The sequence below is a fragment of the Ilumatobacter sp. genome, from assembly GCF_965215205.1.
Lineage (GTDB): Bacteria > Actinomycetota > Acidimicrobiia > Acidimicrobiales > Ilumatobacteraceae > Ilumatobacter_A.
The window spans coordinates 917,137-1,032,479 of sequence record NZ_OZ244049.1 but is presented as its reverse complement, the minus strand read 5'-3'; the positions used below and the strand labels follow the sequence as shown (position 1 = coordinate 1,032,479).

General features: G+C 72.8%; 103 protein-coding genes, 2 tRNA genes and 1 pseudogene (1 of these 106 running past the window's edge). 64 read left to right on the top strand and 42 right to left on the bottom strand.

Going from position 1 to position 115,343, the window contains the following annotated elements; all coding sequences use genetic code 11:
• The first annotated feature begins 2 nt into the window (after positions 1-2).
• The 4 genes from ACOOHC_RS04885 to ACOOHC_RS04870 all read left to right on the top strand — a co-directional run bounded on the left by ACOOHC_RS04885 (position 3) and on the right by ACOOHC_RS04870 (position 3,241).
• A complete protein-coding gene (locus ACOOHC_RS04885) occupies positions 3-182 on the top strand; it encodes a hypothetical protein (protein ID WP_420452891.1) in 180 nt (59 codons plus the stop codon).
• Between the two features lie 125 nt (positions 183-307).
• Entirely contained in the window at positions 308-1,375 is a 1,068-nt protein-coding gene (locus tag ACOOHC_RS04880) for a JmjC domain-containing protein (protein WP_420452890.1), read from the top strand.
• A gap of 46 nt (positions 1,376-1,421) precedes the next feature.
• Complete coding sequence (locus ACOOHC_RS04875) at positions 1,422-2,387, top strand: TIGR03557 family F420-dependent LLM class oxidoreductase (protein WP_420452889.1); 966 nt, start codon at positions 1,422-1,424, stop codon at positions 2,385-2,387.
• A 47-nt stretch (positions 2,388-2,434) separates the two neighbouring features.
• A complete protein-coding gene (locus ACOOHC_RS04870) occupies positions 2,435-3,241 on the top strand; it encodes an SDR family NAD(P)-dependent oxidoreductase (RefSeq protein WP_420452888.1) in 807 nt (268 codons plus the stop codon).
• A gap of 70 nt (positions 3,242-3,311) precedes the next feature.
• On the opposite strand, the gene ACOOHC_RS04865 is transcribed toward ACOOHC_RS04870, so the two are convergent.
• From ACOOHC_RS04865 to ACOOHC_RS04840, 6 genes are all read right to left on the bottom strand, one after another.
• A complete protein-coding gene (locus ACOOHC_RS04865; RefSeq protein WP_420452887.1) occupies positions 3,312-3,458 on the bottom strand; it encodes a hypothetical protein in 147 nt (48 codons plus the stop codon).
• A 99-nt stretch (positions 3,459-3,557) separates the two neighbouring features.
• Positions 3,558-3,881 carry an STAS domain-containing protein gene (locus ACOOHC_RS04860; RefSeq protein WP_420452886.1) on the bottom strand — a complete coding sequence of 108 codons (324 nt, stop codon included), beginning with the start codon at positions 3,879-3,881 and terminating at the stop codon, positions 3,558-3,560.
• A gap of 191 nt (positions 3,882-4,072) precedes the next feature.
• Positions 4,073-5,245, bottom strand: a complete 1,173-nt coding sequence (locus tag ACOOHC_RS04855; RefSeq protein WP_420452885.1) for a PP2C family protein-serine/threonine phosphatase — start codon at positions 5,243-5,245, stop codon at positions 4,073-4,075.
• A 76-nt stretch (positions 5,246-5,321) separates the two neighbouring features.
• Positions 5,322-6,077 (bottom strand): PIG-L deacetylase family protein, encoded by a 756-nt coding sequence (locus ACOOHC_RS04850; RefSeq protein WP_420452884.1) that lies wholly within the window; start codon positions 6,075-6,077, stop codon positions 5,322-5,324.
• A 105-nt stretch (positions 6,078-6,182) separates the two neighbouring features.
• Complete coding sequence (locus tag ACOOHC_RS04845) at positions 6,183-7,034, bottom strand: glycosyltransferase family 2 protein (RefSeq protein WP_420452883.1); 852 nt, start codon at positions 7,032-7,034, stop codon at positions 6,183-6,185.
• A complete protein-coding gene (locus ACOOHC_RS04840) occupies positions 7,031-7,993 on the bottom strand; it encodes a hypothetical protein (RefSeq protein WP_420452882.1) in 963 nt (320 codons plus the stop codon). Before ACOOHC_RS04840 ends, ACOOHC_RS04845 begins: the two co-directional genes overlap by 4 nt.
• 90 nt (positions 7,994-8,083) lie before the next feature.
• Between ACOOHC_RS04840 and ACOOHC_RS04835 the strand changes: the two genes are divergently transcribed.
• A complete protein-coding gene (locus ACOOHC_RS04835; protein WP_420452881.1) occupies positions 8,084-9,112 on the top strand; it encodes a hypothetical protein in 1,029 nt (342 codons plus the stop codon).
• Entirely contained in the window at positions 9,109-10,431 is a 1,323-nt protein-coding gene (locus tag ACOOHC_RS04830) for a glycosyltransferase (RefSeq protein ID WP_420452880.1), read from the top strand. Before ACOOHC_RS04835 ends, ACOOHC_RS04830 begins: the two co-directional genes overlap by 4 nt.
• Here ACOOHC_RS04830 and ACOOHC_RS04825 read toward each other — a convergent pair.
• Together ACOOHC_RS04825 and ACOOHC_RS04820 are read right to left on the bottom strand one after the other, a co-directional pair.
• Entirely contained in the window at positions 10,419-11,075 is a 657-nt protein-coding gene (locus ACOOHC_RS04825; RefSeq protein ID WP_420452879.1) for a hypothetical protein, read from the bottom strand. The two genes, ACOOHC_RS04830 and ACOOHC_RS04825, sit on opposite strands and share 13 nt — an antisense overlap.
• Positions 11,076-11,078: 3 nt before the next feature.
• The gene (locus tag ACOOHC_RS04820; RefSeq protein ID WP_420452878.1) at positions 11,079-12,281 is read right to left on the bottom strand and encodes a hypothetical protein; all 1,203 of its coding nucleotides are present in this window, start codon (positions 12,279-12,281) and stop codon (positions 11,079-11,081) included.
• Positions 12,282-12,312: 31 nt separating this feature from the next.
• On the opposite strand from ACOOHC_RS04820, the gene ACOOHC_RS04815 reads away from it, so the two are divergent.
• The 4 genes from ACOOHC_RS04815 to ACOOHC_RS04800 all read left to right on the top strand — a co-directional run bounded on the left by ACOOHC_RS04815 (position 12,313) and on the right by ACOOHC_RS04800 (position 16,012).
• Positions 12,313-13,068: a glycosyltransferase gene (locus ACOOHC_RS04815; RefSeq protein ID WP_420452877.1), complete on the top strand. Its 756-nt coding sequence runs from the start codon at positions 12,313-12,315 to the stop codon at positions 13,066-13,068.
• Between the two features lie 86 nt (positions 13,069-13,154).
• Complete coding sequence (locus ACOOHC_RS04810) at positions 13,155-13,715, top strand: SAM-dependent methyltransferase (RefSeq protein ID WP_420452876.1); 561 nt, start codon at positions 13,155-13,157, stop codon at positions 13,713-13,715.
• A 90-nt stretch (positions 13,716-13,805) separates the two neighbouring features.
• Positions 13,806-15,269, top strand: a complete 1,464-nt coding sequence (locus ACOOHC_RS04805) for an acyl-CoA dehydrogenase family protein (RefSeq protein WP_420452875.1) — start codon at positions 13,806-13,808, stop codon at positions 15,267-15,269.
• The gene (locus tag ACOOHC_RS04800) at positions 15,251-16,012 is read left to right on the top strand and encodes an SDR family NAD(P)-dependent oxidoreductase (protein ID WP_420452874.1); all 762 of its coding nucleotides are present in this window, start codon (positions 15,251-15,253) and stop codon (positions 16,010-16,012) included. Before ACOOHC_RS04805 ends, ACOOHC_RS04800 begins: the two co-directional genes overlap by 19 nt.
• 151 nt (positions 16,013-16,163) lie before the next feature.
• Here ACOOHC_RS04800 and ACOOHC_RS04795 read toward each other — a convergent pair whose 3' ends face one another.
• Positions 16,164-19,067 carry a putative bifunctional diguanylate cyclase/phosphodiesterase gene (locus ACOOHC_RS04795; RefSeq protein WP_420452873.1) on the bottom strand — a complete coding sequence of 968 codons (2,904 nt, stop codon included), beginning with the start codon at positions 19,065-19,067 and terminating at the stop codon, positions 16,164-16,166.
• A gap of 88 nt (positions 19,068-19,155) precedes the next feature.
• On the bottom strand, positions 19,156-20,274 hold the full coding sequence (locus tag ACOOHC_RS04790) for a phosphotransferase (protein ID WP_420452872.1): 1,119 nt from the start codon (positions 20,272-20,274) through the stop codon (positions 19,156-19,158).
• A 269-nt stretch (positions 20,275-20,543) separates the two neighbouring features.
• Here ACOOHC_RS04790 and ACOOHC_RS04785 point away from each other — a divergent pair, with 269 nt between their 5' ends.
• The gene (locus ACOOHC_RS04785; protein WP_420452871.1) at positions 20,544-21,104 is read left to right on the top strand and encodes a DUF1992 domain-containing protein; all 561 of its coding nucleotides are present in this window, start codon (positions 20,544-20,546) and stop codon (positions 21,102-21,104) included.
• Here ACOOHC_RS04785 and ACOOHC_RS04780 read toward each other — a convergent pair.
• The 4 genes from ACOOHC_RS04780 to selD form a co-directional block, all read right to left on the bottom strand.
• Complete coding sequence (locus ACOOHC_RS04780; RefSeq protein WP_420452870.1) at positions 21,097-22,809, bottom strand: PhnE/PtxC family ABC transporter permease; 1,713 nt, start codon at positions 22,807-22,809, stop codon at positions 21,097-21,099. The two genes, ACOOHC_RS04785 and ACOOHC_RS04780, sit on opposite strands and share 8 nt — an antisense overlap.
• On the bottom strand, positions 22,806-23,579 hold the full coding sequence (locus ACOOHC_RS04775; protein WP_420452869.1) for a phosphonate ABC transporter ATP-binding protein: 774 nt from the start codon (positions 23,577-23,579) through the stop codon (positions 22,806-22,808). Before ACOOHC_RS04775 ends, ACOOHC_RS04780 begins: the two co-directional genes overlap by 4 nt.
• Before the next feature lie 2 nt (positions 23,580-23,581).
• Positions 23,582-24,592: a putative selenate ABC transporter substrate-binding protein gene (locus tag ACOOHC_RS04770; protein WP_420453857.1), complete on the bottom strand. Its 1,011-nt coding sequence runs from the start codon at positions 24,590-24,592 to the stop codon at positions 23,582-23,584.
• Positions 24,593-24,765: 173 nt separating this feature from the next.
• Positions 24,766-25,809, bottom strand: a complete 1,044-nt coding sequence (gene selD / locus ACOOHC_RS04765) for a selenide, water dikinase SelD (RefSeq protein ID WP_420452868.1) — start codon at positions 25,807-25,809, stop codon at positions 24,766-24,768.
• Between the two features lie 56 nt (positions 25,810-25,865).
• Between selD and senA the strand changes: the two genes are divergently transcribed.
• The 3 genes from senA (at position 25,866) to ACOOHC_RS04750 (ending at position 29,343) form a co-directional block, all read left to right on the top strand.
• The gene (gene senA / locus ACOOHC_RS04760; protein ID WP_420452867.1) at positions 25,866-27,209 is read left to right on the top strand and encodes a selenoneine synthase SenA; all 1,344 of its coding nucleotides are present in this window, start codon (positions 25,866-25,868) and stop codon (positions 27,207-27,209) included.
• A complete protein-coding gene (locus ACOOHC_RS04755) occupies positions 27,206-28,258 on the top strand; it encodes a glycosyltransferase (protein WP_420452866.1) in 1,053 nt (350 codons plus the stop codon). The genes senA and ACOOHC_RS04755 overlap by 4 nt, the downstream gene beginning before the upstream one ends.
• Before the next feature lie 104 nt (positions 28,259-28,362).
• The gene (locus tag ACOOHC_RS04750) at positions 28,363-29,343 is read left to right on the top strand and encodes a DUF808 domain-containing protein (protein ID WP_420452865.1); all 981 of its coding nucleotides are present in this window, start codon (positions 28,363-28,365) and stop codon (positions 29,341-29,343) included.
• Between the two features lie 61 nt (positions 29,344-29,404).
• On the opposite strand, the gene ACOOHC_RS04745 is transcribed toward ACOOHC_RS04750, so the two are convergent.
• The 10 genes from ACOOHC_RS04745 to ACOOHC_RS04700 all read right to left on the bottom strand — a co-directional run bounded on the left by ACOOHC_RS04745 (position 29,405) and on the right by ACOOHC_RS04700 (position 42,653).
• Positions 29,405-31,009, bottom strand: coding sequence for a methyl-accepting chemotaxis protein (locus ACOOHC_RS04745; RefSeq protein ID WP_420452864.1), 1,605 nt, complete (start codon positions 31,007-31,009; stop codon positions 29,405-29,407).
• A 225-nt stretch (positions 31,010-31,234) separates the two neighbouring features.
• On the bottom strand, positions 31,235-32,458 hold the full coding sequence (locus ACOOHC_RS04740) for an aspartate aminotransferase family protein (protein ID WP_420452863.1): 1,224 nt from the start codon (positions 32,456-32,458) through the stop codon (positions 31,235-31,237).
• Between the two features lie 79 nt (positions 32,459-32,537).
• Positions 32,538-34,112 carry a hypothetical protein gene (locus ACOOHC_RS04735; protein WP_420452862.1) on the bottom strand — a complete coding sequence of 525 codons (1,575 nt, stop codon included), beginning with the start codon at positions 34,110-34,112 and terminating at the stop codon, positions 32,538-32,540.
• A 307-nt stretch (positions 34,113-34,419) separates the two neighbouring features.
• Complete coding sequence (locus ACOOHC_RS04730) at positions 34,420-35,682, bottom strand: diguanylate cyclase (protein WP_420452861.1); 1,263 nt, start codon at positions 35,680-35,682, stop codon at positions 34,420-34,422.
• A 68-nt stretch (positions 35,683-35,750) separates the two neighbouring features.
• Entirely contained in the window at positions 35,751-36,785 is a 1,035-nt protein-coding gene (locus ACOOHC_RS04725) for a YihY/virulence factor BrkB family protein (protein WP_420452860.1), read from the bottom strand.
• A 137-nt stretch (positions 36,786-36,922) separates the two neighbouring features.
• Positions 36,923-38,338, bottom strand: coding sequence for a dihydrolipoamide acetyltransferase family protein (locus tag ACOOHC_RS04720; protein ID WP_420452859.1), 1,416 nt, complete (start codon positions 38,336-38,338; stop codon positions 36,923-36,925).
• A gap of 88 nt (positions 38,339-38,426) precedes the next feature.
• Positions 38,427-39,440, bottom strand: a complete 1,014-nt coding sequence (locus tag ACOOHC_RS04715) for an alpha-ketoacid dehydrogenase subunit beta (protein WP_420452858.1) — start codon at positions 39,438-39,440, stop codon at positions 38,427-38,429.
• Positions 39,437-40,696, bottom strand: a complete 1,260-nt coding sequence (locus ACOOHC_RS04710) for a thiamine pyrophosphate-dependent dehydrogenase E1 component subunit alpha (RefSeq protein WP_420452857.1) — start codon at positions 40,694-40,696, stop codon at positions 39,437-39,439. The genes ACOOHC_RS04715 and ACOOHC_RS04710 overlap by 4 nt, the downstream gene beginning before the upstream one ends.
• A 134-nt stretch (positions 40,697-40,830) precedes the next feature.
• On the bottom strand, positions 40,831-41,211 hold the full coding sequence (locus ACOOHC_RS04705; protein WP_420452856.1) for a limonene-1,2-epoxide hydrolase family protein: 381 nt from the start codon (positions 41,209-41,211) through the stop codon (positions 40,831-40,833).
• A gap of 143 nt (positions 41,212-41,354) precedes the next feature.
• Positions 41,355-42,653 (bottom strand): APC family permease, encoded by a 1,299-nt coding sequence (locus tag ACOOHC_RS04700; protein ID WP_420452855.1) that lies wholly within the window; start codon positions 42,651-42,653, stop codon positions 41,355-41,357.
• A gap of 269 nt (positions 42,654-42,922) precedes the next feature.
• Here ACOOHC_RS04700 and ACOOHC_RS04695 point away from each other — a divergent pair, with 269 nt between their 5' ends.
• The 3 genes from ACOOHC_RS04695 (at position 42,923) to ACOOHC_RS04685 (ending at position 44,626) form a co-directional block, all read left to right on the top strand.
• Positions 42,923-43,708 carry a succinate dehydrogenase cytochrome b subunit gene (locus ACOOHC_RS04695; protein ID WP_420452854.1) on the top strand — a complete coding sequence of 262 codons (786 nt, stop codon included), beginning with the start codon at positions 42,923-42,925 and terminating at the stop codon, positions 43,706-43,708.
• 74 nt (positions 43,709-43,782) lie between these two features.
• Positions 43,783-44,382 carry a hypothetical protein gene (locus ACOOHC_RS04690; protein ID WP_420452853.1) on the top strand — a complete coding sequence of 200 codons (600 nt, stop codon included), beginning with the start codon at positions 43,783-43,785 and terminating at the stop codon, positions 44,380-44,382.
• Between the two features lie 16 nt (positions 44,383-44,398).
• Positions 44,399-44,626 carry a hypothetical protein gene (locus ACOOHC_RS04685; protein ID WP_420452852.1) on the top strand — a complete coding sequence of 76 codons (228 nt, stop codon included), beginning with the start codon at positions 44,399-44,401 and terminating at the stop codon, positions 44,624-44,626.
• A 129-nt stretch (positions 44,627-44,755) separates the two neighbouring features.
• On the opposite strand, the gene ACOOHC_RS04680 is transcribed toward ACOOHC_RS04685, so the two are convergent.
• Genes ACOOHC_RS04680 through ACOOHC_RS04670 form a run of 3 tightly spaced genes read right to left on the bottom strand, consistent with a single transcriptional unit; the run spans position 44,756 to position 48,788 of the window.
• Complete coding sequence (locus ACOOHC_RS04680) at positions 44,756-45,217, bottom strand: MgtC/SapB family protein (RefSeq protein WP_420452851.1); 462 nt, start codon at positions 45,215-45,217, stop codon at positions 44,756-44,758.
• Positions 45,218-45,228: 11 nt separating this feature from the next.
• The gene (locus tag ACOOHC_RS04675) at positions 45,229-46,377 is read right to left on the bottom strand and encodes an acetate/propionate family kinase (RefSeq protein ID WP_420452850.1); all 1,149 of its coding nucleotides are present in this window, start codon (positions 46,375-46,377) and stop codon (positions 45,229-45,231) included.
• Entirely contained in the window at positions 46,374-48,788 is a 2,415-nt protein-coding gene (locus ACOOHC_RS04670; RefSeq protein ID WP_420452849.1) for a phosphoketolase, read from the bottom strand. The genes ACOOHC_RS04675 and ACOOHC_RS04670 overlap by 4 nt, the downstream gene beginning before the upstream one ends.
• Positions 48,789-49,808: 1,020 nt before the next feature.
• On the opposite strand from ACOOHC_RS04670, the gene ACOOHC_RS04665 reads away from it, so the two are divergent.
• Positions 49,809-50,675, top strand: coding sequence for an MBL fold metallo-hydrolase (locus tag ACOOHC_RS04665; protein WP_420452848.1), 867 nt, complete (start codon positions 49,809-49,811; stop codon positions 50,673-50,675).
• Positions 50,676-50,887: 212 nt separating this feature from the next.
• On the opposite strand, the gene ACOOHC_RS04660 is transcribed toward ACOOHC_RS04665, so the two are convergent.
• The 3 genes from ACOOHC_RS04660 to ACOOHC_RS04650 all read right to left on the bottom strand — a co-directional run bounded on the left by ACOOHC_RS04660 (position 50,888) and on the right by ACOOHC_RS04650 (position 52,486).
• Positions 50,888-51,442, bottom strand: a complete 555-nt coding sequence (locus ACOOHC_RS04660; RefSeq protein WP_420452847.1) for an alpha/beta fold hydrolase — start codon at positions 51,440-51,442, stop codon at positions 50,888-50,890.
• 470 nt (positions 51,443-51,912) lie between these two features.
• Positions 51,913-52,161, bottom strand: a complete 249-nt coding sequence (locus ACOOHC_RS04655; protein ID WP_420452846.1) for a hypothetical protein — start codon at positions 52,159-52,161, stop codon at positions 51,913-51,915.
• A 239-nt stretch (positions 52,162-52,400) separates the two neighbouring features.
• Positions 52,401-52,486 (bottom strand) — tRNA-Leu (locus tag ACOOHC_RS04650).
• A gap of 284 nt (positions 52,487-52,770) precedes the next feature.
• Between ACOOHC_RS04650 and ACOOHC_RS04645 the strand changes: the two genes are divergently transcribed.
• The 4 genes and pseudogenes from ACOOHC_RS04645 (at position 52,771) to ACOOHC_RS04630 (ending at position 57,603) form a co-directional block, all read left to right on the top strand.
• Positions 52,771-53,643 (top strand): aminotransferase class I/II-fold pyridoxal phosphate-dependent enzyme, encoded by an 873-nt coding sequence (locus ACOOHC_RS04645; RefSeq protein WP_420452845.1) that lies wholly within the window; start codon positions 52,771-52,773, stop codon positions 53,641-53,643.
• Positions 53,643-54,605, top strand: coding sequence for an adenosylcobinamide-phosphate synthase CbiB (gene cbiB / locus ACOOHC_RS04640; protein ID WP_420452844.1), 963 nt, complete (start codon positions 53,643-53,645; stop codon positions 54,603-54,605). Before ACOOHC_RS04645 ends, cbiB begins: the two co-directional genes overlap by 1 nt.
• Before the next feature lie 254 nt (positions 54,606-54,859).
• Positions 54,860-56,557, top strand: coding sequence for a class I adenylate-forming enzyme family protein (locus ACOOHC_RS04635; RefSeq protein WP_420452843.1), 1,698 nt, complete (start codon positions 54,860-54,862; stop codon positions 56,555-56,557).
• 36 nt (positions 56,558-56,593) lie between these two features.
• Positions 56,594-57,603 (top strand): annotated as a pseudogene (locus ACOOHC_RS04630) (phosphotransferase family protein).
• Between the two features lie 6 nt (positions 57,604-57,609).
• Here ACOOHC_RS04630 and ACOOHC_RS04625 read toward each other — a convergent pair.
• Together ACOOHC_RS04625 and ACOOHC_RS04620 are read right to left on the bottom strand one after the other, a co-directional pair.
• Positions 57,610-57,960: a hypothetical protein gene (locus tag ACOOHC_RS04625; protein WP_420452842.1), complete on the bottom strand. Its 351-nt coding sequence runs from the start codon at positions 57,958-57,960 to the stop codon at positions 57,610-57,612.
• 61 nt (positions 57,961-58,021) lie between these two features.
• Entirely contained in the window at positions 58,022-58,681 is a 660-nt protein-coding gene (locus tag ACOOHC_RS04620; RefSeq protein WP_420452841.1) for a hypothetical protein, read from the bottom strand.
• Between the two features lie 143 nt (positions 58,682-58,824).
• Between ACOOHC_RS04620 and ACOOHC_RS04615 the strand changes: the two genes are divergently transcribed.
• Together ACOOHC_RS04615 and ACOOHC_RS04610 are read left to right on the top strand one after the other, a co-directional pair.
• Complete coding sequence (locus ACOOHC_RS04615) at positions 58,825-59,808, top strand: PD-(D/E)XK nuclease family protein (protein ID WP_420452840.1); 984 nt, start codon at positions 58,825-58,827, stop codon at positions 59,806-59,808.
• Between the two features lie 74 nt (positions 59,809-59,882).
• Positions 59,883-60,836, top strand: coding sequence for a GDP-L-fucose synthase family protein (locus ACOOHC_RS04610; protein ID WP_420453856.1), 954 nt, complete (start codon positions 59,883-59,885; stop codon positions 60,834-60,836).
• Between the two features lie 15 nt (positions 60,837-60,851).
• On the opposite strand, the gene ACOOHC_RS04605 is transcribed toward ACOOHC_RS04610, so the two are convergent.
• Positions 60,852-61,514, bottom strand: a complete 663-nt coding sequence (locus ACOOHC_RS04605; protein ID WP_420452839.1) for a VOC family protein — start codon at positions 61,512-61,514, stop codon at positions 60,852-60,854.
• A 521-nt stretch (positions 61,515-62,035) separates the two neighbouring features.
• On the bottom strand, positions 62,036-63,634 hold the full coding sequence (locus ACOOHC_RS04600) for an MDR family MFS transporter (protein ID WP_420452838.1): 1,599 nt from the start codon (positions 63,632-63,634) through the stop codon (positions 62,036-62,038).
• 541 nt (positions 63,635-64,175) lie between these two features.
• Here ACOOHC_RS04600 and ACOOHC_RS04595 point away from each other — a divergent pair.
• Entirely contained in the window at positions 64,176-65,327 is a 1,152-nt protein-coding gene (locus ACOOHC_RS04595) for a serine hydrolase domain-containing protein (protein WP_420452837.1), read from the top strand.
• 57 nt (positions 65,328-65,384) lie between these two features.
• Here ACOOHC_RS04595 and ACOOHC_RS04590 read toward each other — a convergent pair whose 3' ends face one another.
• A complete protein-coding gene (locus ACOOHC_RS04590) occupies positions 65,385-66,404 on the bottom strand; it encodes a PHP domain-containing protein (protein ID WP_420452836.1) in 1,020 nt (339 codons plus the stop codon).
• A 357-nt stretch (positions 66,405-66,761) separates the two neighbouring features.
• Here ACOOHC_RS04590 and ACOOHC_RS04585 point away from each other — a divergent pair, with 357 nt between their 5' ends.
• The 6 genes from ACOOHC_RS04585 to ACOOHC_RS04560 all read left to right on the top strand — a co-directional run bounded on the left by ACOOHC_RS04585 (position 66,762) and on the right by ACOOHC_RS04560 (position 72,216).
• A complete protein-coding gene (locus ACOOHC_RS04585; protein WP_420452835.1) occupies positions 66,762-67,643 on the top strand; it encodes a hypothetical protein in 882 nt (293 codons plus the stop codon).
• 169 nt (positions 67,644-67,812) lie between these two features.
• Positions 67,813-68,757: a DUF559 domain-containing protein gene (locus ACOOHC_RS04580; protein ID WP_420452834.1), complete on the top strand. Its 945-nt coding sequence runs from the start codon at positions 67,813-67,815 to the stop codon at positions 68,755-68,757.
• Positions 68,758-68,905: 148 nt separating this feature from the next.
• Positions 68,906-69,994 (top strand): redox-regulated ATPase YchF, encoded by a 1,089-nt coding sequence (gene ychF / locus ACOOHC_RS04575; RefSeq protein WP_420452833.1) that lies wholly within the window; start codon positions 68,906-68,908, stop codon positions 69,992-69,994.
• A gap of 145 nt (positions 69,995-70,139) precedes the next feature.
• Positions 70,140-70,493 carry a DUF192 domain-containing protein gene (locus ACOOHC_RS04570; protein WP_420452832.1) on the top strand — a complete coding sequence of 118 codons (354 nt, stop codon included), beginning with the start codon at positions 70,140-70,142 and terminating at the stop codon, positions 70,491-70,493.
• The gene (rsmI, locus tag ACOOHC_RS04565) at positions 70,490-71,407 is read left to right on the top strand and encodes a 16S rRNA (cytidine(1402)-2'-O)-methyltransferase (RefSeq protein WP_420452831.1); all 918 of its coding nucleotides are present in this window, start codon (positions 70,490-70,492) and stop codon (positions 71,405-71,407) included. The genes ACOOHC_RS04570 and rsmI overlap by 4 nt, the downstream gene beginning before the upstream one ends.
• A complete protein-coding gene (locus ACOOHC_RS04560; protein WP_420452830.1) occupies positions 71,404-72,216 on the top strand; it encodes an HAD family hydrolase in 813 nt (270 codons plus the stop codon). Before rsmI ends, ACOOHC_RS04560 begins: the two co-directional genes overlap by 4 nt.
• Before the next feature lie 65 nt (positions 72,217-72,281).
• Here ACOOHC_RS04560 and ACOOHC_RS04555 read toward each other — a convergent pair whose 3' ends face one another.
• Positions 72,282-73,103: a thioesterase family protein gene (locus ACOOHC_RS04555; protein WP_420452829.1), complete on the bottom strand. Its 822-nt coding sequence runs from the start codon at positions 73,101-73,103 to the stop codon at positions 72,282-72,284.
• 243 nt (positions 73,104-73,346) lie between these two features.
• On the opposite strand from ACOOHC_RS04555, the gene metG reads away from it, so the two are divergent.
• The 5 genes from metG (at position 73,347) to ACOOHC_RS04530 (ending at position 78,132) form a co-directional block, all read left to right on the top strand.
• Positions 73,347-74,873, top strand: a complete 1,527-nt coding sequence (gene metG / locus ACOOHC_RS04550; protein WP_420452828.1) for a methionine--tRNA ligase — start codon at positions 73,347-73,349, stop codon at positions 74,871-74,873.
• A complete protein-coding gene (locus ACOOHC_RS04545; RefSeq protein ID WP_420452827.1) occupies positions 74,870-75,700 on the top strand; it encodes a TatD family hydrolase in 831 nt (276 codons plus the stop codon). Before metG ends, ACOOHC_RS04545 begins: the two co-directional genes overlap by 4 nt.
• A 141-nt stretch (positions 75,701-75,841) precedes the next feature.
• The gene (locus ACOOHC_RS04540) at positions 75,842-76,384 is read left to right on the top strand and encodes a hypothetical protein (RefSeq protein WP_420452826.1); all 543 of its coding nucleotides are present in this window, start codon (positions 75,842-75,844) and stop codon (positions 76,382-76,384) included.
• Positions 76,385-76,415: 31 nt separating this feature from the next.
• On the top strand, positions 76,416-77,360 hold the full coding sequence (gene rsmA, locus ACOOHC_RS04535) for a 16S rRNA (adenine(1518)-N(6)/adenine(1519)-N(6))-dimethyltransferase RsmA (RefSeq protein WP_420452825.1): 945 nt from the start codon (positions 76,416-76,418) through the stop codon (positions 77,358-77,360).
• A gap of 10 nt (positions 77,361-77,370) precedes the next feature.
• Positions 77,371-78,132 (top strand): 4-(cytidine 5'-diphospho)-2-C-methyl-D-erythritol kinase, encoded by a 762-nt coding sequence (locus ACOOHC_RS04530; protein ID WP_420452824.1) that lies wholly within the window; start codon positions 77,371-77,373, stop codon positions 78,130-78,132.
• A 15-nt stretch (positions 78,133-78,147) separates the two neighbouring features.
• Here ACOOHC_RS04530 and ACOOHC_RS04525 read toward each other — a convergent pair whose 3' ends face one another.
• Positions 78,148-78,240: a 30S ribosomal protein bS22 gene (locus tag ACOOHC_RS04525; protein WP_015442868.1), complete on the bottom strand. Its 93-nt coding sequence runs from the start codon at positions 78,238-78,240 to the stop codon at positions 78,148-78,150.
• 106 nt (positions 78,241-78,346) lie between these two features.
• Here ACOOHC_RS04525 and ACOOHC_RS04520 point away from each other — a divergent pair.
• The 9 genes from ACOOHC_RS04520 (at position 78,347) to mazG (ending at position 90,000) form a co-directional block, all read left to right on the top strand.
• Positions 78,347-78,417: transfer RNA gene (locus ACOOHC_RS04520), tRNA-Gln, on the top strand.
• A gap of 92 nt (positions 78,418-78,509) precedes the next feature.
• On the top strand, positions 78,510-79,595 hold the full coding sequence (locus ACOOHC_RS04515) for a bifunctional N-acetylglucosamine-1-phosphate uridyltransferase/glucosamine-1-phosphate acetyltransferase (protein ID WP_420452823.1): 1,086 nt from the start codon (positions 78,510-78,512) through the stop codon (positions 79,593-79,595).
• 50 nt (positions 79,596-79,645) lie between these two features.
• Positions 79,646-80,635: a ribose-phosphate diphosphokinase gene (locus ACOOHC_RS04510; protein WP_420452822.1), complete on the top strand. Its 990-nt coding sequence runs from the start codon at positions 79,646-79,648 to the stop codon at positions 80,633-80,635.
• 37 nt (positions 80,636-80,672) lie between these two features.
• Positions 80,673-82,418, top strand: a complete 1,746-nt coding sequence (locus tag ACOOHC_RS04505; RefSeq protein ID WP_420452821.1) for a hypothetical protein — start codon at positions 80,673-80,675, stop codon at positions 82,416-82,418.
• 150 nt (positions 82,419-82,568) lie between these two features.
• Positions 82,569-83,270, top strand: coding sequence for a 50S ribosomal protein L25 (locus ACOOHC_RS04500; protein WP_420452820.1), 702 nt, complete (start codon positions 82,569-82,571; stop codon positions 83,268-83,270).
• A 21-nt stretch (positions 83,271-83,291) separates the two neighbouring features.
• Positions 83,292-83,912 carry an aminoacyl-tRNA hydrolase gene (pth, locus tag ACOOHC_RS04495; protein WP_420452819.1) on the top strand — a complete coding sequence of 207 codons (621 nt, stop codon included), beginning with the start codon at positions 83,292-83,294 and terminating at the stop codon, positions 83,910-83,912.
• A gap of 79 nt (positions 83,913-83,991) precedes the next feature.
• A complete protein-coding gene (gene mfd, locus ACOOHC_RS04490; protein WP_420452818.1) occupies positions 83,992-87,516 on the top strand; it encodes a transcription-repair coupling factor in 3,525 nt (1,174 codons plus the stop codon).
• A 101-nt stretch (positions 87,517-87,617) separates the two neighbouring features.
• Positions 87,618-88,493, top strand: coding sequence for a peptidylprolyl isomerase (locus ACOOHC_RS04485; protein ID WP_420452817.1), 876 nt, complete (start codon positions 87,618-87,620; stop codon positions 88,491-88,493).
• A 10-nt stretch (positions 88,494-88,503) separates the two neighbouring features.
• Positions 88,504-90,000 (top strand): nucleoside triphosphate pyrophosphohydrolase, encoded by a 1,497-nt coding sequence (mazG, locus tag ACOOHC_RS04480; protein ID WP_420452816.1) that lies wholly within the window; start codon positions 88,504-88,506, stop codon positions 89,998-90,000.
• A 45-nt stretch (positions 90,001-90,045) separates the two neighbouring features.
• On the opposite strand, the gene ACOOHC_RS04475 is transcribed toward mazG, so the two are convergent.
• The gene (locus tag ACOOHC_RS04475; protein ID WP_420452815.1) at positions 90,046-92,199 is read right to left on the bottom strand and encodes a hypothetical protein; all 2,154 of its coding nucleotides are present in this window, start codon (positions 92,197-92,199) and stop codon (positions 90,046-90,048) included.
• 134 nt (positions 92,200-92,333) lie between these two features.
• Between ACOOHC_RS04475 and ACOOHC_RS04470 the strand changes: the two genes are divergently transcribed.
• From ACOOHC_RS04470 to ACOOHC_RS04435, 8 genes are all read left to right on the top strand, one after another.
• Complete coding sequence (locus tag ACOOHC_RS04470) at positions 92,334-93,638, top strand: DUF4032 domain-containing protein (protein ID WP_420452814.1); 1,305 nt, start codon at positions 92,334-92,336, stop codon at positions 93,636-93,638.
• Positions 93,631-94,911, top strand: a complete 1,281-nt coding sequence (gene eno / locus ACOOHC_RS04465) for a phosphopyruvate hydratase (RefSeq protein WP_420452813.1) — start codon at positions 93,631-93,633, stop codon at positions 94,909-94,911. The genes ACOOHC_RS04470 and eno overlap by 8 nt, the downstream gene beginning before the upstream one ends.
• A 112-nt stretch (positions 94,912-95,023) precedes the next feature.
• Positions 95,024-95,938 (top strand): SCO6745 family protein, encoded by a 915-nt coding sequence (locus ACOOHC_RS04460; protein WP_420452812.1) that lies wholly within the window; start codon positions 95,024-95,026, stop codon positions 95,936-95,938.
• A 101-nt stretch (positions 95,939-96,039) separates the two neighbouring features.
• Positions 96,040-96,642 (top strand): FtsB family cell division protein, encoded by a 603-nt coding sequence (locus ACOOHC_RS04455; protein ID WP_420452811.1) that lies wholly within the window; start codon positions 96,040-96,042, stop codon positions 96,640-96,642.
• 43 nt (positions 96,643-96,685) lie between these two features.
• On the top strand, positions 96,686-97,594 hold the full coding sequence (locus tag ACOOHC_RS04450) for an AAA family ATPase (protein WP_420452810.1): 909 nt from the start codon (positions 96,686-96,688) through the stop codon (positions 97,592-97,594).
• On the top strand, positions 97,591-98,745 hold the full coding sequence (locus ACOOHC_RS04445; RefSeq protein WP_420452809.1) for a vWA domain-containing protein: 1,155 nt from the start codon (positions 97,591-97,593) through the stop codon (positions 98,743-98,745). The genes ACOOHC_RS04450 and ACOOHC_RS04445 overlap by 4 nt, the downstream gene beginning before the upstream one ends.
• A gap of 208 nt (positions 98,746-98,953) precedes the next feature.
• Complete coding sequence (locus ACOOHC_RS04440; protein ID WP_420452808.1) at positions 98,954-99,271, top strand: XdhC family protein; 318 nt, start codon at positions 98,954-98,956, stop codon at positions 99,269-99,271.
• The gene (locus ACOOHC_RS04435; RefSeq protein WP_420452807.1) at positions 99,268-100,098 is read left to right on the top strand and encodes an XdhC family protein; all 831 of its coding nucleotides are present in this window, start codon (positions 99,268-99,270) and stop codon (positions 100,096-100,098) included. Before ACOOHC_RS04440 ends, ACOOHC_RS04435 begins: the two co-directional genes overlap by 4 nt.
• Positions 100,099-100,197: 99 nt before the next feature.
• Here ACOOHC_RS04435 and ACOOHC_RS04430 read toward each other — a convergent pair whose 3' ends face one another.
• Positions 100,198-100,863: a C40 family peptidase gene (locus tag ACOOHC_RS04430; protein ID WP_420452806.1), complete on the bottom strand. Its 666-nt coding sequence runs from the start codon at positions 100,861-100,863 to the stop codon at positions 100,198-100,200.
• Between the two features lie 253 nt (positions 100,864-101,116).
• On the opposite strand from ACOOHC_RS04430, the gene ACOOHC_RS04425 reads away from it, so the two are divergent.
• The 5 genes from ACOOHC_RS04425 to ACOOHC_RS04405 all read left to right on the top strand — a co-directional run bounded on the left by ACOOHC_RS04425 (position 101,117) and on the right by ACOOHC_RS04405 (position 104,219).
• Positions 101,117-101,809 carry a nucleotidyltransferase family protein gene (locus ACOOHC_RS04425; protein ID WP_420452805.1) on the top strand — a complete coding sequence of 231 codons (693 nt, stop codon included), beginning with the start codon at positions 101,117-101,119 and terminating at the stop codon, positions 101,807-101,809.
• Positions 101,776-102,594: an SRPBCC family protein gene (locus ACOOHC_RS04420; protein WP_420452804.1), complete on the top strand. Its 819-nt coding sequence runs from the start codon at positions 101,776-101,778 to the stop codon at positions 102,592-102,594. The genes ACOOHC_RS04425 and ACOOHC_RS04420 overlap by 34 nt, the downstream gene beginning before the upstream one ends.
• Complete coding sequence (locus ACOOHC_RS04415) at positions 102,594-103,109, top strand: DUF501 domain-containing protein (protein ID WP_420452803.1); 516 nt, start codon at positions 102,594-102,596, stop codon at positions 103,107-103,109. Before ACOOHC_RS04420 ends, ACOOHC_RS04415 begins: the two co-directional genes overlap by 1 nt.
• Positions 103,096-103,593 (top strand): hypothetical protein, encoded by a 498-nt coding sequence (locus ACOOHC_RS04410; protein WP_420452802.1) that lies wholly within the window; start codon positions 103,096-103,098, stop codon positions 103,591-103,593. The genes ACOOHC_RS04415 and ACOOHC_RS04410 overlap by 14 nt, the downstream gene beginning before the upstream one ends.
• A gap of 62 nt (positions 103,594-103,655) precedes the next feature.
• Positions 103,656-104,219, top strand: a complete 564-nt coding sequence (locus ACOOHC_RS04405) for a GNAT family N-acetyltransferase (protein WP_420452801.1) — start codon at positions 103,656-103,658, stop codon at positions 104,217-104,219.
• A gap of 190 nt (positions 104,220-104,409) precedes the next feature.
• Here the strand turns inward: ACOOHC_RS04405 and ACOOHC_RS04400 are convergent, their stop codons facing one another.
• A complete protein-coding gene (locus tag ACOOHC_RS04400) occupies positions 104,410-104,748 on the bottom strand; it encodes a hypothetical protein (protein ID WP_420452800.1) in 339 nt (112 codons plus the stop codon).
• A 211-nt stretch (positions 104,749-104,959) separates the two neighbouring features.
• Between ACOOHC_RS04400 and ACOOHC_RS04395 the strand changes: the two genes are divergently transcribed.
• Both ACOOHC_RS04395 and ACOOHC_RS04390 read left to right on the top strand, forming a co-directional pair.
• A complete protein-coding gene (locus ACOOHC_RS04395) occupies positions 104,960-105,991 on the top strand; it encodes an AAA family ATPase (protein WP_420452799.1) in 1,032 nt (343 codons plus the stop codon).
• Positions 105,958-109,074, top strand: coding sequence for a transglutaminaseTgpA domain-containing protein (locus ACOOHC_RS04390; protein WP_420452798.1), 3,117 nt, complete (start codon positions 105,958-105,960; stop codon positions 109,072-109,074). The genes ACOOHC_RS04395 and ACOOHC_RS04390 overlap by 34 nt, the downstream gene beginning before the upstream one ends.
• A gap of 43 nt (positions 109,075-109,117) precedes the next feature.
• Here ACOOHC_RS04390 and ACOOHC_RS04385 read toward each other — a convergent pair whose 3' ends face one another.
• Positions 109,118-109,876 (bottom strand): enoyl-CoA hydratase-related protein, encoded by a 759-nt coding sequence (locus ACOOHC_RS04385; RefSeq protein ID WP_420452797.1) that lies wholly within the window; start codon positions 109,874-109,876, stop codon positions 109,118-109,120.
• Between the two features lie 152 nt (positions 109,877-110,028).
• Between ACOOHC_RS04385 and ACOOHC_RS04380 the strand changes: the two genes are divergently transcribed.
• Positions 110,029-110,637: a hypothetical protein gene (locus tag ACOOHC_RS04380; protein ID WP_420452796.1), complete on the top strand. Its 609-nt coding sequence runs from the start codon at positions 110,029-110,031 to the stop codon at positions 110,635-110,637.
• A gap of 139 nt (positions 110,638-110,776) precedes the next feature.
• Entirely contained in the window at positions 110,777-111,592 is an 816-nt protein-coding gene (locus ACOOHC_RS04375; protein ID WP_420452795.1) for an enoyl-CoA hydratase, read from the top strand.
• 130 nt (positions 111,593-111,722) lie between these two features.
• Here the strand turns inward: ACOOHC_RS04375 and ACOOHC_RS04370 are convergent, their stop codons facing one another.
• Entirely contained in the window at positions 111,723-112,769 is a 1,047-nt protein-coding gene (locus ACOOHC_RS04370) for a DUF459 domain-containing protein (protein WP_420452794.1), read from the bottom strand.
• 260 nt (positions 112,770-113,029) lie between these two features.
• Here ACOOHC_RS04370 and ACOOHC_RS04365 point away from each other — a divergent pair, with 260 nt between their 5' ends.
• Together ACOOHC_RS04365 and ACOOHC_RS04360 are read left to right on the top strand one after the other, a co-directional pair.
• On the top strand, positions 113,030-114,217 hold the full coding sequence (locus tag ACOOHC_RS04365; protein WP_420452793.1) for a BMP family lipoprotein: 1,188 nt from the start codon (positions 113,030-113,032) through the stop codon (positions 114,215-114,217).
• 153 nt (positions 114,218-114,370) lie between these two features.
• Positions 114,371-115,343, top strand: partial view of an ABC transporter ATP-binding protein gene (locus tag ACOOHC_RS04360; protein ID WP_420452792.1) — the 5' portion only. It continues 626 nt past the right edge of the window; only the first 973 of its 1,599 coding nucleotides appear in the window; the start codon lies at positions 114,371-114,373; its stop codon lies off the right edge, out of view.

Sequence of the window (115,343 nt, the reverse complement as noted above, 5' to 3'; positions counted from 1 at the left end):
CCATGAGCAACGACAACGCATCCATCTCGAACGACGACATCTCGAGCGGTCCGACCGAGGACGACGAGAACCTCGACGCCCCGGGCGAGCACTCGAAGGACACCGGCGACGAGCCGACCGAGGACGACGAGAACCTCGACTCCCCCGGGGAGCACTCGCAGGACACGGGCGACGAGTCCTGACCCCTCGCCACCCCTCGTCCCCACCCCCCGGCGCGCCATCGGATCCACGATCCGGTGGCGCGCTGGCGCGACTGGTCGGCGACGTCGGCACCTTCGAGCGCCGGCACTGGGGACGTGAGCCGCTGGTGCGCAGCGGCACCGGCGACACGTTCTCCGACGTGTGGAGCGTCGCAGCGCTCGACGACCTGCTGTCGAGCGCCGTGCGCACCCCGGTCGTGCGCCTCGTGGCCGACGGACGACCGATCCCGTCGGCGCGCTACACCCGCCGGGTGCGACTCGGCGGCGCCGACCTGGCCGATGTGATCGACCCCGCGGCGGTCGCGGCGGAGTTCGCGCAGGGCGCGACGGTCGTCGGCCAGTCGCTGCACCGGACGCGCACCGACGTGGGACGCTTCGTGTCCGCGCTGGCGCGCGAGGTGTCGCACCCGATCCAGGCCAACTCGTACCTCACCCCGGCCGGCGCGGTCGGCCTCGCCCCCCACTCCGATGCCCACGACGTCGTCGTCGTCCAGCTCGACGGGTCCAAGCGGTGGGACGTCGACGGTCCCGGCGAGGTCGTGCTCTCCCCCGGCGATGTCGTCTACGTCCCCGCCGGGACCCGCCACCGCGCCGAATCGATGGACCGGCCGTCGCTCCACCTCACGGTCGGGATCCTGACGGTCACCCGGCGTGCCGTCGTCGAGCGAGCGCTGCGCGACCTCGAAGAGCTCGACCGACCGCTCCCGCTGCGCTTCGGCGGCGACGGCGGTTCGGTCACCGACGACGTCTCCGGTGCCATCGAGGCGGTCGTCGACCACCTGCGCTCCCTCGACGTCGACGAGGTCGCGAGCGCCGAGCGTGGGCGACGGCTGGTGCGCCCCCCGGCGCCGGGAGCCCTGCTCGGCGTCCTCGGCGCCGCCGACATCGGCGAGCGCTCGATCGTGACCCGGCACCGGTCGTGGTCGTGGCGGACCGAGCGCGGCCGGATCGTCGTCACCTGCGGCCGTCGCCGCGTCGAGGTCCCGCTCGCCTGCGGCGACGCGATCGACGCGCTCGGCGGTGACCGCGACGTGGCGGTCGGGGACCTGCCCGGTCTCGACGCCGGGAGCCGGGTCGTCCTCGCTCGGCGACTGGTCGTGGAGGGGCTGCTCGTCGTCGTCGACCTCGCTCCCCCCGGCGCGTGCGCCGAGCGCTCGCGGTCGGGCGCGATGTGACCGGCGTCGTCGCATGGCGCCCCGCGCCTCGGGGTATGCGACGCCCATGGTGACGTTCGGACTGAAGTTGATGAGCGAGCTGCGCGCGGGATCGGAACTGGTCCGCCACGCGGTCGTGGCCGAGGAGCGAGGACTCGAGTTCCTGTCGATCTCGGATCACATCCACCCCTGGCTCCCCGAGCACGAGCACTCGTCGTTCGCCTGGAGCGTGATGGGCGCCATCGCGGCGCGCACCGAGCGCATCGAGATCGTCACCGGGGTGACCTGCCCCCTGTTCCGCTACCACCCGGTGATCATCGCTCAGGCGGCGGCGACGGTCGCCGAGCTGTCGGGGGGCCGGTTCACCCTCGGTCTCGGAGCCGGCGAGCGGCTCAACGAGCACGTCACCGGCGCCGAGTTCCCCTCGGCCGACCTGCGCCACGAGCGGTTGCGCGAGGCGGTCGACATCATGAAGCAGCTCTGGAGCGGTGAGTACACCACCGTGCGCGGACGGTTCTACGACGCCGACCACGTGAAGATCTACGAGCACCTCGGCCAGCAGATCCCGATCGTGCTCGCCGTGAGCGGGGAGCAGTCGCTCGACCTCGCAGCCGACACGGGGTGCGACGGGATCATGGCGACCGAGCCCGAGGCGCCGCTCGTCGACGGGTGGACGTCGCGCGGCGGCTCGGCCACGGACACCTGGACCGAGGCACCGCTCGCCTGGGAGCCGACCGCCGAGCGCGGGGTCGAGACGGCGAAGCGGTTCCGGTTCGGCCAGATGGGGTGGGATGTCGCCGCCGAGCTGCCGAACCCCGCGCACTTCGCCGCGGCCACCCAGTTCATGACCGACGACCAGATCGACTCGATGATCCCCAACGGGCCCGACCCCGAGCCCTACGTGACCGCCGTGCAGGAGTTCATCGACGCCGGGTTCTCGCGGATCGCGATCGTCCCGGTCGGCGACGACCTCGAGGGGACCTTGGACTTCTGGGAGGACGAGGTCCGGCCCCAGCTCGCGCTCGGCGACTGATCGACTCGGCGACCCACGACTCCACGAACGGAAGGACACCCGCCATCATGGACCTCGGCATCACCGGGAAGCTCGCCCTGATCACCGGCGCCGCCGGCGAGATCGGAGCAGGATCGGCTCGGGCACTGGCCCGCGACGGCGCACGGCTGCTGCTGAGCGACACCGACGCCGACGGGCTGTCGTCGGCGGCGCGGGACATCGCGTCCTCGACCGGCGCCGAGGTCGAGACCGCGCTCGCCGACCTCACGTCGCAGGAGGGGGCCGACTCGCTCGCCGAGGCGGGGAGCCGCCTCGGCGGGATCGACATCTGCGTCCACGCGGCCGGGATCACCGGGGCGAAGGGTGATCCGCTCGAGCTCGAGGACTCCGACTACTCCGAGGCCTGGTCGATCGACTTCATGTCGGCGGTGCGCATCGCGCGTGCGATCGTCCCGGCGATGGCGGCGCGTGGCTGGGGTCGCGTCGTCTACGTGGCGTCGGAGAACGCCGTCCAGTCCTACTCCGACGAGATGCCCTACAACGTCGCGAAGGCCGCTCTGGTGAACTTCACCCGGGGCACGGCGCAGGTCTACGCGCCGCAGGGCGTGCTGATCAACGTGGTGTCGCCCGCGTTCATCGAGACCGACATGACCGACCAGATGATGGAGAAGCGCGCCCAGGAGATGTCGACGAGCGTCGACGAGGCGATCGAGAGCTTCCTCGACGAGGAGCGCCCCCATCTGGTCCTCGAACGACGGGGTCGACCGACCGAGGTGGCGGCCGTCATCGCCTTCCTGTGCTCCGAGGCGGCGAGCTTCGTCGTCGGGTCGAACTACCGCGTCGACGGCGGTGCCGTGCTCGCGATGAACACCTGATCCGGCGGCGGCACCGACGGCCCGGCCCGTCATCGACGTCGCGATCCGCCCGCACCGTCGGCGGGTCCCGTCAGTCGAGCGCTTCGTCCGGCTCGAGCGGGATCAGCATCGAATCGAAGCTGGCCATCAGGTGGCCGACGATTTTTAGGACCCCGCCCGCCACCGATTCGGGGAACGACCCGGCACGCACGACGTCATCGGACAGCTCACCTGACATGGGTGGTGACTACCCCTCCGGACGTGCGGCGATGCCCGGTCGCGACAGCGCATCCGTCACACCTGGCCGACCGAGCACGACGCGCTCGTCGCCCCTCGATCACTCGACCACCACCATCCCCAGGTGCTCGGCCAGGCCACCCACCTCGAACACGCGGACCTGGAAGGGACGGGTGACCAGGGTGCGCATCGAGCACGACTCCGCCTCGAGCGCACGACGGAGGCGGATCAGCGATCCGAGCGCCGCGGAGTCGATGATCTCGGTCTCGGAGAGATCGACGTCGACCCGATCGTGCCCGACCCCGACGCCGTCGACCGCCTCGTCGAAGCGCTCGACCTGGGATCGGTCGAAGTCGCCCGCCACGGCGACGGCCACCACGCCCCCCTCCTCGCTGCGGTCGGAGCGGATCTCGACCGTGCTCATCGGGACCCGCCCGTCGTCACGGCCGGGATCGCGTGGTGCGTCCGCGCCCGCGCGGGATCGATCCGCACGGTGACGTCTCCACCGTCCGCGCCCCCACCCGTGCACACGTCTGCCCACACCACGTCACCGCAGTATCCCGCCTGCGGCGACGCCGCACCAAGTCCACTCGCCAGGTCCCCCTCGGCACCGGTTCACGGGGCCGGCGGAGACGCCGACGCCTGGCGCCGCATCACCATGACGGCCGTGATGTCGTCACCGACATCCGACGCGCCCACGTGCTCGAGGACGTCCTCCATCACGCGGTTCACGACGTCGAACGGTCGCGGTGACCAGTGCGCGACGAAGCTCGACTCCAGCCGATCGGCGCCGAACTGCGCTCCGTCCGCCGAGCGCGCCCCCACCGCTCCGTCCGACATCATCACCACGGCCTCGCCCGGGCGCAACGGATCGAGCACGTGGACGCGGTAGTCGGACGAACCGGTGACACCCAACGGCATGTCCGAGTCGAGCGCGAGCCGCCCGGAGCGCCCGACGCCGATGGTGCGCAGCGGCTCGTGCCCGGCGTTGACCACCTCCACCGCGTCGGGGCCGAGGCGGCACCCGGCGGCTGTCACGAAGCGGTCGCCGCCGAACTGCTCGTGGACGACCCGGTCGGCGACGCGCATCTGCTCCGCCAGGTCGGCCCCCGATCGCCGAGCGGTCCGGATCGCGCCCATCGTCAGGATGCTGGAGATCGTCGCCTCGGTGCCGTGACCCATGCCGTCGAGCGAGTACGCCCACACCGAGCCGTCGCTGAGCACGTAGTCGAAGACGTCGCCGGCGACGGTGTACGCCGGCTCCAGGATCCCGGCGACGTCGTAGTCGCCGAGGTGGTCCGAGCGCGCCGGCAGGACGTCGCGCTGCACCTCGGCGGCCACCGACATCACGTCGCGCCGACGGGCTCGCTCGAGGTCGTCGAAGCGCCGCAGGTGGGAGGGCAGCAGGGACCCCGCCACGCGTGCCAGCTCCACCGGACCCGGTTCGTCCCCGTCGAGGCGCACCACGAACAGGCTGTGCCCCCGGTCCGGGAGGGGCACCCACCAGGACCCGTCGTGGAGGACGCGCACGGAGGACAGCATCGCCCCGCGCAGCTCGGCCGAGAGCTCGACGACGGTGCCCACGGAGCCGTCCGGCGGGAGCTCGACGAGCTCGCGGTACCCGTTGTCGACCACGTAGAGCCGGGCGTCGCCCGGCAGCATCGCCCGGGCGAGCCCCACCACCTCGTGGGCGTCGCGCGCCTCGACCAGCGCGACGATCGCGTCGAACTCGTGCCGGTCGTCCGAACCGGTCGGATCGGCGGTCACCACGAGCGGTACCCCCCGCACGACGACAGCGTCCGACCTCCGTGGCGCGCGCCGCCCGAGCGGAACCCCGTCGTGAGCGCCGCGATCACGATCACGGTCACGGCGCCGGCGCCGGCGCGACGTAGTGCTCGCGGCTCCACCGGAGCGGTTCGAGGAGACGTTCGGTCAGGATCGGCGCAGCGTACGCGTCCGTCGTCTGGCTGACGTGATCGGCGACGGCGCGCCGCCGTCGCTCGACGACCTCGTCGTCGAGGTGGAGCGCGACCAGTCCTCGTCCGGCGAGGTCCTCCGGACCGCGGTGGTGCCACGTCCAGAACATCGCCCCCCGCAGCTCGCACCCCACCTGATCGGCGGCGCGACGGGCCGCCCGGCCGACCGCCTCGTGATCGGGGTGCCAGTCGCGCTCCCACGGGGAGACCAGCAGGGTGCTCTCGTCGACCAGCTCGACCAGGGACGCGGACAGCGCGCCCTCGTCGAGCGCGACCGAGCCGTCGCTCATCCCCAGGCGGAGGACGGCGACGCGCCGCCCGGCGACGGTCGCGAGAGCACGTGCCTGCTCCGCCCGGCGGACCTCGGCGATCGCGCCCGGGTCGAGCTCCGGGTAGGCGGCCTCCCCGTCCGTGACCGCGACCACCACGAGGTCGACGCCGCGCCCCGCCTGGGTGGCGATCAGCCCGCCCGCCATCAGCACCTCGTCGTCGGGGTGGGGTGCGACGACGACGGTGCGACACCGGGGAGGGTCCCACTCGACGGCCCGGTCGAGGACGTCGGCGAAGCGCCGCTCGACGGTGTCGTCGGCGGCGCGCCCCCGATCGGGCCGCCGGGGCTTGGGCGCGGGCTGCGGCTCGCTCACGTTCGATCACCGTCCAACGATCCCCCCTCCACCCGGAGGCGGTACCCCGGGCACCGTCGGCGCACACCGCAGTGCACCGGCGGCGCCCAGGTGCACGGTTCGCGCTCAGACGGGCCCGGCACCCGACCCCCGCTCGCGCACGGTCAGCGTCCCGGCGGCTCGATCCCAGTCGACCGAGCCATCGGCTGCGAAGCGCGACAGCCACCCGGCCATCGGCCACTCCCCCCACCGGTCGTGGAACCGGGTGGCGTTGGCCACGATGTCGTCGAGGTGCTCGATCGGGGGCGACGACACCGGGTGGTGCTGGTGGAACGCCAGCGCGCTTCCGTCGACGCCCAGCTCGACTCCCGCTCGCCCGGCGCGACGGGCGAAGTCGGTGTCCTCGCCCCCGTAGCCGACGTAGGCCTCGTCGAAGCCGCCGATCCGATCCCACGTCGCACGGTCGAGCGCGAACGAGAGCGACCAGAACATCGACGGATCCGAGCCGCGCGACGCGGGGTCACCGGGTCGCGGCCGCCCGTCGTGGAACCGCGCCACGCCGGCGAGGAGCTCCTCGTCCCAGCCGGGGACCTCGGGGTCGGGAGGGAGGTACCCGACCGGTCCCGACCAGAGGAGCGGCTCGTTCGCCACGAGGTCGCGGTACCGATCGACGAGCCCGGGAGCGGGGACGCAGTCGACGTCGAGGAAGACGAGCACGTCGTGGCGCGCCGATCGTGCGCCCAGGTTGCGCGCCGCGGCCAGCGGGAGCGGCGACCCCGCTGCCACCTCGAGCGAGACGACCCGTGAGGGGCCGTCCTCGATCGGCCGGCCCCCCATGTCGACGACCACGTGATCGACCTCCGGCGCGCACCGCACGAGCGCGTCGCGCTGCCGTCGCAGGTGGGAGCGGCGTCCGGCGGCGCTCGTGATCACCGACACGGGCGGGGGCGGGCCCGGAGCACCCGGCTCCGTGCTCACGCCACGTCCGTCGAGCGGATCGCGGCACGCGGACCACGACCCGCGAACCGGGCGCAGACCTCGAGGTGGCGCGCGCGCACCACGCCGCGCAACGACGCCTCGGGACGGGTCACCCGCGGGCGACGTGCGAGCACCTCGGCGGCCGTCGCGGCCAGCGACGACGGCGGCGCCGTGATCGCCCCCTGGTCGGCGTGGGCCCCGACGTCGGTCGTCACCACCGGCACGCCCAGGTCGGTCGCCAGCTCGACCAGACCCGAGTGCGTCCCCCACGCGTACGGCAGCACGAGCACCCCGGCGGACGCGATCATCGACTCCAGCTGGGCGTCGTCGGGGCGTTCGACGACCGTCAGCTCGAGCCGACCCGAGTCGTGGGCCGCCCCGAGCACGGACCGCAGTCGCGGCCCGCACGCCTCCCACCCCGTGGTCCGCGCGACCACCCGAACCGCCACCTCGGCGTCAAGGACGAAGCCGGTGACGGCGGCGACGTCGAGGTTGGGCCGACAGGTACCGAGCCACACCAGCGCGCCGTCTCCCGGTGCGTGCGCCCTGCCGGGGTCGATCGTCCGCGGGCGGTCGACGATCGGCGGGTGGGGGATGACCACGGGGTGCGTCCCGTACCGCTCGTCGATCGTCTCGGCGGCGATCCCGGTCAGGGTGATCAGCGCATCGGCGTGGCGCACCAGCACCGAGGTGCGGGCGTGGTGGTCGCGCTGGTCGACCAGGTGCGGGTTGTCGACGTCGTGCACCGTGTGGACGAGCGCGATCCCCGCCGAGCGGATCCCCGTGCACCACCGCTCCAGCTCGATCGGGGACAGGTGCTCGAACCCGAAGTGGACGTGGCACACGTGGACGGACGCCTCGATCAGCGCGGCGACCGACCACGGATCGCCCACGACGACGGGGTCGGGGTCGATCGCACGGACGAAGGGGTGGTCGGACGGGATGTGGGCGATCCTCACCCGGCACCGGTACCCCGTCGCGACCGCCGCCACTCCGAGCTCGGCGGAGACGCCGGAATGGACGAGCGAGGACGGGGGTACCCCGGCTCGGTGCCGAGCCCCGTCGTCCTCACCGTGGTCGCCGGGTCGCCCAACGACGGCGTCCGGCGCTTCGGGGCGCTGACCGCGGCTGCGCGCGACGCGACGGGGGCGCCGTCCCCGCTGCTCGTGCTCGACGAGTCGTCACCGGGCGGCCCGGCCGGGCGAGTCGTGGGCTGCGACCTCGTCCACCTGCACCTGAACGACCGCCTCTTCGACGAGGACCCGGTCCGGTGGCTCGAGGTGGTCGAGGCGGCACGGGCGCACGGGCGCCCGGTCGCGATGACCCTGCACGACGTCCCCGGTGACGAGGAGGGGGTGCAGCGCTGCGCACGCCGTCGCGTCGCGCAGCGCCGGCTGGCCGAGCTCGCGGACGTGGTGGTCGTCAGCAGCGAGCACGAGCGGAGCCGGGCGGCGCTCGCCGGCATCGACGCCCACGTCGTGCCCCACCCCGTCTTCGCCGCCGCCTCCGTCGGAGCGCCGAGGCCGGCGCGGACGCCGCGCACGATCGTCGTCGCGGGCTTCGTCCACCCCGGCAAAGGGGTCGCGGAGCTCCTCGACTCGCTCGACGACGTGACGGGATCCGTCCTCGCGGGGTGGTCGTTGCGGCTCGTCGGAGGCGTGACCGACGCCCACCGCGACCACCTCGACGACCTCCGGCAGCGGGCGCTGCGCGCCGGGCTCGGCTTCGAGTTCACCGGAGCGGTCTCGACCCGACGATGGGACGCCGAGCTGCGCCGCGGAGCGATCCCGGTCGCCCCCCACTCTTACTGCTCGGCCTCGGGGTCGATCCTGTCGTGGTGCGGGCTCGGGCGCCGCCCGCTGGTCAGCGACCACGGCTTCGCGCGCGAGATCGCGTCCGAGCGCCCGGGAGCGGTGGAGATCGTCGGCGGCGACGGGTGGCGCCGTGCCCTCGAGCGATGCGTCATCGGGCGCGACCCCCGCAGCTTCGACCCCTCCGGGTGGAGGACGCCGGCGGCCTCGGTGGCCGCTCTCGACCGGATCGTGACCGGCGTCCTCGCCTCCTCGAGCGTGGCGTGATCGACGTCGTCATCCCGTACTTCGACGCCCCCGAGCGCTTGGCGTCGATCCTGCTCGCGCTCGACGCCCAGGTCGACCCCGCCACCGGGCGACGCCCGACGGGGCTCGCGGTGATCGTCGCCGACGACGCCTCGAACGTGCCACCCGACGTGACCGGGAGCGATCTCCCCGTGCGGGTGGTGCGCCACGAGGTCGTGGGCTACCACGCTGCCGCCACCCGCGACCTCGGGGTGTCGGCGAGCACCGCCGAGGTGGTCGTCCTGCTCGACGGCGACACCGTCCCCGCGCCCGAGGCCGTCGCCCGCCTCGTCGCGCCGATCCTGCACGGCGGGATCGACGTCACGACCGGCCGCCGACGCCACGCCGACCTCGGGGGGCTCGCACCCGACGAGGTGGCGCGCTTCGTCGCCGACCCCGCCCCCGAGCGCGTCCTGACCGAGCCCGAGTGGTTGCGCACCGGCCTCGAGCGGACCGACCGGCTGCGATCACCGAGCGCGCAGGTCTACCAGTACGTGATCTCGGCGGTGATGGCGGTGCGGCGGGAGGTGTTCGTCGAGGTCGGGGGGTTCGACCACCGCTTCGACACCTACGGCGGCGAGGACTGGGAGCTCGCCTCGCGGCTGTGGAACGCCGGGGCGGAGTTCGAGCACGTCATCGACGCCGTCGCGTTCCACGACGGTCCCGACATCGAGGGACGCCTCCTCGATCCCACGGCGAAGACGATCGAGTCGCTGCGCATCGCGGACCTCGTGCCCGCATCGGCGACGCGTCGGGCCGGGGTGGTCCACGAGGTCCCGGATCTCGACGTCCGGGTGCACCTGGCCCCCGGTGAGCCCGTCGCGAACGCCGTGTGCGTGATCTCGCTGCTGTCGTCGCGCCCGGGCGACCTGCGCGTCGGCCTCGTCGGTGCCGCGGAGGACCGCTCCCTCCTCCTCGATCACCTCCACGACCCCCGGGTGGTGGACGACCGCAGCGGCGGGGAGTCGATCCGGCGGCTCCCCGCACGCGCCGACGTGACGGTCACGGCCCCGGTGGAGTTCGACGCGCTCGCGCTCCACCGCCTCACCGAGCGGGTGCGCGACGGGCTCGAGGTCGAGGTGCGCGCCTGCGTCGACGACGCCGAGGTCATCGCCCGATCGCGTCGGCTCTCGTCACCTCGGGCGAGGGCACGGCGCGGCGCGGCGCGCGCCGAGGTCGACCACGACCCGCGCGTCGTCGGCGGCGTCGACCACGGCATCCGGGCGATCTCGGCCGAGGGGCTGGCGTCGTGGATGCGCTCGCGCCCGGTCGACGGATCCGAGCCCGCTCAGAACCGGTAGTCGTAGCGGGCGATGTCCTCCGCGTGCAAGCGCGCCACCGCGTCGTGGCCCCACGGCGAGTAGTGCCGCCAGTACGGCCGGTCCCGCTGCGTCCGGTTGACGTGGGGCACCGGACCGATCCGCTGCGAGAGCTCCGGGTGGAGGCGCCGCAGGTCGTCGTCCATCCGCTCCATGCGGACGACGACCGTCGCCTCGGTGACGTGGCCGCGGTTGAGCCGTCGTCGGGCACCGGGGCGCGACAGGTCGTCGGCGAGCTCGTGGCGCAGCCAGGAGTCGAAGTCGAGCTCGACCGCGATCGCGATCCGCTCGCGCATCCCGGCGAGGGTGTTCACCCATGACCCCTCGTCCCCGACCTCGGCGGCCCAGCGGGTCCGCGTCCGGTGCCACTCGGCGACGTAGAAGTCGAACGGGTTGCGCGTGGTGGTGACGACGACGTCGGGGCGTGGCCTCGCCGCGACGGCCGCGACCGCGCTCACCTGGGCCATCGTGGCGTGCTTGCGGTCGATGCCGTCGTCGCCGAGCTCGACGCCGTCGAGGAGGTCGCACGCCCCCGGTGCTCCCGAGCACGCGCTCACCAGCGACGTGCTCCCGGTGCCCGGCGCCGCGGTGACCACGGTCGAGAGGTCGTCGAACCAGACGGGCACCGCTCACCCGCCTCCCCGTGGGGAGCCCCCGCCGACGAGATCGGTCGCGACCCGTGCGTCCCCGTCGACGGTCGCCACGGTGCGGTCGGTCGGTTCGGGTTCCGCTCGCTCGCCGAACGCCCGCTCGACGACCGCCGCGGCCCGTGCGGACCCCTCGCCGTCGGTCACGGCGGCCAGTCGGGGCGCCCGCTCGCGCGCGACGCCGAGGGCTCTCGACCAGGCGCGCACGTCGGCCCCGGCCGCGACGGGCGCCGCGAGGCCCGCCCGGTCCAACGCCTCGGCGTGGCGCCGTTGCTCGTCGAAGGGCCGGTCCTGCGCGATGACCACCAGCGCGCACCCCGCCCGCGCGGCGTCGGCGACGGCGTTGTTCCCCGCGCTGGCCACCACGAGCGGACGGTGCGCGAGCTCGCGGTCGACGTCATCGGCGTACCCGCCGAGCTCCACCCCCGGCGGGGGCTCCGCGACGTGGCCGAAGTCGCCGAGGCAGCGGACGATCCCCGGCCGGGCGGCCTGGGCCAACCGGTGGAGGTCACCCTGCTCCAGGCGACCCCCGCCCGACCCCCACAGCACCACCACGTCGTCGGGTCCGGCGCGCACGTCGCGAGGCTGCGCCGCCGCCGACGTCGACGTGCGAGCCGGGTCCGACGGGACCCCGATGAAGCCGACGTACGCCGTGCGCTCGCGGACCCACGCCGGGGTCGCCTCGCTCTCGAGCACCTCGGGCCACGGAGCGAGGAGGGCGATCGCGCTCCGGTGCGCCATCTCGTGCATCGCGTCGTCGCGATCGCCGTGCTGGCGCACCACCACCGTGGGGCGACCCGCCAGGCGACACAGGAGCGCCATCTCGCACGACACGTCGACGACCACGCCCGAGGGTCGTCGGTCGTCGATCCAGTCGACGACCGCCCGGGCACGGGCGGAGGCGGCGGGGTCGATCGGTGCCCAGTGCACGCCGCCCGACGCCGTCGGGTCGACGACGTCGCCGGCCGGGACGTCGGAGGGCAGCCGGACCGAACCGTGGGGCATCCGCCCGAGGTCGAGCTCGCAGAGCGCGACCACGGGGACCGCCGTCGAGCTCGCGATCGCGGCGAAGCGCACCCGGTGCCCGGAACCGTGGTGGTGGACGTAGTACCCGAACACGAGGTCGTCGCGTACCCACGTCCGGGTCGCCCCATTCAGGTCGCGGTCGTCGAACGCCCCGTGCATCCCCCGGCCCCCCGGTGGGTACGGCTTCGAGGTGATCGAACCCGACACGAACGTCGCCGAGCTCGTCGCACCCGTGAGGCGGCCCCCCATCGAGCACGTCGTGATCGTCGTCCCGGCGTGCGACGAGGCGGAGCGCCTCGGCCCGACGCTGGTCGCGCTCGAGCGCGCCCGCTTCCAGATGCCGTCCCACATCGGATCGACGGTCGTGGTCGTCGCGGACCGGTGCAGCGACGCGACCGCCGAGCTCGCCCGCGCCGCGCTCCCCGACCCCGACGCGGTGCTCGAGGTCTCTGTCGCGAGCGCCGGATCCGCACGGTGCCTGGGCGTCGCCCACGCCCTCGGAGCGGTCGACGTCCCCGACGAGCGGATCTGGGTCGCGAGCACGGACGCCGACACCCTGGTCCCGCCCGACTGGCTGACGCGCCAGCTCGACGCCGCGGCGGCCGGCTTCGTCGCGATCGCCGGGATCGTGACGCTCGACCTCGCACGGGGCGCGACCCCGGCGCTGATCCGCGCCTTCGACCGTGCCTACGTGCTCGCCGACGACGGGACGCACCAGCACGTCCACGCCGCGAACCTCGGCTTCCGGGCCGACGCCTACCTCTCCTCGGGTGGCTGGGCGGCGCTCGCCACCGGCGAGGACCACGACCTGTGGCGGCGGTTGTCGGCGATGGGGCCCGTCGTGTCGGACTCCTCCTTCAGCGTCGTCACCGACGCCCGCCGGGTCGGTCGAGCGCCGGACGGCTTCGCGGCCGACCTGGACGCGCTGTCCCAGGTCGTGGCGTGAGCGCCTCCATGCCCCGGCGCCCGGTGTCGAGCGCACGACCCGATCCCCGCGCGACGTGGGTCGACCCGGGCACGCGGTCGGGATCGATGCCGACGTCGTACTTCGAGTCGGTGTACTGCTCCGATCCCGATCCGTGGGGGTTCGAGACCAGCCGGTACGAGCAGCGCAAGTACGACATCACCGTGGCCGTGCTCCCCCAGGACCGCTACCGGCGGGGGCTCGAGCCGGGGTGCGCGAACGGGGTGCTCACCGAGCGCCTCGCCGAGCGGTGCGACGAGCTGTTCGCGTTCGACCACATGGCCGAGCCGATCTCGCGCGCCCGACGGCGCATGGCCGACCACGACCACGTCCACGTCCTCGAGGCGGTGTTCCCGACCTACCTCCCGGCCGGTCGCGGCGACCTCGTCGTCTGGTCCGAGGTCGCGTACTACCTCGACGAGCGGGACGCCCAGCGAGCGCTGCAGGCGCTCGAGCGCTGGCTCGAGCCCGGCGGCACCCTCGTCGCGGTCCACTACACGGGCGAGACGAACTACCCCCGCACCGCCCGCCAGGTGCACGACTCGCTCGACGATGTGGCCTGGCTGGAGCGGCACTGCACCCACGACGACGCCGGGTTCAGCCTGGGGGTCTGGCGCCGGCGCCCCTGAGCTCCCTCGCCGTCGGTCGGCGTGCGCCCTCGGGCTCGTCGCCCGGGCGCCGTGGCGTGCACGATGGTCCCCGGCACCGACCGGAGGGCGATGGCGATCGATCGAGCAGAGGTGGAGGAGCAGGTGCGGGCGTGGTTCCGCGACGCCTGGGATCCCGACATCGCTCTGCTCGCGTGGCGCGAGCGCCTCGTCGCCTCCGGATGGGCGGTCCCGTCGTGGTCGTCGCGCTGGCACGGCCGGGACCTGCCCGCGTGGAGCGACCGCGTCGCGCACCGTGCGATCGTCGACGCCGGCGGGGTCGCGGTGCCGCCCGGCGGCGGGTTCAGCCTCGCCGCGGCCACGATCCACGACCACGCCGACGACGAGCTGCGGGAGCGGTACCTGGGGCCCACGCTCACCGGGGAGCTGCGGTGGTGCCAGCTGTTCAGCGAGCCCTGTGCGGGATCCGACCTGGCCGGCCTGCGCACGACGGCGGTGCGCGACGGCGACGAGTGGGTCCTCGACGGCCAGAAGGTGTGGACGACGTCGGCCGACCACGCCGACATGGGCATCTGCGTCGCGCGCAGCGACTGGGACGTCCCCAAGCACGCGGGGCTCACCTACTTCCTCCTCGATCTGCGCCAGCCCGGGGTCGAGGTCCGCCCGATCCACCAGATGAACGGCCACGCCTCGTTCAACGCGGTGTTCCTGACCGAGGCCCGCGTGCCGGCCGATCACGTCGTCGGCGGGGTCGGCGAGGGGTGGGCGGTGGCACGGGGCACCCTGTCCCACGAGCGCTCGTTCACCTCGAGCGGCTCCGCGCCCCTCGACGCGCACCTGGGCGGCCGCGTGGTCGACGAGGCGCGCGCGGAGGCCGCCGAGCATCAGCGCACCTACGTCTGGTACCCGCAGCGCCAGGGTCGCATCGACCTCGCGATCGGGCGCGCCGCGCAGCGCGGCGGGGCCCGTCGAGGATCCCCCGTCGGCGAGCCGGTGCCGACGCCTCCGGCGAGAGGCGTGCCCGGGGGTCGCGGATCACGCAGCTGCGAGCCCGGGAGCTGCGAGGCGGTCGCCCGGGATCGCGTGGCGGAGCTCGTCGCCGTGCATCGCGCCGCGGGGTGGACCGCCGACAGGGCGCGCGTGGCGCGCCGCCTCGGTCGCCCCCCGGGAGCGGAGGGCTCCATCGGCAAGCTCGCCCTCTCCGAGGTCGCCCGGCGGTGCAACGCGGTGCACTCGACGCTCGCCGGCGCTCACGGGATGCTGTCGGAGGGTCTCGACCCCGTCGACGCCGTGGTCGCCGAGGTCCTCGTGTCGACCCCGGCCCAGTCGATCGCCGGCGGCACCGACGAGATCCAACGCAACATCCTCGGCGAGACCGTCCTCGGCCTCGCACGCGAGCCCGCCCCCGACCGGGGGCGACCGTTCGGCCGGGTCGACGCATCGGCGGGAGCCGAGCGCGGCCCGTCGCCGGGACGACACCCACCGCCCGACCACGTGGCCGAGGCGGCCGACCCGGGGACGTGCGACCACGACCCCACCCAGGAGAGAGCGACACCATGCAGATCGACGGACTGAGAACGATCCTCGTCGGAGGGGCGTCGGGCTTCGCCCGTGCGACCGCCGAGCGAATCGCCGCAGGTGGCGGGAAGGTCGCGATCCTCGATCGCGAGTCGTCCGACGGCGCGGCCGTCGCCGAGGGACTCGGCGGGACCTGGCACCCCACCGACGTGCTGGACTTCGAGGGCATCGAGGTCGTGATCGGCGAGGCCGTCGAGGCGCTCGGCGGGCTGGACGTCGCCGTCAACACCGCCGGCGGGGGTGCCGCCGGCCGGACGCTGTCGCGATCGGGTCCCTTCGACCTCGACGCCTTCCGGTCCGTGATCGACCTCAACCTCGTCGGGACGTTCAACACCAACCGCCTGTGCGCCGCCCACATGTCCGACAACGAGCCGAACGAGGACGACGAGCGCGGGGTGCTGATCAACACCGCATCGATCGCGGCGTTTGAGGGTCAGATCGGCCAGGTCGCGTACACCGCCGCGAAGGCCGGGATCGCCGGCATGACGCTGACGATGGCGCGCGACCTCGGGTCGCTCGGGATCCGGGTGAACACGATCGCCCCGAGCCTGTTCGCGACCGGGCTCACGGCGGGCGTGTCCGACGAGATGGCCGCCAACCTGGTGAAGGACTCGGCGTTCCCGAAGCGCCTCGGGCGCCCCGACGAGTACGCCCGCCTGGCGATCGCGATGATCGAGAACCCGATGCTGAACGGCGACACGATCCGCCTCGACGCCGGGACGCGCTTCGCGCCCAGGTGACGGTCCCGACGTGAGCGAGCGGGCCACGCTGCACATCCACCAGCGGTGCTCCCGCTGATGGTCGAGCGTGGCTCGGACCGCGTCGTCGACGTGTCGTGCGATGCGGCTCGCGTCGGTTCGACGGGCGGGGCGTCCGCGACCGGTCAGGTGCTCAGCGCGTCGGGTGGGCTGATGATGGCGGGCTGACCGCGGACGGCTCCCGATCGGTGCTCGACGGCACGCGCGACACCGCCGCCGCGGGCTCCGACGACACGTCGACCGGGACGTGCCGCGCCCCCGGGTCGAAGTCCGCGGCCGGCAGGGCCGGGGCGAACGCCCACCCCTGGAAGCTGGCGCACCCCGCCTCGTGGAGCCACGCGAGCTGGGTCCTCGACTCGACCCCCTCGGCGACCGTTCCCAGGCCGAGGACGTCGGCGAGGCGGATGATGGTGCGCAGGATCGGCTCGTCGAGGTCCGACGTCGGTCCCCTCGGATCGGCGCCGGCCACGAACGAGCGGTCGAGCTTGATCGTGTGGAGAGGACGCTGACGCAGGTGCGACAACGTCGACGCACCGGTCCCGAAGTCGTCGAGGGCGATGCGCACCCCGATGTCGCCGAGCCGGGCGATCGCGCCCGACGTCAGCACCCGACCCGCGAAGGCGTGCTCGGTGATCTCCACGCAGACCCGGGAGGGGTCGAGGCCGTGGCGCTCGATGTCGCGGGCGACCACGTCGAGCGCTCCCGAAGCGAGCTCGACCGGGCTCACGTTGACGTTCATCGTGATCGAGTGCCCCGCGTCGCGCCACGCGGCCGCCTGCGCCAGCGCGACACCGATCCCCCACCTCCCGACGGGCCCGATGAAGCCGGTCTCCATCAGGTCGCCCAGGAACCGGGCGGGAGCGAGCGTGCCGAGCGCGGGGTGGTTCCAGCGCAGCAGCGCCTCGGCGCCGAGCACGTCGCCGCGGACGTCGACGATCGGCTGGTAGCGCACCTCGAACTCGCCTCGGTCGAGGGCTCCGAACAGGTCGCGCGAGAGCGAGGGTGCCAGGGGGTCCGGGCTCGCCGGATCGTCCGCGATCGAGAAGCCCGGTCCGATGCGGCGCTGCTTCGCCGCCAGCATCGCCCGGTCGGCGCCGACGACGAGATCGGCCGGAGCGACGGGGCGGTCCGTCCAGGCCACGCCGAGGCTCGCCGACGGCACGATCGTCGACCCGTCGGCCGAGATCTGGATCTCGTCGACGAGGCGCACGAGCCGTCGGGTCAGGCTGAGCGCCGCGTCGCGATCGGGCACCTGCTCGCAGACGATGACGAACTCGTCCCCGCCGACACGGCCGATCGAGTCGTGGGCGCGAAGTCCCTCGGCGAGGACGCCCCCCACCTCGACCAGCACGCGATCCCCGACGGCGTGACCGAACGCGTCGTTGACCGTCTTGAAGTGGTCGAGATCGACGACGACCACCGCGACGCCCGTGCCGTGGCCGGGGCGTTCGAGCGCCCGCAGCGCGTGCGCGAGGCGATCGGTGATGGCGGCGCGGTTGCACAGTCCCGTCAGCGAGTCGACGAGAGCGAGCGCCTCGAGGCGCAGCTCGTCGACGACGTGCGCGGTGACGTCGGTGACCACGACCAGCACCTCCCGTTCTCCCTCCGCGTCGGCGACCACCGGCACCAGGCGCACCCGGTGGTACCTCTCGCCGCTCGCCCGCACGGTGGCGATGCGGTCGATCTCCGACGGCGTCGGGCGCTGCGCGATCGTCGGCCATCGCCGCGAGATCTCGCCGAGCACGTCGTCGCGCTCACCGAGGTCGTGGATCGTGGTGGCGGGGTCCGCGCTCGAACGGGCGAGCGCGACGTCGACGGAGGTGCCGTCGCCGGAGTCGAGTATCCGGAGGAGCGCTCGGTTCACCGCCAGCACGGTCCCGTCGGGGCGGACGCGCAGCACCGGGTCGGGCGAGAGGTCGACGAGCGACCGGAAGCGCCGTCGGCTGGCCTCGAGCTCGCGATCGTGCGAGCGGCGGACGAGTCGGTGGCCGACGGCGACCAGGACGACACCCGCCAGGGCGAGGACCGCGGCGGTCGCCGCGGACGCACGACGTTCGAACCGCGACGCCTCGAGGGCACGCTCGGCGTCGATCGACGCGACGATCCCGAGCCCGAGCTCGGGCGAGACGTCCCACCCGACGATCCTCTCCGTCGCGGGTGCTCGCCGTGCTCCCCCGGGGGTGACGCTCCCGATCACCCCGACGGTGCTCCCGTCGCTCGATCCGCTCCGGAACAGCGACGACGCCGCGACGCCGCCGACCGACACCGAGTCGAGCGGCGCGATCGCGTCGTCGCCGGTCACCGCGGTCCCCGATGCGCTGACGACGAGGTGGGTGACGCCGACGACGCCGACGTCGTCGGAGATGGGGCCGAGCTCCAGCTCCGGGACGATCCGCAGCAGCAGCACGGCCACCGTCTCGCCGCCGACGGTGATCGGGGCGCCGGCGAACATCGTCTCGGCCAGCTCCCTGTCCGCCCCGAGCGGGACGTCGCTCGATTGCGGGCGCGTGATCGCCGAGGAGCCGCCGAGCAGCCGTTCGAAGACCCGGGGCTGCTCGACGGCGACCAGGTTCTCGGTGGCGACGTTGGCATCTCGCGACGAGGCCAGGCTTCGGCCGTCGGGAGCGACGGCGAAGAAGCCGGCCAGGCGGTTGAGCTCGAGGAACGACCGCAACCGGTCCCGCACCCGTCGCTGCGCGGGGTGGTCGACCAGGTCGGCGTCGTCGACGACGGCGAGCTCAAACACCGCTGCCACCACCACGGGATCGGCGGCCCAGTAGCGAGCGTCGTCGAGCGCGTCGCTCGCCCATCGCTCGACGACGTCGAGCCGATCCGACGCGAGCCGCTCGATCGACGCGCCCGCATCGTCGAGCGCGCCGTCGCGCAGTTGCCGGTCGTGGCCGAACCACCCCACCCCGACGACGAGCACGAGGACGATGGCCGCCGCGATGGGCGCCCGTCCCCGGTCCGTCCGCGGGTCGCCCGGTGGCTCGATCGTCGTCGCGTGCACCGAGAGCTCGGTGGCCCTCCCTCTCACCTGCGGGACCATACTCACCCGAACGGGTGATGTCCACCGCTTCGAGACGTCGACCGCCCGCTCTCCGTGGCGAGATCAAGTGGCGAGATCAGACCGGCGTCGGGTCGTCTCGCTCCCGCTCCTCGAACTCGGGAAGCAGATCGAGGGACCCCAGATCCTCGATCGCCGCCGCGCACCGGCGGATCATCGCGGTCATCCAGGCACGTGCCCGGTCGTTGTCGGAATCGAGGGTCCCGGCGATCACCACGACCGGGATCCACATGCAGAGCACCGCTCGCCGGTAGTCCTCCCACGCCCGTTCGGCGGGGTGGCCCTCGACCCCGCCGTCCTCCAGGGCCGAGCGCCACCGCTCGACGAGGTCACGTTCGTGCTCCCGGCGCAGATCCGTCGGGACGCTCTGCGTCAGGAAGTAGGCGATGTCACGGACGCCCTTCGAGCGCAAGCACCCCTGCCAGTCGATCACGACCATCGGCTCCTGGCCCGACTCGTCGCCGAAGAACAGGTTGTCCATCCGGAAGTCGCCGTGGACCACGGTCGACGGGGCGGTGACGAGCCACTCCTGCATCGCCGGGATCGCCGCGAGGAAGCGCTCGCGCACCGCACGCATGTGCTCGGGCACCGCGGCGCCGAAGGTCTCGACCATGGGGTCCCACCCGGCGGCCGCGCCGTCGCGCAGCGCGTCGCCGTGGACCGAGGGGGTCTCGTACGGGATGAACTCGAAGTCGTCACCGTCGACGCGGTCCCAGAACGGGGCGTGCAGGCGGGCGAGGGTGGTGACCGCGGCCTCGGCGTCGGCGAGCTCGCACCCGACCACCTGGTCACCGAGGCGGTAGTCGCGCAGGTCCTCCATCACCAGGGCGAACTCCCCGGGACCCTCGGCGTCCGCGAAGAACATCCGGGGGGTGCTCGCCGAGGTCCGCTCCGCGAGGTCGCGGTAGAAGAGCGCCTCGCGGCGGTACAGGTCGAACGCCAGCGCCACCCCGAGGTTGGCCTCGTTCGTCGCGGGCAGCTTCACGACGACGGTGTCGGGGCCCTCCCCGTCGGAGTAGGTGAGATCGACCATCTCGATGGTCGCCATCATCCCGACGCCCTCCGCGATGGGTCGACGCTCGAACGAGTCGACCGTCGCCATCTCGCCCGCCGAGCGCAGGACGTCGTTCAGCCAGTCGACGGTGATGTCGTCGTGGTGGTCCGGGATGGTCGTCATGGTTCCCCCTGCGTGGTGCGAGTCGCGTGCCGCTGGACGTGCGACGGGCTCCGGCACGCGGCGCTGCACCCCTCGCTCTCCCCCGCCGGCGACCGTACCCCCGACCACCCCCACGCACGGGACCGGACGTGCCGTTGATCCACCGGGGCCCGGCGCGCCCGGTGGGGCGGTCGCCGCGCGCATACTGTGCGACCCACCGGCCTCGTCCACCGGCCCCGGACGAGGCCGGGGAGCTCCGACGTCCCACGAGCCCGGCCGAGCACCTCGCGATGACCGAACGCAAACCCTCGAACGTCAGCTGGGAGTCGTGGATCGAACGCCAGATCCGCGACGGCCAGCGCGACGGCGCCTTCGACGACCTCCCCGGCCGCGGTCGGCCGATGCCCGGCCTCGACGAACCCCACGACGAGATGTGGTGGGTGAAGCGCAAGATGCGGAGCGAGGACGTCCGCTACGTCCCCCCGTCGATCGCGGTGCGCGCCGAGCGCGACGAGGCGATCCGCGCCGCGATGGCATCCACCCGCGAAGCCGACGTCGTCGAGCGGATCGAGCGGCTGAACGTCCGGATCCGCTACGTGAACAGCCACGCGACGGCCGGTCCGCCGACGACGGTCGCACCGGTGGACGTCGCCGCGATCCTCGAGCGCTGGCGCGCCGAGCGCCCCCTCGGCACGGGCCCCGACGCCCACGCCGACAGCGGCAGCGCACCCGATCCCCGGCCCGACGGCGACCCCGACCGACGGTCCGAGACCCCGGCCCCCGTCCCCCGACGCCCGCTCGGCCGTGGCTGGTGGCGACGGGCCCGCCGAGGCCCGCGGCGCGTCACCTGATCGTTCGCCGCAGCCCGCTGCTCACGACGTCGACCATCAGCGTCACCACGAGCAGGGCGCCGATGCTGGCCAGGATCCCGTCGTAGTCGAAGCGCGCCGACTGCTCCTCGATGGTCCGCCCGAGCCCGGCCGCCCCGACGACGCCGACGATCACCGTCTCGCGGATCGCGACCTCCCAGCGGTAGAGGCCGAGCGCCGTGAACCGGCCCGACACGGCGGGCACGGTCGCGACCGCGGCGACCCCGAACGGTGTCGCGCCGGCCGATCGCAGCACCTCGCCCGGCCGGTCGTCGAGGTTCTCGACGACCTCGCCCTGCAACCTCCCGAGGACGCCCAGGTTGTAGACGGCGAGGGCGGCCACCCCCGGCCACAGCCCGGGACGGAGCACGAACACGGTGAGGAACGCCCACACCGGCGGCGGGACCGACCGTGCCACGAGCAGCACGGCGCGCACCACCACGCCGACGACCGTCCGCGGCGTCACCCACGGACGCGAGGCGCCGCGGGGTCGAGCCGCGACGAACGCGAGCACCGACGCGAGGGTCCACGCCAGCACGAGCGCGAGCACCGCGAGGGCGACGGTGTCGACGCTGTCGGACACCAGTCCTCCCAGGCCGTCGGACCCGAGGCTGGGGGGCCACGCCTCGTCGAACAGCTCGGCGCCGAGCGTGCGGGCGCGCTGCGACCACAGCGACGACAGGTGCAGGTCGAGGAGCCACCACGCGACCGGCACCGCCGCCACGAACGCCACGGCGCTCGCGACCAGCACGCGGTCGCGGCGCGGCGGCACCGTCGAGAGCTGCGCGTGCATCTCGACCCCCGTCGCCGCACGCCGCGACCGAACCAGCGACGACCACGCGTCCGCGAGCCCCGACAGCGCGATCAACGCCCACAGCAGGGTCCACATCTCGTCGTAGCGCAGCGTCTGGAACGACAGCGCGATCTGGAAGCCGAGACCGCCGGCTCCGACGATGCCGAGCACCGCGGCGCTGCGGATCGCGCACTCGAATCGGTAGAAGCCGTAGCTGACGACGTCTCCGAGGGCGTAGGGCACCGTCGCCACGACCAGCGCCGCCATCCGACTCGCCCCCATCGAGCGCAGCGTCGACTCGGCGCCGCGAGGAGCCTCGTCGAGCAGCTCCGCGAACACCTTCGCGGTGACCGATCCGAACGGGATGCCGATGGCGAGCACGGCGACGAGCGGGTCGAGGCCGAGGATGCTGACGAGGATCAGCCCGAAGATGACCTCGTGCATCGAACGTGGGACGGCGAAGGCGGCGCGCAGCCCCCACCAGATCCACCGTCGGCGCCCGTGCTCCCCCGACGCCGACAGCCACACCCGCTCGGTGAGCAGCGGGCCGCCGATCACGCCGATCACGATCGCGAGGGCCGTGCCGAGGAGGGCGTAGCCGAGGGTCACCCCCGCCTCGCGCACCGCCAGCCACACGAAGTCGGCACCGAGCTCCGGTCGCACCATCGCGGTGAAGAAGTCGCCGAACTGGTTGAACCCACGCGGGTTGAGCAGGTCGCGCACGTCGACCCCGGCACGGGCCACCGAAGCGACGACGAGGACCGCCGCCCCGATCCACCACCCCCGGCGATCCCACCGCGCCGGAGGGCGCGACGGGATCCGCACCTCGTCGTCGGTCGGCTCGGCCGGGCGCCCGCCGACCGGCGCGCCCGCCACGCGGGCGCCCGCGCTCATCGGCCCTCGATCGCGTACAGCCGGTCGAGCTCGGCGGGTTCGACGCGGTCGGCGGGGAGATCGAACACCACGGCGCCGTCGCGCAGCGCGATCACCCTCGTCGCCGCGCGGAGCGCGAGCGGGGCGTCGTGGAGGCTCATCACCAGCGCCCGGCGCGGATCGGTCTCGACGGCGCGGGTGAGGACGTCGAGCACGGCGGCGGACCGACCCGGGTCGAGCGAGCTCACCGGTTCGTCCGCGAGCAGCAGCCGAGCCCCCTGGAACAGCGCGCGGGCGATCGCCACCCGCTGCTGCTGGCCTCCCGAGAGCTGGTCGGCGCGCGCCCACAGCTTGTCCGCGATCCCCACGTCCGCCAGCACCTCGACGATCTCGTCGACGTCGCGGGGGCGAGCCAGGTTGCGCAGCGTCTGCAGCGCGCCCCACCGGCCCAGGCGACCGGAGGCCACGTTCTGCGCCACCCGCAGCGGCCCGACGAGGGCGTCGTCCTGGGGGATGGTCCCGACGAGGCGCCGGGTCCCGCGGTGGGCGCGCTCGCCGAGGCGCGCTGCGTCGACCCCCATCACCCGCACCCGCCCCCCGGTGGGCAGCACGAGGGCGTTGGCCAGCGACAGGATCGACGTCTTGCCGGCCCCCGACGGGCCGATGAGGGCGACGCGCTCGGACGCCGAGACCTCGAAGCTGACCCCGTCGAGCGCGAGCGGGCCGCGGCGGCCGTACCGGACGGTGACGTCCGACAGCTCCAGGAGCGGAGCCTCCGCCGCGTCGGGCACCTCTACTCGATCAGCCCGCTGGCGCGACCGACCGCCTCGATGTCGTCGTAGTTGGAGCTCTCCGTCCCGATGAACGACGTCGCTCCGAAGAAGTCGAGGATCTCGGCCTCCTCGGGATCGGCCGGGTCGAGCGCCCCGAGCGCCTCGACGATCGCGGGGGTGAGCTCCGACCCGAGCTCGGGGCGGGCGACCCAGTGGTAGTCGTAGTACGTCGGCGACTCGAAGATCAGCTGGACGGCGTCGAGGTCGACGGAGCCGTCCTCCACCGCCGAGGCCCACACCTGGGAGTTCAACGCGCCGGCGTCGTAGGTCCCCGACTCGACGAGGGCGATGGTCTTGTCGTGGGCGCCGCTGAACCCGGGCTCGCCGTCGAAGTCGTCGATCGACACCCCGGCCTGGTCCAGGAACGACTGGGGCATCAGGCGACCGGAGGTGGACGACTCCGACCCGAAGGTGAACGAGTGATCGGCGAGCTGGGCGAGCCCGGCGACGTCCTCGACCGGCTCGAGGTCGGTGTCCGTGCCGGCGATGAACACCGAGGTGAACTCGGCGTCGATGTCGCGTTGGGCGATGGCCTCGGCACCGTCGACCTGCAGACGTGCCTGGACGCCCGTCAGCCCTCCGAACCACACCAGGTCGAGGTCACCCACCCGGAACCCCGACACCGCCGCCTCGTACTCGGTGACCGGCTGGAAGTCGACCTCGACCCCGGTCTCCGCGGCGAGGTAGTCGGCCAGCAGGCCGTAGTTGCGAGCGATCTTCTCGGGATCCTGGTCGGGGATCGCGCCGATGGTGATCGACTCGGGCGTCGAGGACGCATCCTCCGAGGCGGCGCCGTCCGAGGGCTCGGTGCCGGTCGACCCGGGCGCGTCCGTGGCCGGGGCGGCCGCCGTCGCGGCGGGCTGGTCCGGATCCGGCTCGGTCGTGGCGGCGTCGCCGCCGTCGGATCCGCACGATGCGGCGATCGTCGCGACGAGCGCGAGCGACACGAGGTGGCAGCGGCGGGAGGGCATCTTCACGGTTGGCTCCTGAGGGGGGTGTGGGACGCCGACCCCGGGCCGGGCACCGCCCGGCCGCTCGGATCGTCGACGTGGCGACGCAGGAAAGCTACCGGCGAGGTCCGGACGGGTCGCCGCCCGCATCGAGAATGGTCACGTGTGACCGTGCGGAGTGACCGCTCGAACGCTCAAGCGAGCGAGATCATCCCGTTGCCGGCGGTGGTGCGTCCGATGACCGCCGCCACGTGGCCCGATCCCCCGAGGTCGGCCACGACCCCCTCCCCACGACCCCGCTCGACCCCGAAGACCAGACCACCCGAGGTCTGGGCGTCGGCCAGCAGCAGCGAGGTCGTCTCGTCGCGCCCGCCGGCGTCGAGCCGCTCGCGGATCCAGTCCAGGTTGCGGCGCGACCCGCCCGGGAAGCGATCGGCATCGGCGAGCTCGCGCGCTCCGGGCATGAGCGGGACCGAGTCCACCTCGACGACGGCGTCGACACCCGACTCGCTCGCCATCCGGCCGAGGTGCCCCAGCAAGCCGAACCCGGTCACGTCGGTGCACCCCGTCGCCCCGGCGTCGAGGGCCGCGACGGAGGCGACGTCGTTGAGCCGCGCCATCGACTCGACGGCCGCCGCGGCGACGTCCGGCGTCGCCTCGCCGTTCTTGATCGCGGTCGTCACCAGCCCGACCCCGAGCGGCTTGGTCAGCACCAGGTCCTGATCGGGGCGCAGGCCGGCGTTCGTCAGGATCCGGTCGGGGTGCACCTCGCCGACCACGCACATCCCGTACTTCGGCTCGGGGTCGTCGATCGTGTGGCCGCCGACGACGAGGAACCCCCCGGCCGCCGCGACGTCTCCCCCACCCAGCATGACCTCGCCGAGCATCTCGGTCGTCAGCTCGTCGACGTTCCACCCGACGAGGTTGAGCGCGACCAGCGGCGTCGCGCCCATGGCGTAGATGTCGCTCACGCTGTTCGCGGCCGCCACACGACCCCAGGCGCGGGCGTCGTCGACGACCGGGGTGATGAAGTCGGCGGTGAGCACGATCGCCCGATCGGGCGCGATGCGGTAGACGGCGGCGTCGTCACCGGTCTCCGCGCCGACCAGAAGGTCGGCGTCGGGAGCGGGGGTCAGTCGGCGCACCACGTGCGCCAGCTCGCCGGGAGCGAGCTTGCAGCCTCAACCGGCCCCGTGGCTGAACTGGGTGAGACGGGTCGGGGTCGCGTCCTCGGGCATGATCGCGACGCTACCCACGGGGAAGGGTGCGCGACGGCCGTGGGTATCGTCGCGGCATGGATCTGCTGGAGTGGGCACCGCCCGAGGAGCTCGCCCACTGGGTGCGCGACGCCACCGACCGGCTCCTCGCCGCGGTCGGCGACCTCGGCGAGTCCGTCGAGGAGGATCCCCGCTGGGTCGGCCCGTACCTCGAGATCCTCAACCCGCCCCTCTGGGAGCTCGGCCACGTCGGCTGGTTCGCCGAGGAGCTCGTCCACCGCCGCCTCCACGGCCGCGCCGGGCTCAGCGAGGACATCGACCGCTTCTACGACTCGGCCGAGGTGTCGCACCGGTCCCGCTGGGAGATGACCCTGCCCACCCCGCGCCGCACCCGCGACTACGTCCGACGGGTCGGCGACTCGCTCGCCGAGCTCGTCCTCGACGACGGCGGCCTGGACATGACCGCCCACTTCGCCACCTACGCGGTCGCCCACCACGACGCCCACGTCGAAGCGCTCACCTACACCCGCCAGACGCTCGGGCTCCCGGCGCCCTTCGTGTCCCCACGGCGCTCGTTCGACCACGACCCGTCGGCGTCCGGCGACGTCGAGGTCGCCGGCGGGCCGGCTCTGCTCGGGGGGTCGCGCCACCAGCCCTTCGTGATGGACAACGAGAAGTGGGCGCACCGGGTCCGAGTCGAGCCGTTCTCGATGGCGCGCACGGCGGTCACGATGGCCGACTTCGCCGAGTTCGTCGACGACGGCGGCTACGGCGCCGATCGGCTGTGGTCGACCGAGGGGCGGACGTGGCGCGACGAGGTCGGCGCGACGCACCCCGTCTACTGGCGGGGCTCGCCGTCGAGCGGATGGGAGCACCGCAGCGGAGAAGTCTGGCGCCCCCTCGACGGTGACGCGCACCACCCGGTGCACCACGTCAACTGGCACGAGGCGCAGGCGTGGTGCGCGTGGGCGGATCGTCGACTGCCGACCGAGGCCGAGTGGGAGTTCGCCGCCTCGACCGGTCCCGACGGCACGAAGCGCTGGCAGTTCCCGTGGGAAGCCGAGTTCGGCGACCCCGTGCGAGCGGGGTCCACCGAGCACGACGCCCGGGCGGCGCTCGACGGGCGCACCGGCGGCGTCGTCGACGTCACGGCGTTCGCCGACGGTGACGGCCCCTGGGGCCACCGCCAGCTGTTCGGCAACGTGTGGGAGTGGACCGACGACGCGTTCGAGCCGTACCCGAACTTCGAACCCGACGCGTACCGCGAGAACTCCGAGCCGTGGTTCGGGACGCGACGTGTGCTGCGCGGCGGGTCGTGGGCCTCGCGCTCGCGCTCGGTGCGCGCCACCGCGCGCAACTTCTTCACCCCGGACCGGCGCGACGTCTTCGCCGGGTTCCGCACCTGCGCCACCGAGCGGTGAGGATCGCCCTCGCCGTCCCGGCCCGGCCGGGGGCGCACTCGGGGAACTCGATCACCGGGGAGCGGTGGGCCCGTCGACTGACGCAGCTCGGCCACGATGCCGAGGTCGTCGGTGTGGTCGAGGGCGATGCCGACTCGTGGCTCGGCGCCGTCGACGACGACGGGATCGACGTGCTCGTGGCGCTCCACGCACGGCGCTGCGCGGAGGTGGTGGCGTGGAGCGCATCCCATCGGTCCGACCGCGCCATCGTGGTCGGCCTGGCCGGGACCGACCTGTACCGCGACCTGCCCGACAGCGCCGAGGCGCTCGCGTCGCTGCGCTGCGCCGACCACCTCGTCGTGCTCCAGGCGGAGGCCATCGACCACCTCGCCGGGATCGAGCCGGCCTTCGCCGACAAGGCGTCGGTCGTGCACCAGTCGGTCGAGGTCGACGTCGGACCCGTCCGGCGCGCCGGACGCGGCGAGCCCGACGACGAGATCGACGGGATCGACGGTGACGAGGCGGTGGTCGTCGCGGTGCTCGCTCACCTGCGCGACGTCAAGGCACCGCTCCTCGCCGCCCGTGCCGCCCGGGAGCTGACGGAGTCGTCGCACGTGCGCGTCGAGCACGCGGGGTCGACCCACGACGCCCGCTGGAGGGACGCCGCCGAGCGGGAGATGGCCGAGAACCCGCGCTACGTGTGGCACGGCCCCCTCGAGCCGCCGGCCGCACGGCTCCTCCTCACTCGGGCGAGCGCGCTCGCGTGCACCTCGCGGCTCGAAGGCGGAGCGAACGTCGTGTCCGAGGCGATCGCGCACGGCGTCGCGGTCGTCGGGACCGACATCGCCGGCAACCGCGGCCTGCTCGGAGCCGACCACCCCGGTCTCGTGCCGGTCGACGACCACGGCGCGCTGGCGCGGGTCCTTCACCGCCTCGAGACCCGTCCCGACTTCGCCGCCGAGCTGCGCGGGCGCTCCGTCGAGCGGAGGTGGATGACCGACCCCGCCCACGAGCGCCGCCAGTGGGCCGACGTGATCGCAGCGCTCCCCGACCGCACGGCGCGGCCCTGACCGCACCGGCCGCACGAGACGCGCCTCACGCTCGACGAGGCGTTCGCGGCCGCCGTGCGACCTCGGATTAGCCTCGGCGTCTCACCCGACACCGAGGAGAGACGATGGCCGGTGGGCTCGCAGGATTGCTGGACGACATCGCCGCGCTGGCGAAGCTGGCGGCGGCGTCGGTCGACGACGTCGGCACGGCCGCGGCGCGCGCGAGCGCGAAGGCGGCCGGGGTCGTCGTCGACGACACCGCCGTGACCCCCGCCTACGTGCGCGGGCTCGCCGCCGACCGCGAGCTGCCGATCATCAAGCGGATCGCCGTCGGGTCGCTGAAGAACAAGCTGATCTTCATCATCCCCGTCGCCCTGCTGCTCAGCGCGATCGCCCCGACGCTGGTCGAGATCATCCTGATGGCGGGCGGCACCTTCCTCTGCTTCGAGGGAGCGGAGAAGATCTACCACAAGCTGCGGCCCGGCGAGCACGCCCCCGACGTCCCGGCCGTGGTGCGCGGACCCGAGGCCGAGGAGAAGACGGTCAAGGGGGCGATCCGCACCGACCTCATCCTGTCCGCGGAGATCATGGTGATCTCGCTCAAGGAGGTCCTCGACGAGGGGTTCGTCGCACGGGCGCTGATCCTCGTGGTGGTCGCGCTGCTGATCACCGCGATCGTCTACGGGATCGTGGCGCTGATCGTCAAGATGGACGACATCGGGCTGATGCTCGCCGAGCGCGACTCGCAGCGGTCGCGCCGGTTCGGTCTGGCGCTGGTGAACGCGATGCCGAAGCTGCTGACGGGGCTGACCGTCGTCGGCACCGCGGCGATGCTGTGGGTGGGCGGGCACATCCTGCTCGTCGGCACCCACGAGCTCGGTTGGGACGGCATCTACGACCCGGTGCACGACCTCGAGGAGAGCGTCGGAGACGTCGGGGGGATCGGCGGTGTCCTCGGGTGGCTGGTCAACACCGCGATCTCCGCGCTCATCGGCCTGGTCGTCGGCGCCGTCGTCGTCGCGATCGTCTCGCGCTTCCACGGCGACGACCACGGCGACGACCACGGCGACGAGCACGGGTCGACGGAGCTCGGCGGCGTCCACTGACCCGGATCCCTCCGCTCGGTGAGCCACGACGGTCGGGGCCGACGCGTGGTGGTCCGTCGGATCAGGCGTCGACGAGCTGGAAGCGGTCGACCAGCCCCTGGAGCTCGTTCGACAGCTGCGACAGCTCGGTCGCCGCATCCTGGGTGGAACCGGCTGCCGTCGTCGTCTCGGCGGCCGAGCGCGCCACCTGGTCGACGCTGCCCGAGATGCCGTCGGTGTCCTCGGCGGCCTCGCCCACGGTGCGGCTCATCTCCTGGGTCGTCGCCGCCTGCTGCTCGACGGCCGCGGCGATCGCCGTCTGCAGCTCGTTGATCGTGGCGATGATCTCGGTCATGCGGCCGATCGAGGTGCCGGCGTCGTCGGTGCGCTGCTGGATGGCGTCGACGCTCTGGCGGATCTCCTCGGTGGCCTGAGCCGTCTGCTGGGCGAGGGCCTTGACCTCGCCGGCGACGACCGCGAAGCCCTTGCCGGCCTCACCGGCACGAGCCGCCTCGATGGTGGCGTTCAGCGCCAGCAGGTTGGTCTGCTCGGCGATCGAGGCGATCAGGTCGACGACCTTGCCGATGTCGGCGCTCGCAGAGGCCAGCTCGCCCACCGAGTCGGTGGTCATCACGGCGATCGAGGCCGCCTCGTCGGAGACCTGCGCGGCGTCGTTGGCGTTGCGGGCGATCTCGTTGACGGTCGCCGACATCTCCTCGGCGGCGGCCGCCACGGTGCTCATGCCGGCGTTGATCCGACTGGTGCCCTCGGAGACGAGGACCACCTGGGTGGAGGCGTCCTCGGCGCCGGCGGTCATCTGCTGGGCGACGGCCGACAGCTCGGTCGAGGCCGACGCCACCTGGCTGGCGCCGGAGGTGATCGAGTGCATCGTCTCCGACAGGCTGTCCATCGCCGCGTTCAGCGCCTCGGCCATCTCCTCGAGCTCGTCGTTCGTGTCGACGCTGGCCCGGGCGGTCAGATCCCCGTCCGCCAGGGCCGTCGCCGAGTCGCTCACGGCGGCCAGGGCGGTGACGATGCGTCGTGACAGGCGCACGACGATGACGACGGCGGCGGCGACCGCGAGCAGGGTCCCGATGATCAGCACGTCGCGAGCGCGTGCGATCGCATCGGCGGTGTCCGCCTGGATCCGGTCGACGCGGTCGAGGTTGCTGTCCGACAGGGCGTCGGCCGCCGCGGCCGACTCCAGCGCGTGCTCGGCGCCGAAACCGTCGAGCAGGAGCGCCCGCCCTGCCTCGAACCCGTCCTCCTCGAAGACCCGGTCGACCTGCTCGAGGTCGTCGAAGCGCGCCTCGGCTGCTTCGACGTACGTGTCGATGAGCGCGGTGCGCGCCGGGTCCAGCACCAGCGATCGACCTCGTTCGGCGAGCTCACCGAACCGCGCTCGGTTCGCGAGGGCGGCGTCGAGGTGCGAGCTCTCGCCCGTGATCAGGTAGGACCGCTGCTCGGACACGGTGTCGAGCCGCGCCATCTCGGCCTGGCGGAACAGATCGTTCGCCGTGCTGATCCGCACGATGTCGTCCTTCGACGCCTTGACCGACGAGAGCGAGCCGTAGGTGACGATCGAGAGCACGGCCGTGAACGCCACGACGACGGCGAAGCCGCCGAGCAGCTTCCGGCTGACCGAGCTCCGCTTGCCGCTGCGCTCCTCACGCGATGAAGTGAACATGGATGACTGACTCCTTGGCTGGACCGCCCCCAGGGGGTCCGTCGACGGGTGGTGTCGAACGAGATCGTCCCCACCTCGTCAAGCCGCGCCCGCAACTCGAGGGCGAAAGATCCCCCGATCAGGTGATCGTACGTGAGCCGGCGGACACCGATGCACGTCGAACCCTGCTCAGGCTCGTGGGTCGGGTGGACGACCGGTCGGCGCCGCGTCGGCGCGGGACGTCGGTCAGGATCGTCCGGGGCGCTCGGCGAGGACCTCCGACAGCGTGTCGAGGATCCGGTCGAGCTCGTCGTCCGTCATCACCAGCGGCGGGCAGAACGCGAGCGCGGTCCCGACCGGACGGGTCACGACGCCGCGATCCAGCAGCGCGGCACGCGCGGGTGCGCTGTCCTCGAAGAGCTCGACCGCCCGGATCGCACCCACGCCACGCGACCCCCGGATCGCACCGTCGCGGCGAAGCGCCTCGAACCCGGATTCGAGCCGCTCGCCGATGGCCACCGCCCGCTCGCGCAACCCCTCGGCCTCGATGATCCCGATGTTCGCGATCGCCGCGGCGCACGCCGCGGGGTGACCGGAGTAGGTGTACCCGGTCCTGAGCACCTCGCCGGCGGGGTCCGCGAGCTCGGCGCCGACGTCGGACGAGACGATGACGCCGCTCAGCGGCTGGTACCCCGAGGTGACCCCCTTCGCGAAGCACATTAGATCGGGCCGCACCCCGAACGTCTGCGCCCCGAACCACTCACCGGTGCGCCCGAAGCCGCAGATCACCTCGTCGAACACGAGGAGGCTGCCATGTCGGTCGCACGACCGGCGCAGCGCCTCGAGGTACCCCTCCGTCGGCGGGTGCACCCCGCCGGCGCCCTGGACCGGCTCGGTGATGACCGCCGCGATCCGGTCCCCGTGCTCGGCGAACACGGCGGCGAGCGCCTCGAGGTCGTCGTGGGGCACCTCGACGAAGTGGTCGAGAAGGTCACCCCACCCCTCCCGGTTGGCGGCGATCCCCTGGGCCGACGTCCCTCCGAAGTTCGTGCCGTGGTACCCGTGGCTGCGCCTCACCACGATCTGCTTGTCGGGCCGCCCCCTCCGTCGCTGGACGAGGCGGGACAGCTTGAGCGCGGTGTCGACCGCTTCGGACCCCGAGCACGCCAGGAAGACCCGGCCGTCGGGGTGCGGCGACCGCGACGCGATCAGCTCGGCCGCCTCGGCGGCGACGGCGTTCGTGAACGGATCGAAGGTGTGGTACACCGCCAGATCGCGCAGCTGCGCGGTGATCGCGTCGACCAGGTCGGCGCGCCCGAAGCCGACCTGGCAGTACCACAGCCCCGCCATCGCATCGAGGTAGGTCGACCCGTCGCGCACCGTCAGCGTGCTGCCGCTGGCCGAGACGATCTCGATGAAGTCGGACTCGCCCTTCGACGGCGGTGCGAAGGAGTGCAAGAAGGCGCCCATGCGTCGCGATCCTCCCATCGGCGGGGGCGGCGCGCCAGCCCCCACACCGACATCGGCGCCTCGATCCACGCCCGGCCGGTCACCCCTCCCCGATCCGGTAGACGGCCAGCACCCCCGGTGGCGCCCCGGTCGCCCGACGAGCGGGCGGCGGAAGCTCGATCGGGTCCTCGAGGACGAACACCACGTCGATCCCGGCCTCCTCGAGCTCCGCGAGCACGGCCGCCGGGTCGTCCGATGCGAGCGGCGCGCCGAGGTACGCGCACCCGACCCGCGAGCACGTCCCCGCGAACCGCTCGAGTCGAACGCCGGTCGACGCCACCCGGTCGCCCGGCGTCACGTAGCGGGCGTCCTCGACCCCGATCGACGACGCGTGCTCCGCGCGCTCGGCCACCCTGGTCAGCGCGAGGACCGAACCGGGCACCGTGGTGATCGCGACGATCGCCGTGGACCACGCGACGAGCCGGCGCCGGCCACCCCGGGCGCGGGCACGCTCCAGGGCCCACCCCGCCAGGACCACCGCGAGCAGCAGGACGAAGAACAGGTACCTCCGCTCGACGAACGAGACGATGACGCCACCGGTGTACACCATCGCTGCCGTGACCACGTGCTCGATCGGCCGGCTCGCCCGACGGCGGGCGGTCACGATCACGGCCAGCGCCGCGACCGATCCGACGATCGCGGCCCCGACGATCGAGGTCACGCTCCCGGCGGCCCGCCGTGCGTTCCGAACCAGGCGGTCCGCACGCGTGTCCGGTGACATCACGCGATCGACGCTCGAGCCCGAAGGCGTCACCTCGCCCGCCGGGGCGGGCAGCTCCCCGTCGAACGGGACCCCGTCGCCCGCCCCGACCTCCACCGACGAGTACCGGTACGGGAAGCGCGACGGCTCCTCCCACGCCGACACCGCCGACGGGTTCGGGGGCTCCAGCAGGCCCGCCCACCAGAAGGCGTTGCCGGGCGACGCCGGATCCGCGACCGCCAGGTGGTACGTCACGGTCGTCGACACGGTCGGGGCGCCGTAGCTGATCGACAACGGGACGGACCAGGCGAGCACGACGACGCCGACCACCGCCGCGGTCCGTCCGGCGACGCCGAGCCCGGCATCCTCCGGGCGCCTGCGCGCTCGCCGTGCGATCGACCACACGACGAGATGGGCGACGACGAAGGGGAGAGCGAAGAACTTCGCGAGGAACGCGAGCGAGGCCCAGGCCCCGATCCTCCACCCGCGACGGGGGTTCGCCGCAGGCGCCTCGATGCCGTCTCCGTCGACGCGCGCCAGCTCGGTCAGGTAACCGAGGAGCAGAGCTGCGACGAGCAGGTCCGGGGACAGCAGGCCGTACGCGGCGTGCAGGACGAACGGGATGGCCGCGAGGGCCAGCGACGCCGAGATCGACGGTCCGACCCCGACCGCCTCGGCGAGCGCACGCAGCTGCCACATCACGAACGCCCCGATGGCCACCGACACGGCGAGCGCGGCGGGGAACATCGGCGCGCCGATCCACGCGGCCGGGACCAGCAGCCACGACAGCAGCGGTGACCAGTACGCGTTGAGGGCATCGCCCCAGCGGCCCTCCGCCCAGCTCTCAGCGATCGAGATGTACGAGACGGCATCGGTCCCCGGGCGGTCGGTCACGACGAAGGGCCACGCGACCACCGCCGCCACCAGGTAGGCGGCGACGAGAGTGGCCGGGCGCGCAGCGATCGGCGTGCGCGCGACGTCACCTGGTCGCGAGGCGCTGCCGGGTGAGGGGCCGGGACCCGATCGGCCGAGGGACCTCGGGCCCGTACGGGCCACGGCGCCGGAGGTGGGGACGGTGCCCGCCATCGATCCCGGTCAGAGCTCCCGCGTCCCCGTCGCCGCGACCGATCTCGCGAGCGAGCACGTCACGCAGCGGACCGTAGCACCGCGCCGCGTCGGGATCGCGACGACCGCCCGGTGCGTTCGAGCCCGTTCGCTCCGCTCAGCTCCGCCGCACCCCGGCACCGGGCCGGCGCTCGTCCTTCACCCGGTACATCTCGTGGTCGGCCCTGGCGACGAGCTCGGCGGCCTCGACCACCACGGCGGAGTGGCCGACGCCCACGCTCGCACCAACCGAGATGGGCCCGTGCGGAGCGCCGAGGTCGACCTCCGCGTCGAGCGCGGCGTCGATGCGCGCCGCGAGGTCGTGCGCTCGGTCGAGGCGGGCGATGCCGGGACAGGCGACGAGGAACTCGTCACCGCCGACGCGACCGACCCGGTCGCCGTCGCGCACCGTCGCACGGAGGAGGTCGGCGACGTGGACGAGCAGCAGGTCCCCGACGGCGTGACCGTGCGTGTCGTTGACCGCCTTGAACCCGTCGAGGTCGACGAACACGACCGCCACCCCGGTCGATTCGCGCCCGATCCGGGCGATCATCACTCCCAGCTCGTCGAGGATCGCCCGGCGGTTCAGGCAGCTGGTCAGGGCGTCGGTCGTCGCACGTCGGTGCAGCTGCTCGCGCAGCCGGACCCGCTCGGTGACGTCCTCCACGGTCGCGATCGCCCCGGTCACCGCCCCGCCCGCATCGGTGAGAGCACGGGTGCTGATCGAGCACACCACGGCGTCCTCGGTGCGACGGAGGCCGATCTCGAGTCCGTCCGTGCCGTGCTGGTCCGTGATCGTGGTCCGCAGAGCGTCGGTCAGGACCACCCGATCCGTCTCGGAGACGGGTGCGAACACGTCGTCCAGCGTCGAGCATCCACCGCGGCCGAGGATCGCCTCGAGTCGGCCGTTGGTCGCCACGACCTCGCCGGTGGGGTCGAAGTGGACGATGCCCACCGGGAGCGCGTCCGCCAGGCGGGTCAGCAACTGCTCACGTGCGCGGAGCCGCTCCTCGACGCTCAGGTCGCCGCGCTCCACCGCGCGCATCGTGGACCGGACGCAGGGGTTCTCCGGGTCCGCGAGGAGGTTCGTGTTGATCGCCTCCACCCAGACCCACTCCCCGTCGCGGTGCCGGTAGCGCCCGCGCCAGCGAACGGGTTCCCCCGGCCGTTCGATCATCTGCATCCACGCCTGGACCGCGCTCGGCTGGTCCGCTGGGTGGAGGAACTCCGTCGAGGGCCGTCCGATCAGATCGTCGGGAGCCCACCCGAGCATCCCCGTGATGTCGCCGCTGACGGCGACGATGAACGCGCTCCCGTCGCGATCGAGGTGGACGGGCGCGACGTACCCGACCTGCGCACGCGGTGTCGAGATCGCCGCCACGGTCCTTCATCGGTCGATCCCGGCGCGATCTGGAGCGGGGATCGACCGAGGCGCCCGTCGCGCGGCGCTCAGGACGCGGTGTCGCCGACGGTGTCGGCCACCGTCGCGTCACGGTCACCGATCGGCTGCTCGGGCCCCTTCGTCGTGTCGGAGGTCGTCTGGTGCTCCATCTCGGCGTTGATCTCGGCACCGACCATGACGACCAGAGCGGAGATGAACAGCCACAACAGCACCACCACGATCGCGCCGAGCGCGCCGTAGGTCTCGTTGTAGCTGCCGAAGTTCGCGACGTAGAAGGAGAAGGCGGCCGACGCGATCAACCACAGCACGACCGCGATGACCGCGCCCACGGAGGCCCACGACCACTCGGGGTCGTCCCGGTCGGGTCCGTAGCGGTAGAAGACGCTGAGCAGGACGGCGAACAGCACACCGCTGAGGACGGCCGCTCCGACGCCGAGGACGATCGCGAGGGCCCCCGACATCGCTGCCGCCAGGCCGAGGAGGGTCCCGATCAAGGCGACGAACACGATGAACAAGACGGTGAAGCCGAGCGCGATCCCGCGCTTCTTCCAGAACGGACGGTCGTCGGGGTCCTCGTCGTACGCGATGTTGATCGCCTCGATCATGTTGGTCATCCCCGACGACGCCGACCACACCGCGAGCAGGATGCCGATGGCGGCACCGACCCCGAGCGCCCCGGAGTCCGAGGACACCACCGCCCCGAGCTGGTCCTCGATGAGCGTCGAGAGCGCTTCGGGCACGCTCGACCCGAGCCGGTCCGCCAGCGAGGTCACGTTCGCCGGGTCGGCGACGAGACCGTAGATCGACACGGCGGCGGCGAGCCCGGGAGCGAGTGCGAGGAACAGGTGGAACGCGACCCCCGACGCCGACAGGGTGACGTGGTCCGTCTTCATCTCGTCCTTGACGCGCAGCGCGATGTCCTTCCACCCGGAGGCGGGGATCTCGTTCGGCTCGTCGGCGCGACGGCCCCGATCCCCACCGTCGTCGGCGCGGCCGCTGCCGGATCCGCCGCTCTCGCCCGATCCCCGTCGAGGGGCAGCCCCCTGGGGTCGGATGCGGTCCACGTCGTCGTCGTTGGGCACGGTCCGAGTCGTACCCGATGCACGAGCGAACGATTCGTCCGGGGCACCAGCTCCGCCTCGCCGGGCTCGACCGGGTCCACGTCGCGACGAGCGAACGGGACGAGCCGGCCCGGCCGCACCCGGAGCACCGACGACCGTCACGGATGCCGCGTCGAGCCGCTCCGATCCTGCTCGCTCTCCACGAACAGCAGCGCCGGCACCTCGAGCAGCCGTCGGATGCGCTGGACGAACGTTGCGGCGTCCCACCCGTCGACCATGCGGTGATCGAAGCTGGACGAGAGGTTCATCATCCGACGGGGGACGGCTGCGCCCTCGACCCAGGTCGGCCGGACCTCGATCTTGTTGACGCCGATGATCGCCACCTCGGGAGGGTTGAGGATCGGGGTGGTGGCGATCCCGCCGAGCGCACCGAGCGAGGTGATGGTGATCGTCGACCCCGACAGCTGGCGGCGGCTCGCGGACCCGTCGCGGGCGGCCGTCGTGACGTGCGCGATCTCCGCGGCGAGGTCGCGGACGTGCCTCGTCTCGGCGTCTCGGACGACGGGCACCATCAGCCCGCTGTCGGTCTGGGTGGCGATGCCGAGGCGGACGTCGTCGAAGACGGTGAGCTCCGACGCCTCGTGGTCGTAGTGGGCGTTCAGCGCCGGCTGCTCGCGACAGGCGAGCACGATCGCTCGACCGAGGAACGCCAGGATCGACAGGTGCTCCCCGTCCTCGGAGCCGAGCTCCCGCCGGAGGCGCTCGAGCTCGGTGACGTCGACCGCCTCGACGTAGGTGATGTGCGGGATCGTCGTCCACGCCGCCGTCATGCGGTCGGCGATCCGCCGGCGGACCCCGCGGACGTGCTCGACGCGCCCGGCATCGGTCGACGGGGCCGTCGCGCCCGTGCCGACGAGGACGCGGTCGAGGTCGTCGTGGACGACCCGGCCGTCGGGGCCCGTCCCCTCGATGGTCGCGAGGTCGATGTCGAGCTCCCGGGCCCGCCGGCGCACGGCGGGCGCGGCGAGCGCTCGGTCCGGCCCGTCGTCCGGCTCCTCGGCACCGCTGTCGACCGGGGTGGGCGAGGACGGTGTCGCGGATCGATCGGGGGCCGGGGGCGGGTCGGCTCCATCGGGGGTGTTGGGGTCCGTCGCGGCCGGGTCGGCGGCGTCGTCGGGAGCGGAGGTGGCCGCCGACGCCGCGGCGGGTGCGTCGGTGCCCCGTCGGCCGGCGCCCGGATCCTGCTCGCCGGTCCCTCCGCCCGGCCGGTCGGCGACGGCGACCGGCGGATCGACGACCACGTCCCCCGGGTCGACGTCGGAGTCCGGACCTCCACCGGTGTCGATCTCGACCAGTTCGCTCCCGACGGCGAGGACGTCGCCTGGCGCGCCGTGCAGCGCGACGACGACGCCCGAGACCGGTGGCGAGATCTCGACGGTCGACTTGTCGGTGAGGACCTCGACCAGAGCGGAGTCGGGGGTCACCTCGTCACCGATGGCCACCAGCCACTCGACGATCTCTGCTTCCGCGACCCCTTCCCCGACGTCGGGGAGCTTCATCGTGAACGAGCTCATCCGAGCGCCCCGTCGGCCGGCGCACGAGCGGAGGCGAGCGGACGAGCGACCCCCCGCGGCCGACGTGGGCGGCGAGCGCGACGGCCGATCACGCCGACACCACGTCGCGCATCGCCCGACCGACGCGGTCGGGCCCCGGGAAGTACGACCACTCGAGCGCGTGCGGGTACGGGGTGTCCCAGCCGCACACCCGGACGATCGGTGCCTCCAGGTGGTAGAAGCAGCGCTCCTGCACGGTCGCGCTCAGCTCCGCGCCGAAGCCCGAGGTCACGGTGGCCTCGTGGAGGACGAGGCACCGGCCGGTCTTGGTGACCGACTCGACGATCGCGTCGACGTCGAGCGGGACGAGCGTGCGCATGTCCAGGATCTCCGCGTCGATGCCCTGCTCCTGCGCTGCGGTCTGCGCGACGTGCACCAGGGTGCCGTAGGTGATCACGGTGACCTCCGCCCCCTCCCGGTGGACGCGGGCGGTGCCGAGATCGACGGTGTAGTGGCCCTCGGGCACGTCACCGAGCGGGTGCTTCGACCACGGCACGATCGCACGGTCGTGGCGACCGTCGAAGGGTCCGTTGTACACGCGCTTCGGTTCCAGGAAGACGACCGGGTCCTCGTCTTCGATCGCCGCGATGAGCAGGCCCTTCGCGTCGTAGGGGTTCGACACGACCACGGTCTTCAGTCCGGAGACGTGGGTGAACAGCGCCTCGGGGCTCTGCGAGTGGGTCTGGCCGCCGAAGATGCCGCCGCCGGTCGGCATGCGCACGACGAGCGGCGCGGTGAAGTCGCCGGCCGAGCGGTGCCGCAGGCGTGCGGCCTCGGAGACGATCTGGTCGTAGGCCGGGTACATGTAGTCGGCGAACTGGATCTCGACGCACGGTCGCATGCCGTACGCCGCCATCCCGATCGCCGCGCCGACGATGCCGGCCTCGCTGATCGGGGTGTCGAAGCACCGGTGCGCCCCGAAGCGCTCCTGCAGACCGTGGGTGCAGCGGAACACGCCGCCGAAGTAGCCGACGTCCTCACCGAACACGACGACCCGTTCGTCGGCCTCCATCGCGACCACGTGGGCGTCGCGGATCGCCTCGATCATCGTCATCGCCGTCACGTCGGCTCCACCTGGTCGCGCTGCTCACGCAGGTGGCGCGGCATCTCGTGGAACACGTCGTCGAACATCGAGCGCGGGTCGGGGGTGTCGCCGTCCTTCATCGCGCCGTGGGAGTCGGCCTCGGTGAACGCCGCCTCGACCTGGCCGTCGACCTCGGCCTGCAGCTCGGACTGCCGGTCGTCGTCCCACTCCCCGATCGCCACGAGGTGCCCCCGCAGCCGGTCGATCGGGTCGCCGAGCGGGAACGACTCGGCTTCGTGGTCGGGGCGGTAGACGGACGGGTCGTCGGACGTCGAGTGGGCGCCGCGCCGCAGCGTGATCCACTCGATCAACGTCGGGCCGAGGTTGCTGCGTGCCCGCTCGGCGGCCCAGGACGAGGCGGCGTGCACCGCCAGGTAGTCGTTGCCGTCGACGCGGATCGCCGGGATGCTGAACCCGTAGCCACGGTCGGCGAAGGTGGCCGACGCTCCGCGTGCGAAGTCCTCGGGGGTGGAGATCGCCCACTGGTTGTTGACGATGTTCAAGATGACGGGCGCCTGGTAGGTGGACGCGAACACGAGCGCGGCGTGGAAGTCGGACTCGGCCGTGGCTCCCTCGCCGATCCACGCCGAGGCGATCTCGGTGCCGCCGCGCAGCGCGGAGGCCATGGCCCACCCGACGGCCTGGATGTACTGGGTCGCGAGGTTGCCCGAGATCGAGAAGAAGCCGTGGTCCTTCGAAGAGTACATGACCGGGAGCTGGCGGCCACGCAGCGGGTCGCGCTCGTTCGACAGGACCTGGTCGATCATCGTGACCAGCGGGTAGCCCGACGAGATCAGCAGTCCCTGCTGACGGTAGGTCGGGAAGTGCATGTCACCGGGCTCGAGCGCGTGCTGCTGCCCGCACGCGATGGCCTCCTCGCCGAGCGACTGCATGTAGAACGAGATCTTGCCCTGCCGATGGGAGCGGAGCAGGCGGGCGTCGTAGCTGCGGACGAGCATCATGTTCCGGAGCCCCTCGACGCGCTCGCCGACGCCGAGGTCGGGCACCCACTCGCCGACCGCCTGCCCGTCGTCGTCGATGACCCGCACGAGCTGCTTGCGCATCAGCGCGATCCGCTCCACGTTCTCGTCGAGCGCGGGCTTGCGCATCTCGCCGGCCGCGCTGATGAACGGCACTCGATCGGGTTCCTCGTGACCGCGAGCCGGCGCCGGGATCCGCAACCGCAGGCCGGAGCCCGTTGCCGGGTCGTCGGGGGGTGTCGAGTCGGTGCTCATCGGTGGAACACGACCGTAATCCGGGACGTTCTCCTGTCAAGCCCGACTCGACCGCCGCGCCCACGACGTGTCGACGTCGTCGAACGTGGAGCCGACGAGACGTCGGACGAGGGAGGGAGCGGTCGCGCAGCGGATCAGCCCGCGAGGGCGGCCATCATCTCCTCGACCCCGCCCATGTCGAAGTAGTCCCGCCACAGGGTGATGAGGCCGCCGTCGTCCACCTCGAACACGCCGGCGACCAGCACGTCGAAGGTGCGGTCGCCGCGCACGAAGCGATCGGTCCGCTCGTTGAGCACGACGTTCCCCGTCGCCGCTTCCCGGTGGACGATGAACTCCACCGAGTCGAACCGGCCGATCATGCCCTCGGCGAACGCCTTGATCCCATCGGGTCCGAAGTTCTTGCCCATCGGCACGTTGTCGTACTCGACGTCGTCGCTCACGAGCTCGCACGCGCCGTCGAGGTCCATCGCGCAGAACCGGCGCATGAACTCGTCGACCGTCTCCAGCGGGGTCATCGCCGAACGGTAGCCGTTCGGCGACCCCGTCCCGGCGATCGCGCAGCTCGAGCGCGTCGACGGCGTTCAGATCGAGGTTCGGCTCTCCCGTCGGGCGCGTCGCGTCGTCGTGTCGTCGCGTCGTCGTGTCGTCGCGTCGTCGTTCACGTTCGGGTGGCGTCGCCGAAGCGGCGCATGTAGAGGGTCTCGCCACCGCCGACGAGCACCGCGAAGGCAGCGAACGACGCGATCACGACCACGTCGGTGCGGATCCGGTAGACGAAGAAGCCGGCGAACACGACGACGTCGACGACGATCGCCGCGACGAGGGGCGCGGCGTGGGCGCCGGTCTCGTGTCGCAGGTGCCGGAGGTGGCCGTAGTGGATGACCGCGTCCAGCGCGAGGTAGGCGAACGCGCCGAGCGCGGCGATGCGGGTGAGGTCGAACGCGACCGTCAGCGCGATCGCGACGGCGGTCGTGACGACGAGCGGCGGGGTGGCGAACGGGATCCGCCGACCGAGGGTGACCTCGGGGACCTCGTCCATGTCGCTCATCATCCCGAGCATCCGCGACGTCGAGTACATCGACGCCATCACGCTGGTCACCGTCGCGATCACCGCGAGCGCGGCGACGAGTCTGAACCCGACGGAGCCGAACACGGGTCGGGCGGCTCGGGCCAGCGCGTAGTCCCGAGCGTCGGTGATCTCGCCCAGTCCGAGGTTGCCGCGCACGGCGAGCGCGACCGACATGTAGACCACGGTGACGGTCGCGATCGAGATGATGATCGCCCGTCCGACGTCGCGGTCCGGATCCTCGATCTCGCCGCCGGTGTTGGTGATCGTGGTGAACCCCTTGTAGGCGAGCAGCCCGATCCCGACCGCGGCGATGAGCGAGTCGATCGTGGGAGGGTCGACGGCGCCGGATCCGGTCGCCGGGAAGTCGGCGACCCACAGGCACGCACCGGCGAACACGGCCAGGCCGCCGATCTTGACCACGGCCATCACCTTCTCGACCGCGTTGACCGCCCTGCTCCCGGCCGCGTTGATCGCGAACGACCCGACCAGGAGCGCGACGCCGAGCGCGACCACGAGGACCGTGTCGGTGTCGACGCCGATCAGCTTGGTGAAGTAGGTGCCGAACGTCCGAGCGACGAGGCTCTCGTTGAGGATCATCGAGGCCCACATCGCCATCGTGAACGTCGCGGCGATCGGCCCGACCCCGTACGCCTCGTTCAGGAACGTGCCGATGCCACCCGCCGACGGGTAGGTGCTCGACAGCTTCACGTACGAGTAGGACGTGATCGCCGCCACCCCCGCAGCGGCGAGGAACGCGAGCGGGAACCAGCGTCCGGCGGTGCCGGCCACCTGACCCATGAGCGCGAACACGCCCGCCCCGATCATCACGCCGGTGCCCATGGACACCGCACCGCTCAGTGTGATCTTCGAGTGCTGCTCGTCGCTCACGTTCCCTCCGGTTCGAGGATCCCGTTCGACTCGAGATCCCGGTCGACGGCGACACCGACCGTCACGCGGTCCGTCGCGCCGGGGGCGTCGCGGCGAAGAGCTACCCGGCCCCGTCGAGGCCGATTCGCGCTCGGCGCTCATTCGACCCGATGCAGCGGATGCGATCAGGCGACGACGGGTACGGACCGGTGCGGGCGGCACCGCACCGACACGGAAGGAGTCCCGATGAGGGGAACGACATGGAGGTGACCCCGTCGCGACGAGGTCCGGTGACCGCGACCGCTGCACGTGCGCTGCCCCGTCGCCGCTCCATCCCGCGCGACATCTACGCGACGGGAGTGGGGAAGAAGTACGTGATGGCGGTCACCGGGATGATCGGGATCGGGTTCGTGATCGCCCACATGATCGGGAACCTCAAGATGTACCTGGGTCCGATCACCGAGGGTGACGAGCGCGTCTACGACATCGACGTCTACGGCGAGTTCCTCCGAGCGATCCTCGTCCCGATCCTGCCCGCGGGGTTCGCCCTGTGGGGTCTGCGTGCCGTCCTCGTCGCGGCGGTCGCGCTGCACATCCACGCGGCGTGGGGTCTGAGCCGGATGAACCGGAACGCACGCTCCGTGAAGTACCTCAGCTCCCGCGACTACCAGGTCGCGAGCTTCGCGAGCCGAACGATGCGCTGGTCGGGCATCATCGTGGGCCTGTTCATCGTGTGGCACCTCGCCGACCTCACGTGGGGCGTCGTCACCCCCGGGCACGTCCCCGGCGGCGCGTACTACAACATCGACCGGTCGTTGTCACGGTGGCCCGTCGCCGCGCTGTACATCGTGGCCAACCTGGCGCTCGGACTGCACCTGTTCCACGGGACCTGGTCGCTGTTCCAGTCGATGGGGTGGAACAACCCGCACTTCAACCGCTGGCGGCGCAACCTCGCGGTGGTCGTGGCGGCGGCGGTCACGTGCGGCAACGTGTCGTTCCCGATCGCGGTCCTGGCAGGTGTGGTCGAGTACGACCCGTCCGCCGTCACCGAACCCATCGAGGACTCCACCACCTGAGACTTCCGGCTCCGACGGGAATGGCACCTCGCGAGACGGGTACTCGACGGTCCCCTCACGAAAGCAGCTCGACGATGGCCAGCGACAACACGATCCTCCGTTCGATGCACGACCTCGGCGCCGCCGGCTGGTTCGGCAGCGTCCTCATGGCAGCCGTCGCCACCAACCGGGCAGCCGGTGACGTGGCCTCGGCGACCGAGAGCGCCGACCGATCCGGGAGCGACGTGACGTCGTTCGACGATGTCGGGCGCGTCACGAACGGGGTGTGGGAACGGTGGAACCCCGTCAACGCCGGGCTGATCGCGATGCACCTCGTCGGAGCGACCGGCCTGGTCGTGGCGAACAAGGGGCGCCTGATGTCGCAGCGGGGCGTGGGAGCGTCGTCGACGGCCAAGACCGTCGTGACCGCCGCGGCGCTGGGTGCGTCGGCGTACGCCGGGATCCTCGGCAAGCGGATCCACGGCGCCGGTGTCGTCCCGATGCGCGACGGGACCACTCCCACCGAGACGACTCCCGACGACGTCGCGTCCGCGCTGCGCCAGCAGAACGTGCTGCAATGGGTCATCCCCGCGCTCACCGGGTCGATCATCGTCCTCGGAGCGGTCCAGGGCGAGCAGCAACGCGTGTCGCGGGTCGTCTCCGGCACCCTCGACCGGCTCAACCCCGTCCGCTGACGCGAACGGATCCCCCGTGCCCACGACCATCATCGTCATCGCGATCGCCGCGGTCGTCGCGCTCATCGCCTGGTTCCTGCTGACGAACAACGACGCGGAAGACGTGTCCGGCCACAGCGATCGCCCGGCCACCACGACATCGGAGGAGCTGTACGGCAAGGCCGATCGACCTGCCGGACCCGACCTCGAACCCCAGGACCCCGACGCGCTCGGCGGCGATCACCGCCCACCGAGCACCACCTGAGCTGCACCTCCCACCCGGACCGATGGTCGCCGCCGGACCGATGGTCGCCGATGGCCGGGTCCCGATCGGAAACCGAAGGACGGCGGGACGCGCCCGAACCGCCGTGGGGGATGGTCACGAGCCGCAGCGTCAGCGGCGACGTCGTGCGAGGTGATCGATCGCACGAGACACGGGGTGCAGAACGGCCAACGACGCGATCGCCAGCGCCACGGCGATCAGCGCAGCCGCCCACATCCCGAGCCCGCACGCGACGCCGACCGCGGCCGCGACCCACAACGACGCCGCTGTCGTGAGACCTGTCACGTCGCCTCGCTCCTTCACGATCGCTCCTGCGCCGAGGAACCCGACCCCGGCAGCGACGTAGGAGGCGATGCGGCTGGGATCGACCTGGACGGCGGAACCACCCGATTCGACGAACGGGACGAACGCCGCGACCCACAGCAGCGCGAACAGAGCGGATCCGAGCGCCAGCAGCATGTGCGTGCGGAGCCCCGCCTCGTGACCGGAGAGGTCGCGTTCGACGCCGATCAGCCCACCCAGCAGACATGCGAGCACGAGCCGGATGCCGATCTGCCACACGTCCACGTCCACCGGTCGAACCTCTAGCGCTCGTCCGCGGCTCGGCGGGAGTCGGGCGCGCCACCCGGCGAGTCCGCACGTGCACCTCGGGTGAGCGCTCGAGTGGCGGCAGCGATGACGAGGTGCTCGCCGCCCGCGACGACGACCACGGCCGCGGGTGAGTCGGGGGTCGAGATCACCCGGTCGTCCTCGGCCTCGAGATCGCGGTCGGGATCGATGACGACGCCGAGGTGCGCGAGGCCGGCGGCGGCGCGTCCGCGGATCGTCGGGAGGTGCTGGCCGATGCCGCCGGTGAAGGCCAGCACGTCGATCCCGCCGAGGACGGCTGCCATGGCGCCGATGTGCTTGCGGAGGTGGTGGATGTACACGTCGATCGCGACGCAGGCGTCCTCGTCGCCGGCGTGGGCGCGCTCGAGGACGTCGCGCATGTCGCCGGTGCCGCCTGCGAGGCCACGCAGTCCGCTCTCCTCGCGCAGCGTGCGGTCGATCTCCTCGATGCCGACCCCGGCGTGGCTCGCGAGCCAGAGGATCAGTCCCGGGTCGACGCTGCCCGAGCGTGTGTTCATGACGAGGCCCTCGGAGGGGGTGAAGCCCATCGTGGTGTCGACGGAGCGCCCGTCGACGATCGCGCACAGCGACGCACCCGATCCGAGGTGGCAGCTGACGATGCGTGCCCCGGGCCCGGTTCCGGCGAGCCGGGGGGCGCGACGTGCGACGTGGGCGTGCGAGGAGCCGTGGAAGCCGTACCGACGGATCGGCCACCGCGCACGCCAGGTGCGGGGCAGCGGGTACGTCGTCGCAGCCGGGGGCAGGTGGCGATGGAACTCGGTGTCGAAGCACGCGACGTGCGGGCGGTCCTCGACGACCTCGCCGGCGACGCGCATCGCCTCGACCGCTCGTCGCTGGTGGAGCGGGGCGAGCGGCTCCAACTCGAGGAGCGCTTCGAGGACGTCGTCGTCCACGACGACGGGGTCCGAGAAGCGGTGACCGCCGTGGACCACGCGGTGTCCGATCGCCGTGAGCTCGTGTCGGTGCCGGTTCGCCAGATCGGCGATCGGTTCGGCGTCGTGCCCGTCCCAGGCTTCGACGTAGCGGTCCTCGACGACGTGGTCCTCGTCGACGACCGTGAGCTCGAGGGACACGCCCCCGGCGTTGACGACGAGGACGCTCATCGGACCCACGTCCAGTCGCGGATCTCCGTGAGGTCCGTGCCGTGGGTGGTGATCTGCTCGACGTGGGCTCGTCGACGGTCCTCCATCTCGTCGCGCAGCGCCTTCGCCGGCGCCGTCGCCGCGAGCCCCGGGACGCGGTCGACGACGTCGGTGACGAGCCGGAACCGATCGAGGTCGTTGCGGACGAGCATGTCGAACGGCGTCGTGGTCGAACCCCGCTCCTGGTAGCCGTGCACGTGGAATCCGGAGTGGTTCGTACGTCGGTAGACGAGTCGGTGCACGAGCCAGGGGTACCCGTGGAACGCGAAGATCACGGGCCGGTCGCCGGTGAACAGCCGGTCGAAGGCGTCGTCGCTCATGCCGTGGGGGTGGCGGTCGTCGGGTTGCAGGGCCATCAGGTCCACGACGTTGACGACGCGCACGGCCAGCTCGGGCAGCTGCTCGCGCAGGATCCTGGTGGCCGCCAACGCCTCGACCGTCGGCACGTCCCCAGCGCAGCCGAGCACCACGTCGGGTTCTCGCTCGTCGCTGGCGAACCCCCACGTGCTCGCGCCCCGCTCGAGGTGGTCGGCGGCCTCGTCGGGGGTGAGCCAATCGGGGGTCGGCTGCTTGCCGGCGACGATGACGTTGATCCGGTCGCGGGTGCGCAGGCAGTGATCGGCGACCTGCAGCAGCGAGTTGGTGTCGGGCGGCAGGTAGATCCGCGTGATCCGGCTCGACTTGTTCGACACGACATCGAGGAAGCCGGGGTCCTGGTGGGAGAACCCGTTGTGGTCCTGCTGCCAGACGTGCGACGTCAGCAGGTAGTTGAGCGACGCGATCGGCGGCCGCCAGTCGAGCTCGGTGTGCGCCTCGAGCCACTTGGCGTGCTGGTTGAACATCGAGTCGACGATGTGGACGAACGCCTCGTAGCACGAGAACAGCCCGTGCCGCCCGGTCAGCAGGTAGCCCTCCAGCCAGCCCTGGCACAAGTGCTCCGACAAGACCTCGAGCACCCGCCCCCGCCGATCGATGGCCAGCTCCTCGTCGTCGGCCGGTTCCGAGTCGAGCTGCCAGGTCGTGCCGGTCACCTCGTACACCGCGTCGAGGCGGTTGGACGCCGTCTCGTCCGGCCCGAACAGCCGGAAGTTCGCCGCCGTGGCGTTCAGGTCGAGCACATCACGCAGGTACTCGCCCAGACGGGCCGTGGGCCCCGTCGACGTCGCACCGGGTTCGGACACCGGGGGACCGTGGCGGGAGGGGTCGGGCAGCACGAGGTCGCGGAGCAGACGGCCACCGTGGGGGTGCGGATTGGCCCCGAAGCGCCGGTCGCCCACCGGCAGCCAGTCGACCACCGCCGGTCGGGGACGGCCCGCCTCGTCGAAGAGCTCGTGTGGTCGGTACGACCGCATCCACGTCTCCACGATGTCAAGGTGGTCGGCGTCGTCGCGCACGTCGTCGACGGGCACCTGGTGCGCACGCCACGTCCCCTCGACCCGGTCGCCGTCGACGACGGCCGGACCCGTCCACCCCTTCGGGCTGCGCAGGACGATCATCGGCCACCGCTCCACGTCGTCGGCTCCCCGGTCGCGAGCGTCGCGCTGGATTCGGCGGATCCTCGACATCGCCTCGTCGAGCGCCGATGCCATCGCCCGGTGAGCGGCCCACGGAGCCTCGTCGGCTTCGGGATCGTGCGTGCCTCCGACCTCCACGAACGACGGCTCCCACCCCATCGACCGCAAGTAGCCCCGCAGCTCGGAGTCCGATCGACGCCCGAGCACGGTCGGGTTCGCGATCTTCCAACCGTTCGCGTGCAGGATCGGCAGCACCGCCCCGTCGCGCACCGGATCGAGGAACGCGGTGCTCTGCCAGCTCGCCGCCAGCGCCCCGGTCTCGGCCTCGCCGTCGCCCACGACGCACGCCACCACCAGCTCCGGCGAGTCGAACGCAGCTCCGACGGCGTGCACCAGCGAGTACCCCAGCTCACCGCCCTCGTGCATCGATCCCGGTGTCTGGGGCGAGACGTGGCTCGGCACCCCACGCGGGAACGAGAACTGCCGGAACAGTCGGCCGAGGCCCTCCCGGTCACGCGAGACGTGCGGGTGCAGCTCCGAGTACGAACCGTCCAACCACGTCGCCGCCAGCATCGCCGGGCCGCCGTGACCCGGGCCGATGACGGGGAACAGATCCACGTCGAGCTCGACGACCACGCGCTGGAGATGGGTCAGCACGAAGTTCAGACCCGGTGTCGTCCCCCAGTGACCGAGCAGGCGCCGCTTGACGTGCTCGGGTGCCAACGGCACCTCGAGCAGCGGGTTGTCCACCAGGTAGATCTGGCCCACGGACACGTAGTTCGCGGCGCGCCAGTGCCGATCCAGTCGGTCCAGATCGAGCCGATCACGAGGACCGTCGGGTGCCTCGAGGTGCGTCATGGATGCCTCCCTCGTCCGGACCGCCGCGAGGTGCGACGATCAGTGAGGGGTCACGTACCCGTTCGGACGCGTTCTCTTCGAAACTCCCGCTAGCGTCCTCGGGCGAACCGACGAGTGCGTCGGGTCTCGCTGCTCGTGAGCCTGGCAGCGTCTCAGCTACCCGTGAACCCGGTGGCCCTTCCGAGGAGGTGTCCGGGTGCGAGTGCGTCATGGATCGAACGATGATCGGGCGGTCGTGGCCGGCCGCCGGCCGCCGTTGCGGGTGGAGATGTTCCGTCCCGTACCGCTCGATGGTGGGCCGTGGTGCTGCTCCCTCGCGTTCGATGGTGAGATCGATGCGGCGTCGTTGGCGTTCGTGAGGGCATCGTGCCTCCATCTGGTGGACGGGTGCGACGTCGTGGAGATCGATCTGGGCCGGGTCACCTTGTTCACCGCCGCCGGTGTCCGCTTCGTGGAGAGCCTGGCCGAGCGGATCGCGCCTCACGACGGGGTCTCTGCGTGGTGTCGACGAGTGACGTCGTGGATCGCGTCCTGCGGGTGCTGCGCTTCGACGCACGGTGGCTCGACCGCCACGACGGGCCATCGACCCGGGTCGGCCCGATCCTGCCCGAGCCGGTGGGTCCCGAAGCGCCCGCGGCGCGGGGTGGCCTGGGTCAGGTGGACGTGCGCGTGACCACGCTGCGAGGTGGACGTGCAGGAGGGCGGGACGCATCGCGAGAGGTGGCGGCCGCCAGCGGACGTCCGACGGTGCGGTCGCCCACGGCCTCGAGGCCTCCATCGTGATCGAGGGCGGAGGACGGCTCAGGATCACGGCGGTCCACCGCGATTGAGGAACGCACGGGTCGCGGACTCCGCGCTCGAGCCCCCGACACGTCAGCTCGACGGGGACGCCATCAGCAACGAGCTCCTCGCGGGCCCGCCGAGGGCACACCAGACCAGATGTCACCGAACGGCGAGGCAGAGCCGTGTGCTCCCGATGCGCCTCCGGTACCGAACGGCCATCTCGGGTACTGGAGGGCCATGACGCGACCTGGCGAGCTGGTCATCGACCTCGGAGTCCGCGCCAGGGACGCACCGCGGGGTCGAATCACGTTCATCGGCACCGCCACCGTGTTGGTGGAGATCGGTCCGTTCACCTTCCTCACGGACCCGAACTTCCTCCACGCCGGTGACCACGCCCCGCTCGGCTACGGCCTGAGGAGCCGACGCCTGACCAGTCCGGCCGTCGAGCTCGACCAGCTCCCCGAGCTCGACTTCGTCGTGCTCTCCCACCACCACGGGGACCACTTCGATCCTGTCGTCGTCGAACGTCTGGCCAAGTCCACGCGCATCGTCACCGAGCCCGGAAGCGCTCGCAAGCTCCGGCGGCAGCGCTTCGAGCAGGTGATCGCGCTCGACACATGGCAGGCGGTGACGTTCAGGCGGGGTGGCACCGACCTGAGGGTCACGGCGATGCCTGGGCGACACGCGCCCGGGCCGCTGCGCTGGGCGCTCCCCGGGGTGATGGGTTCCATCCTCGACTACGTCGTCGACGGCCGCCTCGCTCATCGCACCTACGTCACCGGCGACACCTTGATGTTCGAGGGGCTCGTCGACGTCGTGGACCGGTACCCGGACGTCGACGCGTGCCTCTTGCACCTCGGTGGCACCCGCATCGCCGGTGTCCTCTTGACCATGGACGCCGAGCAGGGAATCCGCTTCGTCGAGATGACGCGACCTCGCGAGGTGTTGCCGATCCACTACGACGACTACACGGTGTTCCGGTCGCCGATCGCTGACTTCCTCGAACGCTTCGCGGAGGTCGACGCGACGTCCCGGCTGACGGTCATGGAACGCGGGGTGCCCCATCCGTTCGGCCCGGAACCGGATGTCGTCATCGCGGACTGACGCGGTGTCGAATCAGACGTCGGCGCGGTCGTCCGTCGACGATTCGCCGAAGCGGTTCGTCTCAGGAGCGCCCGACGAGTGCGTTCACCGCTCGGGCGACGTCGTCGGGCGCTTCCTCGGGAACGAAGTGGCCGATGCCGGGCAACACGGTGAGGCTCATGTCGTCTGCGTGATCCTGCCAACCATCGAGCAACGCGGCGCTGGCGATGGGGTCACGGTCTCCGACGATCAAGCGGGTGGGCACCGTGAGCCGTTCGTCGAGGTGCCTCGCGAGGTGCAGGATCTCGCGCTCGAGGAACGACGACAGGCGTGCTCAGCGCGATCTGGTAGATGCCCCTCCACGCCTGGGCCAACCGCGACGGTGTGGGTCGCTGGAAAGGATGGATGATCCCTGTCGGGACGAAGCCGGCGAATCGTTCCGGGGTCTCGAGACAAGCGAGGAATCCCACCCAAGCGCCCCAGTCGTGACCGACCAGGAGGACGCGGTCGAGATCGAGGGCGTCCATCGTCGCGAGGAGATCCTCGGCCAGTCGGCTCTTCTCGTAGCCGTGGCGCGGTGCGTCTGTCCATCCGTGTCCGCGCAGGTCGGGCATCACGATGCGGAACCCACGCAGTCGTTCGACCACGTGCCGCCAGCAGTACCAGTTCTGCGGCCATCCGTGAACGAGCACGATCGGTTCACCGTCCGGGTCGCCAGCATGAGCGACGTGGACCGTGAGGTCCGCGAGATCGACCCGCTCGTGACGAACGCCCGCGACGTGGGGCATCGCGACGCGATTCGTCACGACCCCTCCAGTCCGGCACCGTGCGACACCCCCGGGACCGAGCGATCGAGCGGCGACACGTCGGCGCTCGGTTCGTCAGCCATCGCTGCCGGGGTCCACTCGGGAGGTGCTCGGATCGGCCTCGTCGCTCTGCGGGGGGTCATCCACCATCAGCTCGAGGTTCGTTCCCGGCTCGACTCCCGGCAGAGCGGGGCCGTCGGGCACCGACGACGGCGACATCGGCACCGTCGTGAGCGAGGGGTCCGTCGAGTCCGAAGCGCACCCCGGCACCGTCAGTGCGAGGGACGCGACGACCGCCACCGGAAGACCTCGGCCGACGACACGACGTCTCGGCGATCCGCACGTCGTCGCATCGGGCGCTCGGTGTTCGACGCCGTCGTCTGCGGTCGGCCAGCCCGCCTCACCCGGCGCCAACCGTCCACCCACTCGACGACGCCTCCGCTCCGTCAGGATCATGCGCCCTCCTCGTCCGGGAACTCGCCACCACCCACCACGTTGTCCTTGCCCGTCGCCATCTGCTGGGGCAAGACCCAACCGTCGTCGGTCTCGACCGGTTCGCCGGTGTACCGGCGGATGTCGTCGGCGTCGGTCGTCGGCATCTGCTCACGCAGCGGCCGTCCGTCGCCATGCGGGAACCTCTCGGCGGCCTCGTCCTCGTTCTCGACGTGATCGGCAGCCGTGCTTCTCGTCTCATCAGTCATCACGACCACTACCCGTGACGACGGATGAGCATTCATCGACGAACCGCGCACACCGAGCGTCCGGTCGACGGATGCACCGCGCACGATCGACCACCACGGTCTGGTCGCCGCCGAGCACGCATCGCCGACCCCGCTCCCCAGACCACGGCGACGGGCCCCGCTCGGTCTGCGGGCCCACGACCCGATGCTCGATGTCGCGGGCAGCTTCACGGCGTCGGGGCCCTCCCCGTCGAAGCAGGTACCCGGGGCGGGGTTCGAACCCGCACTCCACGTGAGTGGAAGGGGGGTTTAAGCCCCCTGCGTCTGCCAGTTCCGCCACCCGGGCTCGGTACCACAGTACGACGGATCGACGGCTGGTCGCCGACGGCGGACGACGGCCGCGCCGTTGGGAGCGGGGCGACGGGCCGCGTGTACGTTCAGCCGGGCGGGCCGCGCTCGCCAGCGGCTGCCGAGCCGGAGGAGGACGACCATGAGCGACACCGACCCGGCGGACGGTGCAGCGTCGCGGCGTGCGCTCGTCGCCACCGACCTCGGGCCGGTGCTCGAGGGCGCCGTGGGGCGTTCGTGACCCGGCCCGTTCCGGCCCCGCACGGCGGCGACGCATCGGCGTTGGCCCGGTCGCTCGGCATCGACCCGGCCACGATGATCGACCTGAGCGCCAGCCTGAACCCGTTCGCTCCCGACGTCACCCGCCTCGCCGGACGGCACCTCGATGCGCTCGTGCCGTACCCCGACGACGGACGGGCCACCCGTGCGCTCGCCGCCGCCATCGGCGTCGATCCGGCGCTCCTCGTGCTGACGAACGGCGGCGCCGAAGCCATCGCGCTCGTCGCCGGCGTCGTCGGGACCGGCGAGGTGGTCGAGCCGGAGTTCTCGCTGTACCGACGCCACCTCGAGTCGGTCGTCGACGGGACCGGTCGGTGGCGGTCCGATCCGTCGAACCCCTGCGGCACGTTGGCGAGCGCCTCGGACACGGCCGCGGTGTGGGACGAGGCGTTCTACCCCCTGGCGACCGGGTCCTGGACCCGGGGAGACGTGGGCGCCTGGCGGCTCGGCTCGCTCACCAAGCTGTGGGCCTGCGCAGGGCTCCGGCTCGGTTTCGTGATCGCGCCGGACGCCGCCGGCGCAGGAGCCGTGCGCGCCCGTCGGCCCCGATGGTCGGTGAACGGTCTCGCCCTCGCGCTGGTGGACGATCTGCTCGAGCGCACCGATCTGGGTGCGTGGGCGTCCTCGATCCGCGCCGTGCGCGGCGAGTTCTCGCACGCGCTCCGCACGATCGGCTACGACGTGACCGAGACCGAAGCGAACTGGGTGCTCGTCCACGACGTCGTCGACCTCCGCTCGCGCGTCGCCCCCCTCGGCGTCGCGGTGCGCGACTGCACGAGCTTCGGGATGCCCCGCACGGCACGGGTCGCGCTGCCGCGGGACGCGGACATCGAACGCGTCGTCTCGGCGTTCGACCGATGCCGTCGGATCGGGTGATGCTCGACCGAGCGGTCGGCGTCGCCGTCGGCCAGATCGTCGATCGGTTGGTCGGGGAGCCGCCGGGGGTCCTCCATCCCCTGGTGCACGTCGGGAACGGGTTGTCACGCCTCGAGCGGCGCACTCATCGCGACAGCCGAAGCGCCGGCACGATCCACCTCGCGCTGGCGGTCGTCGGAGCAGCCGCCGCGGGGTCGCTGCTGCAGAGGTCGTGCGGGCGATGGCTCTCGACCGCGATCGCGGTCTCCCTCGCCAGCAGCTCGAAGATGCTGGGTGATGTCGCGATGGACGTCGCGGAGGCCGCCGAGTCCGGCGACCTCGACGACGCCCGGGTGCGGCTGCGCTCCCTCGTCGGCCGCCGGACCGACGGTCTGACGTCGGACGAGATCGCGCGAGCGGTCGTCGAGTCGGTCGCGGAGAACACCGTCGACGGCGTCACCGCCACCGCGCTCTGGGCCGTCGTCGGCGGGGCGCCCCTGGTCTGCGTTCACCGAGTCGTGAACACGCTGGACGCGATGGTCGGCCACCGCGACGCCCGCTACGCACGGTTCGGGTGGGCATCGGCCCGCTTCGACGACGCCCTGAACTGGGCACCCGCCCGCCTGACCGCCGTCGCGGTCGCCGCGGTCACGCCGCGACGCGCCCCCGAGATCGTGCGCGTGGTCCGACGAGACGGCCGCGAGCACCCGTCGCCCAACGGCGGCCGCATCGAAGCCGCGGTCGCTGCGTCGCTCGGGGTGACGCTGGGCGGGGCGAACGACTACGACGGCGTGATCGAGGTGCGGGGCGAGCTCGGAGACGGCCCGCCGCCGCAGATCGCCGACATCCGACGAGCCGTCGAGCTCACCCGCGAGGCGTCGGTGCTGCTGACGGTCGCCGCGACGGTCGCAGCCCTCGCAGCCCGTGCCGCGATGCGCAGGCCGATGCGCTCGATCGGGAGCCGTCGCCCGGGCGGTGAGTAGCTTCACGGGCACATGGCGGCACCGGTGCCCCGGGCGGGATCGAGCACGCGCCGCACGAGGGTGGGGGGTTCACGCCCGCGGTGCCTGACGGGGCCGCACCCCGCCTCGACGGACGGAGGACGACGGATCGACGTCGTCGCGTGCGGACGGTGGGGCGCGACCGACCGCCGCTGGGAGGGTGGCGGCGGGCCGCGGGTACGGTCGATCGGGCGGGGCGTGCTCGCACGCGGCCGCCGAGCCCGAGGAGATCGACGATGAGCGAGACGCATCCAGCGAGCGGCGCAGCACCGGCACCCGGCCCCGCGACGACCGATCTCGGGCCGGAGTTCGAGATCGAGACGGTGACGATCAGAGGGATCCCCACACGCGTCTGGTCCTCGGCCCCCGGCACGCTGCTCGACGTCTGGGAGCGCTCGGCGGAGCACTCCGATCGGACCTTCCTCGTCTTTGAGGACGAGCGCATCACCTTCACCGACGCCCACTCCCGGGTCGAGGCCATCGCGGCGGGCCTGCACGAGCGCTTCGGGGTCGCATCCGACGACCGGGTGGCCATCGCCGCCCGGAACCTCCCCGAGTGGGCGCTCGCCTACTGGGCGACCGTCCGGCTCGGTGCCGTCGCCGTCCCGCTCAACGGGTGGTGGACGGGCCCGGAGCTCGCCTACGCGCTCGACCACAGCGCGGCGAGCGTGCTCCTCGCCGACCAGGAGCGCCTCGAGCGGATCCACGACCACGTCGAAGATCTGCCGCTGGTCGGTGTCGTCGGACTGCGCACCGACTCGAGCCGCGCCGGTGCCGTCCCGCTCGCCGAGATCGAGGGATCGGGCGCCGCTCGGGCGCCGCGGCCCGCGCCGGCACCCGACGACGACGCGACCGTCCTGTACACCTCGGGCACCACCGGTCGACCGAAGGGCGCCGTCGGCACGCACCGCAACGCCACCCAGTTCCTCTGGAGCGGCGCCCACCTGCGTGCCGCCGCCGCTCGTGCCGCGGGAGCGCCACCCGACGCCGCCACCCCGCCGCCGGCCACGGTGCTGACGTTCCCGCTCTTCCACGTCGCCGGCCTGCAATCGCACCTGCTGCCGTACACGATGTCGGGCGGCAAGCTCGTCCTCATGCACCGCTGGGACGCCGACCTGGCGGTCGACCTGATCGAGCGCGAGGACGTCACCGCCTTCTCCGGGGTTCCGACGACCGCGTTCGAGCTGCTCGAGCGGGCCAGCGCGCGAGGCGTCGACCTGACCACCCTCGCCGGCATCTCGTCGGGCGCGACGCTGGTCCCGCCCGAGCTGGTCCGCCGCATCGACGACCAGTTCGCGCGCCGCGTCGCGCCCGCGAACGGCTACGGGCTGACCGAGACCTCCGGGGCCGTCGTCTACAACTCCGGCGCCGACTACCTGGAGCACCCCGACAGCGTCGGTCGACCCCTGGCTCCGGTCAACCAGGTGCGGATCGTCACCGCGGCGGGCGACGACGCCGCGACCGACGAGCCCGGGGAGATCTGGCTGGCCGGCCCGACGGTCGTGCGCGGCTACCTCGACGACCCGGCGGCGACCGCCGAGGCCTTCACCGAGGGGTGGTTCCGCACCGGCGACGTCGGGCGCCTGGACGCCGACGGGATGCTGCACGTCGTCGACCGCCTGAAGGACGTCGTGATCCGGGGCGGCGAGAACGTGTACGCCGCCGAGGTCGAGGGCGCGCTCTTCGAGCACCCCGACGTCGTCGAGGTGGCGATCGTCGGCCTGGCCCACCACCAGCTCGGCGAGGAGGTGGGGGCCGCCGTGCGCGTGCGCGACGGCTCGACCGTCGACGCCGGCGTGCTGCGCGAGCACGCCGCGGCGCGCCTGGCGGCGTTCAAGGTCCCCTCGGCGTGGTGGGTGCGCTCCGACGAGCTGCCGCGCAACGCCACCGGCAAGGTGCTCAAGCGCGAGCTGCGCGACTCGTTCCCCCGCTGAGGGATCCGCCGTCGGCGGCCGCCTACGGTCCTCGGCGTGGTGATCGGGATCGACCAGGCCGGCGTCGAGCGGTGGTTCGCGGACCACCTCGGAGTCGACGGGCCGCTCGCCGTGACCCGCGTCGAGGGCGGCCACTCGTGCCTCACCTTCCTGGTCGACGACCCGGGCGGCGAGCGCTTCGTGCTGCGTCGACCACCGCTCGGTGACCTCCTGAGCAGCGCCCACGACGTGACCCGCGAGCACACGGTCATCTCGGCGCTCGCCGGCACCGACGTGCCCGTCGCCCCGGTGCACGGCCTGTGCACCGACCCCGACGTGACCGGCGCCCCGTTCTACGTCATGTCGTTCGTCCCCGGGGCGGTCCTGCACGACCGGGCCGCCGCCGAGCAGCTCCCGCCCGCCGCCCGCCGCCGGGCGGGGGACTCGATGATCGACGTGCTCGCGGCGCTGCAGGCGATCGACCCCGACGACGTCGGCCTGGCGACCTCGCCCGGCGTGACGACTACCTCGGGCGCCAGCTCCGCCGCTGGCACCGGCAGTGGGAAGGCGCCGACACCCGCCCCATGGCACGGATGGACGAGCTGCACGCCTGGCTCGTCGCCGAGCAGCCGCCCGAGGGCGCGACGGGGATCGTGCACGGCGACTTCCGCCTCGGCAACGCGATCCACCACGAGGACGGCACCGTCGCCGCTCTCCTCGACTGGGAGCTGTGCACGCTCGGGCCGCGCGGGGCCGACCTGACGTACCTGCTGCGTTCGTGGGACACCACGGCGACCAGCGGCGCCAGCGTCGTCGCGGCGGCGGCCGACGGGTTCCGCGACCGCGACGAGCTGGTGGAGCGCTACGCGTCCGCGACCGGCCGGCCGGCCGAGGATCTCGACTACTGGGCCGCGTTCCACGCCTTCCGATCGGCGTGCATCGTGGCCGGCGTGTACACCCGCTACCTCCACGGCCAGCTCGAGGCGCCGGCCGGCGGCTTCGCCCACTTCGAGGACGCCGTCGAGACCGGCATGCTCGCCGGCCTCGACGCCGCCGGCATCCGCTGACGCCGGTCAGGCGGCGCCGGCGTGGCGGTGGGGCCCCTCGTCGGCGTGGACCAGGTGGGCGACGAGCGCTTCCCACAGGGTGTTGCGGACACGATCCGCCTCGGGTGCGCCGAGCCCGTTCGCCACGACTACGCCCTCGACCATGTCGGCGAGCACGGCCTCCCTCGGCCGGCCGCGCACGCGGACCGAGACGACGGGGGCGCCGCCCACGGCCGGCCCTCGGCGACGGATCGTGCGGTCGACCCCGACCAGCCGCGGTGGGCACCGGTAGCTCGGCCCGATCAAGCGGTGCCGGGCCGCCGCACGACCGAGCGCACGGGCGGCCTGCGCGAACTCGACGGTCGAGGCGAACTCCATGACGTCCACCTTGACGTGGGGGTACCACGCGGTTCCCTCCCCCGCCGTTCGCGAGACGAGCTCACGGGGACGAGGTGGCGACCGCACCTCCCTCGTCGACCACCGACGCCGGGGGACCGTCGCTCGAGGGTGGGGGGGCCGGCGGGTCGGGGACGCCGTCGCGACCGATGTAGACCAGCACCGTCGCGTTCGCGACACCGGCCACCGGCGGGGCCTCGTCGATCGGCGCGATGTTCACCCCTCCCGGTTCGAAGCCGAGGTCGGCGGCGACGACACCGGCCTCCCCACGGCGGTCCCCGACGTAGTACAGCGTCGTCTCGGGCACCTCCGTCGACCCGACGACGCCGCGCACGTCGGCGTAGCCGGCGAAGCGCAACCGGTCGACCAACGGTCGGAGCTGCCGGCCGGTGGGGGTGCCGTTGACCACCAGCACGGCGACGAAGGGCCGCTCCGCGGGAACGGCCGTCGACACCGGCGGCTCCGTCGTCGAGGTGGTCGTCGTCGAGGTCGTGCTGGTCGTCGTGGTCGTGGTCGTGGTCGTCGTCGTGGTGGGGGGTGTGGTCGTGGTGGTCGTCGTCGTGGTGGTCGTCGTCGTGGTGGTCGTCGTCGTGGTGGTCGTCGGTGGCGACGAGCCCGGCGGGCCCTTGAGCGCGAGGAGGAGGGCGAGCAGGCAGGTGACGACCACGGCGAGCACGACGTTGAGCGACGTCCTCGGGCTCACGACGCTCGCCCGATCGCGGCGGTACCTGCTCGGACGGACATCCTCGCCGAGACGGTAGCGATCGTCCCCACCTCTCGGACAGCTTCGGCGAGTCGTCCCTCTGCCCCGTTCCCGCCCCGTCCGCGACCCCTAGGTTGGTCGCCGTGGGCGACGCGGATCCGACGACGATCACGACGCCCGCGGCGGGCGGCCCCGACGCCGAGGAACTCACCCCGGTCCAGCAGCGCACCCTCGCCGTGCTCCGTCGATCGGGGGAGCCGCTGGAGTTCGACCCCCTCTTCGTCGACGAGATCCGTGCCGCCGCCCGGGACAGCGTCGACGAGGTGTCGAGGCGCCTCGGCGACGACGACGAGCTGTGGGTGTCGAAGCACCGGATCGCGACCGTGCTCGACTGCGAGGAGCACCACCTGCAACCCGACGAGTTCGCCTGGAGCGCCGCCAACGCCACGGGGACGATCGCGCACAAGGCCATCGAGCTGCTCGTGTCGTGGCCGACCCGACGCGGTCGGCCGACGCCGATCGACCTGGTCGACGAGGCGCTCGCCCGGCTCGCGGCCGACACCAGGGGCATCAGCGAGTGGGTCGCGGCCCTCTCCCCCGCCGACGAGGCCGAGGTGCGTAGCCGGACGACCGTGCGCGTCACCCAGTTCCTCGAGAGCTTCCCGCCCCTGCGCAGGAACTGGGCGCCCGTGACCGAGGCGTCGCTGCGATGGCCCGTGTCGGGGTCGATCACCCTGGCGGGCAAGGTCGACCTCCAGATCGGTCGCCCGAGCGGCCGCCAGAGCCGCAAGGTGATCATCGACCTCAAGACCGGTCGACCCAACGCCCGCCATCGCCAGGACCTCGCCTTCTACGCCCTGCTCGAGACGCTCGTGCGCGAGGTCCCGCCGCGCAAGGTCGCGACGTTCTACCTCGACGCGGCCGACGCCCACGCCGACGACGTCACCGAGGGGATGCTGGAGTCCGCGCTGCGCCGCACGATCGACGCGATCCACGCGCTCGTCGAGCTCGAGATCGAGCACCGCACCCCGGTCCGACGGCCCGGCGCGGGGTGCCGGTGGTGCCCGATCGCCGCCGGGTGCGCCGAGGGGACCGCCCACCTCGCGGCGCGCGACGCCGACCTCTGACGCCGGGCGGTCGCGACCGAGCCCGGGGCGTCACGATCCGGCTCCGGGGAGTCGGTAGCGTCTCGGAGATGGCGCTGGATCGAGATGCCCGGGTTTTCGTCGCCGGCCACCGCGGTCTCGTCGGATCGGCGATCATGCGCCGCCTCGCCCGTGACGGCTTCACCGACGTCGTGACCGCGACGCGCGACGAGCTCGACCTGCGCAACCAGCTCGAGGTGTCGCGCTGGTTCGAGGCGAACCGCCCCGACCACGTGTTCCTCGTCGCCGGGACCGTCGGCGGCATCATGGCCAACAGCACCCGCCCCGCGGAGTTCATCTACGACAACATGATGATCCACGGGACGGTGGTCCACGCAGCGCACCAGAGCGAGGTGTCCAAGCTGCTGTACCTCGGCTCGTCGTGCATCTACCCCCGTCACGCCCGCCAACCGATCTCGGAGGCCGAGCTGCTCGACGGGCCGCTCGAGCCGACCAACGAGGCCTACGCGATCGCCAAGATCGCCGGGATCAAGCTCTGCGAGGCGTACCGCGAGCAGTACGGCAGCGACTTCATCTCGGCGATGCCGACCAACCTGTACGGGCCCAACGACAACTTCGACCTCGCCTCCAGCCACGTGCTCCCCGCGCTGATGCGCAAGTTCCACGACGCGAAGGTCGAGGGGCACCGCGAGGTCGGCGTCTGGGGGACCGGCTCCGCGATGCGCGAGTTCCTCCACGTCGACGACCTCGCGGACGCCTGCCTGTTCCTGATGGACACCTACAGCGAGGCCGGCCACGTCAACGTCGGGACCGGCGAGGACCTGCCGATCCGCCGACTCGCCGAGCGGATCCGCGACATCGTCCACCCCGACGCGGAGCTCGTCTTCGACAGCACCAAGCCCGACGGGATGCCGCGCAAGGTGCTCGACGTGTCGAAGCTCCACGACCTCGGGTGGAAGGCGACCATCGGCCTCGATGACGGCATCGCGTCGACCTACGACTGGTTCCTCGACCAGGTCGCGACCTCGACGGCGCTGCGCGGCGCCTGACCCGCGACCGCCCGGTCAGGGGGTCATCAGGGCGACGGGGAGGCCGAGACCGACGTCGGCCCGCACGGTGGCGATCCGCCGACCGGGCTGGACGGCGTCCTTCGGTGCCGAGATCCGATCGTCGCCGAGGCGCGCGCACGCCGCGTCGAGGTCGTCGACGTTCAGCACGACGCCCCAGAAGCGCGCCGGGCCCTCGGGGTGCTCCGCACGCTCGACCAGCTCGACGATCAACCCCCCACGGCCGATGCGGTGGAAGCCCTGTCGCATCGCGCCGACCTCGCGGATCCGCTTCAGCTCGCACCCGGTCGACGACTCGACGGCCCGGCTCGTGCGCTCGAGGTCGTCGGTGGTGACGACGACGTGGTCGAGACCGGACGCCGCGATCGCGTGGTGGGCGAACACCGGGGTCCGGGGCTCGACGACCTCGGTCGCCAACCCGTCGATGCGCCCCTGCCCGGACGCGAGATCGATGCCGCTCAACGCCCACCCGACGATGCCGGACCCGGCGGGGGCGCCCACGTCGACCTCACCGGGCGACGACGACGCCGGCGGGGGTTCGACGATCCGCAACGACGTGCCGACGAGCGGGACGAACCCGTCGTCGCCGACCTCGAGGCCGATCGATCGCCACGCACCGGGCTCGGACGCGACCGTGAGCCACTCGACGCGGGCGCTCATCACGCGCTCGCGAGGTCGACGACGTCGCGCCCGAGGCGGACGACGATCGGCTGGTCGTCGAGTCCCGGGACCACGGGGACCTGGCATCGGCGACGACGGGACATGGGCACCGCCGATCGTAGTGCGGGCGGCGAGAGAGCCGCAGCGCTGCGTCGAGTCCGGTCGTCGGCGACGCAGCGGCGTGGGCGATGGTGACTTCGCGGGCTGTGACCGGTGCGTGGACGATCGGCGCTCGTCGGAACCGGCACCCGCCGGTCACCCACGTCGCGGCCGGTCCACCGGTTCCGTCCGCCACGTGCGCCGCGTCGTCGTCGACCCCGCCACGTCGGAGCCGGTCGCGCAGGCGTCGCTCGAACGCGTCGAGCACCGGCTTCAGCTTCGGGGAGTTCGGCCGCGCCCCCGCCACGAGCAGCACGTGGGGACGGTCGGATCCGTCGTTCCACGTGGCGGCCACGTGCCCACCGCACGGTCGAGGCTCGTCGACGGGGCGGATGCGCCCCGGCCGCGACCGGGTCGCTCGATCAGCGGTCCCGTGTCCGCGCCCAGGTGCGCGCGGGGGAGGTGGACGGCGCCGGCATCGAGGCGATCGCCTGCTCCTGCTGCTCCATCGCGTCGGACAGCCCGGCACGATCGCGCAGCGGGCGCTCCGGCAGCAGCACCGCCGCCACGAAGCCGGCCACCATCACCAGCGCGCACACGAGGTAGATCCTCCCGACGCCGAGCGCCAGGGTGTCGACGACGGCCTGGCGGCTCGCCGCGGGGAGCGCCTGGATGTCGGCGGGCTCGCGGATCAGGTCGGACGCGGCCTCGCCGGAGATCGCCAGCCGGTCGGGGATCTCCGCACGGATCGTGGCGTTGAGGATCGTGCCGAAGACGGCGAGCCCGAACGAGCCGCCGAGCGAGCGGAAGAACATGATCGTCGACGTGACGACCCCCATGTCGCTGAACTCGACCGAGTTCTGGCTCGCGATCGACGAGGTGGTGAACACCGACGCCATCCCGAAGCCCATCGCGATCATCGGCACGACGAGCAGCGCGTAGGGCGTGGACCCGTCGATGCGGCTGACCGACGCGAGCCCGGCCACCGCGACGGCGGTCCCGATCACCGGCCAGAGCTTGTAGCGCCCGGTGCGGTGGATCAGCCGACCGATGCCGAACGTCCCGAGCGTCACGCCGAGCATCTGCGGCAGCATCCGCAGACCCGACTCGGTCGGCGAGACGAAGAGGGAATCCTGGAAGTACAGCGGGAGGAACTGCCCGGCGCCGAACGCGATCGTGCCGGCGCACATCCCGAGCAGCATCGACGAGAGCACCACCGGGTTGGAGAACAGCCGCAGCGGGATCATCGGTTCCGCCGCCCGGCGCTCCACCGCGACGAACGCGACGACGCCGGCGAGGGCCACGCCGAGCAGGACGAGCACCAGCGGGCTCGTCCAGCCGCGCTCGCCGCCGACCTCGAGACCGATCATCAGCGACCCGATCATCACCGACAGCAGCACCGCTCCGGCGACGTCGAGGCGAGCCTTCCGGCGGGGGAACGGGAGCTGGAGGGCGAAGTGGCAGACCGCCATCGCCACGGCGGCGAGCGGGATGTTGATGAAGAACACCCACGGCCACGTCCAGTGGTCGATGATCAGCCCGCCGATCAGCGGTCCGAACAGGGCTGCGCCGACGAAGGCGAGGGTGAAGTAGCCGATGTAGCGGCCGCGCTCACGGGGCGGGAGGATGTCGCCGAGCATCGCGAAGGCGAGCGCCTGGATCGCTCCCCCGCCGAGCCCCTGCAACGAGCGCGCCGCGATCAGCTGGCCCATGTTCTGGGAGATGCCGCACAGGAACGACCCGACCACGAACAGCGCCATCGTCGCCTGGAACACGGTCCGTCGGCCCCACAGATCGGACAGCTTGCCGAGCAGCGGGGTCCCGATCGCAGCGGTGGCGATGTAGGCGGTCCCGACCCACGCGTAGCTCTCGAACGCGTTGAAGTCGCCGGCGATCGTCGGGAGCGCGGTCGCGATGATCGAGATCTCCATCGACGACATCAGCACGGCGAGCATCAGCGAGCCGAGGACCAGCCAGAGCTGGCGGCGGCTGAACCCCGGGACCGACGACACCACCGACACCGCCCTCAACGTACGCACCACCGCGGGGCGGCGACGATCTCGGAGCGCACGTCACACCCGTCGTCGCACCCGTCCTCGCGAGCCGACCGACCCGGGGCGGCGCGTGATCGGTGCGCACCGACGGCGCCGATGACCCGGGACGCGACGAGGCGCCCGTGCCGGCCGGTCGGGGCCGGCGCGGGCGCCTGGTCGGATCGTTCGGTTGCGTCGGTGAGGCGGGGTCAGCCGCGGCCCATGTTGGGCCGCTTGCCGTGGTTCGCCTTCGAGCGACGCAGGCGAGCCTTGCGCTTCTTGGTCTTCTTCGACATAGGACCGTCGAGCCTAGGCCGGTGGGCGCCCGACCCCAACGGCGCGCCCGTCGCCGACCCCGTGCCGGGCACCGGGGGTCGGGCTCAGCGTCGGGGCGACGACGTCGACGGCCGTGCCGCACCTCGCCTCGACGGCGATCGCGGCGTCCGCGAAGCGGCGTCGGCGGGAGCCGTTCGGATCGACGAGCTCCGCGACCGGCTCACCCAGCGAGTCCGACGGCTACGGTTCGCGCATGAGCGTCGAGGTGCACGGAACGGTCGCGAGCGGGTTCGAGGGGGTGCGCGACGCGTTCGCCGCCAACTGGGACCAGCACGGCGAGGTCGGCGCCTCGGTGTGCGCGACCGTCGGGGGTGAGACGGTCGTCGACCTGTGGGGCGGCACCGCCACCTTCGACGACGGTGAGCGCGACTGGTCCGAGGACACGATCATCAACGTCTGGTCGACGACGAAGACCATGTCGTTCCTCTGCTGCCTCCTGCTCGCCGATCGCGGCGAGCTCGACCTCCACGCCCCGGTCGCCACGTACTGGCCGGAGTTCGCGGCGGCCGGCAAGGAGGAGGTCGCGACACGCCACGTCATGGGCCACACCGCCGGGCTGTCCGGGTGGGACGAGCCGCTCGAGATGAGCGACATGCTCGACCACGACAAGCTCGTCGGCCTCCACGCGGCGCAGGCCCCGTGGTGGGAGGTCGGCTCCGCCTCCGGGTACCACGCGATCAGCCAGGGCTTCCTCCTCGGCGAGATCGTGAAGCGGGTCTCGGGTCGCTCGCTGGGCGCCTTCTTCGCGGACGAGATCGCCGGCCCGCTCGGCGCGGACTTCCACATCGGCACGGGCTCCGAGCACGACGATCGCATCGCCCACGTCATCGCGCCGGCCGCCCCGCTCGGCGCCGACGCCACGGAGATCGACGAGTCGTCGGTGGCGTGGCGGACCCTGACCAACCCGACGATGGACGCCACGTTCTCCTCGACGCCCGAGTGGCGGCGCGCCGAGATCCCCGCCGCCGGCGGCCACGGCAACGCCCGCTCCGTCGCCGCGATCCACACGCTCACCGCGAACGGCGGGACGGCGAACGGGGTCGAGGTCATCTCCTCCGACGGGTTGGAGCGCATCTTCGACGTCCAGGCCGAGGGAACGGACCTCGTCCTGCCCGTCGAGCTGAAGCTGGGGATGGGCTTCGGGCTGCCGAGCCCGGCCCTGCCGCTGCCGAACCCGCGCACCTGCTACTGGGGCGGGTGGGGAGGCTCGCTCGCGATCATCGACATGGACGCGACGCTCAGCTTCAGCTACGTGATGAACAAGATGGGCGACACGACGACCGGCGACCCCCGCGGCGCCGGCCCCCTCCTCGCGACCTACGGCGCGATGATGGCCGCCGGCTGAGCCGCGTCACGGTCGGGGTCTGGCCCGTGCGCGGCCGACCCGTGCGTGGTGGCGCGGTCAGGCGGCGGCGCCGGTCCAGGCGAGCAGCTCGTCGACGGGTTTGGTGTTCATCACCCGGTCGATCGGGACCTCGCACTCGGCGGCCCGGTCGCACCCGAGCGACTGCCACTCCAGCTGGCCCGTCGCGTGCGCGTCGGTGTCGATCGTGAAGACGCAGCCGTGGTCGACGGCGAGGCGCAGCAGGTCGCGCGGGGGGTCGAGCCGCTCCGGGCGGCAGTTGATCTCCACCGCCGTGCCGTAGGTCGCGCACGCCGCGAACACGTAGTCGGCATCGAAGTCGCTCGGCGGGCGCTTGCCGATCATCCGGCCGGTGCAGTGGCCGAGGATGTCGACGTGGGGCGACGCGATCGCCATCACCATCCGCTCGGTCATCTCCCGGCGCTCCATCCGCAGCTTCGAGTGCACGCTCGCGACGACGACGTCGAGGCGGGCGAGCATCTCGTCGGACAGGTCGAGCGCGCCGTCGACGAGGATGTCGACCTCCATCCCGGCCAGGATCCGGAAGTCGTGGCCGGCCTCGGTGATCTGGCGGTTCACCTCGGCGATCTGGTCGAGCTGCTCGGCGAGGCGCTCCTCGTTCAGGCCGTGGGCGATGGTGAGGCGGGCCGAGTGGTCGGTCTGCACCATGTACTCGTGGCCGAGCGCGATCGCCGTCGCGGCCATCTGCTCGATCGGCGCACCGCCGTCGCTCCAGGTCGAGTGGAGGTGGCAGTCGCCGCGCAGGGCATCGAGGTAGGGGCGGGCGCGATCGCTCACCTCGATCCGCGACGCCGACTCGATGTCGGCGAGGTAGGCGGGCTCGCGACCGGCGAGGGCGTCCGCGATCACCTGTCCGGTCGAGGCGCCGATCCCGTCGAGCTCGTCGAGCGTGCCGGCGTCCGCCCGGCGCTCGAGCTCGTCGCGATCCGTGGTGCGCACCACGTCGAGGGCTCGCACGAACGCCTTGGTCTTGAACCCCGAGGCCCGCGACCGGTCGAGGCAGTGGATCACCCGCAGCAGAGCGTCCTCCGGTGTCATCGGCCAGATCGTACCGATCCGCGCTCCCGCCCCCGCTCGTCCGGCCAGCCCGTGGTCCAGACCGCGCTCCACGTCCGGTCGCGATCCCGAGCGTCATCCGCCCCGCGATCGCGACCGGTCCGCGCCGTCGCACGGGCGATGGAGACCCGTCGTCCAGAGGGGCTCGCGGTCGAGATCCTCGTGCGAAGGGCCTCGTCGGATCAGGACACCGGGGTCGCCCGGCGGTCACGGGTGACGACGGGTACGGTCCGTTCGGTGCGTCGACGTCGTCCGAGGCCTCTCGTCGCCGTCGTCGTCGCGATTGCGTCGGCGAGCGCGACCGCGAGCTGCTCCGACGACGCGCCGTCGGAACCCGAGGTGCTCCTGTCGCTGGACGACGCCTCGCCCGGCGACGTCGTCGGGTTGGTCGCGGTCGAGTCCGACGCCGGTCGAGCCGTCGAGTGGCTCGACCGCACCGCCGGAACCGTCCATCGGCTCGACCTCGACGGCGACGCCGTCCCCGAGACGACGGCGACGATCGACGTCGGCACGGACGGAGCGCAGCGGGGCCTGCTCGGCCAGGTCGTGATCGACGGCCGCCGGTTCGCCGCCTGGACGCAGCCGGGGTCGTTCGATCTGGTCGTCGGCGAGATCACCGACGACGGCTCGGCCCGGATCGTGTGGGACGTCGGTCCGGCGGGCTCCGGCGCGATCGGCGGTGTGCTCGACGAGCACGACGGGTCGATCGTGCTCGGACTCGGGCGGAACACGGCGTGGGATCGAGAGTCGGGGGTCGGCGGCGCCATCGTGGCCGTGGACCCGGACGCCGATCCCACCCAGGACCCCGAGGCGCTGAGCGTCGGGTACACGAACCCGTGGGCGTTCACCGTCGCAGACGACGGAGCGATCTGGGTGGCCGACAACGCCGCCGGCCCCGATCCCGCCGACCCCGACCGCGAGGACGTCGAGCGGATCGGGAGAGCCGACCTCGTCGCCGACCGGAACGCCATGACCCGGTCGACGGTCGAGCAACGGGCTCCGTCGGCGATGGTCGAGCTCCCCGACGGCCGGATCGGGATCTGCGGGTTCCTCGACGGCGAGTTGCTCGCGTACGACGTGGTCGGCGAGGCGCGGTCCGAGCTCGAGCGGGCCGGGACGATCATGCCGTGCCTGACCGGGGCCGTCGTGTTCGCCGACGGCACCATCGTCACGGCCGCCCAGGACGACTCCGGTCCGACCCTCCACATCCTCCGCCCCTGATCCGACGGCGGGCGTTCGCCGTCGCGCCGTCACTCGTCACGGCCGCCCCACCACCCGTCCATCGACGTCCGGTCGCGATCGGGCGCGCCATCCGCACCGGAACGCGACCCGACCTGAGTCGACCGACACCTGGTTCCGGTTCGACGGACGCACGACCCACTGCGGACGCATGCGACTCAGCGACCTCGATGCCCTCGCGCGGCGCCAGCACGGTGTCGTCGCCCGCCGCCAGACCGAGCTGACGGAGGACGCCTGGAACCGGGCGATCCGGGCCGGCACCATGATCCGTCTCCACCCGGGCGTCGCTCGACTCGACGGGACGGCGTCCACCTCCACCCAGCGGATCGCCGCCGCCGTCCTCGCCGCGGGCCCCGGCGCGCTGGCCTCCCACCGCTCCGCCGCGCACCTCCACGGCATCCCGGGGATCGACGACTCGGTGGTCGACATCATCGTCCCCCGGCGCGCGCCCGGCGGACGGCGGCCCGGTCGAGCGACGACGGTGAACCTCGACGGCGTCGCGGTCCATCGCCCGCGCGATCTGATGCGGCTCGACCGCCACCGCGCCGACGCCGTCGCGTGCACGAACCTGCTCCGCACCGTCGTCGATCTCGGTGCGGTCGACCCGGCCAGCGTCCACGGCGCCGTCGGCCACATCCTCACGAACCGATCGGTGAGCATCGCCGCGCTGGAGTCGGTCGTCCGGCAGCACTCCCGTCCGGGGCGCGCCGGAGTCGTGGCGCTGCGCCGAGCGATCGCCGACTGGTCGATCGAGGGCCGCCCCGCCTACTCCGTCCTCGAGCCGGCGATGCGCGATCTCGTCGCGTGCTACGGATTGCCCCCGCTCGAGTTCCAGCCACGCATCGGTGGTCGTGAGGTCGACTTCCGGGTCGTCGGCACGCCGATCGTGCTGGAGTGCGACGGATGGGCGTTCCACGGGCGCGACCGCGAACGCATCGAGCGCGACCGGGCGAACGACGCCGAGTTCGCGGCGAACGGTTGGATCGTGCTCCGGTTCACGTACCGCGCGATCACGTCGCGCCCGGCTGCGGTCGCCGGCACCATCCGAGCGGCGATCGAGCGCTGGACCGAGCGTCCCGCCCCCGACGCCGCCTGACGCCGCGGCGACGCCCGCGCCGACTCCGATGGGGACCTCCGTCCGGTCGCGGATCCGTGCGGGATGCGCGGCGGATCGCGACCGGAGGGCGAGCGCGAGGGCGCGGTCGGGGTCGGGGTCGGGGCGGGTCGGTAGCCTCGGCGACTCCATGGAACGCTTCGGTCTCGTCGGTCTGCCCAACGCGGGCAAGAGCTCGCTGTACAACGCCCTCACGGGAGGCGGCGCGCTCGCCGCGCCCTACCCGTTCGCGACGAAGGACCCGAACATCGGGGTCGCGATGGTCCCCGACGAGCGGCTCGACCGGCTCTCGGTGATGTCGAGGTCGAAGAAGACGGTCCACGCCCAGGTCGAGGTCGTCGACATCGGCGGGCTCGTCGAGGGGGCGAGCCACGGCGAGGGGCTCGGCAACAAGTTCCTCGCGAACATCCGCGAGGTCGACGCGATCGTCTTCGTCCTGCGCGCGTTCGAGAACGACGACATCGTCGGATCCCCCGACCCGCTCGAGCACCTGCGCGTCGTCGAGCTCGAGCTCGCCCTCGCCGACCTCGAGACCGTCGAGAAGCGGCTGCACGCGACCAGGCGGCAGTCCAAGCTCGACAAGTCGATGGCCGATGACACCGACGCGCTCCAGGCCGCGTTCGACGCGCTCGCGGAGGGCACGCCGCTGTACCGCGCCGGGCTGAGCGACGACGTCCGCGCCACCCTCGCCCCGTCGTTCCTGCTCACCAACCGGCGCGTGCTCGCGGTCGTCAACGTCGGTGAGGACGACATCGACGACATCGCCGACAAGGAGCGCCTCGTGGCGGACGAGCTCCGAGCCGCCGGTGACGACGTCGAGGTCATCGGGATGTGCGTCCAGATGGAGGCCGAGGCGGCGTCGATCACCGACCCCGAGGAGCGGCGCGAGATCCTCGAGGGCTTCGGTCTCGGCGAGGGAGCGCTCTTCCGGATGGTCCGCAGCGCGTACCACCTCCTCGGCCTGCGCACCTTCCTCACGACCGGCGAGCAGGAGTCGCGCGCGTGGACCTTCGTCGAGGGATCGACGGCCCCGGTGTGCGCCGGGCGCATCCACACCGACTTCCAGCGCGGCTTCATCAAGGCCGAGGTGATCCAGTGGGACCAGCTCCTGGAGCTCGGGTCGTGGAACGCGGCGAAGGACGTCGGCAAGATGCGGATGGAGGGCAAGGACTACGTGGCGCAGGACGGCGACGTGATGGAGTTCCGCTTCAACGTCTGAGCGCGATCCACGTCGACGGCAGCGCCCGACGGCAGCTGCTCACCCGTGCGGCCTCCAGGGCGGCGACCGTGTCGGTGCGCGCGTGCCGTGCCGTGAACGCCGACGCCGGGTTCACGCGTGCCATGCTTCCCCCATGCCGTGGTTGGTGAGTGACGCCCGAGTCCTGGCGTCGGCCGAGATCGCGGGCACACCCTCGCAGCGTCGCCGGGGCCTGCTCGGGCGCGACGACCTCGACGGAGCGCTGGTGATCGAGCCGTGCCGCTGGATCCACACCATCGGCATGCGGTTCTCGCTCGACGTGGCGTTCCTCGACGAGGACGGCGTCGTCGTCAAGACGACCACCATGAAGCGGCACCGCCTCGGTCTCCCGGTCCGAGCCGCGCACCGGGTCATCGAGGCCGAGCACGGCGCGTTCGAGCGGTGGGGGCTGCGCGTCGGCGACACGGTGGAGGTCCGCGACGAGAGCCACCGGACCAGCGAGGAGGTCCGCGGCGCGTGAGCACGCTGTGGCTGGTCGCGACTCCGATCGGCAACCTCGGCGACCTCGCTCCGCGCGCGATCGAGGTGCTCGCGTCGTCGCAGCTCGTCTGCTGCGAGGACACCCGACGGACGGCCAAGCTGCTCCGCCACGCCGACATCCGCGTCGAGCGGCTGGCGGTGTGCAACGACCACACCGAGTTCGCGCTCGTCCACGAGGTGCTCGGCGTGCTGGCGGACGGCGGCGACGTGGCCGTCGTCAGCGACGCGGGGACGCCGGGGGTGTCCGATCCCGGCGAGCGCCTCGTGTCGGCGGCGATCGACGTGGGCCACGTCGTCAGCGCCGTGCCGGGCCCGGCCGCGGCGACGATGGCGGTCACGATCAGCGGGTTCCGCGGCGACCGGTGGGTGTTCGAGGGGTTCCTGCCCCGGTCGGGTCGAGACCGCGCGGAGCGGTTGGCCGAGGTGGCGTCCGAGTCGCGCACCGTCGTGGTGTACGAGGCACCCCACCGCATCGAGCGCACGATCGTCGACCTACTCGAGGTCTGCGGGCCCGACCGCCGAGTCGCGATCTCCCGGGAGATGACGAAGGTGCACGAGGAGACGGTGCGCGGGCGTCTCGCGGACATCGACATCGGCGAACCGCGCGGCGAGTACGTCGTGGTGGTCGAAGGAGCCCGGCGGGCGGGCGCCCCGCTCACCGATGACGACGTCCGCGACGCGCTGCGCGGTGCGCTCGAGCGGGGATCGACGCGACGCGACGCGGCGGCCGAGGTCGCCGAGCGGACCGGGCGCCGCAAGCGCGAGGTGTACCAGCTCTGCGTCGAGCTCGACCGTGACGACCCCCGCGTCGCCGTGTCGGGTGGTCCGGATCCCGACCCCGGTGTCGGCGAGGTCGACCCCGACGGTGCGACCCCGGTGGCGGGGGCGACGTGAGCGCCGCCTCGACGGGGCGCTCGGCATCGACCCCCGCGGCGTTCTTCGACCTCGACCGGACGCTGATCTCCGGGTCGTCCGCGTTCACCCTCGCGATCCAGGCTCGCCGGGCCGGCCTGATCCCGACCCTCGAGTTCGCCCAGGACGCGGCCGGGGCGGTCGCGTTCAAGTTCCTCGGGGCGAGCGACGACACGAGCGAGCAGGTGCGCGAGCGCATCCTGAGCGCGGTGAGCGGGATGCGTCGGGCCGATCTGCTGGCGCTGAACGCCGAGGTCGTCCCTCGCCTCATCGAGCGGGTCCGGCCCGAGGCGATGCGGCTGCTCGACCGCCACCGCGACGCCGGCCGCGACACCTACATCGTGTCGGCCGCCCCGATCGAGCTCGTCGAACCGCTCGCCCACGCGCTCGGGATGACCGGGGGCATCGGCACCCGCAGCGCCCTCGTCGACGGGGTGTACACCGGCGACCTCGACGGGCCGTTCGTCTACGGGGCGGGCAAGGTCGAGGCGATGCGCTCGCTCGCGGCCTCGAACGGCTACGACCTCGCCGGCAGCTACGCGTACAGCGACTCGGTCAGCGACCTGCCGATGCTCGAGGCGGTCGGCCACCCGGTCGCGGTCAACCCCGACTCCCGCCTGGAGCGCCACGCCCGCGTCAACGCGTGGCCGATCGTGATCTTCAGCCAGCGCACGAAGTGGGTCGTGCGCCGGACGCTCGGCGGGGTCGCGACGGTCGGTGTCGGCGTGGGCGGCTTCGCGCTCGGTGCGCGGTTCGGGCGACGCCGGGCACCCCGCCTCGTCCCCTGGTGACGGAACCGGTGGCGGGACCCCGGCCGTGCGCGGGGCGGTCGGCTCAGCACGGCCACAGCGCGGCATCAGCGCGGCATCAGCGCGAGCTGACGGGAGGTGCCGACCAGCGATCCCGCCGAGTCCCACATCACCCCGTCCTCCTCCATCAGCCCGTCCTCGATGATGCTCGACCGGAACGAGCAGCGCAGCGGTCCCGGGGCGGGGACGCCGAGGACGTGGACCGTCAGCTCGACGGTCGGCACCCAGCCGACCGGGAGGTCGGTGTTGAACACGGGGGGTGCGAACGCGTCCGCCGCGAGGAGCAGCGCGATCTCGTCGGGCTCCTCGCCGTCGCCGAGCGCGAACCACCCGCTCACCTCCGGTCGACCCGTCGGCCGCCCCACCCGGAAGCCGGCGTCCTCGGGGCGCATGCGCAGGTCGATCCGGTTCATCAGCTCGGGGACGAGTCCGTCGGTCGGCGGCGGCGGCACGACGCACTCCTCGAACGGGGCCAGCTCGACCGGCTCGAGCGTGGTGCGGCTCGGGCCACCCGGTCGCTGCTCCCCGAACGTCCCCAGGAGCTGCAGCGTCGCCTCGCCCCCCATCGAGAGGGTGGCCGCGACGGTCGACAGCCGACGTCCGGAGCGCACCACGGTCGTCGCGACCTCGCACGGCCCCGCCGGCGCGGGCCGCAGGTAGTGACCGGTCAGGGTGAGCGGAGGGGCGCCGACGCTCTCGGCCATCGCGCGACCGGCGATCGCGAGCAGGTAGCCGCCGTTCGCGTTGCCGCCGATGTCCCAACCGTCGTGGACGGCTGCCGACCACCGCCGCCGCGAGTCGTCGCCCACGTCGGGGTCGGGGCCGTCGATCGCGACGACGGAGGTGGCGAGGGCGAAGCGGTCCGACATCACCGCAACGTAGGGATCCGGCGTCGCAGCCCCGAAACCGGCACGGTGTGATCGCCGGCACGCCACCGAGCGCCCGCCCGGAGACGGGGCGCTCGTCGTGCGGGCCGTCCGGTGCGCCCACCCGATCCGTGACGAGCGGAACCGTCCGGACCCGGCACCCGATGGCGCGGTGACCGGCACCCGGAGCGGCGGGCGGGTGGAACCGGCGTGGTGGGCGGGTGGCCACGCCCTAGCGTGACCGACGTGAGCCGGACGTACGTGACGACGCCGATCTACTACGTGAACGCCGAGCCGCACCTGGGCCACGCCTACACCACGATCGTCGGCGACGCGATCACCCGGTGGAGCCGCCTGCTCGGCGACGACACCAAGTACCTCACGGGCACCGACGAGCACGGCCTCAAGATCCAGCAGGCGGCCGAGGCCTCCGGGATGACCCCCCAGGAGTTCACCGACCGGATCGCGCCTCAGTTCGCGGCGGCGTGGGAGCGCTTGAACATCGCCAACGACGACTTCATCCGCACCACCGAACCCCGCCACCGCGCTGCGGTGACCGAGCTGCTGCAGCGCTGCTGGGACGCCGGCGACATCGAGCTCGACACGTTCGCCGGCAAGTACTGCGTGGCGTGCGAGGAGTACTACGACGACGCCGAGCTCGTCTCCGAGCTCGGCGTGGTCGGCGAGGGCGAGCTGTGCCCGATCCACCACCGCACGGTCGAGTACTTCGAGGAGGAGAACTACTTCTTCCGCCTCAGCCGCTTCCAGGACCGCCTCCTCGACCACTACGCGCGGCACCCCGGCGCGATGACCCCCGAGCACCGCGGCAACGAGGCGCTGGGCCTGATCCGCGGCGGGTTGCGTGACTTCTCGATCAGCCGCACCTCGCTCGAATGGGGCATCCCGCTGCCGTGGGACGACGACCACGTCGCCTACGTCTGGTTCGACGCGCTCACGAACTACCTGGCCGCGGTCGGCTTCGGCGACGGGACCGACACCTACCGCGACTGGTGGCCGGCGACCCACCTGATCGGCAAGGACATCGTCCGGCAGCACTGCGTGTACTGGCCCGCGATGCTGATGTCGGCCGGGGTCGAGCCACCCGCGCGCTGGGCGATCGGCGGGTGGCTGCTCGTCGGCGGAGAGAAGATGTCGAAGACCTCCGGCAACGTCGTCGACCCGCTCGACCTGATCGACGACATCGGCCTCGACGGGTTCCGCTACTACGTGCTGGCCGAGACGCCCTACGGCAGCGACGGCGACTTCACCTACGAGGGCCTGGTCGGCCGCTACAACTCGGATCTCGCGAACAACCTCGGCAACCTCGTCGCGCGGGTCGCCACCGTCGTCGACAAGAAGTGCGGCGGCGTCGGCCCCGCACCGTCGGCCGAGTCGGATCTCGCCGCCGCGGCCGCCACGGCCCTCGCCGACAGCACCGCCCGCTGGGAGGAGCTGCAGCCGAGCCGCGCGCTCGAGGCGACCTGGGGTCTGATCCGCGCGACCAACTCCCACCTGGAGCAGAACGAGCCGTGGCGGGCCGAACCCGGCCCCGACGTCGACGCGGTGATGGGTGACGCGCTCGAGGCGCTGCGGATCGTGGCGATCCTGTGCTCGCCGGCCGTCCCCGACACGGCCCAGGCGATCTGGGAGCGCATCGGGATGGACGGCCGGGTCGTCGACCGTCGGCTCCCCGACGACGCCGCGTGGGGCGGCTACCCGGGTGGCGCGACCGTGACCAAGGGCGATCCGCTCTTCCCGCGGATCCGGGCGTGAGCGATCCGGCCGTCGGCACCGGCACCGGCACGTCCCCCGGCGACGACGCGACGCCGCCCGCGCTGTCGTGGATCGACTCGCACTGCCACGTCCACGACGAGCGGATCCCCGACGGTGCCGACGGAGCCGTGGAGGCCGCGCGTGAGCAGGGCGTCGGCGTCCTGGTCACGGTCGGTTGCGATCGAGCGACCTCGCTCGCCGCGATCGACCTGGCCGCGCGCCACGACGGCGTGTTCGCGACGGTCGGGCTCCACCCCCACGAGGCGCGCCACGGCATCGACACCATCGTCGATCTGCTCGACACCCCGGGCATCGTCGCGATCGGCGAAGCCGGACTCGACCACTTCTACGAGCACTCGCCGCGCGCCGAGCAGCGGCAGGTCTTCGCGCAGCACATCGCCCTCGCCCACGAGCACCGCCTCCCGTTGATCATCCACACGCGCGACGCGTGGGAGGAGACGTTCGAGATCCTCGACGCGGAGGGCGTCCCCGAGCGCACCGTGTTCCACTGCTTCACCGGCGGACCCGGCGAGGCCGAGCGTGGGCTCGAGCGCGACATCCGGTTGTCGTTCTCCGGGATCGTCACGTTCCCGTCGGCGAGCGAGGTCCAGGAGGCGGCGCGGATGTGCCCGTCGACCCACCTCCTCGTCGAGACCGACAGCCCGTACCTCGCCCCGGTCCCCCACCGCGGGCGGACCAACCGACCGGCCTGGGTCCCCGATGTCGGACGGTTCCTCGCCGAGCTGCGCGGCGAGCCGATCGAGCGGTTCGCGGCCGCGACCGTCGCCGCCACCCGCGACGCCTTCGACGGCCGCCTCGACCCCTGAGCGCGAGACGTCCGCTCGCTCGTGGTCGGCGGCCGTGCGCCGATCGAGCCCGCTGCGGCCGACCGCCGGCGCGAGGGGCACCCCGCTACCATCGGGGTCCCGTCGAGCCGGAGGATCCGCCGACCCGGACGACCAGGCGACATGGCTTTCGAGGACACCGACCGACGACGAACCGTGTTCCTCGCGCTGGTCACGATCCTCGCCCTGCCGGCGCTGTACGTCCTGAACCGCACCGAGATCGACGACGGCAGCGACGGCGCGACGGCGGTGGTCACCGACGGATCCGTGGTCGGGTCCGACGATCCCGGCACCGGTGGCCGCACCCCGAGCCGCCCCCCGATCGAGGCTCCAGACGACGAGCCGGTGTTCATGGACGGCGGAGCGCCCCGAGACGAGCCCCGGGTGGCGGAGGTCGCCGTGCCGGCGCGACCGGAGAGCCCCCCGGCCCAGATGGACGCGAGCTTCCGCCGAACGATCGGCGAGAGCACGTGCCCCGTGCTCGACTTCGAGGCCGGGGTGGACGTCGACGTCACGAACCTCGACAACGGGCGGACCATCGAGTGCACGACGACGTCGGCGGGCGACGACCAGGTGGCCGGCATCGTGCTCGGGTTCGAGGCGTTCTCCCGGCTCGCGGACCCGACCGAGGCGCCGATCCCGGTCGACGTGGTGCGACGCTCGTGAGGCCGCGCCGGGCGAGTCGGGAGCCGCGCACGTGACCCACTCCCGCCCCGCGCTGCGCGACCTGCTCGACGACCACGGGCTCGCTCCCCGACGCGACCTCGGCCAGAACTTCGTGACGGATGCGAACACGGTCCGCAGGATCGCGGAGCTCGCGGGCGTCGGCCCCGGCGACCACGTCGTCGAGATCGGCGCCGGGCTCGGCTCGCTCACCCTCGCCCTCGCCGAGACGGGCGCCTCCGTCACCGCGATCGAGGTCGACCACGGCATCGTCGCGGTCCTGCGCGAGGTGGTCGAGCACCTCGATCGGGTGACCGTCGTCGAGGCCGATGCGATGGACCTCGGTTGGGTCGACCTCGTGGAGGCCCACCGCGCCGGAGGCGCAGGGCGCGGCATCGGGGCCGCGATCGGACGCGGGCGACCGTGGACCCTCGTCGCGAACCTGCCGTACAACGTCGCCACGCCGCTCGTGTGCGACATCCTCGACCGCGTCCCGCAGGTCGGCCGGCTGCTGGTCATGGTGCAGCGCGAGGTCGCCGAGCGCTTCGCCGCCCCGGCCGGAGCCCGTGCGCGGGGCGCGGTCAGCGTCAAGGTCGCCTACTGGGGTCGGGCGCGCGTGGTCGGCCACGTCCCCGCCACCGTGTTCCTCCCCCGCCCCAACGTCGAGTCCTCGTTGGTGGAGATCGTGCGCCGCACCCCTCCGGCGGTGCCGCCCGACGACCTGTTCGACCTGGTGCGCACCGCGTTCGGGCAGCGTCGCAAGATGCTCCGGCGGTCGCTGGGGGCGCTCGTCGAGCCGAGCGCGTTCGGGGCCGCCGAGGTGGCCGAGACCGCACGACCCGAGGAGCTCGACCTCGACGCCTGGGTGCGCCTGGCTCGCGCCGCGACATCGGCCGGCACCACCGACACGACCGCCGGCGGTGGGCACGCAGCCGCCGACGGGGACGGAGCCGACGACGAGGCCGGGGACGCGACGTGAGTCGATCCTCGTGAGCGTCGCGGTGCGCGCCCACGCGAAGCTGACGCTCTCGCTGCGGGTCACGGGGGTGCGCGACGACGGCTTCCACCTGATCGACGCCGAGATGGTCGGCCTCGACCTCCACGACGTGCTCGAGATCGATCCCGACGTCGACGTGACGCAGGTCCGCTTCACCGGTCCGTTCGCCACGGGGATCGCCGCTGACGGCACCGACCTGGTGTCGCTCGCGCTCGCCGGGCGCGGTCGCACGGCGAGCGTCGTGGTCGACAAGCGCATCCCCCACGGTGGCGGTCTCGGCGGCGGGTCGACCGACGCCGCCGCGGTGCTGCGCTGGGACGGCGTCGGCGACGATCCCGACGAGTTGGCGGCGGCGTCGCGCCTCGGCGCCGACGTGCCGTTCTGCCTGGTGGGCGGGCGGGCCCGCGTGAGAGGGATCGGCGAGATCGTCGATCCGCTCCCCCACGTCGACCGCGTCGTGACCCTGGTGATCCCGCCGCTGGGCGTCGCGACCCCGGCGGCCTACCGGGCGTGGGACGAGCTCGGAGGACCGACCGCCGACGGCCCGAACGACCTCGAACCCGCCGCTCTCGCCGTCGAGCCGCGCCTCGAGCGCTGGCGCGACGCGATCGCCGATCGCGTCGGGAGACCACCGGTCCTGGCGGGCAGCGGCGCGACGTGGTTCACCGAGGGCAGGCGCGACGACGCCCTCGCCGACCTGGTCGACGAGGGCGCTCGGATCGTGGTGGCGCGGACCCTGCCCCGGTCGGGGTGAGGGCGGCGCGACCGGCTACTTGCGGCGCTGGTGGCGCGTGCGGCGGAGCATCTTCTTGTGCTTCTTCTTGCGCATCCGCTTCCGCCGCTTCTTGATCAGTGAACCCATGGTGGGCAACGCTACCGGGCGTGGCTCGACCCGACACGCCGGGTACCGTGACCCCGTCGCCCGGTCGCGCCGCCCACGTGGGCCCGCGGCACGGCGACAACTCCGGTCCGGGGTCGTCTAACGGGAAGACAGCGGTTTTTGGTGCCGAGAATGGGGGTTCGATTCCTCCCCCCGGAGCAAGGCCCGCGTGCGCCGCCACGTCGACGCGACGACCGGCACCCGACGAGCGTGCCGGTCGAACGGCGCGCCGAGGCGATTAGCCTGATCCGATGAGCGTCTCGGCGATCGTGCTCGCTGCCGGTGAGGGGACCCGCATGCGGTCCAACCGACCCAAGCCGCTGCACATGATCTGCGGGCGCTCGATGGTGCTCCACGTGATCCACGCGCTCGAGCGCCTGCATCCGGAGCGCACGGCGGTCGTCGTCGGCCACGGTGCCGAGCAGGTGACGAAGAAGGTGCAGGACATGTCGCCGGCGTGGGCCAACGTCGCGTTCGTCGAGCAGGTGGTGCAGCGCGGGACCGGGGACGCCGCCTCGATCGGCATGACCGCCTTCGACGGCGACGACTACGACGACGAGGCGACGGTCGTCATCCTCCCCGGCGACGCCCCGCTGCTGCGCCCCGAGACGCTCGACGAGCTCGTCGCGACCCACGTCGCGAACTCGAACGCGGCCACGATGCTCACCTCGGTGATGACCGACCCGACCGGGTACGGCCGGGTGATCCGCCGTCCCGACGGACAGGTCCAGCGCATCGTCGAGCAGCGCGACGCCGCCCCCGAGGAGCTCGACGTGCGCGAGGTGTGCACCTCGATCTACGCCTTCCGCCGCGACCTGCTCGGCCCCGCCCTGCGCACCCTCACCAGCGACAACTCCCAGGGCGAGTACTACCTCACCGACGTGATCTCGGTGCTCGCCGCGATGGGGCACCGCATCAGCTGCGTCCAGGCTCCGATCGAGGAGACCCAGGGCGTCAACGACCGCTGGCAGCTCGCCCTGGCGGAGCGTGAGCTGCGCGCGCGCACCAACCGCTCCTGGCTGCTCAACGGGGTGACCATGCTCGATCCCCGCCAGACCTTCGTCGACGTGACCGTGTCGATCGGGCGCGACGTCACCCTGTTCCCGGGCACGATCCTGCAGGGTTCGACCGCGATCGGCGACGAGTGCGAGATCGGCCCCGACGCCCGTCTGGTCGACAGCGCGATCGGTCGGGGTTCGACCGTCTCGCACACCGTCGCGCACGAAGCCGAGGTCGGACCGGGGGCCGTGGTCGGCCCCTACGCGCACCTCCCGCCCGGGTCGTGCGTCGTTGCGGAGGGCGTGACCGGCTCGTTCTACACTGCGCCCGCGGGCTGATCGCGTCCACGGGCGGACGGGCGGGCGCCGCCGACACGGAGGATCACACCATGGAGAAGGTCACCACCAAGCGGCTCGCCCTGTACACGGGACGCACCCACCCGGCCCTCGCCGAGGAGGTGGCGACCCACCTGAACATCGAGGTCGGCCACGACAACCTCGTCGAGTTCGCGAACGGCGAGATCCGCTGCAGCTTCGGTGAGTCGGTGCGCGGCACCGACGTGTTCGTGATGCAGACCCACTTCGGTGTCGACGGTCGCTCGGTGAACGACTCGATCATGGAGCACCTGATCATGATCGACGCGGCGGCGCGCGCGTCCGCGAAGCGGATCACGGCCGTGTGCCCGTTCTACGGCTACGCCCGGCAGGACCGCAAGGCGGCGGGCCGCGAGCCGATCACCGCCCGCCTGGTGGCCGACATGTTCAAGGCGGCCGGGGCGAAGCGGATGATCTCCGTCGACCTGCACTCCGGCCAGATCCAGGGGTTCTTCGACGGGCCCGTCGATCACCTGACCGCGATGCCGGTGCTCGAGAACTACGTCCGCCAGAACGCGCGGGAGCCGGTGATCGTGTCGCCCGACGCGGGGCGGATCAAGGTCGCCGAGCGGATGGCCCAGCACCTCGGCGACTGCGGCGCGGACCTCGCGTTCATCTACAAGCGCCGGCCGAAGGGGACCACCAACGTCTCGGAGGCCGCCGAGGTGATGGGCGACGTGCAGGGTCGCACCTGCGTGCTGACCGACGACATGATCGACACCGCCGGGACGATCGTCGCCGCGGCCGAGCTGCTCAAGAAGCGCGGCGCCGGCGAGGTGTGGGCGATGGCGACCCACGGCCTGCTGTCGGGCCCGGCCGTCGACCGGCTGAAGAACGCGCCGATCGAGCGGCTCGTGCTCACCAACTCGCTCCCGCTGCCCTCGGAGAAGCACCTGCCCAACGTGGAGGTGCTCTCGGTCGCGCCCCTGATCGCGGAAGCGCTCGGCGCGGTGTTCGACGACACCAGCGTCAGCGACATCTTCGACGGGGAGAACCTCGCCTGAGGGTGCCCCACCTCCGATCCGGTGCGATCCTGCGCGGATGGGTGCGAGCGATCTCGAGGATCCCACCTCCCGCCGCGCGGGCGCGCCCGCGGGGACCGGAGCGGCGCTGACCCGCCGGGTCCCCGAGATCGTGCTCGCGATCGCGGCCGTCGCGCTGCTCGTCGAGGGATCGCTGCACCGACCGCTGGTCACGCCCGACTACTCGGCGTACCTGTCGATCGCCGAGCACTGGGCGGGCGGCGACCTCGACGAGGCGATCAACGGCTACTGGTCGCCCCTCTACCCGTGGCTGCTCGCGCCGTTCCTGCGGATCGGGGTGGCTGCGACGTCCGCGCAGGCGATCCTCGCGGTCGGCATCGCGGTGGCGACGACCGACCGCCTCCGCGCACTGGTCCACCGGACGGTGCGCGACCCGGCGACGTCGCGCGCCGCGATCGAGGTCCTCCTCGTCGGCACGATCCCGTTCCAGCTGTGGATGGCGCTGTCGCTCGACGGCGCCGACCACCTGCTCTCGCTCCTCGTCGCCGGCGCGTTCGCGGCGGCCCTCGACGATCGCCGCTGCGCGACCCGGCGCGGGCTCGAGGTGGGTGCGTGGACGTCGCTGGGCTTCCTGACGAAGGTGTTCGCGCTCCCGTTCTCGATCGCGTTCGTCGTGATCTGGGTCGTCGTGTCGTGGGCGCTCCCACCCCCGACGCGAACGACGCCGGAACCGCCCGGGGAGCGGTCCGCCGCGAGGGCGGCGGGTGGCTGGTGGCGGTCGGGGGCGACGGCGCTCGGCGTGCTCGCCGCGGTGGCGATCGGCTGGTCCGTCGTGCTGTCGGTGTCGTTCGGGACGCCGACGTTCAACCAGTCGGCGACCTACCACGCCCGGATCACCGCTCCCGGCGCCCAGGGCAACCCGTTCGACTGGGCCGGGCTGCTCCGCCCGACGGGGGCCGAGGCCGTCTCCGCGTGGGAGAACCCGTCGACCGCGACCCTGGCGTCGGGCCAGCGCGTCGACCTCGACGAGCGAGCGGTCGACGGCGACGGGCGTGAGCTCGTCGTCGACGGGCGCGTCGCCCGCTTCGTCACCTCGGTGCGCAAGGCGGCGAGCACCACCTCCCTGCTCGCCGGGACGGTGATCGCGGCGGCGCTCACCGCTGCGGCGGTCGCGCTCGTCGCCCTGCGCCGGATCGCCTCGACCCGACGTCCCACCGTCGAGCGCGGCGCGGCCCCGGTGCTGATCATCGCCGCGAGCGCGGCGGCGTACGTGGTGGGGATCTCGCTCGCCGTCGTTAACGACCGCTACCTGTGGCCGCCGCTGCTGCTGTCGGTGCCCGTCGCCGCCCACGGGGTCGATCGACTCGTACGGCGCGTGAGCGCCGGGCGTGCACCGGCTCGCACCACGGCGGTCGCGCTGGCGGCGGTCGTCGCGGTCGTCTCGCTGCCGTGGTCCCTCGCCGCGCTCGCCGAGCTCGGCGACGACGTCTCCGAGACCGAGCGGGAGTCGCTGCCGGCGGTGGCGGCGATCGAGCAGGGGGAGCGGGTCGCCACGTCGGTGAAGGACTTCGACTACCTGGGGATCTGCTTCGCCGCGGGCTGCACCTACTGGGGCACCCCGATCGAGAGCTCGGGCGACGCCCTGCTCGACGAGCTGTGCGCGGCACGCATCGACCTGCTCGTGGTCGAGGGCGACGCGCCGGGAGCGGTCGGATCCGTCGACCTCGACCGCGTCGAGGTGCGCAGCGAGCTCGTCGACTCCACGATCCTCGACGTCCGCGCCGCCCGCGGACGCTGCGCCTGAGGCGGTCGCGGCGCGCGACGACCAGCCGGGAGCCGAGCGCGGGCCGAGCGCGTCGCCGATAGCGTCGAGGGCTGCCGCAATCGGACCGGAGGCACCTGACGACGATCGGACTCGTCAGGCACCCGCCGCACACGTCAGGACACGAACACCATGAGCGAGACCATCCTCCACGCCACCTCCGGCCGCCCCACCGGGAGCTCGGCCGCACGTCGCATGCGCGCCGAGGGTCGCATCCCCGCCGTCGTCTACGGGATGGGCATGGCGCCGACGAGCATCTCGGTCGACCGGCGCGACCTGCGCACCGCCCTGTCGGGGACGTCGGGTCTGAACACGATCCTCGACCTCACGATCGACGGGGAGATGTACCCCTCGATCATCAAGGACGTGCAGCGCCACCCGGTGCGGCTGAACATCGAGCACCTCGACTTCATCCAGGTCGACCTGAACGCCCAGATCGTGGTCAACGTCCCGATCCACCTGACCGGCGAGTCGAAGGAGGTCGACGACAACAACGGCCTCGTCGACCAGATCATGACCGAGCTCGAGGTGTCGACGACCCCGCGCAACATCCCCGACGAGGTCGTCGTCGACATCTCGGAGATGGACATGGAGTCGACGATCCACGTCGAGGACCTCCAGCTCCCGTCGGGCGTCGTGCCGACCGCCGACCCGGAGCGCACCGTGGTGACCGTGTCGATCATGCGCACGCCGGTGCTCGACGAGATGGAGGCCGAGGCCGCTGCCGCGGCGGCCGAGCTCGCCGAGGGCGCCGAGGGCGCCGAGGGCGCCGACGACGCAGCCGAGGGCACCGACGCCGACGGCGACGACTCCTCCGGCGACTCGGGCGCGTGACCGCCCGCGCCCGGCGCTGACGTGGGCCTGTTCGCCCGGGCGGGGAAGGGCGCGCCCCTCGACTGGCTCGTCGTCGGTCTCGGCAACCCCGGGCCGAAGTACGCGGGCACCCGCCACAACGTCGGTGAGGACGCGATCCGCCTGCTCGCGCAGCGTCGGGGCGCGACCCTCAAGGGGGGGCGCGACGAGGCGCTGATCGCCGAGGTGCGGTTGCCGGGAGCGGATGGCGACGAGCGCGTCGCGCTCGCGTTCCCGATCACGTACATGAACGACTCGGGCCGCTCGGTGCAGGCGATGGTCCGGCGGTACCGGATCGAGGCTCCCGAGCGGATCGTCGTCGTCCACGACGAGCTCGACCTGCCCCCGGGTGAGCTGAAGGTCAAGAGCGGTGGCGGGCTCGCCGGTCACAACGGGCTGCGGTCGATCACGCAGCACCTGCGCACCCAGGACTACCTGCGCGTGCGCATCGGGGTCGGCAAGCCCGACAGCGCTCACGTCGGCAAGGTGCACGTGCTGGCCAAGGTCCCCCGGCGCGTCCGCGAGCAGCTCGACGTCGCGATCGTCGACGCGGCGGACGCGGTCGAGGAGATCGTCGCGAGCGGCGTCGACGCCGCCATGCAGCGCCGCAACGCCAAGCGCTGAACCCGGTCGCACCGGGTGCGCCCGGTTTCACCGAGCACGTCGGAGCGGATCCCGGCGGGGCGCGGTTCAATGGCCGCCGATGACCGACGTCCGCCACGACGAGCTGCGCACCGCTGCGGACGCCCGCCCCGCGCCCGGATCGGCCGGGGTCCCCGCCGTCCCGGCGCGGACCGGGGTGGGAGCCCTCGCGTCGCTTCCCCCGCTGCTGCGCGACGAGCCCGGCCTCACCCGCGCCTTCGGCGATCCCGACGCCCGCCTCGCCGTGGTCGAGGTGGCCCGCCCGATCGCGATCGCCGGGCTCGCGACGCTGTCGAACCGACGTCCCCTGCTCGTCGCCTGCCCGACCGGCACCATGGCGCGCCAGCTCCACGACGACCTCGTGCAGTTCCTCCCCGTGGACGACGTCGCCCTGTTCCCGGGGTGGGAGACCCTCCCGTTCGAGCGCGTCAGCCCGAACGTCGAGACGATGGGGCAGCGCCTCGACGTCCTGTGGCGGCTGCGCGACCCCGAGCGGGCGCCGAAGGTGATCGTGGCCGGGGTGCGCGGCCTGCTGCAGAAGCTGGGCCCGGGCGCGCTCGAGGTGGAGCCGATCGAGATCCGACCCGGCGGGGAGGTCGACCCCGACGCCCTCGCCGCCCGCCTCGTCGAGTTCGGGTACCGCCGTGAGGAGCTCGTCGAGCACCGTGGCGAGTTCGCCCGCCGGGGTGCGATCATCGACGTGTACCCCTCGACGGCCGACGCGCCGATCCGCATCGACCTGTGGGGTGACGAGGTCGACCGGTTGACCCGCTTCGCGGTGAGCGACCAGCGCTCGACCGTCGACCTCGACCACGTGCGCGTCTTCCCCGCCCGTGAGCTGACGCCCACCGCGACGGTCCGCGAGCGGGCCGCTGCCCTCGTCGAGCGTGAGCCGTGGGGCCGCGAGCAGTGGGAGCGCCTGGCCGACGGCAACCACTTCGACGGGATGGAGTCGTGGCTGCCCTGGCTCGCCGACGACGAGACCCTGATCACCGACGTGCTGCCGGACTCGGCCAAGGTCGTCCTGGTCGAGCCACGCCGGATGCGCGACCGCGCCGCCGACCTGATCGCCGAGGAGGACGACCTCGCCCGCACCCTGGCGTCGACGTGGGCGCGCGACCCGGACAAGACGTTCCCCCGGCTGCACGCGGAGCCCGACGTCCTGCTCGCCCGGGCCGGCTCGTTCTGGTCCATCGACTCCACGCCGGAGTCGCCCGACGTCGACGTCGTCCAGGCGATGGGCTGGGGTCCCGTCGTCGGCGACGGCACCGGCCTCACCGACCGCCTGAGCGAGCTGCTCGCCGACGGCTACCGGGTGGTGGTCGCCGCCGACGGCGACGGCTCGGCGCGGCGGCTGAAGTCGCTCCTGCTCGACCAGGGCCTCGACCTGCGCATCCGCACCTCGACCGGCGACGGCGACGGGGCGGGGATCGAGCTGCCCCCCGGGGGGAGCATCGTCGTGGCCCCCCTCCAGCGCGGCGTGACCCTCGGGCGGGCGAAGGTCGCGATCGTCGCCGAGTCCGACCTGACCGGGCGCCGTCGTGCGCACCGCAGCGCACGCGCCCGCAAGCGCGGCGAGACCGCGAGCACCTTCGAGGACCTCACCGCGGGCAGCTTCGTCGTCCACCACCAGCACGGCGTCGGCGTCTACGAGGGGATGGTCAAGCGGGCGATCGGCGGGGTGGAGCGCGACTACCTCCTGCTGTCGTACAAGGGCGGCGACAAGCTCTACATCCCCTCCGACCAGATCGACTCGATCCGCCAGTACGTCGGCGGTGAGGCCCCGAAGCTGCACAAGCTCGGCGGATCCGACTTCGCCAAGACGAAGAGCCGGGTGAAGTCCGAGGTGCGCCAGATCGCGCAGGAGCTGGTGCTGCTGTACCAGCAGCGGGTCACCGCCGAGGGCCACCGGTTCGCCCAGGACACCCCGTGGCAGGCCGAGATGGAGGAGGCGTTCCCGTTCGTCGAGACGCCCGACCAGGCACGCGCGATCGACGACATCAAGGCCGACATGGAGCGCGAGTTCCCGATGGACCGCCTGGTGTGCGGCGACGTCGGGTTCGGCAAGACGGAGATCGCGATCCGGGCCGCGTTCAAGGCCATCCAGGACGGCAAGCAGGTCGCCGTGCTCGCGCCGACGACGCTGCTCGCGACCCAGCACGGCAACACCTTCGCCGATCGCTTCGCCGGGTACCCGATCCGCGTCGAGGTCCTCTCGCGCTTCCTCACCCCGGCTCAGGCGAAGAAGGTCATCCGGGAGGTCGAGTCCGGCGAGATCGACTGCATCATCGGCACCCACCGCCTGCTCGCCACCGACATCCGCTTCAAGGACCTCGGCCTCCTCGTGGTCGACGAGGAGCAGCGCTTCGGTGTTCAGCACAAGGAGAAGATGAAGCGGATGAAGACGAACGTCGACGTCCTCACCCTCTCCGCGACCCCCATCCCGCGGACGCTCGAGATGAGCCTCGTCGGCATCCGCGACCTCTCGCTGCTGCAGACCCCGCCGGCGGAGCGCCAACCGATCCTCACCTACGTCGGGGAGTACGACGAGCGCGTGGCGGTCGAGGCGATCCGCCGCGAGCTGCTGCGCGAGGGCCAGGTGTTCTGGGTGCACAACCGGGTGCGATCGATCGAGACGGCGGCGCGTCGCTTGCGCGAGCTCGTCCCCGAGGCGCGCATCGCGATCGCCCACGGCCAGCTCGACGAGGGGACCCTCGAGCAGGTGGTGCAGGACTTCTGGGACGGCGAGTTCGACGTCCTCGTGTGCACCACGATCATCGAGTCGGGCATCGACATGCCGGCGGTGAACACCCTCGTCGTCGAGCGCTCCGACCTGCTCGGCCTCGGTCAGATGCACCAGATCCGCGGGCGCGTCGGCCGGTCCGGCCAGCGCGCGTACGCGTACCTGTTCCACCCCCGCGACAAGACGCTGACGGAGGAGGCGTACGAGCGGCTGCGCACGATCGGCGAGTCGACCGAGCTCGGCTCCGGGTTCAAGATCGCGATGCGCGACCTGGAGATCCGTGGCGCGGGCTCGCTGCTGGGGGAATCCCAGTCCGGTCACATCGCGGCGGTCGGCTACGACCTCTACTGCCAGATGGTCACCGAGGCCGTCAGCGAGATGAAGGGCGAGCCCGCGCCGAACGCGCCGCCGGAGATCAAGCTCGACGTCCCGACCGACTCGTTCCTCCCCGAGGACTACGTCGCCAAGGAGGAGCTGCGCCTCGAGGCGTACCGCCGCCTCGCCGACGTCACCACCGAGGCCCGCGTCGACGACATCCGCACCGAGTGGGAGGATCGCTACGGCCCGCTCCCGGCGCCCGCCGAGTCGTTGCTGCAGGTCGGCTACCTGCGCGCCGAGTGCCACCGCCTCGGCATCCGCGATCTCCAGATCACGACGAACGACGCGCGCATCCAGCCGATCGAGCTGAAGATGAGCGCCACCCTGCGGCTCCGGCGACTGTCGAAGGGGGCGAAGTACAAGGAGGACCTGCGCCAGCTCGTCGTCCCTCTCCCCCGCCGCCGCGATCCCGCCGAGTTCCTCGTCGGGTTCCTGCGCGAGTTGGTGCCCCTCGAGGAGGACTGATCCCTCCGGCCGGTTCGTGCCGGTGGCGCGCGCGGCGGCAGCGGTCGGCCTCGACGACGGCGCCACCCCGGGCGCACGGCGCACGGGTAGCGTGCGTTCCCGTGATCCGTCGACCGAAGTGGTTCCTCCTCCCCGTCGCGACCGCGATCCTGGCGGCGGGGTGCTCGTCGGTCGTGGACGACGAAGCGATCGCGAGCGTCGGCTCGGCCGAGCTCGACCAGGGGGTGCTCGACGAGCTGCTGAGCGTCCTGCCGGGTTCGACCCCGACGGGCGAGAGCGATCCGTCGAGCGGCCTCGACGTGCGCCAGGCGATCAGCATCTGGGTCCAGGGCCAGTTGCAGGACGTGGCGCTGCGCACGCAGGACGTCGAGATCCCCGCCGAGACCGCCGAGGAGGTGCGCACGACGCTCAGCGCGCAGCTGGACGGCTTCGACGGCCTGTCGGAGTCGACCCGGGGGTTCATCGTCGAGTTCGTCGCCGGCGAGCAGGCCCTCGGCGAGGCGCAGACCACCGCGTCGGACGACTTCGTCGACCGCTACGCCCGGGGACCGCAGGCGTCCGGGCTGGCGTGCGTCTCCCACATCCTGGTCGACGACGAGGCCGAGGCCGAGGAGGTCACGGCGAGCCTGGCCGACGGCGCCGACTTCGCCGAGCTGGCCGCCGAGCGGTCGGCCGATCCCGGTTCCGCGGAGAACGGCGGTGAGCTCGGGTGCTTCGACGTCGACACGCTCCAGGCGACCTTCGTGCCCGAGTTCGCCGAGGGCGTCCTCGACGCCGAGATCGGGGAGCCGACCGAGCCCGTCCGCTCCGAGTTCGGCTACCACGTGATCCTGCTCGGCGACGGCGAGTCGTCGCGCGCGGACCTCGCGCGCTTCGAGACCGACCCCCGCTTCGTCGCCGAGACGACGGACGTCGAGGTCGACCCCCGCTACGGCACCTTCGACCCGGTGACGGGCACCGTCGTCGGGCTCGGCTGATCGTCGTCCGATGGCCGCGTCCGACGACGGTCCCCGGATCGTCGTGGTCGGCCTCGGCCCCGGTGCCGGGAGCCACGTCACCGCGGAGACCCTCGACGAGATCGAGCGTGCGCAGCACCGCCACCTGCGCACGGCCGTGCACCCCTGCGCCCACCTGTTGATCGACGCGGCCGAGCGCGCCGGGGGCGACCGCCGCGACGTCGTCACCCACGACGACCTGTACGAGTCGGCCGACCGCTTCGACGACGTCTACGTCGAGATCGCCCGCCGCCTGCGCGACGAGGCCCGTCGAGTGGGCGAGATCCTCTACGCGGTCCCCGGTTCTCCGCTCGTGCTGGAGCGGACCGTCCGCCTGCTGCTCGAGTCCGCCGACGACGAGGGCGTCTCGGTCGACGTCCGGCCGGCGATGTCGTTCCTCGACGTGGCGTGGGCGCGCCTGGGCGTCGACCCGGTCGAGGAGGGCGTCCGCCTCGTCGACGGGCACGAGTTCGCGACCGCCGCCGCCGGCGAACCCGGACCCCTGCTGGTCGCCCACGCCCACGCCGACTGGGTGCTGTCCGACATCAAGCTCGCCGTGGAGGACGCCACCGGCGACGAGTCCGTGACCATCCTGCAGGCCCTCGGCACCGACGACGAGCTCGTCGTCGAGACGACCTGGTCCGAGCTCGACCGGACCGTCGAGGCCGACCACCTGACCTCGCTGTGGATCCCCCGCCTCGGCGCGCCGATCGGCCGGCACCAGGTGCGCTTCCACGAGCTCGTGCGGACCCTGCGCGAGCGTTGCCCGTGGGACGTCGAGCAGACCCACGACTCCCTGGTGCCCTACCTGCTCGAGGAGACCTACGAGGTGGTCGACGCGCTCGCCGGCCTCGACGAGGACGACCCCTCCAGCGACGACGACCTCGTCGAGGAGCTCGGCGACCTGCTGTACCAGATCGAGTTCCACGCCGCGATCGCCGAGCAGGAGGGCCGCTTCACCATCTCCGACGTCGTCACCGGCATCCACGACAAGCTCGTCCGTCGACACCCCCACGTGTTCGGCGACGTGCGCGTCGACGACGCCGCGGCGGCCTCGGCCGGCTGGGACGCGATCAAGCGCGCCGAGAAGGCGCACCGCCGCTCGATCTTCGACGGGATCCCCCGCTCGATGCCCGCGCTGTCGTCGGCGGCGGCGACCGGCCGGGCCGCGTCGAAGGTCGGGTTCGACTGGGCCGACGTGACGGGGGCCGTCGACAAGATCGCCGAGGAGACCGCCGAGCTGCTCGAGGCGATCGACGGCACGGTGGACGACGAGATCGTCGACGAGCTGGGCGACCTGCTGTTCGCCGTCGTGAACGTCGCCCGCCACTGCGGCGTCGACCCCGAGCTCGCGCTGCGCCGCTCGACGGACGAGTTCCGGGCGCGCGTCACGCACGTCGAGTCGGTGGCGACGGAGCGCGGCGTCGAGCTGCGATCCGCCGACCCGGCGACCCTCGACGAGCTGTGGGAGCAGGCGAAGCGGCGCTGATCGGCGCGACACGGGATCACCGCCTCGGCGTGGCGGATCGCTCCCTCAGCCGCCGTCGGGCTCGCCGGGGTTCGAGCGTGGCGCCGAGCGCACCCGGCGCCGATCGCCGGTGCTCGAGCGCAGCACCAGCGGGGGGATGAACATCGGGGTCCTCGCGGCCGGCGGTGGCGGCGACGGGTCCTGAGCCGTCGACGGCTCGACGTCGTCGCACCCGGCCGCACCGCGGGACTCCGCCGGCTCGGACGGGGCGACGACCGCCGGATCGGGATCGGGACCGGGACCGGGATCGGGATCGGGATCGGGATCGGGATCGGCGCCGCGCCCGATGACCGAGGCGCCGACGACCTCCGAGATGGACTCCGAGGGGGCGGGGCCGAGGGGGGTCGTCCCCGGCGCCGTCGACGACGCCGGCGCGCTCTCGTGGGTGGTGTCCGGCTCGGGGCGACCCGGTCGCGCCGCGTCCCGGCGTCGACGGCCGACGGTCGGCTCCCCGGGGGGTTCCGCCGCTGCGGACCCCGTCGCGGACGACGCTCGCCGAACCTCACGCTGCTCGGCCCGCTCGCCGATGAGCGAGCGCTGCTCGGCGAGGAAGTTGTGCTTGTCGGCGATCGCGGAGGAGGCGTCACCGATCTGGCGCGTGGCGTCGGCGACGGTGATCGTCGCGATCAGCTCGAGCAGGACGGCGAGCGCCAGGTACCCGGCGATGCGCCCGAAGCGCGACACGTCGGCCTCCTCCTGGAGCGTCGCCAGCCCGCCGAGGCCCTGGACGTGCACGAACAGCACCACCCCGATCGCCCAGGTCAACCGGAGCGGGGTGCGGCGGGCGCCGACGGTCAGAGCGGTCCGCTCGAGGAGGAGGACGGGGACGTACAGGGCGAGCGCCTGCAGCGCGAACCGCCCGACGACCATCGCGACGCCGTCGGCCTCGGAGAGCCGGTCGTTGATGCTCCACACGGCGGCGCCGGCGGCGGGCCACGCCGCCGCTGCCAGCAACGGGTTGCGACGTCGTCCGCTCGCGATCCGGGCGTTGAGCACGGTCACGAACGACCACGCGGCCACGACGGCGAGCGCGATCGTGGCCACCGCCCGCTCGAGGCGCTGGAGCACGGCGAGCGCGTCCCACGCCCGATCGCGCTGCGACGGGAGGAGCGCCCCGTCGGCCGCCTCGCGCCAGAACAGCACCATCACCAGGGCTCCCACGACGCTGATCAGGGTCAGCGACGCGACCGACACCATGACCAGCAGTCGCACCGGTCCGGCTCCGGGGAGCAGGCGGACGCGGGCGCGCAGGTCGCGGTGGATCGGCGGGCGGGCGTCGGCGCGCAGCGCCCGTGCGACCAGGCCGAGGTCGCGCCGACCGGCACCGGTCGCGCTCGCGCCCGCCGTGCGTGCGAACGCCAGGGCGACGACCTCCTCGACGTGGGCGCACCCCTTCCAGGCGAGGGAGAGCAGGATGACCAGCGGCGGGATCGCCACGACCCCGATCGCCCACGCCGGAGCGAACCCCTCGACGTCGTCGCCGTACGCGCCCCCGGCGCGCAGCGCGACGAGCGAGGCGGCTCCGACGACCACCATCGAGATGGGGACCCACACCCACCGGGCGAGGTCCCCCACCCCGCCGCCCAGGCGGCGCATGATCGCCGACAGCAGGAACAGGGGGCGGTAGGAGACGAACAGGGTGGCGACGAGCGCGGCGCAGCTCAGCGCCAGCGGGATGGTCGAGGTCGACTCGACGGAGGGGTCGTTGAGCCGCCGCTCGAGGTACGCGATCGAAGCGACGGCGAACCCGACGAAGAGCAGGGGCGGCGCCCAGGCCGACGAGACCGCCGCGGGCGACGGCGGGTCCTTCGTGTAGCCGAGCGAGAGGAGGCGACGGGCGTTCTCCACCACGACCCACGTCCACAGCACGACCGCGGCCGCGGCGAGCGCCGCCAGCACGACCTCGGCCGCCGAGATCGACGCCAGGCGCGGCTGGCCCGCCATCGCTCGGCTGATCTGCCACCCGGCGAGCCCGAACGCCCCGGTCGCGCCGAGCACGGCCGCGGCCCGGATGGGCCACATCGGCAGGCGGCGCGGCACGGCGACCGGCTCGCGCACCGAGTCGGGGATGTCGACCCGACCGGTCGGCGTCGGCAGGGACCAGGCGGCGTCGTCCGCTCGCTGCGGTCCTGCGTCCACCACGGTCTCGGCCTCGCTCACCTCACACCCATCGGCGCGCGGCGACCCTGACTTGAGGCGAGCGGCGGCCCACCGCCACGTCCACCGCCACGTCCACCGCCACGTCCGCGCCCGACCGCGCCCGACCGCTCCCGAGGTGCGAGAGACTGGAGGCGATGCGAGTGCAGATCGCCAGTCCCTCCGAGCACCCCGACGTCGCCGGCCTCCCCTTCCTACGCCGACTGGACGACTGGTCCCTGCCCGACATGCACGGCGTGCTCGGGCTCCACCGCCACATCGTCCGCCTGATCGAGCTCCACGGCACGAGCTACGTGATCAAGGAGCTCCCCGACGACCTCGTCGCCCGCGAGTACCGGCTGCTGCGCGAGCTCGACGTCGCCGGGCTGCCGACGGCGGAGGTGGTCGGAGCCGTGACCGGCCGCGTCGACGACGGCGGAGGCGCGGTCGACGGGATGCTCGTCACCCGCCACATCGACTACTCCATCCCGTACCGCACCCTGCTGGCGGGCCGCGGCCTGCAGATCCCCTACCTCGGCGAGCGGGTCCTCGACGCCCTCGTCGGGCTCCTGGTCCGGCTGCACCTGGCCGGGTTCTTCTGGGGCGACTGCTCGCTGTCGAACACCCTGTTCCGTCGTGACGCGGGAGCGCTCTCCGCGTACGTGATCGACATGGAGACCGGGGAGCGCTACGAGGTGCTCTCGTCCGGGCAGCGCAGCCTCGACCTGCAGGTCGCCTCGGAGAACGTCGCGGGCGGCCTGCTCGACCTGCAGGCCGGCGGCCGCCTGCACGTCGACATCGACCCGATGGACATCGCGCGGCAGATCGAGCAGCGCTACGCGCAGCTGTGGGCCGAGCTGACCGACGCCGACCAGTTCGCCCCGGGCGAGACCCACAAGATCGACCGGCGCCTCGAGCGACTGCACGACCTCGGCTTCGACGTGGAGGAGATGGACATCGTCGACGACGCCGACGCCGGCGGGTTCCGCTACATCCCCCGGGTGGTGGAGCACGGGTTCCACCGCGGGCGGCTGCGGAGCCTCACCGGGCTCGAGACGACCGAGAACCAGGCGCGACGGCTGCTCGCCGACATCCGCAGCTTCGGCCACGAGCTGAACCAGGAGCGCCAGGCGAAGATCGACAGCGGCGAGCCGATCGGCCACGGGGGCACCGCCGTGCGCACCCTGCCCGAGAACGTGGTCGCGGTGCGCTGGCTCGACGACCGCTTCGAGCCGCTGATGGCCTCGATCCCGCCCCACCTGTTCGCCAAGCTGGAAGCGGCCGAGATCTACCACCAGCTCCTCGAGCACCGGTGGTTCCTGTGCCAGCAGGACAACGCCGACGTCACCCTCGAGCAGGCCCTCGACTCCTACATCGCGAACGTCCTCGCGGACGCCCCCGACGAGGTGAACATCACGCGGGAGGCCGACGGGGGAAGCGCTACCTTCGACGCCCATGAGTGAGATCATCGACATCGTCGGGCGTGAGATCCTCGACAGCCGCGGCAACCCGACCGTCGAGGTGGAGGTGATGCTGGACTCCGGGGCGGAGGGTCGTGCGGCCGTGCCCTCGGGGGCGTCGACGGGCCAGCACGAGGCGGTCGAGCTGCGCGACGGCGGGGACCGCTACCGCGGCAAGGGGGTGCTGTCGGCGGTGGCGTTCGTCAACGACGAGATCGGCGAGCGGCTCGTGGGGACCGACGCGCTCGACCAGCGCCTCGTCGACCGTGCGATGATCGACCTCGACGGCACGGAGAACAAGGCGCGCCTCGGGGCCAACGCCGTGCTCGGGGTCAGCCTCGCGGTGGCGAAGGCGGCGGCGTCGGAGGTCGACCTCCCGCTCTACGCCTACCTCGGCGGCCCGAACGCCCACGTCCTGCCGGTCCCGATGATGAACGTGATCAACGGCGGCGCCCACGCCGACAACTCGATCGACTTCCAGGAGTTCATGATCATGCCGGTCGGCGCGCCGAGCTTCTCCGAGGCGCTGAGGTGGGGCACCGAGACGTACCACGTGCTCAAGGAGGTCATCGCCGGTCGAGGGCTGTCGACGGCGATCGGCGACGAGGGCGGGTTCGCCCCCGACCTCGACTCCAACGAGGAGGCGATCACCGTGCTCCTGGAGGCGATCGAGCGAGCCGGGTTCTCCGCGGGCGACGAGATCGCGATCGCGCTCGACCCGGCGGTCAGCGAGATCTTCTCCGACGGCGCCTACCAGCTCACCGGCGAGGGGAAGGTGCTGTCGCCGGCCGAGATGAGCGACTACTGGGCGCGCCTGGTCGACCAGTACCCGATCGTCTCGATCGAGGACGCGATGGACGAGGACGACTGGGACGGGTGGGCGACGCTGACCGCGGCCGTCGGCGACCGGGTGCAGCTCGTCGGCGACGACCTCTTCGTCACCAACTCCGACCGCCTCCGCACCGGCATCGACTCCGACGTCGCGAACTCGATCCTGATCAAGGTCAACCAGATCGGTTCGTTGACCGAGACGCTTGACACCGTCGACCTCGCCACCCGCCACGGCTACACCTCGGTCATGAGCCACCGGTCGGGCGAGACGGAGGACTCCACGATCGCCGATCTCGCCGTGGCGACGAACTGCGGCCAGATCAAGACCGGTGCGCCGGCGCGCTCGGATCGGGTGGCGAAGTACAACCAGCTGCTGCGCATCGAGTCGATGCTCGGCGAGGCGGCGGCCTACCGCGGCCGCTCCGCCCTCGCGCCGCTGCGCTGATCGCGCCCGTCCGGACCCCGCTCCGCCGCTGCGACCACGCGGTGCGTCGCCGTGCGGCGCGGGTGCCGCTCCGACAGCGGGGCCGATCCCGCGGCGGTGGGAGGATGATCGGATGGATCGAGCCGAGGTCGTCGCCGCCGTCTTCTCACCCCCTCCGACTCCGATCCCGGTGCCACGACCGACGGTCGACGCGTCGCCGGGCCGCCGGTTGCGCGACGCGATCGAGCCGCTGGCGATGCACTCGGTGTGGTGCGAGGGCACCGGCGACGCGATGGAGGCACTCGGACTCGACTTCCTCGGCGCCTACGTCGGGGCCCGCGCCGGGCTGCTCGGCGATTGCGACCCGGCCGTGGCCGTGGCGTCGTTCGCCGTGTTCGAGCCGTCGATGCTGCGCGCCACCCTCGAGCAGGCGCGGTCGGTGCGCGCGCGCGCCGAGCTGCTGAGCGCACGCGACGCCGCGACGATCGAGAGCCTCCGCGGGGTGCTCGACGGGGTCGACACCGACGAGATCGCCGACGCCGCCGCCCACCTGCGCCGCGCCGTGGACGGCGCCGACGCGATGGCCCGCCCGCTGTTCGCCGGGGTGGTGGCGCTCGGCTGGCCCGACGACGACGTGGGCGTCCTGTGGCGTGCGTGCGAGGCGGTGCGCGAGCATCGGGGGGACGGCCACAGCGCGGCGTGCGCCACCGCCGGTGTCGGCGCGCTGCGCGCCAACCTGCTCACCGAGACGTGGGTCGGCATGTCGCTCGGGTCGTACACGGCGACGCGCGGGTGGGCGGAACCCGCGATCGCGGCCGAGGCCGAGTCGATGCGCGCCGAGGGCCTGCTGGACGGCGACGAGCTGTCGGCTGCGGGGCGAGATCTGCGCGACGGGATCGAGCGGGCGACCGATGCGGCCCAGCAGGTCCTCGTCGACGCGCTCGGCGACGATCTCGAGGGGCTGCTGGACCGCCTCGGCGACTGGTCCGCCCGCTGCGTCGACGCCCGAGCGTTCCCACCCGACCCGTTCAAGCGAGCAGCCGGCTGACGACGTGCAGCGACCTCGGAGCCGCCTCGATCTCGAGTCGAGGTCGAGATGTTCCGGTCGGGTGGCCACCAGAGGGTGCTCGACGCTGCCAGACTGTGCCCGTGCCGCGCTCGAAGACGACCTCCATCGCGCGCCCCGCCGGGGCGAAGCCGGCCGACGCCGGCCGCTCGCGCCTCGGCGACCTGACCCGCCCGATCCCGATCGAGCGACGCATCAGCCGGCGCCCGCGGTTCGCGATCGTCGCGGGCCTGCTGGCGATGACCGTGATCGCGACCATCGCCGTGGCGGTCTTCGTCCTGCCGATCGGCACCTGGCGCGATCAGAGCGCCGACATCGAGCGGCGGCAGCTCCAACTCGACGAGCTGCGCCGCGTCAACGGCGAGCTGCGGACCGAAACCGAGCGCCTCGAGACGGCGGACGGCATCCGTGAAGCCGCGCGTGAGGATTACGGTTTCGTCGAGCAGGGCGAGGAGCGGGCGTCCGTCCTCCCCCTCCCGCCGCTGTCGACCGACCTCCCCGACGGCTGGCCCTACAGCGTCGTCGGCGAGATCGTCTCGGCGCGCGAGGCGGGTCCCGCGGTGGTGACCCCCGACAGCACGGCCGACGGCACCGACGCGACCGGCAGCACGGACGCGAACGGCGACACGACGGCCCGCACGAGCGGCGACACGACGGCCGGCACGAGCGGGCCCGCGGAGGGCTGAGCGCCCCGGGAGTGCCGCCACCACGAGGGGTAGTGTCGCAGGCGTGACGCCGAGCGACGTGAGCACCGCCCTGTCGGATCAGGGGTACCTCCCCGACGAGGGGATCGCCACGGCGGTGTTCCTCGCCATCTCGCTGCAGCGCCCCCTGCTGCTCGAAGGGGAGGCCGGGGTCGGCAAGACCGAGCTCGCGAAGGCGCTCGCCGGGTGGACCGGCGGGGAGCTGATCCGGTTGCAGTGCTACGAGGGGATCGACGCCGCGCAGGCGGTCTACGACTGGGACTACTCGCGCCAGCTCCTCCACCTGCGAGCCGCCGAGGCGACCGGGGAGACGTCGTCGATGACGGCGGACGACCTGGAGTCCGAGCTGTACGGCGAGCGCTTCCTCGTGAAGCGGGCGCTGCTGCGCGCGATCGAGCCCGTCGAGGGGCCGACGCCGGTGCTGCTGATCGACGAGGTCGACCGCGCCGACGACGAGTTCGAGGCGTACCTGCTCGAGGTGCTCTCCGACTTCCAGGTGACCGTGCCCGAGATCGGCGTGTTCCGCACCGACCGTCCCCCGGTCGTGGTGCTCACCTCGAACCGGACGCGCGACGTCCACGACGCGCTCAAGCGCCGCTGCCTGTACCACTGGGTCGAGCACCCCGACTTCGAGCGCGAGGTCGCGATCGTCAAGCTCCGCGTCCCCGGGGTCGCCGACGGGCTCGCACGCCAGGTCGCCGGCGCCGTCGAGGCCCTGCGCGGCCTCAACCTCTACAAGCCGCCCGGGGTCGCCGAGACGATCGACTGGGCCGCCGCGCTCGGACGGCTGGGGGCGTCGTCCCTCGACGAGCAGCTCGTCGAGAACACCCTCGGCACGGTGCTCAAGTACCGCGAGGACCACCAGCGCGTCGACCAGCACGGAGTCGCGTCGGTGGTCCGGCAGGCCTTCGAGAAGGGCCTCCTCCACGGGTGAGCTGGCCGTCGCCGACGCCGATCGTCCAACGCAGCGACGCCGCCCGGATCGCGGTCGCGTTCACCCGGGTGCTGCGCGGCGTCCGGGTGACGGTGCCGACGAGCTGCACCCACACCTTCGCCGAGGCGCTGTGCGCGCTCGGGATCGACGACCGCGACGGGGTGTACTGGGCGGGCCGCTCGACCCTCGTCCACGAGCCGGAGGACATCGAGGTCTACGACCGGGCGTTCGCCGTGTTCTTCGACGATCGACGAGGGCTCGAGCACGACGACGCCCCCGACGAGGCGACCGAGGTGACGATCGCCATCGACGACGACGACGACGACGCCGCCGACGATCAGCCGCCCGACGGCGCCGACCCCGGTGACGACCGGACGATCGAGCTGCGCTTCTCGGCGACCGAGGTCCTGCGACACAAGGACTTCGCCCGCTACGAGCCCGACGAGCTGGTGCGCGCCCAGGAGCTGATGTCGGACCTCCGCCTCGTCGGTTCGCCGCGCTCCTCGCTGCGCCTCGGACCGTCTCGCCGCGCCACCTCGAACCCCGACATCCGTCGCACGATGCAGGCGACGATCCGCTCGGGCGGCGAGCCGATCGAGCGTCGCTTCCGCTCCCCCACCACCCGGTTGCGCCGCCTGGTCCTGCTGCTCGACGTGAGCGGCTCGATGGAGCCCTACGCCCGGGCCCTGCTGCGCTTCGTCCACGCCGCGGTCGCCGGACGCCAGAAGGTGGAGGCGTTCGCGCTGGGGACGCGCCTGACGCGCATCACGCGCGAGCTCGCGAGCCGCGACCCCGACGTCGCGCTCGCCTCGGCGTCGGAGCTGGTGACCGACTGGAGCGGTGGGACCCGCCTGGGCGACGGGCTGCGCAGGTTCAACGACGAGTGGGGGGTGCGCGGACTCGCGCGCAACTCGATCGTGGTGATCCTCTCCGATGGCTGGGACCGGGGCGACCCCGACGTGCTCGCCGAGCAGATGCAGCGCCTGCACCGGGTCACGCACCGCCTGGTGTGGGTCAACCCGCTGAAGGTGACGCCCGGGTACGCACCGCTCGCTCGGGGGATGGCGGCGGCGCTGCCCCACGTCGACTCCTTCGTGGAGGGCCACTCGGTGGCGGCGATGGAGGAGCTGATCGAGGTCATCGGCCGGTGACGGGTCCGCCACGGCGACGACCGGCGCGGCGGGCGCGGTGGCACCGACTCGACCGGATCGGGTCGCAGCGACCCGCGGGCGGATCGAACCGCCAGAATGGACGGGTCGGCCGGGACCGGTCGGAGGTGCCTCCGGGCCGCTCGACCACGGCACGGTCCGACCCGTCGATCCCGACGGAGCCGCGAACGCGCAGGAACGGAGGAGAGACATGAAGGAGCTGCTGGGTGACATCGCACGGTGGCGCGAGACCGGCGAGCGCATCGCCGTCGCGCGCGTCGTCGACATCGAGGGATCGGGCCCGCGCCTCCCCGGTGCCGCGATGGCCGTGACCGAGTCCGGTGAGGTGGCCGGCAGCGTCAGCGGCGGCTGCGTCGAGGGAGCGGTCGTCGGAGAGGCGCTGTCGATCCTCGCGGGCACGACCGAGCCACGGGTCGTCACCTTCGGCTACTCCGACGACGAGGCGTTCGCGGTCGGCCTGACCTGCGGGGGGACCATCCACCTGTTCATCGAGGAGCTCGACTGGTGAGCGGGGGCTCGAGCGTCTCCGACCCCTCGCTGTTCGACCGCTACGCCCGATCGCTGGCGACCGACGAGCCGGTCGCGCTGGTCACCGTGATCGAGGGCGCCGGGGTCGGCGCGAAGCTGCTGGTGTCCACCGACGGTTCGCCGCCGCTCGGATCGCTCGGCCACCCCGAGCTCGACCGCGTCGCGGCGCGCGACGCCGTCGCCGAGCTGGAGGCCGCTCGCTCGGGGGTGCGCAGCTACGGACCGCGCGGCCAGACCACCCCGGAGGACCTGATCGACCAACCGACCGTGCGCGTCTTCGTCGAGTCGCACGCTCCCCCACCGTCGATGTGGATCTTCGGCGCCGTCGACTTCACCGCATCGCTCGCGCGGGTCGCGAAGGTGCTCGGCTACCGGGTCACGGTCTGCGACGCCCGCGAGGTGTTCGCGACGAAGCGCCGCTTCCCGATGGCGGACGCGGTGCGCGTCACGTGGCCGACCCCGATGTTCGACGAGGCCGGTGCCGGTCTCGGGCCGCGCGACGCGGTGTGCATCCTCACCCACGACCCGAAGTTCGACGTGCCCGCCGTGCTCGGCGCGCTCGACACCGAGGTCGGCTACATCGGGGTGATGGGCTCGCGCACGACCCACGAGCGACGGATGGAGCGGCTGGTCGAGGCGGGGATGGACGAGGTGGGGGCGGCGCGCCTGATGTCGCCGATCGGGCTCGACATCGGAGCGCGGACCCCGGAGGAGACCGCGGTGAGCATCTGCGCCGAGATCATCGCCCGGCGAACCGGCAAGGGCGTCCCGAGCCTGAAGCACTCCGACGGCCCGATCCACTCCTGACCGTCCCGTCCCGTCCCGTCCCGCAGCCGCTCCTCGACGATCGACGGTGCTCGCCCGGCGCCGACGGGCTCCGACGCCGCTGCCCGACGAGGTGGCGGCTCAGCCGGTCGGGTCGCCGAAGGTCACCGAGTCGCGCGAGATGGTGTCGATCTCGACGGTGCGCCCGGTCCGGGGGGCGTGCACGATGGCGTCGCCGACACCGAGGTACATCATGACGTGGCCCGGGTAGTGGACGAGGTCGCCCGCGGCGGCGTCGGCACGGTCGACGCGGCGCGACGACGAGATCTGCGTGCCGCTCTGGTGGTAGAGGTCGTGGCCGCCGTGGGCCCACGCCCACGAGGTGAGCCCCGAGCAGTCGAAGGCGACTCCCTCCGATCGGGCGTTGCTGCGGTACGGCACCCCGACCTGGGTGAGCGCCGCGAGCACCGCCTTCTGGTGGGCGACGTCGGTCGCGGCCCACGCGTCGATCATCTCGACCGGGTCGTAGCCGAGCTGGCGTGCCGCGTGCGCGGCGGTCGCCGCGCGGTTCCACGTGTAGAGCGCCTCGTCGACGGGGTCCTGCGTCACGGTGTGCAGGTCGAGCACCCGCAGCGCCTCCGTGGCCGACGAGGTGACCTCGTCGGCGAGCGCGTTCACCGGCAGCTCACCGGCGGAGGCGGAGCCGGGGTCGACGGCCGCGGTGGCGAGCGTCGAGAGCGAGACGAGCGAGACGAGTCCGATGCGCAGGGCTCGGCGCAGGCGCGGTGGGGTGGTGGTGCTGGTCATGGGTTCACGGTCCTGTCGAGGTCGTGACGGGGCTCACCCGCGCCCCTGATCGAGCTGCGGTGTCCGCCGTCGGGCCGACGTCATCTGTGTGACGGGTCGTGATGGTATCGTCATCGAACCGTCACACTTGAGGCGATCGACGAAGATTTCGACATCCGACCGTCACATGGTCGGCCCGGCGCTTCGCCACACTGCCTCCCGTGGACGTGGCGCGATCACTCGGCGTGGTCGTCGTGCCGGGCGGACGTCACCGGTGAGCTCGTCGGAGGTCGTCGCCGTCGTCCTCGCCGCCGGCGCCGGGTCGCGCTTCGACGACATCGGTCACAAGCTCCTTGCCCGGATCCCGGCGACCGCCGACCGGCCGGCGGAGACCGTCTCGGCACGTGCCATCGGCGCGGCCGTCGAGTCGGGGATCGGCCAGGTGGTCGTCGTCACCGGACGGCTCGGAGCGGACGAGCTCGGTTCCACCCTCGACGCCACCCTCGACACCACCCTCGACGCCGCGGCGGGCGCGTCCGGCGATCCGTCCGGCGAGGGGCGCGCACGGGTGCGGTGGGTGCACAACCCCGACTGGTCGTCGGGGCAGATGACCTCGGTGCTCGCCGGGCTGGACGCCGCCGACGACGCCGGCGCCACCGTCGCCGTGATCGGGCTCGCCGACCAGCCCGGGGTCGCGGCGTCGGCGTGGCGGTCGGTGGCCGACTCCTCGGTCACGGGATCGGCCATCGCGGTGGCGACCTACGACGGGCGTCGGGGCAACCCGGTGGCCCTGCGACGCGAGGTGTGGGGCCTGCTCGGCACGACCGGGGACCACGGCGCCCGGGCCCTGATGCAGGTTCGCCCGGACCTCGTGGTTGAAGTACCGTGCTCGGGTTCCCCGACCGACATCGACACCGCAGAGGACCTCCGACGATGGCAGAGCAGCTCGTCAACGAATTCACCGTGAACCGGCCCATCGAGGAGGCCTGGCCGATCATCACCGATGTCGAGAAGATCGCCCCGTGCCTCCCCGGAGCGGAGTTGCAGGAGATCGCGCAGGACGACGAACGCGGCGAGGTCTACCGCGGGGTGGTCAAGGTCAAGCTGGGAGCGATCTCCACCCAGTTCAAGGGCGACGCGCACTTCGTCGAGAAGGACGACGAGAACTACCGGGCGACGATCAAGGGCAAGGGGCGCGACACCGGCGGGCGGGGCAACGCGTCGGCCGACATCGCGGCGAACGCCGAGAGCCTGTCGCCGACGAGCACGAAGGTGACCGTCACCACCGACCTGCACATCACCGGCAAGGTCGCCCAGTTCGGTCGCGGCATCCTCGGCGACGTCAGCTCCAAGCTGATCGACCAGTTCTCGGCCAACCTCAACCAGATGATCGACGAGGACGGGGTCGGCACCCCCGCCCCCGATGCGGATCCCGATGGAGGCGCGTCCGAGTCGGAGGCCCCGGCCGACGCCGGATCGGCCGGATCCCCGGCGGCCGACGCCGGCGGCGCCGCCACGGCCACGGAGGGGTCGTCGACCGCCGCCACGACGGGCGGTTCGGCGCTCGACGGGACCGCGAGCACCCCCGCCACGGGAGGTGACGAGGCGTCCAAGGTCCGCAAGATCAACGGACCGGCCGCCGACCCGATCGATCTGATGGGGGTCAGCGGCAGCTCCATCCTGAAGCGGGCCGCGCCCGTCCTGGGAGCGCTGGCGCTCGTCCTGCTCGTGCTCCGCCGTCGACGGAGCTGATGGACGATCGCTCGCGCGTCGCGGAGCTGCTGGGTCGACCGCCGCGCGGTGCCTTCGAGGTCGTCGTGCGCGACGGTGACGGTGTGCCGGTGGTCGTCCGCAACGCCCCCTTCCTCGACGACGGGACGCCCATGCCGACGCTCTACTACCTCGTCGGCCGCGAACTGGTGAAGGCGGTGAGCCGCGTCGAGGCGGCCGGCGGCGTCGGCGAGGTGGAGGCCGAGCTCGACCCGGCGCAGATCGCGGCGATCCACCGCCGCTACTCCGACGAGCGCGACCGGGCGATCCCCCCCGGGCGGTCGGGACCGCGCCCGTCGGGTGGCGTCGGAGGCACGCGGGTCGGGGTGAAGTGCCTCCACGCCCACGTCGCCCACCACCTCGCCACCGGCGACGACGCGATCGGGCGGTGGACCCTCGAGCGGATCGAGCGCTCCGGCTCGACCGTGGACCCCCACGTCACGGCCGCGACGACGGCCGGTCCTCACGGCGACGGAGGGCCCGATGGCCCCCGGTGACCTGCTCGTCGTGATCGACGACCGGCAGACGACGATCGAGATGGCGGCCGGCGGGACCTGGACGCTGCCGATCGGCCCGGTGGCCCTGCTCGACACCGAGCTCGACGGGTCCGGTCGCCCCGCCCCCGAGCAGCTCACCAACGCGCTCGGGATCGTCACCGACCACCTCGACGACGTGATCCGCGAATCGCCGACCGTCGAGGCCGCGGCCCGCGTCGCGCTCGCCGGCCCCCACGCCCGCGCGCTGGCGCGGGTCGAGGTCGGCTCGGACCACGTCGAGACGGACTACGAACTCGAGCGCGCGGCGGCCGACGAGGTCTTCCGCACGTTGGTCGCCGAGACCGTCGCCGAACGACGCCACAACCCGGGTCTGCGGCCCGAGGAGGCGGAGACGATCATCGGGACCTGCTGCGTGGTGCTGGCCCTGATGCGGCGCCTCGAGCTCACCTCGGTGGCGATCGCGCCGGCCGGGGGCGACGCCTGATGGCGCTGCGCCATCCCGCCCGCACCGCCTCGCCCGTCGTCCTCTACGGTCGGCGACTGGTCATGCGCCCCCTGGCGGTCAACGACTTCGATGCGTGGAGCGAGGTGCGCCGACGCAACGCGGAGTGGCTCACCGTGTGGGAACCGAGCCGACTCGCCCACCAGCCGGACCCGACGAACGACAAGTCGGCCTTCGCGTCGCGCTGCCTCCAGCGCGACCGCGACCGCACGGCGGGGACCGCCTACCAGTTCGGGATGTTCGTCGATCGCCGCGTGGCCGGGGAGGTCAACCTGAACAACGTCATCCGGGGGGCGATGCAGTCGTGCACCGTCGGCTACTGGATCGACCGCGACCACGCCGGGCGGGGCTACACCGTCGAGGGGGTGTCGCTGGTGATGCAGTTCGCGTTCGAGCAGCTCGGCCTGCACCGCGTGGAGGTGTGCATCGTGCCGCGCAACCACCGCAGCCGGCGGGTGATGGACAAGCTCGGGATCCGGTCGGAGGGCACCGCTCAGCGCTACCTGGAGATCAACGGCACGTGGGAGGACCACGTCCGCTACGGGATCACGAGCGAGGAGTGGGAGGCCCGGCGGGCGGAGATCGTGGCCGCCTGGATCACCGCCTGACCGGTGCGCCCGCGGCGTCCGCGCTGCCGTCGGCGGTCCGCGGTCTCGACGACCTCGACGACCTCGAGGTGCGGCGGGCGGCCGAGCACCCGGACGCCGTCGCAGCTCGGGGCGTGGCCCGGTCCGCGACGACGTCGTCGAGGTGATCAGCTCGAGGGGGGTCGTCGACCGACCCCGGTGGCCTGCTGGATCAGAACCCGATCAGGCCGGGATCGTCGCGCGTCATCTGCAGCGCCGCGATCTTCTGCTGGCGCAGGTTGGTGCGGCGCTTCCACATCTTGGTCTTCCAGTGGCGCTTCGTGCGGCCCCGCTTGGCCATCTTCGACTTCGCGACCTCGGCGTCGCGGTGGTGCATCGGCTTCCAGGCCGCTCCCGGTTCGTGGACGTCCTCCGGTGCGGTTCCGCCGGAGACGTGCTGAGCGACGTTCTGGAGCTCGACGTGCATCCGGTGTCGCTCGCTGTGAGCGTGGGCTCGACGCTCCTGGCGGGGCGGCATGAACACCTCGGTGTCGCGGTGTCGCTGGCTCATGGGTGACCTCCTGCTTCGCGGCACAGGTGGGGACTTCGCCGCTGTGGTTTCGGTTCCTGTCCGTTCCACAGTAGGACACCGGTCGTGACCTCGTGATTGACGTTGTGTAACAATCATGCGCGTTCGCTTGACCGCTGGGAGTGGTCAATTGGCCTCCCCCGGTCGCGCCCGTGAGCGGTCAAGAAATCCGCTCGGCGACCGATGACCTGGCGTGGCACCGTTCCCTCCCCCCGCCTCCGAGCACGCACCCGGCGCGACGGACCGCGACGACGCCGAGCTCGCCCGTGACGGGGCGACGCACCCCTCCGTCGCCGACACGGCCGGCCGCCTCGTCGGTGCGATCGACTCGGTGGTCGCCGGCCACCACGACGTGGCGGAGATCGCCGTGGCGACCCTCCTGGCCGGCGGGAACCTGTTGATCGAGGACATCCCCGGCGTGGGCAAGACGCTGCTCGCGCAGGTCCTCGCCCGAGCGGTCGGCGGGAGCTTCGGGCGGATCCAGGGGACGCCGGACCTCCTCCCCGGCGACGTCACCGGCTCGATGATGCCCGTCGTCGACGCGGCGGGGAACACCGTGCTCGAGTTCCGGCCGGGACCCGTGTTCCGCCACGTCGTCGTGTTCGACGAGCTCAACCGGGCCACGGCGCGCACCCAGTCGGCGTTGCTCGAGGCCGCCGAGGAGTCGACCGTGACCGTCGACGGCACGACCCACCACCTCCCCGACCCGTTCTTCCTCGTCGCGACTCAGAACCCGGTCGAGATCGCCGGGACGTACGGCCTCGGGGAGGGCGCGCTCGATCGGTTCAGCGCCGTCGTGACCCCCGGTCGGGCGGCCCCCGAGTTCGAGCTCGAGGTGCTCACCGGCCGGCGGGGGCGCTCGATGCTCGCCGCGGTCGAGGCCGTGGCCTCGACCGACGCGATCGTCGAGCTGCGGCGCGAGGTGGCGTCGGTGCAGCTCTCCGAGGCGGTGGGCGCCTACGTCCTGCGCCTGCTCGAGGAGACGCGCCGCCACCCCCGGGTGCGCCTCGGCGCGTCGACGCGCGCGGGGGTCTCGCTGATCGCGCTCGCCCGGGCCCGGGCAGCGATGCAGGGACGCAGCTACGTCGTCCCCGACGACGTGGCGACGCTCGCGACGGCGGCGCTCGGCCATCGCGTCCTCGTGGCCGGGGGCGACGGGTCGACCACCGCGGGGCGCGAGATCGTCGAGGGGTGCCTCGCGCAGGTCGCGCCTCCGACGCCGTGACCCTCGCCGCCGCGACCCCCGACCCCTTGACCCCCGACCCCGTGACCCCCGAACCCGTGACCCCCCACCCCGTGACCCCCGACCCCGCGGTCGAGGCCGCCGGCCCGTCCCGCCCCGTGGCGATGACGGCGGGGAGCGCGACCCTGATCGGCGCGTGGCTCATCGGGTTGGCGATCGCCCGCCTCACCGGAGCCGTCGCGGTCGTCGTCCTGCTTGTCGCCTCCGCCGTCGCGCTGGCCGCCGCCGTCGTCGCCGGCTGGGCCCGGCTCCGGGCGGTCCACGTCACCGGGATCGTGGCGCCCACCACGGTCGACGCCGGCGCGCCCTTCGACATCGCGATCGATCACGGCTCGATCGCGACGTCGACCGTGCCGGTGGTGATCACCTCGCTCGGGCGCTTCCGCGAGCTGGGCTCGACGTCGCCGACCGCGATGACCGTCGCCGTCGACGACCCGGGGGTGGTCGCCTCCGTCGACATCAGCCTCGAGTGCGCGGGCCTGGCCGGTCTCGTGGTGTGGCGGCGCCGAGCGCGGGTCGGTCTCGACCCGATCCACGTCGCCCCCGCGGCGCACGGACCCTCGCTCGGGTTCGACGAGAGGCCCGCCCGCGACGAGGGCTCGGCGCCCCCGTCGAAGCGGCCCGGCGTCGAGGGAGCCGACCTCGACGGGATGCGCGCCTGGCGCGCCGGGGAGTCCGAGGGAGCGATCCACTGGCCGTCGTCGATCCGCTCGCGCGAGCTCGTCGTCCACGATCGCCCGGGCACCGAGCGTGCACGCCGCGCGGTCGCCCTCGACGCCGACCCCGCACGGCTGCGGTGGACCCTGCAGGAGGGGCTGCGCCTCGGCGACCAGGTCGTGCTCCTCGACACCCGCTCGGGCGGCGACACCGTCGAGATCCCGATCACCGCCCCCGCGGACGCGCTGCGCTGGTCGGCGATCGCCGCCGAGCGGGCGCGCCGCGGATCGGGCGATGCGGCGACCGGGTCGCGCCGCCCCCGCTCGGCCCGCCGGGTCCGCCCGCCCGAGCGCACCACCGTCCCCCGCCCCGCGCGCTGCCTCGGCGGCCTCGCCGCGCTGGTCGCCCTGTGGATGCTGCAGAGCGCCCTCGCGGCACCGCTCGCCGAGCGAGCGATGGTGGCGGCGGGGGTGGCCGTCGGCGTCGCGATCTCCGTCCACCTCGGCGAGCGGGAGCGGCCCTGGTGGCTGCGATCGATGACCGCGTTCGTCGCCATGGCCGCGCTCGGGCGCATCGCGACGGAGGCGTCGGGCATCGGCGGTCTGCTCGAGGCGCTGCGGGGGCCGCTCCCCGACCTGCTGATCCTGCTGGTCGTGCTCCACGGCGTCGAGATCGCCGACCGGCGCACCCACCGCGTGCACCTCGCGATCACCGCCGTCGTCGTCGCCTACGCCGCCGGGCTGAAGGTCGGCGGTGACGTCGGGTGGTGGTCGTTCGCGTGGGGTGCGCTCGTCGTCACCGCGTTCTGCACGACGGCCACCCGAGTCCGGTCGCCGAGCGTGCGCTCGTTCGTGCGCACGGTGTCGTGGACCGCGGCCGGCGGCCTCGCGACCCTCGGCGTCGGCGCGCTCGTCCCCGTGCCCTCGGGTCCCGCATCGATCGGCCTGCCGGCGCTGTCGACCTCCCCGGCCTCCGTGTCGGACGGATCGCTGCTCTCCGCCGGGGGCGATCTCGGCACCGCGGGCGGGGACGGATCGTCCACCTCACCGACGCGCGGCGCGCTCGGGCGGGCCGGCGGGTCCCGGGGCTTCTCGGACACCCTGGACACCTCGGTGCGCGGCGATCTCGGCGACGAGGTGGTGATGCGCGTGCGAGCGACGCGACCGTCGTTCTGGCGTGGTCAGACCTTCACCCGGTTCGACGGGCGCGTCTGGACGGCCGACGAGGAGACCGGACGGCGCCTGGAGGGCCCCTCGGTCCGCCTCGACCCGACCCTGGGCGACGTGGCGTCGGGCGGCGTCGACGTCGACGTCGTGGAGCTGGTGCAGACCTTCTACGTCGAGGCCGACCTGCCGAACGTCGTGTTCGCCGCGCCGACCGCCACGGCGGTGGTGCTGGACGGGGCCGTGTTCGCCCGATCCGACGGCGCGCTGCGCACCGACCGCGCGCTCACCGCCGGGTCGGCGTACTCGGTCGTCTCCGAGCAGCCGCGGACCACCCCCGCCACGCTGCGGGCGCAGGGCGACGTCGCCGACCGCTTCGCGCCTGCCGCCGACCACCCCGAGATCGCACGCCTGCTGGAGCTCCCGAGCTCGACGACGCGCCGCACGATCGCCCTCGCCGACGAGCTGCGGGTCGAGGGCTCCACCTACGACACCGTGCGCGCCTACGAGGCGTGGTTGGCCGCGAACACGAGCTACGACCTCGACGCGCCCGTGCCCGCCGGGGACGCCGTCGACGACTTCCTGTTCGGAGCGCGCCGCGGCTTCTGCGAGCAGATCGCCTCGACGCTGGTCGTGATGCTCCGCTCGCAGGGGGTTCCCGCACGGCTCGCCACGGGGTACGTCCCGGGCGATCGGGATCGGCTGTCGGGCGTGTTCGAGGTTCGGGCGCGCGATGCCCACGCGTGGGTCGAGGTGTGGTTCCCCGAGACCGGGTGGGAGGCGTTCGACCCCACGGCGTCGGTTCCCCTCGCCGGCGAGGTCGACGGCTCGACGATCGGTTCGGAGGTGGCGACGTCGATCCTCGCCGCGTCGCTCGGTCGACCGCTGGAGATCGGAGCCGTCGTCGCCGGCCTCGTCGTCGGGGTCTCGGCGTGGCGTGCGCTGATCGCCGCCCGTGCCCGTCGACGTCGAGGAGCGTGGGGGGTGCTCCACGATCGCTTCGCCGCCCTCGAACCCGACGCGGTCACCGCTCCCCGGGTCGCGGCCGCGCTCTCGAGCCGGCTCGGGGAGGCGCCCGGTGCGGATCCGACCGAGCCGGCGCGGGTCGCGGCGACGCTCGACCGCGTGGCGTTCGACCCGGACCACGTCCCCGACGACGACGAGCTGGCGCGCACCGCCCGCTCGATCGCGGCGCTGGAGGCGACGACGCGGTCGCTGGCGCGACGCCGTCACGTCGGGGTCTGACCGTCGCGTTCCGCGCGGCGGCGCCCGAGCGGCGTGGCGCGGTTCAGGACCCCTTCGAGGAGATCTTCGCCTTCAGCGCGGCGATGCGCTCGGCGAACCAGGGTTGCCGGGTGCTCCAGAGCTGGGGCTCGAGCTCGCGCTGGACCGCCGCCGGGTGGTCGTCGACGTCGGCCATCGCGGCGATCGTCGCCTTGGTCGTGATCGCCAGCTCGCGCGGTGCGGACGCGGCACCGGCGGCGAACTCCTGGGCGACGTCGGCCAGCTGATCGAGCGGGACCGAGCGGTGCGCGACACCGAGGCGCTCGCACTCGGGTCCGTCGAGCACCTGGCCGAACACGACGGCCGCCATCGCGGTCTGCGGACCGGCGATCCGCCGCAGCATCCAGGTGTGGCCACCACCGGGGTGGATGCCGAGGGCGAGGAACCGGGTGTCGATGCGCGCCTCGTCGGCGATGATCCGCACATCGCACCCGAGCGCCAGGTTCGCTCCGGCTCCGACGGCGGCGCCGTTGACCGCGGCGAGGGTGGGGAGCGGGCTGCGGGCGATGCGCAGGAAGCCCTCGTAGATGCCGCCGAGGCTGTCGCCGGTCGCCTCGGACAGGTTCCCCAGGTTCGCCCCCGCGCAGAACGCCGGGGCGGCCCCGGTGACCACGAGCGCCCCGACGCCCTCGTCGGCCTCGATCTCGTCCATCGCCGCGGTGATCTCGTCGACCATCGCGGCGGTCAGGGTGTTCCGCTCGTCGGGGTTGTCGAGGGTGAGCGTCGCGACGCGGTCGCGGATGTCGGTGCGGACGAGTGCCATCCGACGATCATGACATCGCCGCGCCGGCCGGGGCGAAGACGGTGGCGCTCCGTGGACGCGGCGGGGCGTCGGCCCGGTGCGTCCGCGGTGCTTCGCCGCGGGTCCGACGCCGGCCCCGCGGGATCGCCGCGGCGTGGTAGGTTCGGCGGTGGATGCTCGACCACGTCTTCACCGATGCGATCAGCGCGCTGCGCGACGCCTTCGAATCGGCCTTCCTCGAGCGGCAGCCCTTCGAGGAGCACTTCCAGTCCGACGTCCTCCTCGGCGACCTCACGTGGGAGACGAGCTACGGGCTGCCGGGCGAGGGCGAGCCGCCACGGGTCGTCGCGCACATCACCTTCGACTGGCCGGCGTGGAGCCAGGCCGCCTACCGGCGCTGGTACGTGGAGGACGAGCTCGACCAGTGCCCGGCGATCGAGATCGAGATCGTCCTGCGCGTCCAGCAGCTCGCCCGTCCCGTCGACGCCGAGGCGATGTACGTCTCGGTCCCCTCCCACAGCCCGGAGATCGGCGGTGACCGCCTCGACCGTGCCGGTCTGACCACGGAGATCTCGCACCCCGACCCCGACGACCCCCTCGACCTGACCTCGCAGTACGCGGTCGAGATCACCTACGAGGGCCTCTACGAGCTGGCCGAGGAGACGGTCGCCGACGGGCGCAGCACCCTGCTCGACGACCACTTCGGCGTCCTCGGCGGGTGGATCGCCGCCACGCTGGTGAAGCTCGGCGACCTCGACCTCGGGTTCCTCCCGGCCGAGTAGGCGCCGCTCCACCACCGCTCCACCGATGCGGCACCCCCCCCTCCCCGATGGCACCTCGACGCGCTCGCGATCGCGCCGACTCGATCGGTGACGGTCGTGCGATGGCCGAGACGCCGGGGGTGGCCGCCATCATGGGGTGATGAGCGACTCACCGTCCCGCACCGACGACCTCAGCAGCGACACGGGCGTGGTCCTGCTCGACGTCGACGAGCGGATCGCGACGATCACCCTCAACCGCCCCGACGCGCGCAACGCGCTCTCGAGCGAGGTCCTCGAGAAGCTCGCGCTCGCGATGCGCTCGGCCGAGGCCGACGACGAGGTCGACGTCGTGGTGCTCACGGGCGCCGACCCGGCCTTCTGCGCCGGGCTCGACCTGCGCGAGCTCGGCTCGACCGGCGCGAACCTGGGCGGCGGAGCGGGAGGCGATGCCGGGTCGGGGCGGGTCCGTGGCCCGTTCCCGGCGATGAGCAAGCCGCTGATCGGCGCGATCAACGGCGTCGCGGTGACCGGGGGGTTCGAGCTGGTCCTGAACTGCGACTTCTGCGTGGCGAGCGACAGGGCGAAGTTCGGCGACACCCACGCCCGGGTCGGCGTGATGCCGGGGTGGGGTCTCACGGTGCTGCTGCCCCAGGCGATCGGGGTGCGTCGGGCGCGCGAGATGAGCTTCACGGGCAACTTCATGGACGCCGACGAGGCCCTCGCCTTCGGGCTGGTCAACCACGTCGTGCCCCACGACGAGCTGATCCCGTTCACCCGGTCGCTGGCCGCCGACATCGTCGGCAACGAGCAGGACGGCGTCCGCCGCATCCGCGGCACCTACGCGGCGATCGCCGCCGACGACGACGGGTGGGAGACCGAGGCGCGCGACTCGCGCGAGTGGATGCGCGAGCGGTTCGACCCCGATTCGGTGGAGCAGCGTCGCGAGCGGATCCAGGCGCGCGGCAAGACCCAGTGAGCGCGGCGGCGAGCGACGCGGGAACGGGTCGTCGCCCGGGGCTGATCGAGCCGGTCGCGCAGCGAGCCGAACGTGCGTCCCGGGGTGCGACCGTCCCCGGGTGCGTCGTGGTTCCCGATCCGCGACGCGATCAGAGGTCGGCGCCCATCTCCCTCAGCTCCTCCTGGACGGCGTACGCGATGTCGACCGCGAGGATCTCGGCGCCGGCCTGGTTGAGGTGGAAGCCGTCGGAGCGCCGGACGTCCTTGCCGATCCCGTCGCGGGGGTCGACGACGAAGTCGGCGTAACCGCCGTCGCGCCCCGTGAAGCGGTTCCAGGTGTCGACGAACACCACCTCGGACCGAGCGTCGGCCGCGGCCTTGGCGGCGCGGTCCTGCACCACGAAGCGTGCGGTGAGCTCCGGGTCGGAGGCGTTGGGGATGCCGACCCACACGACGCGCCGACCGTCCTCGAGGAGCAGGTCCATCACCTCTCCCACGCGCCGCTCGTAGGCCGCGGCCCACTCCTCCTCGTTTCCGATCGGACCGGCGACCTCGACCTCGAACTCCTCCTGCGCGACCGTCAGCGGCTGCGCGTCGTTGCCGCCGAAGGTCGCGACGACGATGTCGGGGTCCGCGTCGGGCAGCGTGCGCCGCAGGCGCGCCGGCCAGTCGTAGAAGTCGGGACGGGCCAGGCCCGAGGAGACCTCGTAGTCGAGGACGCTGTCCACGACGAGCGTGGTGTCCAGCAACGACTGCAGGTACGGGCCGAAGGTCCCCGCGTCGGAGTCGCCCACGATGTGGACCTCGGCGGGATCCGTCGGCGTCGGCGGACCCGTGGAGGGCGGGTCGGTCGCGGCCGTCTCGCTCGGCGCACCCGGATCCGTCGCCGGCCCCGCCGAGGTGGCCCCGTCCGCGACGTCCGGTTCGACCTCCGAGCGGGTGCTGGTGCCCGGCTCCGCATCCGACACCGCTGCCGACCCGGAGGCCGGCTCACCGGGAGCGGGGGCGGCCGAGGCGCCCGCCGTCGCCTCGATCGACGCGAGCGAGCCCGGGGAGTCCTCGCCGAACAGAGCTCCGACGAGGCGCACGACGCCGAGCACCGCGACGGCGAGCACGACGACCGCACCGGCTCGACGTGCGGCGTAGTTCGGCCGACCCGCCGGCGGCGGCCGGCGGGTGGTGCCACCGGAACCCATCCCCCGAGACCCTAGGGCGCGGTGTCGATCGACCGTCGGATCCTCCCCCGCCCGAGCGCCGCCAGCACGCCACGACGGCCGCGGCGACGTCGAGGACCGCGACGTCCAGGACCGCGGCGATGAGGACCGCGGCGATGAGGACCGCGGCGATGTCCACGGACGCAGGTCACACCGTGGTCCACGGGTCGCAGCCGCAGGGGTAGCTTTGTGGGCCACGTGAACACCCGGGCTCCGTCCGGGACATCTCTGAAGGGGAGAACATGATCAAGAGCAAGAAGATGCTCGCCGTCGCAGCGGTGGCCGCCGTCGGCGTCGCGGCCTGCGGCAGCGACGAGGCGTCCGACGACGGCGGTGCGTCCGCCGAGAGCGCGACCACCGAGGCGATGACCGAGGGCACCGAGGCGATGACCGAGGGCACCGATGCCATGACCGAGGGCACCGATGCCATGACCGAGGGCACCGGCGGTGGCGGCGAGGCGCCCAGCGGCGACATCGGCGTCGGGCTGACCTACGACATCGGCGGCCGTGGAGACCAGTCGTTCAACGACTCCGCCTTCGCCGGGACCGAGCGCGCCGCCGAGGAGCTCGGGATCAGCTACACCGAAGCCGTCCCCAACGACGACGGTTCGAACCGCGCCGAGCTGCTGCAGCTCCAGGCCGACGAGAACGACCTCGTCCTCGGCGTCGGGTTCCTCTTCGCCGACGACGTGGTCAACGCCGCGGCCGACAACCCCGACACCCTCTTCGCCGTCGTCGACGACGCGATGCTCGACGAGGACGGCGAGCCGCGCTGCGAGAACTGCGCCGGACTGACCTTCGCCGAGGAGCAGGGCTCCTTCCTCGTCGGCGCCGCCGCCGCCCTCCACAGCGAGACCGGCACCATCGGCTTCCTGGGCGGTGTGTCCGGGTTCGGCCTGATCGAGAAGTTCGAGGCGGGCTTCCAGGCCGGCGCCCAGGCGGTGAACCCCGACATCGAGATCATCGCCCAGTACATCACCGAGGCGCCCGACTTCGACGGCTTCGTCGCCCCCGACCGGGCGCGCGAGATCGCTCTGTCGATGTACAGCGACGGCGCCGACGTGATCTACCACGCGGCCGGGGCCTCCGGTGCCGGTCTCTTCGAGGCGGCGTCCGAGCAGTCCGGTTCGAGCGGGAGCAAGGTGTGGGCCATCGGGGTCGACTCCGATCAGTTCGAGACCGCGGCACCCGAGCTCCAGGAGTTCATCCTGACCTCGATGCTCAAGCGCGTCGACAACGCCGTGTTCGAGATCACCGCCGCCGCGGCCGACGGCAGCTTCAGCCCCGGCCAGGTCGTCTACGACCTGGAGGTCGACGGCGTGGGCTACTCGACCTCGGGCGGCTTCGTCGACGAGTACGTCGACCAGCTGGAGGAGTTCAAGTCCCAGATCGTCGACGGCACGATCACCGTGCCGACCGAGCCGTCCTGACCCCGACGGGGCTCGACGGAGCCTGACGGTCGGGCGCTTTTCCGACCGGCGGCCATCACTCATCTAACCTGCGAGGGCGGAGCCGGGCACCGGCTCCGCCCTCGTCGTCGTCGGGCACGTCGAGGACACGTCCGGCCAGACGAGAGGGCACCCGTGACCGCTGCGATCGAACTGATCGGGATCACCAAGCGCTTCCCCGGCGTCATCGCGAACGACGACGTCAACCTCACCGTCGAGCGCGGCGAGATCCACGCGATCTGCGGGGAGAACGGGGCCGGCAAGTCGACCCTGATGAAGATGCTGTACGGCATGCAGTCCCCGGACGAGGGGCGGATGCTGGTGGACGGCGAGGAGGTCCACCTGTCGTCGCCGAGCGACGCGATCGCCCGCGGCATCGGCATGGTCCACCAGCACTTCATGCTCGCCGACCAGCTCACGGTGCTGGAGAACGTGATCCTCGGCTCGGAGCCGACGACGACGGGAGGCAGGATCGACTTCGCCGACGCACGCCGGCACTTCGACGAGGTCGGCGAGGTGTACGGGTTGACCATCGATCCCGACGACCTCGTCGAGACCCTCGAGGTCGGCGAGCGGCAGCGCGTCGAGATCATCAAGGTGCTGTTCCGCGGCGCGGAGATCCTGATCCTCGACGAGCCGACCGCGGTGCTCGTCCCCCAGGAGGTCGAGGAGCTGTTCCGCAACATGCGCGACCTCAAGGCCGACGGGGCGACGATCCTGTTCATCGACCACAAGCTCGACGAGGTGCTGGAGATCGCCGACTCGATCACGGTGCTGCGCCACGGTCGCACCGTCGCCACCGTCGACCCGGCGGAGGTGACCGCCGGCGACCTCGCCGAGCTCATGGTGGGCTCCGAGCTGCCCACCCCCGACACCACCGACTCGACGGTCACCGACGAGGTGGCGCTCCACGTCGATGGAGTCACCGTGCTGGACGACGACGACCGCCCGGTCGTCGACGACGTCACGCTCGAGATCCGCCGGGGGGAGATCGTCGGCATCGCCGGGGTCGAGGGCAACGGCCAGCACGAGCTCGTCTCGTCGATCGTCGGGACGATGGACCCGAGCGCCGGGACCATCTCGCTCGGCGGCCGCGACATCGCCCACT

Bases quoted from the DNA above. Each gene is read 5' to 3' on its own strand.
- ACOOHC_RS04385 (WP_420452797.1), bottom strand. From the start codon at position 109,876: ATGGCACTCGTCCGCACCGACATCCGCGACCGCGTCGCGACGCTCACC.
- eno (WP_420452813.1), top strand. From the start codon at position 93,631: ATGAGTGAGATCATCGACATCGTCGGGCGTGAGATCCTCGACAGCCGC.
- ACOOHC_RS04740 (WP_420452863.1), bottom strand. From the start codon at position 32,458: ATGGGCGCCTTCTTGCACTCCTTCGCACCGCCGTCGAAGGGCGAGTCC.
- ACOOHC_RS04365 (WP_420452793.1), top strand. From the start codon at position 113,030: ATGATCAAGAGCAAGAAGATGCTCGCCGTCGCAGCGGTGGCCGCCGTC.
- ACOOHC_RS04420 (WP_420452804.1), top strand. From the start codon at position 101,776: ATGGCAGAGCAGCTCGTCAACGAATTCACCGTGAACCGGCCCATCGAG.
- ACOOHC_RS04875 (WP_420452889.1), top strand. From the start codon at position 1,422: ATGGTGACGTTCGGACTGAAGTTGATGAGCGAGCTGCGCGCGGGATCG.
- ACOOHC_RS04470 (WP_420452814.1), top strand. From the start codon at position 92,334: ATGCGAGTGCAGATCGCCAGTCCCTCCGAGCACCCCGACGTCGCCGGC.
- ACOOHC_RS04415 (WP_420452803.1), top strand. From the start codon at position 102,594: ATGGACGATCGCTCGCGCGTCGCGGAGCTGCTGGGTCGACCGCCGCGC.
- ACOOHC_RS04800 (WP_420452874.1), top strand. From the start codon at position 15,251: ATGCAGATCGACGGACTGAGAACGATCCTCGTCGGAGGGGCGTCGGGC.
- ACOOHC_RS04410 (WP_420452802.1), top strand. From the start codon at position 103,096: ATGGCCCCCGGTGACCTGCTCGTCGTGATCGACGACCGGCAGACGACG.
- ACOOHC_RS04865 (WP_420452887.1), bottom strand. From the start codon at position 3,458: ATGTCAGGTGAGCTGTCCGATGACGTCGTGCGTGCCGGGTCGTTCCCC.
- ACOOHC_RS04540 (WP_420452826.1), top strand. From the start codon at position 75,842: ATGGCTTTCGAGGACACCGACCGACGACGAACCGTGTTCCTCGCGCTG.
- ACOOHC_RS04810 (WP_420452876.1), top strand. From the start codon at position 13,155: ATGCCGACGTCGTACTTCGAGTCGGTGTACTGCTCCGATCCCGATCCG.
- ACOOHC_RS04580 (WP_420452834.1), top strand. From the start codon at position 67,813: ATGCGACTCAGCGACCTCGATGCCCTCGCGCGGCGCCAGCACGGTGTC.
- ACOOHC_RS04710 (WP_420452857.1), bottom strand. From the start codon at position 40,696: ATGAGCACCGACTCGACACCCCCCGACGACCCGGCAACGGGCTCCGGC.
- ACOOHC_RS04555 (WP_420452829.1), bottom strand. From the start codon at position 73,103: ATGTCGGACCGCTTCGCCCTCGCCACCTCCGTCGTCGCGATCGACGGC.
- ACOOHC_RS04440 (WP_420452808.1), top strand. From the start codon at position 98,954: ATGAAGGAGCTGCTGGGTGACATCGCACGGTGGCGCGAGACCGGCGAG.
- ACOOHC_RS04675 (WP_420452850.1), bottom strand. From the start codon at position 46,377: ATGAGCGTCCTCGTCGTCAACGCCGGGGGCGTGTCCCTCGAGCTCACG.
- ACOOHC_RS04690 (WP_420452853.1), top strand. From the start codon at position 43,783: ATGGCCAGCGACAACACGATCCTCCGTTCGATGCACGACCTCGGCGCC.
- ACOOHC_RS04625 (WP_420452842.1), bottom strand. From the start codon at position 57,960: ATGGAGTTCGCCTCGACCGTCGAGTTCGCGCAGGCCGCCCGTGCGCTC.
- ACOOHC_RS04820 (WP_420452878.1), bottom strand. From the start codon at position 12,281: ATGCACGGGGCGTTCGACGACCGCGACCTGAATGGGGCGACCCGGACG.
- ACOOHC_RS04510 (WP_420452822.1), top strand. From the start codon at position 79,646: ATGGAGAAGGTCACCACCAAGCGGCTCGCCCTGTACACGGGACGCACC.
- ACOOHC_RS04870 (WP_420452888.1), top strand. From the start codon at position 2,435: ATGGACCTCGGCATCACCGGGAAGCTCGCCCTGATCACCGGCGCCGCC.
- senA (WP_420452867.1), top strand. From the start codon at position 25,866: ATGGATCTGCTGGAGTGGGCACCGCCCGAGGAGCTCGCCCACTGGGTG.
- ACOOHC_RS04885 (WP_420452891.1), top strand. From the start codon at position 3: ATGAGCAACGACAACGCATCCATCTCGAACGACGACATCTCGAGCGGT.
- ACOOHC_RS04745 (WP_420452864.1), bottom strand. From the start codon at position 31,009: ATGTTCACTTCATCGCGTGAGGAGCGCAGCGGCAAGCGGAGCTCGGTC.
- ACOOHC_RS04785 (WP_420452871.1), top strand. From the start codon at position 20,544: ATGACCGAACGCAAACCCTCGAACGTCAGCTGGGAGTCGTGGATCGAA.
- cbiB (WP_420452844.1), top strand. From the start codon at position 53,643: ATGCTCGACCGAGCGGTCGGCGTCGCCGTCGGCCAGATCGTCGATCGG.
- ychF (WP_420452833.1), top strand. From the start codon at position 68,906: ATGGAACGCTTCGGTCTCGTCGGTCTGCCCAACGCGGGCAAGAGCTCG.
- ACOOHC_RS04525 (WP_015442868.1), bottom strand. From the start codon at position 78,240: ATGGGTTCACTGATCAAGAAGCGGCGGAAGCGGATGCGCAAGAAGAAG.
- ACOOHC_RS04720 (WP_420452859.1), bottom strand. From the start codon at position 38,338: ATGAGCTCGTTCACGATGAAGCTCCCCGACGTCGGGGAAGGGGTCGCG.
- ACOOHC_RS04605 (WP_420452839.1), bottom strand. From the start codon at position 61,514: ATGAGCGCCCGCGTCGAGTGGCTCACGGTCGCGTCCGAGCCCGGTGCG.
- ACOOHC_RS04505 (WP_420452821.1), top strand. From the start codon at position 80,673: ATGGGTGCGAGCGATCTCGAGGATCCCACCTCCCGCCGCGCGGGCGCG.
- ACOOHC_RS04705 (WP_420452856.1), bottom strand. From the start codon at position 41,211: ATGACCCCGCTGGAGACGGTCGACGAGTTCATGCGCCGGTTCTGCGCG.
- ACOOHC_RS04670 (WP_420452849.1), bottom strand. From the start codon at position 48,788: ATGACGCACCTCGAGGCACCCGACGGTCCTCGTGATCGGCTCGATCTG.
- ACOOHC_RS04500 (WP_420452820.1), top strand. From the start codon at position 82,569: ATGAGCGAGACCATCCTCCACGCCACCTCCGGCCGCCCCACCGGGAGC.
- ACOOHC_RS04660 (WP_420452847.1), bottom strand. From the start codon at position 51,442: ATGCCCCACGTCGCGGGCGTTCGTCACGAGCGGGTCGATCTCGCGGAC.
- ACOOHC_RS04430 (WP_420452806.1), bottom strand. From the start codon at position 100,863: ATGACCAGCACCACCACCCCACCGCGCCTGCGCCGAGCCCTGCGCATC.
- ACOOHC_RS04405 (WP_420452801.1), top strand. From the start codon at position 103,656: ATGCGCCCCCTGGCGGTCAACGACTTCGATGCGTGGAGCGAGGTGCGC.
- ACOOHC_RS04400 (WP_420452800.1), bottom strand. From the start codon at position 104,748: ATGAGCCAGCGACACCGCGACACCGAGGTGTTCATGCCGCCCCGCCAG.
- ACOOHC_RS04860 (WP_420452886.1), bottom strand. From the start codon at position 3,881: ATGAGCACGGTCGAGATCCGCTCCGACCGCAGCGAGGAGGGGGGCGTG.
- ACOOHC_RS04635 (WP_420452843.1), top strand. From the start codon at position 54,860: ATGAGCGAGACGCATCCAGCGAGCGGCGCAGCACCGGCACCCGGCCCC.
- ACOOHC_RS04380 (WP_420452796.1), top strand. From the start codon at position 110,029: ATGCTCGACCACGTCTTCACCGATGCGATCAGCGCGCTGCGCGACGCC.
- ACOOHC_RS04805 (WP_420452875.1), top strand. From the start codon at position 13,806: ATGGCGATCGATCGAGCAGAGGTGGAGGAGCAGGTGCGGGCGTGGTTC.
- mazG (WP_420452816.1), top strand. From the start codon at position 88,504: ATGGCCGCGTCCGACGACGGTCCCCGGATCGTCGTGGTCGGCCTCGGC.
- ACOOHC_RS04750 (WP_420452865.1), top strand. From the start codon at position 28,363: ATGGCCGGTGGGCTCGCAGGATTGCTGGACGACATCGCCGCGCTGGCG.
- ACOOHC_RS04515 (WP_420452823.1), top strand. From the start codon at position 78,510: ATGAGCGTCTCGGCGATCGTGCTCGCTGCCGGTGAGGGGACCCGCATG.
- ACOOHC_RS04790 (WP_420452872.1), bottom strand. From the start codon at position 20,274: ATGACGACCATCCCGGACCACCACGACGACATCACCGTCGACTGGCTG.
- ACOOHC_RS04665 (WP_420452848.1), top strand. From the start codon at position 49,809: ATGACGCGACCTGGCGAGCTGGTCATCGACCTCGGAGTCCGCGCCAGG.
- ACOOHC_RS04780 (WP_420452870.1), bottom strand. From the start codon at position 22,809: ATGAGCGCGGGCGCCCGCGTGGCGGGCGCGCCGGTCGGCGGGCGCCCG.
- ACOOHC_RS04375 (WP_420452795.1), top strand. From the start codon at position 110,777: ATGAGCGACTCACCGTCCCGCACCGACGACCTCAGCAGCGACACGGGC.
- ACOOHC_RS04590 (WP_420452836.1), bottom strand. From the start codon at position 66,404: ATGACACCGGAGGACGCTCTGCTGCGGGTGATCCACTGCCTCGACCGG.
- ACOOHC_RS04770 (WP_420453857.1), bottom strand. From the start codon at position 24,592: ATGCCCTCCCGCCGCTGCCACCTCGTGTCGCTCGCGCTCGTCGCGACG.
- ACOOHC_RS04370 (WP_420452794.1), bottom strand. From the start codon at position 112,769: ATGGGTTCCGGTGGCACCACCCGCCGGCCGCCGCCGGCGGGTCGGCCG.
- ACOOHC_RS04655 (WP_420452846.1), bottom strand. From the start codon at position 52,161: ATGACTGATGAGACGAGAAGCACGGCTGCCGATCACGTCGAGAACGAG.
- ACOOHC_RS04595 (WP_420452837.1), top strand. From the start codon at position 64,176: ATGAGCGTCGAGGTGCACGGAACGGTCGCGAGCGGGTTCGAGGGGGTG.
- ACOOHC_RS04460 (WP_420452812.1), top strand. From the start codon at position 95,024: ATGGATCGAGCCGAGGTCGTCGCCGCCGTCTTCTCACCCCCTCCGACT.
- mfd (WP_420452818.1), top strand. From the start codon at position 83,992: ATGACCGACGTCCGCCACGACGAGCTGCGCACCGCTGCGGACGCCCGC.